At 46.3% G+C, this 115343-nt stretch carries 91 protein-coding genes, 7 tRNA genes and 1 other RNA gene (2 of these 99 only partly in view); 69 read left to right on the top strand and 30 right to left on the bottom strand.

Annotation, left to right across the window (positions count from 1 at the left end):
- The 3 genes in view from pafA to QFZ51_RS30250 are tightly spaced (at most 49 nt apart) and all read left to right on the top strand, a layout consistent with a single transcriptional unit that may run on beyond the window.
- Nucleotides 1–12 carry the end of an alkaline phosphatase PafA gene (gene pafA, locus QFZ51_RS30260; RefSeq protein ID WP_429051205.1) on the top strand. 1653 nt of this gene lie to the left of the window's left edge, so 12 of the gene's 1665 nt are visible here — the last part of the coding sequence; its start codon lies off the left edge, out of view; the stop codon is at nucleotides 10–12.
- Between the two features lie 49 nt (nucleotides 13–61).
- The gene (locus QFZ51_RS30255; RefSeq protein WP_429051203.1) at nucleotides 62–841 is read left to right on the top strand and encodes an enoyl-CoA hydratase/isomerase family protein; all 780 of its coding nucleotides are present in this window, start codon (nucleotides 62–64) and stop codon (nucleotides 839–841) included.
- Nucleotides 842–880: 39 nt separating this feature from the next.
- Nucleotides 881–1528, top strand: a complete 648-nt coding sequence (locus QFZ51_RS30250) for a hypothetical protein (RefSeq protein ID WP_370912441.1) — start codon at nucleotides 881–883, stop codon at nucleotides 1526–1528.
- A 279-nt stretch (nucleotides 1529–1807) separates the two neighbouring features.
- Here the strand turns inward: QFZ51_RS30250 and QFZ51_RS30245 are convergent, their stop codons facing one another.
- Nucleotides 1808–2221, bottom strand: a complete 414-nt coding sequence (locus tag QFZ51_RS30245; protein WP_429051201.1) for a hypothetical protein — start codon at nucleotides 2219–2221, stop codon at nucleotides 1808–1810.
- A gap of 149 nt (nucleotides 2222–2370) precedes the next feature.
- On the opposite strand from QFZ51_RS30245, the gene QFZ51_RS30240 reads away from it, so the two are divergent.
- The 3 genes from QFZ51_RS30240 to QFZ51_RS30230 all read left to right on the top strand — a co-directional run bounded on the left by QFZ51_RS30240 (nucleotide 2371) and on the right by QFZ51_RS30230 (nucleotide 5578).
- Nucleotides 2371–3792, top strand: a complete 1422-nt coding sequence (locus QFZ51_RS30240; RefSeq protein ID WP_370913562.1) for a tetratricopeptide repeat protein — start codon at nucleotides 2371–2373, stop codon at nucleotides 3790–3792.
- 180 nt (nucleotides 3793–3972) lie between these two features.
- Entirely contained in the window at nucleotides 3973–4737 is a 765-nt protein-coding gene (locus QFZ51_RS30235; protein ID WP_370913561.1) for a phosphosulfolactate synthase, read from the top strand.
- A 109-nt stretch (nucleotides 4738–4846) separates the two neighbouring features.
- Nucleotides 4847–5578, top strand: a complete 732-nt coding sequence (locus tag QFZ51_RS30230) for a shikimate dehydrogenase family protein (protein ID WP_429051199.1) — start codon at nucleotides 4847–4849, stop codon at nucleotides 5576–5578.
- Nucleotides 5579–5768: 190 nt separating this feature from the next.
- Here QFZ51_RS30230 and QFZ51_RS30225 read toward each other — a convergent pair whose 3' ends face one another.
- The gene (locus QFZ51_RS30225; protein ID WP_429051198.1) at nucleotides 5769–6566 is read right to left on the bottom strand and encodes a class I SAM-dependent methyltransferase; all 798 of its coding nucleotides are present in this window, start codon (nucleotides 6564–6566) and stop codon (nucleotides 5769–5771) included.
- Between the two features lie 123 nt (nucleotides 6567–6689).
- On the opposite strand from QFZ51_RS30225, the gene truB reads away from it, so the two are divergent.
- Complete coding sequence (gene truB, locus QFZ51_RS30220) at nucleotides 6690–7385, top strand: tRNA pseudouridine(55) synthase TruB (RefSeq protein ID WP_429051196.1); 696 nt, start codon at nucleotides 6690–6692, stop codon at nucleotides 7383–7385.
- On the opposite strand, the gene QFZ51_RS30215 is transcribed toward truB, so the two are convergent.
- Entirely contained in the window at nucleotides 7366–9795 is a 2430-nt protein-coding gene (locus QFZ51_RS30215; RefSeq protein WP_429051612.1) for a BamA/TamA family outer membrane protein, read from the bottom strand. The two genes, truB and QFZ51_RS30215, sit on opposite strands and share 20 nt — an antisense overlap.
- A gap of 102 nt (nucleotides 9796–9897) precedes the next feature.
- Between QFZ51_RS30215 and QFZ51_RS30210 the strand changes: the two genes are divergently transcribed.
- From QFZ51_RS30210 to QFZ51_RS30200, 3 genes are read left to right on the top strand one after another with little or no spacing between them, the layout of a single operon-like run.
- A complete protein-coding gene (locus QFZ51_RS30210) occupies nucleotides 9898–10638 on the top strand; it encodes a TrmH family RNA methyltransferase (protein ID WP_429051194.1) in 741 nt (246 codons plus the stop codon).
- 6 nt (nucleotides 10639–10644) lie between these two features.
- Entirely contained in the window at nucleotides 10645–11667 is a 1023-nt protein-coding gene (locus QFZ51_RS30205) for a hypothetical protein (RefSeq protein ID WP_429051192.1), read from the top strand.
- Nucleotides 11633–13963, top strand: coding sequence for a hypothetical protein (locus QFZ51_RS30200; protein WP_429051190.1), 2331 nt, complete (start codon nucleotides 11633–11635; stop codon nucleotides 13961–13963). Before QFZ51_RS30205 ends, QFZ51_RS30200 begins: the two co-directional genes overlap by 35 nt.
- On the opposite strand, the gene QFZ51_RS30195 is transcribed toward QFZ51_RS30200, so the two are convergent.
- Nucleotides 13964–15199: an ABC transporter permease gene (locus QFZ51_RS30195; protein ID WP_429051188.1), complete on the bottom strand. Its 1236-nt coding sequence runs from the start codon at nucleotides 15197–15199 to the stop codon at nucleotides 13964–13966.
- A gap of 162 nt (nucleotides 15200–15361) precedes the next feature.
- Between QFZ51_RS30195 and QFZ51_RS30190 the strand changes: the two genes are divergently transcribed.
- Complete coding sequence (locus QFZ51_RS30190) at nucleotides 15362–16654, top strand: DUF5103 domain-containing protein (RefSeq protein WP_429051187.1); 1293 nt, start codon at nucleotides 15362–15364, stop codon at nucleotides 16652–16654.
- Between the two features lie 57 nt (nucleotides 16655–16711).
- Here QFZ51_RS30190 and QFZ51_RS30185 read toward each other — a convergent pair whose 3' ends face one another.
- From QFZ51_RS30185 to ffs, 5 genes are all read right to left on the bottom strand, one after another.
- Complete coding sequence (locus tag QFZ51_RS30185; protein WP_429051186.1) at nucleotides 16712–18025, bottom strand: NAD(P)/FAD-dependent oxidoreductase; 1314 nt, start codon at nucleotides 18023–18025, stop codon at nucleotides 16712–16714.
- Between the two features lie 993 nt (nucleotides 18026–19018).
- Nucleotides 19019–19729, bottom strand: coding sequence for an MIP/aquaporin family protein (locus tag QFZ51_RS30180; protein ID WP_429051185.1), 711 nt, complete (start codon nucleotides 19727–19729; stop codon nucleotides 19019–19021).
- Nucleotides 19730–19763: 34 nt separating this feature from the next.
- A complete protein-coding gene (gene glpK / locus QFZ51_RS30175) occupies nucleotides 19764–21257 on the bottom strand; it encodes a glycerol kinase GlpK (protein ID WP_429051183.1) in 1494 nt (497 codons plus the stop codon).
- Nucleotides 21258–21747: 490 nt separating this feature from the next.
- Nucleotides 21748–22398: a fructose-6-phosphate aldolase gene (gene fsa / locus QFZ51_RS30170; protein WP_079470709.1), complete on the bottom strand. Its 651-nt coding sequence runs from the start codon at nucleotides 22396–22398 to the stop codon at nucleotides 21748–21750.
- A gap of 120 nt (nucleotides 22399–22518) precedes the next feature.
- Nucleotides 22519–22618, bottom strand: an RNA gene (gene ffs / locus QFZ51_RS30165) — signal recognition particle sRNA small type.
- Nucleotides 22619–22821: 203 nt separating this feature from the next.
- Here ffs and QFZ51_RS30160 point away from each other — a divergent pair.
- Nucleotides 22822–23265 carry a DUF5684 domain-containing protein gene (locus QFZ51_RS30160; RefSeq protein WP_429051182.1) on the top strand — a complete coding sequence of 148 codons (444 nt, stop codon included), beginning with the start codon at nucleotides 22822–22824 and terminating at the stop codon, nucleotides 23263–23265.
- A 59-nt stretch (nucleotides 23266–23324) separates the two neighbouring features.
- On the opposite strand, the gene QFZ51_RS30155 is transcribed toward QFZ51_RS30160, so the two are convergent.
- Nucleotides 23325–24539: an amidohydrolase family protein gene (locus QFZ51_RS30155; RefSeq protein WP_429051180.1), complete on the bottom strand. Its 1215-nt coding sequence runs from the start codon at nucleotides 24537–24539 to the stop codon at nucleotides 23325–23327.
- Between the two features lie 122 nt (nucleotides 24540–24661).
- Nucleotides 24662–25402, bottom strand: coding sequence for an RDD family protein (locus QFZ51_RS30150; protein ID WP_429051178.1), 741 nt, complete (start codon nucleotides 25400–25402; stop codon nucleotides 24662–24664).
- A 119-nt stretch (nucleotides 25403–25521) separates the two neighbouring features.
- Here QFZ51_RS30150 and QFZ51_RS30145 point away from each other — a divergent pair, with 119 nt between their 5' ends.
- The 7 genes from QFZ51_RS30145 (at nucleotide 25522) to QFZ51_RS30115 (ending at nucleotide 32990) form a co-directional block, all read left to right on the top strand.
- Complete coding sequence (locus QFZ51_RS30145; RefSeq protein ID WP_429051176.1) at nucleotides 25522–26517, top strand: stage II sporulation protein M; 996 nt, start codon at nucleotides 25522–25524, stop codon at nucleotides 26515–26517.
- Between the two features lies 1 nt (nucleotide 26518).
- Entirely contained in the window at nucleotides 26519–27331 is an 813-nt protein-coding gene (locus QFZ51_RS30140; protein ID WP_429051175.1) for a hypothetical protein, read from the top strand.
- The gene (locus QFZ51_RS30135; protein WP_429051174.1) at nucleotides 27328–28554 is read left to right on the top strand and encodes a DUF4350 domain-containing protein; all 1227 of its coding nucleotides are present in this window, start codon (nucleotides 27328–27330) and stop codon (nucleotides 28552–28554) included. Before QFZ51_RS30140 ends, QFZ51_RS30135 begins: the two co-directional genes overlap by 4 nt.
- A gap of 3 nt (nucleotides 28555–28557) precedes the next feature.
- Nucleotides 28558–29538 carry an AAA family ATPase gene (locus QFZ51_RS30130; RefSeq protein WP_370913543.1) on the top strand — a complete coding sequence of 327 codons (981 nt, stop codon included), beginning with the start codon at nucleotides 28558–28560 and terminating at the stop codon, nucleotides 29536–29538.
- A gap of 23 nt (nucleotides 29539–29561) precedes the next feature.
- Nucleotides 29562–30914, top strand: coding sequence for a DUF58 domain-containing protein (locus QFZ51_RS30125; RefSeq protein WP_429051173.1), 1353 nt, complete (start codon nucleotides 29562–29564; stop codon nucleotides 30912–30914).
- A 13-nt stretch (nucleotides 30915–30927) separates the two neighbouring features.
- Nucleotides 30928–31785, top strand: coding sequence for an AraC family transcriptional regulator (locus QFZ51_RS30120; protein ID WP_429051172.1), 858 nt, complete (start codon nucleotides 30928–30930; stop codon nucleotides 31783–31785).
- A gap of 80 nt (nucleotides 31786–31865) precedes the next feature.
- Entirely contained in the window at nucleotides 31866–32990 is a 1125-nt protein-coding gene (locus QFZ51_RS30115; RefSeq protein ID WP_429051171.1) for an FAD-dependent monooxygenase, read from the top strand.
- Between the two features lie 5 nt (nucleotides 32991–32995).
- Here the strand turns inward: QFZ51_RS30115 and QFZ51_RS30110 are convergent, their stop codons facing one another.
- The 5 genes from QFZ51_RS30110 to gatC all read right to left on the bottom strand — a co-directional run bounded on the left by QFZ51_RS30110 (nucleotide 32996) and on the right by gatC (nucleotide 35983).
- The gene (locus QFZ51_RS30110) at nucleotides 32996–33685 is read right to left on the bottom strand and encodes a hypothetical protein (protein WP_429051170.1); all 690 of its coding nucleotides are present in this window, start codon (nucleotides 33683–33685) and stop codon (nucleotides 32996–32998) included.
- Between the two features lie 40 nt (nucleotides 33686–33725).
- The gene (locus QFZ51_RS30105) at nucleotides 33726–34316 is read right to left on the bottom strand and encodes a riboflavin synthase (RefSeq protein ID WP_429051169.1); all 591 of its coding nucleotides are present in this window, start codon (nucleotides 34314–34316) and stop codon (nucleotides 33726–33728) included.
- A 21-nt stretch (nucleotides 34317–34337) separates the two neighbouring features.
- Complete coding sequence (locus QFZ51_RS30100; protein WP_429051168.1) at nucleotides 34338–34898, bottom strand: cob(I)yrinic acid a,c-diamide adenosyltransferase; 561 nt, start codon at nucleotides 34896–34898, stop codon at nucleotides 34338–34340.
- 87 nt (nucleotides 34899–34985) lie between these two features.
- Nucleotides 34986–35687, bottom strand: a complete 702-nt coding sequence (locus QFZ51_RS30095; RefSeq protein ID WP_429051167.1) for an ABC transporter ATP-binding protein — start codon at nucleotides 35685–35687, stop codon at nucleotides 34986–34988.
- A 5-nt stretch (nucleotides 35688–35692) separates the two neighbouring features.
- Nucleotides 35693–35983, bottom strand: a complete 291-nt coding sequence (gatC, locus tag QFZ51_RS30090) for an Asp-tRNA(Asn)/Glu-tRNA(Gln) amidotransferase subunit GatC (protein ID WP_429051166.1) — start codon at nucleotides 35981–35983, stop codon at nucleotides 35693–35695.
- 185 nt (nucleotides 35984–36168) lie between these two features.
- Here gatC and trpS point away from each other — a divergent pair, with 185 nt between their 5' ends.
- The 10 genes from trpS to QFZ51_RS30040 all read left to right on the top strand — a co-directional run bounded on the left by trpS (nucleotide 36169) and on the right by QFZ51_RS30040 (nucleotide 50005).
- The gene (gene trpS / locus QFZ51_RS30085; protein ID WP_429051165.1) at nucleotides 36169–37176 is read left to right on the top strand and encodes a tryptophan--tRNA ligase; all 1008 of its coding nucleotides are present in this window, start codon (nucleotides 36169–36171) and stop codon (nucleotides 37174–37176) included.
- Between the two features lie 48 nt (nucleotides 37177–37224).
- The gene (locus QFZ51_RS30080) at nucleotides 37225–37860 is read left to right on the top strand and encodes a deoxynucleoside kinase (protein WP_079470695.1); all 636 of its coding nucleotides are present in this window, start codon (nucleotides 37225–37227) and stop codon (nucleotides 37858–37860) included.
- A 372-nt stretch (nucleotides 37861–38232) separates the two neighbouring features.
- Nucleotides 38233–39027 carry a hypothetical protein gene (locus tag QFZ51_RS30075; RefSeq protein WP_429051163.1) on the top strand — a complete coding sequence of 265 codons (795 nt, stop codon included), beginning with the start codon at nucleotides 38233–38235 and terminating at the stop codon, nucleotides 39025–39027.
- A 90-nt stretch (nucleotides 39028–39117) separates the two neighbouring features.
- Nucleotides 39118–41193 carry a ComEA family DNA-binding protein gene (locus QFZ51_RS30070; protein WP_429051162.1) on the top strand — a complete coding sequence of 692 codons (2076 nt, stop codon included), beginning with the start codon at nucleotides 39118–39120 and terminating at the stop codon, nucleotides 41191–41193.
- A gap of 693 nt (nucleotides 41194–41886) precedes the next feature.
- A complete protein-coding gene (locus QFZ51_RS30065; protein ID WP_429051161.1) occupies nucleotides 41887–45093 on the top strand; it encodes a SusC/RagA family TonB-linked outer membrane protein in 3207 nt (1068 codons plus the stop codon).
- A 19-nt stretch (nucleotides 45094–45112) separates the two neighbouring features.
- A complete protein-coding gene (locus QFZ51_RS30060) occupies nucleotides 45113–46600 on the top strand; it encodes a SusD/RagB family nutrient-binding outer membrane lipoprotein (RefSeq protein ID WP_429051160.1) in 1488 nt (495 codons plus the stop codon).
- 24 nt (nucleotides 46601–46624) lie between these two features.
- Nucleotides 46625–47122, top strand: a complete 498-nt coding sequence (locus QFZ51_RS30055; RefSeq protein ID WP_429051159.1) for a lipid-binding protein — start codon at nucleotides 46625–46627, stop codon at nucleotides 47120–47122.
- Nucleotides 47123–47204: 82 nt separating this feature from the next.
- Nucleotides 47205–47519, top strand: coding sequence for a DUF3467 domain-containing protein (locus QFZ51_RS30050; protein WP_079470689.1), 315 nt, complete (start codon nucleotides 47205–47207; stop codon nucleotides 47517–47519).
- Nucleotides 47520–47530: 11 nt separating this feature from the next.
- A complete protein-coding gene (locus tag QFZ51_RS30045) occupies nucleotides 47531–48604 on the top strand; it encodes an Ldh family oxidoreductase (protein ID WP_429051157.1) in 1074 nt (357 codons plus the stop codon).
- Nucleotides 48605–48682: 78 nt separating this feature from the next.
- Nucleotides 48683–50005 carry an aspartate kinase gene (locus QFZ51_RS30040; RefSeq protein ID WP_370912172.1) on the top strand — a complete coding sequence of 441 codons (1323 nt, stop codon included), beginning with the start codon at nucleotides 48683–48685 and terminating at the stop codon, nucleotides 50003–50005.
- 48 nt (nucleotides 50006–50053) lie between these two features.
- Here QFZ51_RS30040 and QFZ51_RS30035 read toward each other — a convergent pair whose 3' ends face one another.
- Genes QFZ51_RS30035 through dinB form a run of 4 tightly spaced genes read right to left on the bottom strand, consistent with a single transcriptional unit; the run spans nucleotide 50054 to nucleotide 55201 of the window.
- On the bottom strand, nucleotides 50054–50512 hold the full coding sequence (locus QFZ51_RS30035) for an RES family NAD+ phosphorylase (RefSeq protein ID WP_429051155.1): 459 nt from the start codon (nucleotides 50510–50512) through the stop codon (nucleotides 50054–50056).
- Nucleotides 50513–50529: 17 nt separating this feature from the next.
- The gene (parS, locus tag QFZ51_RS30030; RefSeq protein ID WP_370912174.1) at nucleotides 50530–50985 is read right to left on the bottom strand and encodes a type II RES/Xre toxin-antitoxin system antitoxin; all 456 of its coding nucleotides are present in this window, start codon (nucleotides 50983–50985) and stop codon (nucleotides 50530–50532) included.
- Nucleotides 50986–51026: 41 nt separating this feature from the next.
- Nucleotides 51027–53984 carry a DNA polymerase III subunit alpha gene (locus QFZ51_RS30025; RefSeq protein WP_429051153.1) on the bottom strand — a complete coding sequence of 986 codons (2958 nt, stop codon included), beginning with the start codon at nucleotides 53982–53984 and terminating at the stop codon, nucleotides 51027–51029.
- Between the two features lie 5 nt (nucleotides 53985–53989).
- Entirely contained in the window at nucleotides 53990–55201 is a 1212-nt protein-coding gene (gene dinB, locus QFZ51_RS30020; RefSeq protein ID WP_429051151.1) for a DNA polymerase IV, read from the bottom strand.
- A gap of 308 nt (nucleotides 55202–55509) precedes the next feature.
- Here dinB and QFZ51_RS30015 point away from each other — a divergent pair, with 308 nt between their 5' ends.
- Nucleotides 55510–56181 carry an SdpI family protein gene (locus tag QFZ51_RS30015; RefSeq protein WP_370912177.1) on the top strand — a complete coding sequence of 224 codons (672 nt, stop codon included), beginning with the start codon at nucleotides 55510–55512 and terminating at the stop codon, nucleotides 56179–56181.
- A gap of 93 nt (nucleotides 56182–56274) precedes the next feature.
- Here QFZ51_RS30015 and QFZ51_RS30010 read toward each other — a convergent pair whose 3' ends face one another.
- Nucleotides 56275–56724 carry a hypothetical protein gene (locus QFZ51_RS30010; RefSeq protein ID WP_429051149.1) on the bottom strand — a complete coding sequence of 150 codons (450 nt, stop codon included), beginning with the start codon at nucleotides 56722–56724 and terminating at the stop codon, nucleotides 56275–56277.
- A gap of 109 nt (nucleotides 56725–56833) precedes the next feature.
- Here QFZ51_RS30010 and QFZ51_RS30005 point away from each other — a divergent pair, with 109 nt between their 5' ends.
- The 33 genes from QFZ51_RS30005 (at nucleotide 56834) to QFZ51_RS29845 (ending at nucleotide 92364) form a co-directional block, all read left to right on the top strand.
- Complete coding sequence (locus tag QFZ51_RS30005; RefSeq protein ID WP_079470680.1) at nucleotides 56834–57586, top strand: XRE family transcriptional regulator; 753 nt, start codon at nucleotides 56834–56836, stop codon at nucleotides 57584–57586.
- A 262-nt stretch (nucleotides 57587–57848) separates the two neighbouring features.
- Nucleotides 57849–58046: a 30S ribosomal protein S21 gene (gene rpsU / locus QFZ51_RS30000; RefSeq protein ID WP_079470678.1), complete on the top strand. Its 198-nt coding sequence runs from the start codon at nucleotides 57849–57851 to the stop codon at nucleotides 58044–58046.
- Between the two features lie 41 nt (nucleotides 58047–58087).
- Nucleotides 58088–59074 (top strand): tyrosine-type recombinase/integrase, encoded by a 987-nt coding sequence (locus QFZ51_RS29995; protein ID WP_429051147.1) that lies wholly within the window; start codon nucleotides 58088–58090, stop codon nucleotides 59072–59074.
- A gap of 161 nt (nucleotides 59075–59235) precedes the next feature.
- Complete coding sequence (locus tag QFZ51_RS29990) at nucleotides 59236–59535, top strand: HPF/RaiA family ribosome-associated protein (protein WP_079470676.1); 300 nt, start codon at nucleotides 59236–59238, stop codon at nucleotides 59533–59535.
- Between the two features lie 235 nt (nucleotides 59536–59770).
- A tRNA-Thr gene (locus QFZ51_RS29985) sits at nucleotides 59771–59844 on the top strand.
- 57 nt (nucleotides 59845–59901) lie between these two features.
- Nucleotides 59902–59983, top strand: a tRNA-Tyr gene (locus tag QFZ51_RS29980).
- Nucleotides 59984–60180: 197 nt separating this feature from the next.
- Nucleotides 60181–60253 (top strand) — tRNA-Gly (locus QFZ51_RS29975).
- Nucleotides 60254–60276: 23 nt separating this feature from the next.
- A tRNA-Thr gene (locus QFZ51_RS29970) sits at nucleotides 60277–60348 on the top strand.
- A 114-nt stretch (nucleotides 60349–60462) separates the two neighbouring features.
- Nucleotides 60463–60536, top strand: a tRNA-Lys gene (locus QFZ51_RS29965).
- A 72-nt stretch (nucleotides 60537–60608) separates the two neighbouring features.
- A complete protein-coding gene (gene tuf / locus QFZ51_RS29960; RefSeq protein WP_370912179.1) occupies nucleotides 60609–61796 on the top strand; it encodes an elongation factor Tu in 1188 nt (395 codons plus the stop codon).
- Between the two features lie 101 nt (nucleotides 61797–61897).
- Nucleotides 61898–61968 (top strand) — tRNA-Trp (locus QFZ51_RS29955).
- 100 nt (nucleotides 61969–62068) lie between these two features.
- The gene (gene secE, locus QFZ51_RS29950) at nucleotides 62069–62269 is read left to right on the top strand and encodes a preprotein translocase subunit SecE (RefSeq protein ID WP_079470674.1); all 201 of its coding nucleotides are present in this window, start codon (nucleotides 62069–62071) and stop codon (nucleotides 62267–62269) included.
- Nucleotides 62270–62836 carry a transcription termination/antitermination protein NusG gene (gene nusG / locus QFZ51_RS29945; protein WP_079470673.1) on the top strand — a complete coding sequence of 189 codons (567 nt, stop codon included), beginning with the start codon at nucleotides 62270–62272 and terminating at the stop codon, nucleotides 62834–62836.
- An 89-nt stretch (nucleotides 62837–62925) separates the two neighbouring features.
- On the top strand, nucleotides 62926–64113 hold the full coding sequence (locus tag QFZ51_RS29940; protein WP_429051146.1) for a transglutaminase domain-containing protein: 1188 nt from the start codon (nucleotides 62926–62928) through the stop codon (nucleotides 64111–64113).
- 227 nt (nucleotides 64114–64340) lie between these two features.
- Complete coding sequence (rplK, locus tag QFZ51_RS29935; RefSeq protein ID WP_079470671.1) at nucleotides 64341–64784, top strand: 50S ribosomal protein L11; 444 nt, start codon at nucleotides 64341–64343, stop codon at nucleotides 64782–64784.
- Nucleotides 64785–64828: 44 nt separating this feature from the next.
- Nucleotides 64829–65518, top strand: a complete 690-nt coding sequence (gene rplA, locus QFZ51_RS29930; protein WP_089902929.1) for a 50S ribosomal protein L1 — start codon at nucleotides 64829–64831, stop codon at nucleotides 65516–65518.
- Nucleotides 65519–65576: 58 nt separating this feature from the next.
- Complete coding sequence (rplJ, locus tag QFZ51_RS29925; protein ID WP_079470669.1) at nucleotides 65577–66104, top strand: 50S ribosomal protein L10; 528 nt, start codon at nucleotides 65577–65579, stop codon at nucleotides 66102–66104.
- Between the two features lie 96 nt (nucleotides 66105–66200).
- Nucleotides 66201–66572 (top strand): 50S ribosomal protein L7/L12, encoded by a 372-nt coding sequence (gene rplL / locus QFZ51_RS29920; RefSeq protein WP_370912181.1) that lies wholly within the window; start codon nucleotides 66201–66203, stop codon nucleotides 66570–66572.
- Between the two features lie 218 nt (nucleotides 66573–66790).
- Nucleotides 66791–70600, top strand: a complete 3810-nt coding sequence (rpoB, locus tag QFZ51_RS29915; protein ID WP_370912182.1) for a DNA-directed RNA polymerase subunit beta — start codon at nucleotides 66791–66793, stop codon at nucleotides 70598–70600.
- 121 nt (nucleotides 70601–70721) lie between these two features.
- Nucleotides 70722–75020: a DNA-directed RNA polymerase subunit beta' gene (gene rpoC, locus QFZ51_RS29910; protein WP_429051143.1), complete on the top strand. Its 4299-nt coding sequence runs from the start codon at nucleotides 70722–70724 to the stop codon at nucleotides 75018–75020.
- A gap of 98 nt (nucleotides 75021–75118) precedes the next feature.
- The gene (locus QFZ51_RS29905) at nucleotides 75119–75811 is read left to right on the top strand and encodes a DUF4397 domain-containing protein (protein WP_429051141.1); all 693 of its coding nucleotides are present in this window, start codon (nucleotides 75119–75121) and stop codon (nucleotides 75809–75811) included.
- 132 nt (nucleotides 75812–75943) lie between these two features.
- Nucleotides 75944–76942 (top strand): glycerophosphodiester phosphodiesterase, encoded by a 999-nt coding sequence (locus QFZ51_RS29900; RefSeq protein ID WP_429051139.1) that lies wholly within the window; start codon nucleotides 75944–75946, stop codon nucleotides 76940–76942.
- Nucleotides 76943–77059: 117 nt separating this feature from the next.
- Nucleotides 77060–77674 carry an OmpH family outer membrane protein gene (locus QFZ51_RS29895; protein ID WP_429051137.1) on the top strand — a complete coding sequence of 205 codons (615 nt, stop codon included), beginning with the start codon at nucleotides 77060–77062 and terminating at the stop codon, nucleotides 77672–77674.
- A 78-nt stretch (nucleotides 77675–77752) separates the two neighbouring features.
- Nucleotides 77753–79186 carry an APC family permease gene (locus tag QFZ51_RS29890; protein ID WP_429051135.1) on the top strand — a complete coding sequence of 478 codons (1434 nt, stop codon included), beginning with the start codon at nucleotides 77753–77755 and terminating at the stop codon, nucleotides 79184–79186.
- Between the two features lie 610 nt (nucleotides 79187–79796).
- Nucleotides 79797–80402, top strand: coding sequence for a DUF4254 domain-containing protein (locus QFZ51_RS29885; protein WP_429051134.1), 606 nt, complete (start codon nucleotides 79797–79799; stop codon nucleotides 80400–80402).
- 10 nt (nucleotides 80403–80412) lie between these two features.
- A complete protein-coding gene (locus QFZ51_RS29880) occupies nucleotides 80413–81453 on the top strand; it encodes a glycosyltransferase family 9 protein (protein WP_429051133.1) in 1041 nt (346 codons plus the stop codon).
- A 104-nt stretch (nucleotides 81454–81557) separates the two neighbouring features.
- A tRNA-Gln gene (locus QFZ51_RS29875) sits at nucleotides 81558–81628 on the top strand.
- 281 nt (nucleotides 81629–81909) lie between these two features.
- Entirely contained in the window at nucleotides 81910–82518 is a 609-nt protein-coding gene (locus QFZ51_RS29870; RefSeq protein ID WP_429051132.1) for an RNA polymerase sigma factor, read from the top strand.
- 73 nt (nucleotides 82519–82591) lie between these two features.
- A complete protein-coding gene (locus QFZ51_RS29865) occupies nucleotides 82592–83776 on the top strand; it encodes a FecR family protein (protein WP_429051130.1) in 1185 nt (394 codons plus the stop codon).
- Nucleotides 83777–83982: 206 nt separating this feature from the next.
- Nucleotides 83983–87462 carry a TonB-dependent receptor gene (locus QFZ51_RS29860; RefSeq protein WP_429051129.1) on the top strand — a complete coding sequence of 1160 codons (3480 nt, stop codon included), beginning with the start codon at nucleotides 83983–83985 and terminating at the stop codon, nucleotides 87460–87462.
- Nucleotides 87463–87490: 28 nt separating this feature from the next.
- On the top strand, nucleotides 87491–89299 hold the full coding sequence (locus tag QFZ51_RS29855) for a RagB/SusD family nutrient uptake outer membrane protein (RefSeq protein WP_429051128.1): 1809 nt from the start codon (nucleotides 87491–87493) through the stop codon (nucleotides 89297–89299).
- A 34-nt stretch (nucleotides 89300–89333) separates the two neighbouring features.
- Entirely contained in the window at nucleotides 89334–90884 is a 1551-nt protein-coding gene (locus tag QFZ51_RS29850; protein ID WP_429051126.1) for a DUF5123 domain-containing protein, read from the top strand.
- Nucleotides 90885–90921: 37 nt separating this feature from the next.
- Nucleotides 90922–92364: a pectate lyase family protein gene (locus QFZ51_RS29845; protein WP_429051124.1), complete on the top strand. Its 1443-nt coding sequence runs from the start codon at nucleotides 90922–90924 to the stop codon at nucleotides 92362–92364.
- Between the two features lie 61 nt (nucleotides 92365–92425).
- On the opposite strand, the gene QFZ51_RS29840 is transcribed toward QFZ51_RS29845, so the two are convergent.
- From QFZ51_RS29840 to QFZ51_RS29830, 3 genes are all read right to left on the bottom strand, one after another.
- Entirely contained in the window at nucleotides 92426–93061 is a 636-nt protein-coding gene (locus tag QFZ51_RS29840; RefSeq protein ID WP_429051123.1) for a class I SAM-dependent methyltransferase, read from the bottom strand.
- A gap of 95 nt (nucleotides 93062–93156) precedes the next feature.
- Nucleotides 93157–94122, bottom strand: a complete 966-nt coding sequence (locus QFZ51_RS29835; RefSeq protein ID WP_429051122.1) for an MBL fold metallo-hydrolase — start codon at nucleotides 94120–94122, stop codon at nucleotides 93157–93159.
- Nucleotides 94123–94208: 86 nt separating this feature from the next.
- Nucleotides 94209–94901, bottom strand: coding sequence for a Crp/Fnr family transcriptional regulator (locus QFZ51_RS29830; protein WP_429051121.1), 693 nt, complete (start codon nucleotides 94899–94901; stop codon nucleotides 94209–94211).
- A gap of 342 nt (nucleotides 94902–95243) precedes the next feature.
- Here QFZ51_RS29830 and QFZ51_RS29825 point away from each other — a divergent pair, with 342 nt between their 5' ends.
- The 4 genes from QFZ51_RS29825 (at nucleotide 95244) to QFZ51_RS29810 (ending at nucleotide 103581) form a co-directional block, all read left to right on the top strand.
- The gene (locus QFZ51_RS29825) at nucleotides 95244–98465 is read left to right on the top strand and encodes a SusC/RagA family TonB-linked outer membrane protein (protein WP_429051119.1); all 3222 of its coding nucleotides are present in this window, start codon (nucleotides 95244–95246) and stop codon (nucleotides 98463–98465) included.
- A 20-nt stretch (nucleotides 98466–98485) separates the two neighbouring features.
- Entirely contained in the window at nucleotides 98486–99982 is a 1497-nt protein-coding gene (locus QFZ51_RS29820; protein ID WP_429051117.1) for a SusD/RagB family nutrient-binding outer membrane lipoprotein, read from the top strand.
- 26 nt (nucleotides 99983–100008) lie between these two features.
- On the top strand, nucleotides 100009–102330 hold the full coding sequence (locus tag QFZ51_RS29815; RefSeq protein WP_429051116.1) for an arylsulfatase: 2322 nt from the start codon (nucleotides 100009–100011) through the stop codon (nucleotides 102328–102330).
- A gap of 159 nt (nucleotides 102331–102489) precedes the next feature.
- Entirely contained in the window at nucleotides 102490–103581 is a 1092-nt protein-coding gene (locus tag QFZ51_RS29810) for a sterol desaturase family protein (protein WP_429051114.1), read from the top strand.
- Nucleotides 103582–103651: 70 nt separating this feature from the next.
- Here QFZ51_RS29810 and QFZ51_RS29805 read toward each other — a convergent pair whose 3' ends face one another.
- The 5 genes from QFZ51_RS29805 to QFZ51_RS29785 all read right to left on the bottom strand — a co-directional run bounded on the left by QFZ51_RS29805 (nucleotide 103652) and on the right by QFZ51_RS29785 (nucleotide 113232).
- The gene (locus QFZ51_RS29805; RefSeq protein WP_429051113.1) at nucleotides 103652–103876 is read right to left on the bottom strand and encodes a hypothetical protein; all 225 of its coding nucleotides are present in this window, start codon (nucleotides 103874–103876) and stop codon (nucleotides 103652–103654) included.
- Nucleotides 103877–104109: 233 nt separating this feature from the next.
- The gene (locus QFZ51_RS29800) at nucleotides 104110–106572 is read right to left on the bottom strand and encodes a PQQ-binding-like beta-propeller repeat protein (protein WP_429051112.1); all 2463 of its coding nucleotides are present in this window, start codon (nucleotides 106570–106572) and stop codon (nucleotides 104110–104112) included.
- Nucleotides 106573–106699: 127 nt separating this feature from the next.
- Complete coding sequence (locus QFZ51_RS29795; RefSeq protein WP_429051110.1) at nucleotides 106700–108493, bottom strand: RagB/SusD family nutrient uptake outer membrane protein; 1794 nt, start codon at nucleotides 108491–108493, stop codon at nucleotides 106700–106702.
- Nucleotides 108494–108512: 19 nt separating this feature from the next.
- Entirely contained in the window at nucleotides 108513–111905 is a 3393-nt protein-coding gene (locus QFZ51_RS29790; protein WP_429051108.1) for a SusC/RagA family TonB-linked outer membrane protein, read from the bottom strand.
- Between the two features lie 247 nt (nucleotides 111906–112152).
- On the bottom strand, nucleotides 112153–113232 hold the full coding sequence (locus QFZ51_RS29785) for a FecR family protein (RefSeq protein WP_429051106.1): 1080 nt from the start codon (nucleotides 113230–113232) through the stop codon (nucleotides 112153–112155).
- A gap of 218 nt (nucleotides 113233–113450) precedes the next feature.
- On the opposite strand from QFZ51_RS29785, the gene QFZ51_RS29780 reads away from it, so the two are divergent.
- Nucleotides 113451–114011, top strand: a complete 561-nt coding sequence (locus QFZ51_RS29780; RefSeq protein ID WP_429051104.1) for an RNA polymerase sigma-70 factor — start codon at nucleotides 113451–113453, stop codon at nucleotides 114009–114011.
- A gap of 1 nt (nucleotide 114012) precedes the next feature.
- Here the strand turns inward: QFZ51_RS29780 and QFZ51_RS29775 are convergent, their stop codons facing one another.
- A complete protein-coding gene (locus QFZ51_RS29775) occupies nucleotides 114013–115077 on the bottom strand; it encodes an SDR family oxidoreductase (protein ID WP_429051103.1) in 1065 nt (354 codons plus the stop codon).
- A gap of 91 nt (nucleotides 115078–115168) precedes the next feature.
- Here QFZ51_RS29775 and QFZ51_RS29770 point away from each other — a divergent pair, with 91 nt between their 5' ends.
- On the top strand, nucleotides 115169–115343 hold the beginning of the coding sequence (locus QFZ51_RS29770; protein ID WP_429051102.1) for an AraC family transcriptional regulator. It continues 665 nt past the right edge of the window; only the first 175 of its 840 coding nucleotides appear in the window; the start codon lies at nucleotides 115169–115171; its stop codon lies beyond the right edge, outside the window.

Below are 115343 nucleotides of genomic sequence, written 5' to 3'. Positions count from 1 at the left end.
ATTACCCATTAAATTTTTTTTGCTTAGATTGCCATAAACAAGGCCTTGTAATTCTTTGTTTATGGCATTTTCTTTTATCCAGTATACAGTGGCGGAGCGGGTAGCCACCATCGCGCTGAACCGGCCGGAGAAGCGCAATGCGCTCAACGGGCCTATGGTAGCTGAACTCCGGGCTGCATTCCGTGCGGCGGAAGCCGATGAAGCCGTGAAAGTAGTGGTGTTGAAGGGTAACGGCGAAGCTTTTTGCGCAGGCGCCGATCTCGAATACCTGCAACAACTGCAGCAAAATACCTATGATGAAAATCTCGCTGATTCCCGGGAACTGATGCAGTTATTCCGGGAGATCTATGATCTTGATAAGATAGTAATTGGCCAGGTAGAGGGACATGCGGTGGCCGGTGGTTGCGGGCTTGTAACCCTCTGCGACCTCAGTTACGCGGTACCGGAAGCGCTGATGGGATATACCGAGGTGAAAATCGGGTTTATTCCGGCCCTGGTAGCTGTTTTCCTGGTTCGTAAAATAGGAGAGGGCCGCTCCCGGGAGCTGTTATTAACCGGCAAACTGGTAACAGCGGAAAAAGCGGCCGCCGATGGGCTGATCACCGCAGTGGTTCCTGCTTCAGAAATCGCCCAAAAGGTAGCTAAAGTGGCTGCCAGCCTATGTAATGAAGCTTCTGCCAACTCCCTGAAAGTGACCAAAAAATTGATTGGCACAGTGTTGGACTTACTGGTAGCGGATGGGTTGGCGCACGCAGCCATACTCAATGCTGCCACCCGCGGTCATGATGATTGTAAACGCGGAATAGCTGCGTTTTTAAACAAAGAGAAGCTTAACTGGTAACGGTTCACTGAGGCCATTTTATTATTAATACACCACACTATGTCATACCGGTTGTTATTAACTTTTATCTTCCTGTGCTGCACCGGCTCATTGCTGGCGCAGCGTGTTATTTCTGATGCCAAAATCGTTTACAAAATGGAACTGCCACCTGAGCAGCTCCAAATGGATGCCATGCTCGAAGGCAGCACCTTTACCCAATATATGCGCGGACCACTGAGCAGGATTGATATGAATTTCAATATTGTTCACTACACCTACCTGATCAACAGTAAAACGGAAACAATGACCACGCTGATAGATCAGCATGGGAACAAATACCTGATACGCGCAGGGAAAGAGCAATACCAGAAGGACCTGAAACAATACGAAAGCATCCAGTTCCAGGACCAGTCTGAAACCAAGAAAATAGCAGGCTACGATTGCCGTAAAGCGATTGGTACCATGCCCGACGGCAAAACCTTCGAGGTGTATTATGCCCTCGACCTGGTGCCGGAGAACAAACAATACAACCGTCGTTTTGTGAACCTGAAAGGTATTCCGCTGGAGTTCGAGATTATCACCAAAACCGGCTCCAAAACCAGGGTAGTAGCCACAAAGATAGAATTATACCCGATCCCCGCCTCCTATTTTGATGTGCCCAAAACAGGCTACAAGGAAGTGAGCCAAAAGGAGCTGCAGAATATGTAAAGACGCGGATTTTGTCTTTCTCAGGATTAAACTTATTACACTGATTACGCTGATTTGATCACTTTTTGATTTTAAAAGATTCGGGGAGATATAAGCGGATATTTTCGCTTATATCTCCCCGAATCTTTTAAAATCAAAAATGTTCAAATCCCCTAAATCAATAAAATCAGCGTAATCCTGAGTTAGACAACCTCCGCTCCGGTGCAAAAAAAGAGCCGGTTAAAAAGCTGTAGAACTTTTTAACCGGCCCATATTGTAATTGAAGAAACGTTAAGTTTATTACCCTTTCTTAAGCGGCAGAATGATCTGCAGTTTCTGAAAGTTCATGTTTCCAGGAGGTTGTGACTGCACCTGGACATTGGTTGGAACTACATAAGTGACATTACCTTTCGTATAGGTCATTACCGCTTTAAGATTAATGACATTATTATAGTTATTGGTAGTAGTAAACTTAAAGTCTGAGTTGAAGGTACCCGAAAAGCGGTAGCCAGCATCAAGGCTCAGATTGGTTTTAGGCATAGCTGTATTCAGCACAAAATGTTGGCTGTCAGCTGTCTTTTTCACTTTGTCTTTATTATTATCGGTGGGCAAAAAGCCATTATTTGCCGCCGCATTGAGAGCAAAAAACGCTAATGCGCCCGCTAACAAGCAAGACAATGAAAAGGTGCGTGATATGTATGTTTTCGCTTTCATTGTAACACAAATGTACAAACTTTTTGATATATTATATAACATATTCTTAACGCAAGATACGAAGAAATCACAAAGAATTGTTAAAAATTTTTTAGCACATTGATTTCACCCCATATTTGGGCATAGATAAAAGTACTATATTTACAGTAATGAGTAAAGACTTTTCATTTTTAAACGAGGATTTTGATGATCTGAGAGACTTGTTGCAGCAGTTTGAAAACCTCAGGGCTGGTAAGTCTCATTCTTTTTTGGACGAAGATTCATTTGAGCAGATCATAGACTATTATGACGAGCATGACGAAATGCCGATCGCATTGCAGGCCGCAGAAATAGCCATCGAACAATTCCCCTATTCCTCCACTTTACTTCTCAAAAAGGCCAACTTACTGATAGAAACCAAAAAATATAAGGAAGCATTGGACTTGCTGGAGAAAGCAGAAGTGCTGGACCGTACTGATATCAATCTTTATATACTACAAACAGACGTTTACCTGGCGCTGAACCAGCACCAGAAGGCAGCTGCTGTGCTGGAAGAACAGATTGAACAGTTTTCAGGGGAAGACCGAACAGAATTATTGCTGGAACTGGCCGACGTATACGACGACTGGGAGGAGTTTGAGAAAGTGTTTGATTGCCTGAAACTGGCGCTGGAATATGATCCTACCAGTGAAGAAGCATTGCATAAAATCTGTTTCTGGACAGAATTTACCGGCCGCAATGAAGAGAGCATCCGCCTGCATAGCGCCATTATCGACGAACATCCCTATAACCAGCTGGCCTGGTTTAACCTGGGCACAGCATTCCAGGGACTTAAATTATACGAAAAAGCGATAGACGCATACCAATATGCGGTGGCCATAGATGAGAAATTCGATTATGCCTACCGTAACATGGGCGATGCCTATATCCGGATGCGCAAGTATGCCGAAGCCATAGAAGTGCTCCAGAAACACCTGGAAATCGCCAAGCCGGAGGATGTCATCTATGAAGCTATCGGTCATTGTTACGAAAGACAACGGAAGTTTACCCAGGCACGTTACTACTACCGTAAAGCTTCGCATCTGAGTCCCAGCGATGATAAGCTGTACTACAAGATTGCGGTGGCCTATATGATGGAAGCCAACTGGGAAAATGCCGTTAAATCGTTAATGAGCGCACTGAAAATAAATAAAACCAACGCAGAGTACAATATGAGCCTGGGTGAATGCTACCTGGAGCTCGGAAAGAACAAGGATGCACTGGTACATTTTATGAATGCCGTACGTACCAGGCCCAAAAGCGCCGTTACCTGGCAGGAACTGTTAAAGGGACTGTATGTATCCGGATTCCTTGATGAAGCCCTTGTACAATTAGCCATAGCAGAGGAAAAGGCGGGCCGTAAACCTATCTTTATCTATTACCGGGCCGCTATCCTGATAGCCATGGGTAAAACAAAAGAAGGGTTACTGCACCTGGAAACAGCCCTGCAACAGGCTCCAAAGATTGTTAAAAAGCTCGTAGAGCTCGACCCTGCTGTGTTACAGCATGTGAGTGTGGTAGATCTGATCGCCCAATATCGCCGCAAACGTTAACCAGTGTTATTTACTTTAATAAAATAAAGTATACTTCTTATTTTTGCGCCGGCTTTTAATTGTCATGGACAAAAGTCAATAGTATTTCCGGTTACTAAAATTGCATCTACGCTATCCCGAAGTGCCTGGCGAAAATTAGCATGTGTTTTACTGACCAATAAGAAGATAAAAATATTTCAAATGAATTTTAATCTGACACAAATCCCGGAAAGGACAAAGAAGCCCCGCACACATGGACTCACTATGGTAATGGACAAAGGGCTGAGTTTGGAAGAAGCACGAAATTTTTTATCCGCAGCAGGTCCTCACATTGATATCCTGAAACTGGGTTTTGGCACTGCTTACGTTACGCCCAACCTGCGCGCAAAAATTGAACTTTACCAGTCGGCAAACATTCCCGTATACTTTGGCGGAACCCTGTTCGAAGCCTTTGTAATCCGCAACCAGTTTGAAGAATACATCAACGTGGTAAAAGATTACGGTATCAGCTACATGGAAGTTTCCGACGGCTCTATCACTATCCCGCATGCTGAAAAATGCGGTTATATTGAAAAACTGGCAAAAATAGGGCTGGTACTGAGCGAAGTAGGCTCCAAAGATGCTGAACACATTATCCCTCCCTATAAGTGGATTGAACTGATGAGCGCTGAGCTCTCCGCCGGCGCCACTTATGTGATTGCTGAAGCCCGCGAAAGCGGTAACGTAGGCATCTACCGCGGTAGCGGCGAAGTACGCGAAGGCCTGGTACAGGAAATCCTGACACAGATCCCCGCCGAAAAAATTATCTGGGAAGCGCCACAAAAAGCCCAACAGCTTTACTTCCTGGAACTGGTAGGCTGCAATGCCAACCTGGGCAACCTGGCTCCTAATGAAGTGATCTCCCTGGAAGCCATGCGCATCGGCCTCAGAGGAGATACCTTTAACCTGTTCCTCGACAGAGAATAGTTTTTTAAATAATTACAGATTATGAATTACGAATGACGGATTTGTGGATAACATCAACACAAATCCCTGATTTGTAATTCATAATTGGTAATGATCAATTACCTGGTACATGAAAATTTACGGACTTATTGGCTATCCGCTCAGTCACTCCTTCTCCAAAGGTTTCTTTAAAGAAAAATTTGAAAAGGAAAATATATCAGGATGTGTATATGATAACTTCCCGATTCCAGGCATCTCTGAATTTACCTCCCTGCTGGAGCAGCATCCGCAACTGCATGGCCTCAACGTTACCATCCCCTATAAGGAAGTGGTAATCCCCTTCCTGGATAATCTCAGCGATGCCGCCGCGAAAATCGGCGCTGTAAACTGTATCGACTTCAGGGAGGGAAAAAAAACGGGCTACAACACGGATGTAATCGGGTTTACCAAATCGCTGCAACCCCTGCTGCAGGCCCATCATAAGCACGCACTGGTACTGGGCACCGGCGGCGCCGCCAAAGCTATTATGTATGCGCTGGAACAGCTGGGCATTACCTATACCGTAGTAAGCCGGCAACCGGTGAACGGAGCCGTATCTTACGAGTCACTGAACCAACAGGTAATGGAACAACACACCATAATTGTGAATACAACACCCCTGGGCATGTATCCGAAAACAGATACTTACCCCGAAATCCCTTACCAGTACCTCACTTCCAGGCACCTGCTGTACGACCTGGTGTATAACCCGGCAGAAACATCCTTCCTGCAACGGGGCGCCGCACAGGGCGCCACCATCAAAAACGGCCACGAAATGCTGATCCTCCAGGCAGAAGCCTCGTGGGAAATCTGGAACGCGTAGGTTGTCTTACTCAGGATTACGCTGATTTTACTGATTTTTTCTTTTGGATTTTCTTTAGATTTTTAGATTTAATAATAATTAAGGGAGATGAGAGCGAATATCCGCTTCTATCTCCCTTAATCCTTTATAAAATCAAAAAAGTAAAAATCCAGTTAATCAGTAAAATCAGCGTAATCCTGAGTAAGACAACCTACGCTGGCTTTATCATGTAATACACGCACGTAGTAACGAAGTTCCGGAAGAAAGGAATCGCAGCAATGGGCTTCCACTGCACCCGCGCGCTTACGCCGAATTTATATTTATAGATAGGATTGATCAGGTAAAACCGGCGTTGCGTAATTTTATACTGCTGACGCTTTACAATACGTTCAAAACGTTCAATGGAAATGCCGGTAGATTTTACATCCATCAGGTCGATCACTACATCATCTCCTTCGCCAAATAGCCGCAATACACCTTTGTAGAGCGGCCTGGGAAGCAAATGAATATAAGGTACCATGCTGAGGAATTTGTTCTTGCAGATCTGCTGATGTCCTCCATGAGGCATATACCACGGCGGAAAACCAAAATATACCTGCCCGCGGGGACTCAGCAACTGTTTCAGATGACCGATGATTTTTTCCTGGTCAGGAATGTGTTCAATGGCATCTTTCAAAATAATTACATCAAAAGAATTCCGGAATTCTCCGAGGAAATCCAGGTCATAGATATTTTTGGCAATCAGTTTTAATTGTCCGTTGTCCAGGTATTGCTGCAAAAAAGTTTTGGCCAGTTCTATCCGGTCCGGTGCAAGATCCACGCCTACGCAGTTACACCCTTTTTCCAGCAAAGGAGTAAGCACACCGCCTTCCCCACATCCCACCTCCATTACACGCAGGCCTTCCAGTTGCGGAAACTCCTGCTGTATGAATGGCAGCACATAGTCGCGCGAATTGTCCACCTGTTGCTTGTGCCGTAGCGTTGCGTCTAAATGATGTTCTAATGCCATGTATTTAAAATTGCGTGAATTTAGTAAAAAGCCCTTAGCTTTTAGCTTTTCAGGATCTTAAATAAATCCTATAATTAGCGGCCGCATGCTGACAGCTAGCTGCTAATAGCTATCTTTGCGGGCATGCAAACGAACGAAAAAACAAATTACCAGGAAGGAGCCGTGATATTGATCAATAAGCCTTTAACATGGACCTCCTTCGATGTAGTGCGTAAGATAAGAAATCTCACCAAAGCTAAAATAGGTCACGCCGGCACGCTGGATCCTTTAGCTACCGGACTGCTGATCTGCTGTACGGGGAAAATGACCAAGAAAATCAATGAATACCAGGCGCAGGAGAAAGAATACACCGGCACTTTTACTTTAGGCGCTACCACACCTACATTCGATAAGGAGTCTGAGCCGGAGAATTTTAAAGATATCAGCCACCTTGATGAAGCGGCCATCATGGCTGCCACCCAACCGTTCATCGGTGAAATTATGCAGCTGCCGCCTATCCATTCTGCCATCAAGCAAAATGGAAAACCTATTTACCTGCTGGCCAGGAAAGGAGTAGATGTAAAAGTAGAACCGCGGAAATTAACCATTGCCGCATTTGAGATCACTAAAATAGATTTACCGGAAGTACATTTCAGAGTAGTATGCAGTACGGGTACGTATATACGCTCCCTGGCAAATGACTATGGCGCACAATTAGGTTGCGGCGCCTACCTGAGTAGTCTTTGCAGAACCCGCATCGGTAATTTCAGCTTGTCGGAAGCTACTGACATGGAAGATTTCATTGCTGCCAACGCCGTTCCTAAAACGGATAACCAATAGCAATATTCCAGATAATATTTTCACGGCGCCAGCGGCTGTCTTTCAGATCCCACTCACTCACATACCAGCCGTTTTTATTACCGGTGAAGTAAGGAACCTTCAGCGGTATGCCCCAATCCAGGCGGACGAGGAAGAAAGAGAAATCCAGTCGCAGGCCCGCGCCCGTACCCATCGCCAGGTCATGATACAGCTGGTTGAAGCGGAATTCGGAGCCGGGCCGGGTGGAGTCCTTGCGGATCATCCAGATATTACCCATGTCCAGGAAGGTGGCGCCTTTCAGGTTTACGCTACCGCCAAACATCCTCAACAGGTCGAAGCGGTATTCGAGGTTTCCCTCCAGCTTCATGTCGCCGGTTTGATCGGGGAATGCCTGCGCGGTAGCAGAGGAATCTTTAAAAGAGCCGGGACCCAGTGTGCGTAAGCGCCATGCGCGGATACTGTTGGGACCACCGGAAGTAAACTGCCTGATATATGGCAATACCTGTGAGTAACTGTACGGAATACCTACGCCGGCATAAACCCTGCTGGCCAGCCCGCTGTGGAGCCCCAGTTTCCAGAAGTGACGGTAATCTGCTTCTATCTTTACAAAATTTGAAATATTTACGTTGGTCAGCGTTTCCAGGTTGGTTTTTTTGCCGCTGATGCCGTTCATGAGGCTGTTGATGCCACTGAGCCAGAGTCCTGATTCTTCCACGTTCACCCGGAAGTAGCTGTAGTGCTGCTGATGCAGCAGGTCCTGGTTGCTGAAAATAAACGAAACGCTTTCCCCGCCAATTAACGCCGGCTCAAAGCTGCGTTTCAGATACGGATTGGTATTTACCACGCTGTCGCGGAAAGTCGGGTCCAGGCTCACGCCTACATAGTTGAGGGTAATGGGCCGCATGATCCACCGTTTGTAAAGGCTTTCATTCCAATCGTACCCATAGGAGGCGTTGATGCTGGTTACATCAAACTTCTCCACGCGGGAGAGGTAGTTGGCGCCAAGCGTTAATCTTGTTTTTACATTGGAGCGGCTGCTTTGTTTGATGTTAAATGGCAGCGCAAAACGTGGCCAGGTAAGACTCACCTCACCTCCAAACTGTTTCGACTGCAGCTCCCATCCCGACTCCTGGCGTACCAGTTCAATACCGGTACTGAGCGCCATACCCAGTTGCGTAGCCGTTTTATTCAGGTTAATGTGCCGGTAGTTCAGGGTTACGCCCGATCCCAGCGTATAGTCAGAACTGTTACTTAATTCAAAGGTCAAACCCAGTTCCTGCCTGCGCCTGGGGGTAAGAAACACATAGGCATCCAGTGTATTTACGGAGTCTTTCGGTTCTTTGTATTGCAGCGTTACAAACTGCCATACGCCGATATCGTATAATTTATTGACGGTATTATTATACCGCTGCATGGAATAGGTTTCTCCTGGCCGCAATAAAATAGACCTGGAGAGAATCTTTGGTTTCAGTAGTTCCTGGTGGGAGCGGATGGTAATATACTTGCGCTCGTCCTGTTTCAGGGTACTGTCGTTTGGATTGGCATTCAATGAAAAGTCAGGATAGGCGTATATTTTGCCGATATGATATTGTTGCCAGTTAGCGGTGCTGTCTTCCGGGTTTTTAATCCGGATTTCCACATCCATCGTCAGTTTATCCCTGCCTTTATTTTCATTGAAGATGTTTACAAACCCTTCAAAAGGGTTGAGGGTATTCCGGAACAGGGCCTTGTTGAGCGTATCCACACTGAATTCTATGGCGTCGCGGTTAAATTTGTAGTACCCGGCATCTTTGATGAGGCGGGTGAGCCTTTCCCTTTCGCTGCCCAGGGTAGCTGATTTAAAAGCAACGCCTTTCTGCACCAGTGATAATTTTTCATTGGCTTTTACGATCCGCAGGATGGCGGAATCCGGTACCGCATAGGTAATTTTATCAATTACGAAGTTTCGTCCTGTATTTACCTGGTAGGTAACACTGGTTTTACGCCGGGAAGTTTCCTCCTCATAATTTACCGTTACATAAAAGAATCCCTGGTTGTGGAGGTAGCTGGTCATGCGCGCCACTGATTCTTTGGTTTTGGTAGAATCATAGATTACCGGTTCTTCCAGGTTCCTTTTGGCGAGTACCAGGTTCCAGAACCAGTTCGACTTTTTCTCGTTGTACTTCTGATTATAGAGCCATACTTTGATACGGCTGTTGAGCAGTTTTTTATTGGGTTGCTGCGTCATCAGCGATTTGGAAGAGAGGGAGCTGCGCAGATCCTGTTTTTCAGAATTGAGGATTTCGCCCTTCACATCTACTTTGGCGCTGGTATACAGTGTTTGATCTTTCTGGAGATATTTGGTATTGGAGCAGGCCGCCAACGTAAGTATTACAGCCAGTAGCAGCAATTGTTTCAGCAATAAAATTTTTGAATTGGGAAGCAGCTGCATCACGGGCGAAAACGTTGTTAAAAATTTTAAAAGCCAATACTGACGAACGGGTAACCATGCCTCTTCTTGGCTGATTAAAAGAAATCGTGTAGGTTTGGCCCCATGTTGTCAAAGGCGCAAATTAAATATATTCAATCATTACAGCACAAAAAAAACAGGCAAAAATCCAGCCAGTATGTGGCAGAGGGTGATAAGATTGTGCAGGAGCTGCTACAGGCGGGCATGCCAGTGAAAGGAGTATATGCAACAGCCGATTGGCTGGAGCAGCATCGCTCCCTGGTAGATCGTATGCCGGCAGGCACTGTAACTGAAGTGGATGCTGCTGTGCTCAAACAACTGTCGTCGCTCACCACCCCCAACCGGGCAATGGCTTTGCTGGATATGCCCGTCCCCGCAAACCCGCTGCCTGCAGCCGGAACGGTGGCACTGGCGCTGGAAGCGATCCAGGACCCCGGCAATATGGGAACGCTTATTCGTATAGCCGACTGGTTTGGAATTCCGCAGATCATTTGCTCACCGGATTGCGTAGACGTATATAATCCTAAAACCATACAAGCCACTATGGGTAGTATGATACGGGTTCGTATAGCCGAATACGATATCCGCGAACTACTGCAGCAAACAAAGCTGCCCTCTTTTGCGGCTACCCTTCACGGAAAAAATATCGCGACCTTTCCCGCTATCAAAGAAGGTATTATCCTGATCGGTAATGAAGGAAGGGGATTAACGGAAGATGTAACCGCCCTGGCTACCCACCGGATCACCATCCCCCGGATCGGTGGCGCCGAATCATTGAATGCCGCAGTAGCTGCAGGTATTATCTGCGGCCGCCTGCTTATTTAACTGCTCATGAACCCCCGGATACTGCTCATCATATTATTGCTTTCCTGTAATCACGCTGCGAAACGGAACGTAACCCCCGCATTCTATTACTGGAAGCAAACATGGACGGGCAACACCGCCGAACTGAAGTATATGCACGACCTGCCCGCAGGGCGACTGTATATAAAACTGTTTGATGTAGCTGTTGACGAGGTAACCAAAGCGCCCGCACCGGTAGCCATATTCCGGCAGAAAGCCCCTTTCCCCGCAGGCGTGGAAATAGTGCCGGTAGTATTCCTGATGAATGAAATATGGGCAAACCCGGGCCCTCAGCTGGCCGCCAACGTATCCCGGCTGATAGAGCAGCTGTGCGACTCGCTACCCGCTGCCAGTATAAAAGAGATCCAGCTGGATTGCGACTGGACCCAAACCACCAGCGAAGCCTACTTCTCTTTTATAAAACAAATCCGCCAAACCCCTTTTTTCCGGCACCGCCGGGTATCCGCTACCATCCGGATGTACCAGGTGAAGTATAAAGTACGTACCGGCACACCGCCGGTAGACAGAGGGTTGCTGATGTGTTATAACATGGGCGACCTGCGTAAGCCGGGATCGCATAATTCCATCCTCGACATACCTGCCATGGAATCCTACCTGGGTGAGCAACGGGTTGCAGCGTATCCCTTACCTTTGGATATCGCTTTGCCTTTATTCAGCTGGAGCGTTTTATTCCGGAACGGAACGGAGTATACCGGTATTTTAAGAAACATTGGTACGGCGGAATTGCAGGATACCACTATCTTTACAGCCGGTGATAAACAACTGTATACCATCAGAAAGGATACTACATTAAATGGATATCCCTTAAAAGAAGGAAGTGTGATCCGGCGTGAAACCATTGACCAGCAGGCATTGGAAACGGCTGCACAGTTAGTGGCAAAACAGTTGCAGACACCCGATCCGGTTATTATATTTTATCATCTTGATTCAACAACCCTGAAAAAATATCCATTGGATGAACTACAGAAAATTTGTCGTTTTTTTAATTAGCTTTTGTGCCGTTTTCTTTGGCAATGTGGTGTATACCTTATCCTGCGGACCAACCCCTGATCCTTACGACTACTACGTTTCTTTTTTTAGTCCGTATGCAAAGGGCGCAGGCTACGAGCCATTTTATTACACCGCGCTCACCAATTTTTTTGGCGATCCAACACCTTCGGAGGAAACAGCCAATGTGGCCGACTGGCAAAACTATACAGGCAATAAAGTAACGGAGAAGGATATACGTGAATGCATTTATACCTACCCGAAAGAGCAGCTGGCTGCTATTGCAGAAGGCAATGCGGCGTTACCGGACAGTGTGAAGAAGAACACCTTTGCCCAGTTCCTGGGAAAGGAAAAGAACAGGGAAGCAGCGCGCTACCTGTTGTTTGCAAAATCGTGCGAGCCTGCCGTAATCAACGCCGATCCGTGGTCAGTGCCGGAGCGCAATAACCCGTTACTGTCTACATTATATACAGAGGGGCAAGGCCTGCGGGATAAAGTAAAAGATAAAGATATCCGCGACCGTTATAGCTTCCAGCTGGTACGGCTGCAGCATTACAGCAAACAATACCGGGAAGCAGTTACTTCTTTCGACCAGCTGTTCGATGGAAAGGAAGGCTCATCATTGGTGTATTACAAGGCACTGGCGTTGAAATCCGGCGCCTTACTGCGTTTGAAAGACTCCGTGCAGAGCGCTTATTTGTTTTCCCGCGTGTTTGAGAAGGCGCCCTCCCTGCGGCTTTCCTGTTTTGTCAGCTTAATGTGGGCCAACACCACGCCTGAACAAGTATATTCCTTGTGTAAGGATGACCATGAAAAAGCAATGGTGGCGGCTATCTATGGCTTTACCAACCCGGCGCCCGATGTAACCGCCATCCGGCAGGTGTATGCATCAGACCCTGCTTCTCCTGCGCTGAATATATTGCTGGGAAGGGAAATCAATAAGCTGGAAGACGCATACTTCAGCCCGGTGCTGATGGACGGACAAAATACCGGCATCGTGAGTATACAGGACTATTCCCCTGCGGAAAAGAGTAAGCTGCTTGTCAAATTAAGGGAGCTACAAACCGTAGTGGATAGCCTGGTTCAACAGGGCAAATTAAAAGATGTGGACTTATGGCGGGTTTCATCTGCCTACCTTTCCTATATCCGAAAAAATTACCCGGCAGCAGCCCAACAACTGGCAGCTATAAAAACAAAAGACCGGGAAGTAAAAGACCAATGGGAAATTGTGAACTTGCTGGTAAACATCAATCAACAGAAAACGATCGACAGTGCCTTTGAATCGAAACTGCTGGCGTCTTTTAAATGGCTGGACACGAAAACTGCCGGCAATAAAAATTACTCGAATTACTGGGGAAGAGAGGAAAACAAAAGTTTCGCCTTTGGTAAAACCTACCGTAACCTGTTGTTTGCGATACTGGCGCCACGTTATCATCAGCAGGGCGACTTTGTGAAGGAGTCGCTGATCAGGGGCCGTTGTGATTCGCTGAAAATGAACGATTATTTTGTTTCCGGTCAAACGTCGCTGGATCAGATCAACAACGATTTGAACCCCGCAACGCTGATGCGTCTGAAAGATTTCCTGCATCAACCGGTTAAAACGCCGTATGAATCTTACCTCGCAGGGTTTCTGCCCGAAGGTATTAACCTGGATCAGGCAATAGGTGTGAGCTATATGCGCTTACACGATTTCAGCAATGCGCGGGAGTGGTTTAAGAAAGCAGGACCAGGTGCGCTGGCTGTTTCTTACCAGGTATTCCATGATCAGTTGCAGGACTTCGGGGTAGACAGTGCTGAAGCGCCCTATACAAAAGCCATTACACAACTACAGTTTTGCGAACGTATGGTACAGTTGCAGGAAAAGATGAAAACAGCACCAGTACCTGCAAAAGTATACTACGATTATGCGACGGCGTTATTCAGTATTTCCTATTATGGCAGAACCTGGAACTTTGTAAAAGACTACCGCCCGTCTACACGGTGGTACGCTCCCGAATGTGATAAAGATCCTTTTGAAAAGCAGTATTTTGGATGCTATGCGGCAGAGAGTTATTACCTCAAAGCGGCGCAGGCCAGTACAGATAAGGAGTTCAGGGCAAAGTGCGCGTTTATGGCTGCCCGTTGTTCACAGAAACATACTGCCAATAACGGCAACGGCGATCAGTATATAACTGCGTTGGTACATAACCGTTACTTCCCTTTGCTGGCGGGTAATTACGGGCAAACGAAGTTTTACCAACAGGCATATGACCAGTGCAGTTACCTGCGTGACTATGTGAAAAGCACCCGGAAGAAATAGTTATTTAAACTGGATGGCCTTTACGGGCGTAATGCGCCGGATAATCCTGGCAGGGATTTGCAGTATCAATGTGCAGATAAGGAATGTGCCTACGTTGATGAGCAGAATGTCTACCCAGTGAAGGGATACCGCTGCTACCGACATGTAATAGGATTCTTCCGGCAGCTTGAAGATGCCGGTAGCCTGCTGGAGGAAAGCAATGCCCAGCCCGAAAAAGTCGCCGATCAGTATGCCCAGTATAACGATATAGGCCGCCTGATATACAAATACTTTCTGGATATCCCAGTTACGCATACCGAGTGCTTTGGCAATACCTATCATATTGGTACGTTCCAGGATGAGGATGAGAATAGCCGTGATCATGTTAATGATGGCTACGATGGTCATAATAACGATAATGATCAGTTCATTCTGGTTTTGCAGCTGGAGCCAGTCGAAAATATTCGGGTAAATATCCCGGATGGTGCGGGTAAACAATTGGTCCGGCAATACGTTGTTATCCATATACCGCGCCACAGAATCCATGTTGCGGTAGTTATTGATGGATACCTCGAAACCGCCCACCTGGTCGGGGTCCCAGTCGTTGAGCTTGCGTACCAGGTTAAGGTCGCCGATCACATAAGTTTTATCATATTCCTCGATACCGGTTTTGAATATGCCCGTTACCGTTAGTTTGCGGGCCCGTGGCGGTAATCCGCCTCCCTGTATAAAATAGATGATGGCTTTATCATTTACTTTCAGCTGCAGTTCTTTGGCCATGTATTCGGAGATCATAATTTCCGGTGCATAGGAGCTGTCGTTGAACTGCAGCAGTTTGCCGGCCTGGAGGAAACGTTTCAGTTGCGGCCAGTCGTATCCCTGATCTATTCCTTTGAAGATGATGCCGTCTATTTCCTTTTCGGATTTGATGATGGCAGATTTGGTAGCGTAATTGCTGATGGTTTTAATACCCGGTGCTGTTTTAATGCTATCTATCAGGCTTTTGCGGCTGTGGAAGGGGATTTCTTCCGTGAGGGGACCGGCGTTGGGTTGGTATTCATTGATATGAATATGTCCCCAGAAGCTGAAGATCTTCTCCTGGATCACCTGCTGAAAACCGTTTACCAGCGCTGTTGCCAGGATCATTACCGCTACGCTTATCGCGGTAGCGGCTACTGCGATATTGATAATGAATTTTGAGAAAGAAGATCCCTTATTGAAAGCAATCCGTCTGGCAATAAAAAATGATAAACGCATGGAACAAATATAGGGAAAAGCTGAAAGTGCAAAGCAAAAAGGGATGCCAACGGTAATTGGGCGGGATAAATATTCTATCTTCGCCAGGATCATTTGCTACCTGGCTTTTGGCGTTCGGCTTTCCGCTTTTAATCGTAACTTGAATACTATCAATTACCTCGTATGCGTACAGCAGCATTAATTTTTACAATAGCCCTTGTTTCCTGTTTGTTTAACGGCAGCACGTCGGCGCAAGTGAATGCTATTACCCCGGACCATGTATACTACAATAACATCAAATCCGTGAAGTTTAACCAGAGCGGCGATCCGTTAAGCTTACCCATGTATACAATTGGTACAGGGGAGAAGCTGGAACTGTCGTTTGACGACCTGGATAATGATGTGAAAAACTACTATTATTCATTTGTGCTTTGCAATGCCGACTGGACACCCGCACAGGTAAACCAGTTTGATTATATGCGGGGATTTTCGGAAACCAGGATACTGAATTACAAGTTATCCAGTGTGTCGCTGCAGCGTTATACCCATTATAGTATTCAGCTACCGGGTACCAACAGTTACCCGGTGAAATCAGGTAATTACCTGCTGAAGGTATACCTGGACAGCGATACCTCACAGCTGGCATTTACCCGCCGGATGTTTGTGGTGGAAAATAAAGCAGGGATAGCGGGATTTATCCAGCAACCCATTGCCCCTAAACTATTCCGTACGCACCAGAAGATCAATTTTGAAGTAAATACCGGTTCCCTGAATATCCAGAATCCTTTTGACCAGATCAAAGTGGTGGTGTTACAGAACTACCGCTGGGACAATGCGCTTACCACGTTGAAGCCGCAGTTCATTAATGGGAACATCCTGAAATACAATGCAGAACAGGACTGTATCATGCCGGCAGGTAAGGAATTCCGCTGGATTGACCTGCGCAGCTTCCGGTTGCAGACCGAAAGGGTGCAGCGTTCCGAGTATCATAACAACAGTACAGATGTATTTGCGGTAATGGACCAGGAAAGGGCGGATAAGCCGTATCAGTTTATTAAAGATATCAACGGAAAATATTACCTGGCTACGCTGGATGACTATGATCCTAATTTTGAAGGGGATTATGCTTCCGTACATTTTTCATTTGGGGCGCCGGAGCCTTATGCGGGATATGAGATGTATATCTTTGGCGAGTTTACCAACTATGAGCTAAACAACGCGAATAAGCTTACGTATAATGGGGCCAGTCGCGCTTATGAAGGCACTATTTTCCTCAAGCAGGGATACTATAATTACATTTATGGGATGGTAGATAAAACCAATCCCAATGGAAAGTTCAGCACTGATATGACAGAGGGTGATCATTGGGAAACGGAAAACAACTATACCATTTTGTTGTATTACCGGGCGCTGGGTGGGCGGTCTGACGAGCTGGTATCGTCAATTACATTGAATTCTATTCTTAACCGTAAGTAAGGAATAAATAAAAAGCAACAGGGAGATGAAATCATTCATCTCCCTGTTGCTTTTTATTTATGCGCCGATGCTTTGGCGTAGTTTAACAATATTGGCGGCGCCGCGTTTGATGATGATGCGGGTGCCTCTTTCGTAGGTGAAGTACCGGTAAAACCAGTTGATGAATACCACCAGTTTATTCCTGAATCCCAGCAGGCTGAGAAGGTGTACGATCATCCATGCGATCCATGCGAGGTAGCCGCTCATGCGCATACCGGCAAATTCGGCTACGGCCCTGTTGCGGCCAATGGTAGCCATGCTGCCGAGATCTTTATAATTAAATCCTTTCATGGGTTTGTTTTCCAGTGAAAGCATGAGATTGTGTGCCAGGTTTTTGCCTTGTTGGATAGCCACCTGCGCCACCATCGGGTAGCCTTTGGGGAAGCGGGGATCGTTGGTCATCTGGGCAATATCGCCGATGGCGTATATGTTGGTGAATCCTTTGAGCTGGTTCAGTTCATTTACGATGATGCGGCCGTTTGGCAGGATAATATCCGCCGGGATACCTTTTACCGGGACGCCTTTTACGCCGGCACTCCAGAGGAGTGATTGCGTTTGAATCAGTTCCCCGGTGCTGAGGGTAACGGTTTTGCCGTCGTATTCTTTTACGCCTGTATTGGTTAGTACACGGACTCCAATTTCCTGCAGGGCTTCCAGTGTTTTCTGTGATGTTTTTTCACTGAAGGAGGCCAGCAGTTTCGGTCCTGCTTCAATGAGGTAAACATTCATCAGCGACTGGGGCAGGGTGGGATAGTCTTTCGGCATAATGTATTTGCGGAGTTCTGCAAAGGCGCCGGCCAGTTCCACGCCGGTAGGGCCACCGCCCACCATCACGAAATTGAGCTTTGGTTTTATTTCTTCCGGGTTTTGCAGCAACAGGCTTTCTTCAAATTGTTTCACCACATAGTTCCTGATCTGCACAGCTTCTATGAGTGATTTCATGCCGATGGCATTGTCCTCAATATCTTTATTTCCGAAGAAGTTGGTATTGCTGCCGGTGGCAAAAACGAGGTAGTCGTAATGTATTTCCCCGATACCGGTTTCCAGTATATTTTCTTCAGAGCGGATACCTGTTACTTCCGCCATGCGGAATACGAGGTTACGTTGTTTCCGGAAGATTCCCCGCAACGGGAAGGCGATGCTATCTGGTTCCAGGCCAGCGGTAGATACCTGGTAAAGCAGCGGTTGAAACAGGTGATAGTTGTTCCGGTCGAGCAGTACTACCTGTACGGGTGCATGTTTAAGTTGTTTGGCAAGATTTACGCCGCCGAATCCACCACCTACTATAACGATTCGCGGTTGTTTTGTTTCCGGGATGTTGGGCTGAATCATAATTCGTCATTTTATATTGCCGCAGTTGCGATGATATGTTAATAAGATTCTCAAAGTTACGAAACTTTCAGAAAAAAATGAAAACTATGGGACGGAGGTTGGAGCGGAGGTTGTCGCGGAGGTTGTCTTGGACGCTGATTACGCTGATTTTGCTGATTGACTTTTTTGAGATTTTGGAAGATGGAAGCGAAGGTTGTCTTGGGCGCTGATTACACTGATTTTATTGATTGGATTTTATGATTATGGACTTTTGAAAGATGGAAAAGCATTACTGGATTTTTATTTTTCTATCAGTATTTTGTCCATAGATTGGTTTGTTTTTTGCTCTTTTAAGAGATTTTCGGAAAATTCAGGGAAATTAAAAGGTTTTGCTTTCACTAAATAATTATGGAAGATGGGCGGTATTTGACGGCAGTGATTGATTTGGCTGCCGGTCATTGAATTTGAATGATACGTTGGCACGTTATTTCAGCTATATGGCACTTCAGCGTCTAAACGCCATGTGCTTTTTCGCTCGTAATGCCGCACCATAAAAGATCTTAGCTTCAAGTCCACATCACCTCCACATCACCTCCGGGTTATCAGCATAGATTAAGCATGTATCAAGCATCCATTAAGTATGTGCTAAGCCTATGCAAAGTATAAATGAAGCATTCCACGGTCAATATTAATACTATCTTATTCAACCTTTCTTCAACCACCCATCCTCTCCCAATTTCATTCAATCTTTAAAATTTACTCCATCAATTTCCCTGAAAATTCCAAAATTCTTTCAAAATCACAAAAATCCAATCAATAAAATCAGCGTAATCAGTGCTCAAGACAACCTCCGCTCTCATCTCCGCTAAAATCCCAAAAGCCAATCAGCAAAATCAGCGTAATCAGTGTCCAAGACAACCTCCGCGATAATCTCCGCTAAAATCCCAAAAGCCAATCAGCAAAATCAGCGTAATCAGTGCCCAAGACAACCTCCGCGATAATCTCCGCTCCGCATTAATGAAGCCAGTATTGGTACAGGAACGCAGCCGCTGCCGCGCCCGCCAGTGGACCGAGAACAGGAATCCAGGCATAGCTCCAGTCGCTGTCCCGCTTGCCGGGAATGGGGAGGAGGAAGTGCATGAGTCGTGGTCCGAGGTCACGTGCAGGGTTGATGGCATAACCGGTGGGGCCACCGAGCGAGAGGCCAATGGCCAGCACTACGAAGGCTACGGGCAGGGCATCGAGTGAGCCGATGCCAGCGGTAGGGCCGGTGATATAGGAGATAGCCAGGATGAATACCATGGTGGCGATGAATTCTGTGAGGAAGTTATATTTCGGGTTACGGATGGCAGGAATAGTGCAGAACACGCCTAATTTGGTGTCGGCGTCGGGTGTTTCGTCGAAGTGTTTTTTGTACGTGAGCCATACCAATAGGGCTCCCAGCATTGCGCCGGCCAGTTGGGCAGCTACGTAGGCGGGAACTTCCTCCCAGGCGAGCTTTCCCTGCAGCGCCTGTGCAAAGGTAACGGCGGGGTTGAGGTGGGCGCCGCTGTATTTGGCGGTGGCATATACACCGATGAATACGGCCATTCCCCATCCCAGGGTGATAACGATCCAACCGCCCTGGTTGCCTTTGGACTTGTTGAGGATCACGCTGGCTACTACGCCATCGCCGAGTACAATGAGGAATGCGGTGCCGATTAGTTCTGCTAAATAAGGTGACATAAATTAATATGAGTATTGATAAACGTGGATAAATTTATTCTTCGGTCCATGCCTGGGCCGCCCTGATGGCGCGTTTCCATTCTTTACGCAGCCGTTCATTTTCTGCGGGTTCCATCGCCGCGTCGAAGGTGGCATCTATTTCCCATTGCTGCGCAATGGTTTCAATGCTGTCCCAGTAGCCGACGGCAAGCCCCGCGAGATAAGCCGCTCCGAGTGCGGTTGTTTCGGTGATGGTGGGGCGTACTACTCTGATATTAAGCAGGTCCGCCTGGAATTGCATGAGCATGTTGTTTTTTGTAGCGCCGCCGTCTACCCGTAGTTCGGTGATGGGCATACCGGCGTCTGCTTCCATGGCTTTCATGACATCCATGGTTTGAAAGGCGATGCTATCGAGGGCTGCGCGGGCAATATGCGCGGCGGTGGAGCCGCGGGTCAATCCTACCATCGTACCGCGTGCATGCTGGTTCCAGTAGGGTGCGCCGAGGCCTGCAAAGGCTGGCACGAAATATACGCCATCGCTGTGAGGCACGGTGGCGGCGAGCTTTTCCACATCCGCGGAGTGGCGGATGATGCCGAGACCATCGCGGAGCCATTGTACTACGGCGCCGCCGATGAAAATACTGCCTTCCAGTGCGTAGGTGGTTTTGCCATTTATTTTCCAGGCAACGGTGGTGAGCAGGTTATTTTTGGAAGGAATGGGTTTATCGCCGGTATTCAATACCATAAAACAACCGGTGCCATAGGTGTTTTTGAGCATACCGGGTTGCGTGCACATCTGCCCGAAGAGGGCTGCCTGCTGATCGCCGGCAATACCGGCAATGGGGATGCGGTAGGGTGTAAGATTGGCTTCCGAGTAGCCATATACTTCGCTCGACTGCTTTACTTCCGGCAGCATAGAGGCGGGAATATCGAAGAGGGCGAGTAGTTCGTTGTCCCAATGCATGTCGTTGATATTGAACAACAATGTCCGGGAGGCATTACTCACATCTGTGATGTGGAGTTTGCCGTTGGAGAAGTTCCATACGAGCCAGCTGTCGACGGTTCCAAAAGCCAGTTCGCCGTTTTCTGCTTTTCTGCGTGCATCGGGAACGTTGTCCAGGATCCATTTTAATTTGGTGCCGGAGAAATAGGCGTCGATGCGGAGGCCGGTTTTATCTTTGATGAGTTGTTCCTTTCCTTCTTTGATGAGGGAATCGCAGTAGGCGGCGGTGCGCCTGTCTTGCCACACAATAGCGTTGTGTATGGGTTTACCGGTGCGTTTGTCCCACACGATGGTGGTTTCACGTTGGTTGGTGATGCCGATGGCGGCGATGTTTTCACCGGTTACTCTTAATTTCAGTATAGCTTCTGCCGCCACGCTGGCTTGTGAAGTCCAGATTTCCATGGCGTCGTGTTCTACCCAGCCGGGTTGTGGGAATATCTGTTTAAATTCTTTCTGGGCAACTGCTTTGATGCTGCCATCGTGGTCAAAAATAATGGCGCGGGAGCTGGTGGTGCCCTGATCCAGCGAAAGAATGTATTTTCCCATTAGCTATTCATTTTGTGTGTTACCGGGTTTACGTGGATATTATCACTGAATTTAGATAAATTCTCTAACAAAACGCGATTGCCTGATGCGGAGGTTGTCTTTCTCAGGATTAAACTTATTACACTGATTACGCTGATTTGATCACTTTTGATTTTGAAAGATTCGGGGAGATAAAAGCGAAAACGCGGATTTTGTCTTACCCACTGATTACGCGGATTTGACCACTTTTTGATTTTAAAAGATTCTGGGAGATATAAGCGAAAATATCTGCTTATATCTCCCAGAATCTTTTAAAAAATATAATCAGTAAAGGGTAAGACAAAATCCGCGTTTTCGCTTTTATCTCCCCGAATCTTTCAAAATCAAAAGTGATCAAATCAGCGTAATCAGTGTAATAAGTTTAATCCTGAGAAAGACAACCTCCGCATGCGCAAAAAAATCCCCGGCGCAATTACTGCACCGGGGATATACCATCTAAAAAATATGGAGACTACATTTTCTTTGCGTCTTCCAGGAACTTAGCCAGGCCGATATCAGTTAACGGATGTTTCAGCAGACCGAGAATAGATTCTAACGGGCAGGTACATACGTCGGCGCCTACTTCAGCACATTTTACAATGTGGAGTGCGCTACGGATAGAGGCGGCCAGGATTTCAGTTTTGTAACCCTGTAAGCTGTAGATCTGTGCGATTTGTGCGATCAGTTCCACACCATCCCAGTTGGTATCGTCGATACGGCCAATGAATGGGGAAACATAAGCTGCGCCTGCTTTGGCAGCCAGGATAGCCTGACCGGCAGAGAACACCAGGGTGCAGTTAGTTCTGATACCATTGTCGGTAAACCATTTGATGGCTTTTACGCCGTCTTTGATCATAGGCACTTTCACCACGATGTTCGGGTGGATAGCAGCCAGTTTCTTACCTTCTTCAATGATAGATTTAAAATCTGTAGATAATACTTCTGCACTTACATCACCATCTACTATTTCGCAGATATCTTCGTAATGTTTGATAATTGCAGCTTCGCCTTTGATACCTTCTTTGGCCATCAGGGAAGGATTGGTGGTTACACCATCGAGAACGCCAAGATCGTGAGCTTCTTTGATTTGCGCCAGATTAGCTGTATCGATAAAGAATTTCATACTATGATAAATTAGTTGTCAGGAAATGAACATTTGGGAGAAGCTGTCATTAGTGAAAGAGGTGGAGAAAATAGCAACCAGATACTATTGACAAGCAACTAATGACAATAAAAAAAGAAAAAAAGGCAAGTTACTTATATCGCACCGCTACAACCACCTACCCTTGCTACATTCCTGTCCTGGGGGAGTTCAGTAGGAGCTGGTCGTATAAGACTTGCCGGTTGCAAAGGTAATAGAATGCGTTGAAAATCCAAACATTAGCAACAGAAATGTTGAAACTTTTTTTAACACCGTAGGAATACGCAATCTTTTAAGGTTAATACTGACAATGCTATGTAATGGAAAAAATTATATATATTTGGAATGTAAACATATCCCAAAGTATTGTCATCATTCATTTTCAAAACAATATAAACCTCAATTATGGAAACAACTACTTATGAAGGCGGCAGCGTTTTTAGCGCCATGTTTAGCGGTGTCTTTTTAATTATCATGCTGGTAATTATCGTTTTCTTCGCCTTCTGTATGTGGAAGGTATTCGAGAAAGCCGGCCAGGAAGGTTGGAAAGCAATTATCCCTATCTACAACATTTATGTGCTTACCCAAATTATTGGCAAACCATGGTATTGGTTGCTCCTGATGTGTATTCCTTATGTAGGAGCCATTTGGGGTATTTGGGCAACCAATCTGCTCAGTAAAAGTTTTGGTAAATCAGAAGGATTTACGGTAGGCCTGGTATTACTGCCTATCGTGTTTTATCCTATCCTGGCGTTCGACCGTACCATCGTGTACAAAGGACCGGCAGGCGATCCCACCCGTTTTAATAATATTACTGAAGACCTGAACTCAATAGGAAAAACGGCCTGATCAAAAATAAGATAGTAAAGAGGGCGTCTCATTTTGAGGCGCCCTCTTTTTATTTGATGTTACCGGTCGATACCGTTGTAAATAACTTTACCATTACGGATCGTATAAGCCACCTCTGAAAAGTGGCGGCTATCTGTATGCGGGTCTGCTTTCAGCAACACAATATCCGCATCCATTCCTTTCGCGATACGCCCGCTGTGCTGCGCCATGCCAAACCGTTTTGCCGGAGCAGTTGTTAACGCCGCTAGTATCTCATCGAAGCTTAACCCCGCGTCAGACATCAGCCGGAATTCGTCGGACGTATCGTAATCCGTGATATACCCCACATCCGTACCGAATAAAATTTCACCGCCTGCGCCGGCATAGGCGCCCAATTGCTGCAATGCGGTTGTCATCAACGGATTACTAACCGGGAGGTTCTTTCTTTCCAGTTCCCATTTGTAAAGTTTCAGGGTAGGAATGAGCGCTACCTTATCCAGCAGCAGTTGATCAATTTCTTTTTTCGTCCAGCTGCGGTAACCATCCGGGGCCACGTGCGCAAGGATATCCACGCCGCCGGCAAGGGCTATATTCATCCCGGTATCGGCAGTAGGATGGGCAAAAACCGGTTTATGAAATTTATGGGCAGTGCTGGTAGCAGCCTTGATGATGTCTATAGGCATCGGTACAATCCCATGCCCATCCGGCGATGCGGACCATACCTTGATGCCGTCTGCGCCGGCCTGTATCTGTTTAGTAACGTAAGCCACCGCTTCTTCCGGCGTGTTTATTTCCGGAAGGGTAAGCGGCTGAATATAGAAAGGACTTCCATGCGGCGGAACAAACGGAACGCCCACCGTAAGGATAGCAGGGCCGTTTACCTCCCCTGATGTAATCCTGGCCCGGAGGGCAAGCAAATTGGGATAGTTCAGCGCCGCCAGGTCAAATACATGTGTAAAACCACGACTGTTGATCATGCTATCCATCCGGTTATTGAGCTGCGCTGCCGGCTGCTTGTCCGCATGGTCCCACCCGGGTTCAATAAAATGTACATGACTGTTCCAGAAGCCGGCCATCATCACCAGGCCTTTGCAGTCCAGTACTTTCATATGTGCAGGCACTTTTACCTGTTTGCCCGCCGCTGCAATTTTCCCGTTTTTGATGATAACCACACCTGATATAATTGGTGCCGTTTTGGGAGAGGTATATATGGTGGCGCCCACCAGTGCAAGATCTTCCTGTGCATACACACTTCCGGAAAGAAGAACCAGCAAACAAAACAATAATGTTTTCATCAGATAATTATTAAGAACGAACCAGCTTAAATTAAGTCTTATCAGGTGCTATTTAATAATTCTCCCTTACTACCGGTCATAAATGTTACGGAAGTATTTAAATACGTTGCAGAAGGCGCAAATTAATTTTCTTTAGTAGTATAGTAATTATAGTCGTTCAGTACCGTTTCGAGGAAATAGGTATTGGGCAGGTCGGTTTCAATATGCAATACTTCTCTTACCCGCATGGCCACCCTGGCGGCGAGCTCGTCGTCTTTCGCCTTCAGTGCGCGATCCAGCAGGTCTTTCACTTTATTCATATCCCTGTCAGACAGCTTCATGATCTGTGGAAACTGCGGTTTGTAATCGCTGTTGGAAAGATCCCGGAAGATGGTTTCTTCTATACTGCCTTTTCTTTTGGTGCTGATCACAATGGTGCCGGCTACCAGGTCACCCAGTCGCTGGTTATAAGGGGTGCGCACAATGGATACCGCCGGGATAATCACCGGTACCAGGGCGAAAAAATACAGCGGTGTTTCTATGATCCGGAATATCCATCTTATCAGGTGCTGACTTATACTTGGCTGGTTGCCGGTCATACTTACCACCTGCAGATGCAGTATTTTTTTTCCGGGTGTTTGTCCTTTCATGCCGATTTCCGCCACAGGGAAGTAAAACAACAGGGGCAGCAATACCAGGAAAAAGTAGATGCCCACATGCCCCTCCATCTCTATACGGAAAGAGCTCAATGTCATATACGCCACCAGGTAATAAAAAAAACGGATGCCGAAATCAATGAGCCAGGCCAGGAATCTTTTCATGATGTCTGCTGATTCAAATTCCAGGTCTATATTGAAAGAAGTCGGTATTTTTATATCTGCCATACTCAAATTTACATATTTGTTGATATATTGTTGAACGATTTAGTATGTTTGCCGGTATTCCCCCATTAGTAACCCATTACTGTAGGTGATATCTGTATTTAAAAGGGAAAGGACTCACTATGAGAGAATCGCTGTTTATCAAAAAAAATTTGTCCCGCTGGAAGAAATACCAGGAGGAACCGACAGATGACCCTGATGAAATGGCGGAAAGATTTGTATCACTGCTAGATGATCTGTCTTACGCTAAAACTTTTTACAGCTTCAGCAAAGTAACCCGTTATATCAACGGCCTGGCGGCGGGTATCTACCATCGTATTTACCAGAACCGTAAGGAAGATGTAGGACGCTTCCAGTTGTTTTTTAAATATGAATTACCACTGTTGTTCCGTAAGCACCACCGCCTGTTATTATTTACGCTCTGTTTCTTTTTATTGTTCTGTATTATCGGCGCCTTTTCATCAGCACACGATGAAACGTTTGTGCGTGGCGTATTGGGCGATGAATATGTAAACATGACGGAACGCAATATTGCCAATAAAGATCCTTTCGGCGTGTATAAAGACGGTAACCCGGTGATGATGTTTTTCCGGATTGCCTACAACAATATCATGGTATCTTTCTATTGTTATATAGGAGGCATTTTCCTGGGTGTTGGTTCCTTATATCTCTTGATACGCAATGGTGTGATGCTGGGCGTTTTCCAGTATATCTTCTTTTCGCATGGCCTCGGCTGGAAATCTATCCTGGTGATCTGGATCCATGGCACCCTGGAAATATCCAGTATTGTGATCGCGGCCTGTGCAGGCATTATCATGGGAAAGAGCATCCTTTTCCCCGGTACACGCAAGCGGATCGATTCCCTGCGTAAAGGTGCAAAAGACGGTATCAAGATCATGGTAACCCTGATTCCCGTATTCATTGTGGCCGCTTTCCTGGAAAGCTTTGTAACCCGGTATACAGAAATGCCGCTGGTGGTAAGTCTTTTTATCCTCCTGGCATCACTGGCTTTTATCCTGGGCTATTTTATTTTTTATCCCATTTACCTGCATAAAAAAGGATACCGGCTGAGTGCGGAAGGGAAAGTATTAACACCATTTACCCTTTCAAAGCAGTAACATGAATCATTTTTTCCGGATTAAATACAGCCTGCTGTTACTGCTGCTTTGCTGTGCCCTGCAAAGCATGGCGCAATATGAAGGTACAGCCCGAAATAAAGAAGAATACGATAGCTTATTGCAGGCAAGGATAACTGAAGACAGCTTCGCTACCATCCAGGTAGACCGGGAGCGTGCGGAAGGCGAAGAAGAATATGCGACAGAAATTCCACCATTTGAATTGCGTGAGGTACCGGACTCACTGGTGAAAGCGCTGAAAGAAAATAAGAAGCTGCAATACCAGGAAATACCGCCGGAACCGCCCCCGGATAATAGCTGGGTGCAACGTTTCCTAATGGCTTTATTTTCATCGATCGGTGCTATCCGCATCATTGTGATGCTATTGCTGCTGGCAGGTTTGGGCTTCCTGGTGTATTGGTTTATGAAAAGCAATGGCATGAGCTTTTTCCGTAAACCGCAACTGGTAGAAGGATTAACAGAAGTACAGGAAGAAGACCTGCAAAGTGCACAGGAGTATGAAGAAAAAATAAAAGCGGCAATAGCTGCCGGGGAAACAAGACAAGCTATCCGCTGGTGGTACCTGTATACCTTGTTTCAACTGGCAGGCCGGGAGCTGATAGTACCGGGGAGAGAAAAAACCAATAACGATTACCTGCGCAGCATGCGGAGTTCTCCCTACTATAAAAAATTTGCTACGCTGACGTTGGATTATGAATATATCTGGTATGGCGGATTTGAAGTGAGTGAAGAGAATTTCAGGAATATTAACCAGGAGTTCAGGGATTTTAATAACACAATCGGAAAAACTTCGTGAAGAACAAACCTCTATATATCGTCCTGTTCGTTTTGCTCCTGCTGGTAGTACTGGTCATGGTGAGTGGAAATCTCGCCAACAAAAAGAATGAGCAATCCACAGATATGACCCAGTCTTCTTTTTACAGCAAGGATAAAAAAGCAGGCGGCGCCTATGCTGCTTTTAAGATGCTGCCCCAGCTGTTTATAAGGAATTCTGTGCAGGTGGTAACGAAACCTTTTGCCCGCACTTTTGATAAGGACAGTGAGCTGAAATTCAGGAACAATGTATACATCCTGGTGGCCGACCGGCTGTTCACCACTGAAAGCGATATAGAGGCCATGCTGGATTATGTATCACGGGGAAACGAGTTGTTTATTGCTGTAAATACGCCGGATCCTCTGCTGGAAAAACACCTGAAATTTGTGACGGTGGAAAGCAATAATATGCAACTCAAAAAAGAAGGTGTTGTACAGCGGTATGCTGATGAAACCATTCCAATGGATACCTCTTTCAGTTACCCTGGCAGGGTAAGCGGAAGTTATTTTTCAGCGGTAGATAGTAATACTACCAGCATACTTGGCTACAATTATAAAAACAAGCCCGATTTCATCCGTATTGCGTATCGCGGCGGTTTCATTTACCTGCTGCTGAATCCATATACTTTCACGAATTATTTTTTACTGCACAAGCAGAATGTAAAGGCGCTGGAAACGCAGCTATCGTACCTGATCAGTGATGCCGGCAATGTGTACTGGGATGATTTCTATAACAGTCAGCATAGCGCACAGTCGGGCGACTTCAGTGAGTGGCAGGTGCTGATGCGGTATGCATCCATGCGTTGGGCGTTGTGGCTGTCGGTGATATTGCTGCTGCTGTACGTAGTGTTTGAAAGCAAGCGCCGGCAACGGATTATCCCCGATAAACCAGCCGTAAACAATACTTCACTGGAGTTTGTAGATGCTATTGGTCAATTGTACTATCAGCAACACAACAACTACAACCTGGCGCATAAAATGATCATTCATTTTATGGAGTATATACGTTCCAGTTATTATCTCAATACTAATGTGCTGAATGATGAATTTATTGCGTCGCTGGCGCGTAAGTCGCAGGTGCCTGAAGGGGATATCAGGGCATTGTTGCAGATGGTACACAATATACAGCTGGAAGAAAATATCAGCGACGATGATCTGAAAGATTTTTATAACCGCATTCAACAATTTTATATAAACACGAAATAAATAATGGATACCAATACATTTCAACCCAGGACTGATTTTTCTGCCTTGCATGAAGGTGTGGAAGCCATCAGGGAGCAGATAGGGAAAGTAATTGTGGGACAGCACCAGATGGTAGACCTGCTGATAGCAGGCTTGCTTACACAGGGACATGTGCTGATTGAAGGTGTTCCCGGCGTTGCAAAAACACTCACGGCAAAATTGCTGGCGCAATGCGTGGATGCGGACTTCAGCCGTATCCAGTTTACACCCGACCTGATGCCGGCGGATGTATTGGGCACTTCCGTTTTTAATCCGCAAACACGCGAGTTTGAATACAAGAAAGGACCCATTTTCAGTAACCTGGTGCTGATCGATGAAATAAACCGTGCCCCCGCTAAAACACAGTCGGCGTTGTTTGAAGTAATGGAAGAAAGACAAATCACCAACGACGGCACCACCTGGTCGCTCGACCGGCCCTTTATGGTGATTGCCACTCAAAATCCGATTGAACAGGAGGGTACTTACCGGTTGCCGGAAGCACAACTCGACAGGTTCCTCTTTAAAATAGAAGTAAGGTATCCTAACCTGGAAGAAGAAGTAGCTGTATTGCGCAGTATTCATCACTTCAACGGGGAAACAGATCTTACAAAAATGATCAGCAAAGTAATAACTACCACGCAGATCATCGAATTTCAGAACCTCGTACGGCAGGTAATAATAGACGAAAAGCTGTTTCATTACATTGCGTCTATTATCAATGAAACGCGCATGAACTCCTCGCTGTACCTGGGCGCTTCTCCGCGTGCATCCATTGCTGTTATGAACTGTGCAAAAGCCACCGCTGCCATGAAGAACCGGGATTTTGTAATTCCTGACGATGTGGTGGAAATGGTGCCGCATGTATTGCGTCATCGTATTATGCTGACGCCCGAAAAAGAAATGGAAGGCATCAAAACAGATGACGTGATTGCACAGATCGTAAAAACGATAGAGGTACCGAGATAATCATCTCCCTAGAAGATATTAGTATGTCAGCCACTGTAAAGAATAATTTATTCCAGATACTGTTTTTTACCAACAGGCTTTATTTCCTGCTGGGAGGGAATATCCTGTTATTTATCATTTCGTTTTTTATTCCGCGCATTTTCAATATTGCTGTGATTGCATTTATTGTGCTGGTAGGTGTTGTATTGCTGGATATGATCCTGCTGATCCTGCGCCCGGCCAGTATTGTATCGATGGAACGGAAAACCAGTAACCGTTTCAGTAACGGGGATGATAACGAGGTATTGCTGGATTTTCACAGCCGGTACCCGTTTCCGGTATTTGTATCTGTGATTGATGAATTACCCCTTCAGTTCCAGGAACGTGATTTTCTCTTGCAGGCAAAAGTATCCGCAGCAGGTGCGCATATTTTCCGGTATGTGTTGCGTCCGTTGGAAAGAGGGCTGTATAACTTTGGCTACAGCAACGTATTTGTTAGAAGTGCATTGGGCATTGTAAGCCGCCGGTTCATTTTTGATAATGAACAAACGATCAGCGTGTATCCCAGTTTTCACCAATTGCGGCATTATGCTTTGTATTCCTACATGAACCGGCTGAATGAACTGGGTGTGCATAAGCGCCGGGTAATTGGCCATAGCATGGAGTTTGATCATATTAAGCCGTATACAAAAGGGGATGATGTGCGTATGCTCAACTGGAAAGCGACGGCCCGCAGCGGTAACCTGATGATCAATAATTACGTGGAAGAAAGATCGCAGCAGGTATATTCCATCATCGACAAAGGCCGGAATATGAAGATGCCTTTCAACGGTTTATCGTTGCTGGATTACGCTATTAATGCGTCGCTGGTATTCAGCAATGTGGCGGTGGATAAAGGCGATAAGGCGGGGCTGGTTACTTTCAACGAAAATAAGGTAGAAGTATTGGCCGCCAGCAATAAAAAAGTGCAGGTAAACAAAATCCTGGAAACGCTGTATGCACAGGAAACACGCTGGCAGGAAAGTGATTACGAAGCATTGAGTGTGCAGCTGCGCAGTAGTCTATCTACGCGGTCGCTGCTCATGATCTATACTAATTTTGAGTCGATGTCCAGTTTGCACCGGCAGTTACCCTTCCTGCGGCGCCTGGCACGTTATCACCTGGTACTGGTGGTGTTTTTTGAAAATACAGAACTGAAGCGGGTAACAGAACAAACGGTGCAGGATGTGGAGGGAATTTACAGGCAGACCATTGCACAGAAGTTTGCGTATGATAAGAAGCTGATTGTAAAAGAGCTGGCGAAATATGGAATTATGTCGTTGCTGAGTCCCCCGGAGCAATTGACGTTAAACGTGGTAAATAAATACCTGGAATTAAAATCACGTATGTTGATCTAATTCACAACAAGCAATGCCAAAAAAACTAAGATCCATTCCTGTAAATCATTTCGGAGGTGAGTATCATCCAGGTATTTCCATTGAGCGGATATCTCTTAAAGATTTCCCCGGTTTCGAAGGAGAGGAACAATCTGAGCGGCATGATCGTCATTCATTTCACTTACTTGAGGAAGGCGCCATTACGATCGAAATTGATTTTCAAAAGTATGAAATCCAGTCTCCGTCTATCATCTACATGCACCCAAATCAGGTACATCGTATAATAACATTTGAAAATGTAGAAGTCAGCACGTGGGCCATCAATAATGTAGATATTAACAGTGAATATCTAAAACTATTAGAAGACATTACACCCACAAAACCATTGTCCCTAAATGAAGAAGTATTTTCTATTATTTCCGAAGCCGTATCACTTTGCCTGAAATTTTCAAAACGAACGAACGATAAACTGTATCATTCATTGCTGAAAGATAGCTGTAATGCACTGGTCGCATTGGTGGTGTCCCTGTATTTAGAACAATCTAAGCCAATAGAGAAATTTCCGCGCTTTGAATTGGTTACAAAAGCCTTCAGGGAAGCATTGGAGCATAATTTTACCACTGACAAACGCCCGGCAGCCTACGCCCAAAAACTAAATATATCCGCACCTTACCTGAACGAATGTGTCAAAAATACAACAGGCTATTCCGTGTCGCATCACATACAGCAACGTGTTATTTTAGAAGCAAAACGTTTACTCTACCATTCCGGTAAATCGGTAAAGGAAATCGCTACCGCATTAGGGTATGATGATTACCCTTATTTTTCGCGGCTATTTACCAAAATCACAGGAATAACCCCTTTAGCTTTCCGGAATAAAAACCTCGGTTGATCCAATATCTACTTTGTATTGTTATTTTTTCTCCCTGTTATACGATGTTCCTTTGCATGGTCAAATAAAATCGTATAAAAATGAAAATATTAAAAGATAAAAAAGTACTCGTTTCGGGTGCAAGTTTTGCCGGCCTTTCAACCGCTTATTGGATGAATAAGTTAGGTTACAAAGTAACTATTGTTGAAATCGCAAACGGCCTTAAAATGGGAGGAACGCCTGTTAACATAGAAGGGAATACTGTTGATATTGTTAAGCGTATGGGAATCTTTGAGCAAATTAAATCAAACAGATTGGTAATGGAAATGCTGGAATTTAAAAATGCAGATGATGTTACGGAAGGAACCATGATATTAAAAAGGGAAGGTGAACAACTGCGGGAAGACGAATGCGAGATTGAAAGAAATACATTACTCAATATCTTGTTTGATACGGTGAAAAATGACGTTGAATTCATTTTCAACAACAGCATCACCGCCTTAAACGAAACGAACGACGATGTTGAAGTTACCTTTAAAGATGGCTCACAACAGGCTTTTGATTTAGTGTTCGGCTGCGACGGCATACATTCGGCGGTAAGGAAGATCTGGTTTGGCAATGAAGCGGGTTACCTGCATTTTCTCGGGCAATATTTCTCTATCACCATCGTAAATAAATTGCTGATAAAGAAAAATACAACGCAATTCTATAACGTGCCTGATAAGGCAGTAATGCTAAATGCTTACAACAACAAAACTGATATAATTTTCTGCTTTCGTTCAGAGAAGGAAATTCCTTACGATTATCGTGATGAAGAACAACAAAGAAAAATCATTTTGGGACAATTTCAAGAACAAAGCTGGAGAACTGCGGAATTATTGGACGAAGTAATGAATGCTACAACTTTTTACTTCGATAAGCTTTGCCAGGTAAAAATGCCATCGTGGACAAAAGGCAGAGTGGCGCTGGTGGGCGACGCAGGCTATTGTGCTTCCCCTGCTGCGGGAAAGGGCGGATCGTTGGCAATAGATGGAGCTGCCGCATTAGCGGATGCTTTTCTGCAACACAATGGAGATTTTGAATTAGCCTTCCAGGATTACAACAAAAATTTCCGCCCGTTTATTGAGGAGGTCCAGGCAGAAGCTATACGGATGGGTTTAGAAACGCTTGTTCCGGGAACCGAAGAAGCTATTCGCAAAAGAAACACGGAAGGTGTTGGTTTTTAGACCGGCTAATGTCTTCTCTTCTTTTTAAACAGGTCGTCTGTATTTTTCAAAATAAGGGAGTCTGCGTCCGGCGCCTGTTTTACTGGTATCACGGATCGCAGGTAGAGGCGGTCGTTATGTTTGTACCAGGCTTCCACTGTTACTGATTTCAGGGTATCATTTTTTGGGAGTAATAAATCCTGTCCTATTATTTTTCCTGCGGAGGCAGCGAACCTGATGGCATTGGTATCTAACGGGAATACTTTCCCGCTGCTGAATTTTCCTTCTATATTCAGGTAGAAGCGGATATCGCGTTTTATGCTGTCGGCATAATGATTGAACCGGATAGCGGTAATGGCCGGGAGTTGCAGGGTGGTTTGATGGGAGGTGTTGTTGGGTGTAGTAACGGTAAGGGTTATACGGTATTTATCTTTTACCAGTTGTTCCCTGTTAAAACGGAGTACGCCGTTTTGTATTTGCCCGTTGCTGCTGCTAACGGTTAATTTGTTCCAGCGGAGGTTTCCTTCCAGGAGTCCGGTAGTTTGCTGGGTGGAGCTATCGGTATAAATAATCCGGATGCCCAGGGGCGCGCTGTTGTACAATTCCGTCACAGCATCTGCATCATAAAAGGCCACTATGCGCGCTACTTTGGCCTGTTGGGCATTTGCCGGCAGGGTGATAGCAAGTAAGGTGCAGAGCAGGAGATATTTCAGCATGCGGTTTGGAATGTTTTAGCACCGGTGGACAACCGGCTGATTAATTTCTTACCGCCATTTGCCTGGCTACGTATTTACCGAGAATATCAAATTCCAGGTTTACCAGGCTGCCGGTTTTTATATTTGAGATGTTGGTAAATTCGTAGGTGTATGGAATAATGGCAACAGAGAACTCATCGTTGGTGACATTGAATACGGTGAGACTGATACCATTGAGGCAAATGCTTCCTTTTTCCACAATCAGCGCGGCGAATTCGGCAGGGTAGCGGAAGCGGAATAACCAGCTGCCATCCTGTTCCTGGCAGGAGAGGCATTCTCCTACGCTATCCACATGGCCTTGCACCAGGTGGCCATCGATGCGGCCGTTGAACACCATAGCTCTTTCGAGGTTCACGAATTGTGTAGGGGTGAGCTGGCCGAGGTTTGTTTTCTGCAGGGTTTCATCTACCGCTACGGTTTCGTAAGTATCGCCCTGGATATTGGTTACCGTTAGGCATACGCCGTTATGCGACACGCTCTGGTCTATTTTTAATTCAGCTGCCAGTGGTGTTTGTATCGTGATTACCAGGTTACTGCCTTCCTTCCTGGTGGATACTACTTCTGCTAGTGTTTCTATGATTCCTGTAAACATGCGGCAAATTTAAGCATTTTTCTACACCCGGGGTTTCCAGGGAATTTCTTCCGCGCCCAGCTTGTGCCCTGTCCAACGGGCCAGCACAAAGAGGTAATCGCTGAGGCGGTTAATATACTTGAGTACCAGCGGTTCAATGAACATATCGTGCTCCTGCATGCCTACGCAGAGGCGTTCTGTGCGGCGGCATACGCAGCGGGCGATGTGGCAGGTAGATACGGCTACATGTCCGCCGGGAAGGATGAATGATTTCATCACGGGAAGCTCTTCATTCATCTGGTCGATACTTTTTTCCAGGAGGGTGATATCGCCTTCGTGAAGGTCTGGTATTTTCAGTTTGGTTTCTTTGTCGGGGTCGCAGGCCAGTGCGGCGCCGATGGTAAAGAGGCGGTCCTGTATTTCGCGGAGCAGACTTTTGGTGTCCGGGTCTGCGATGTAATCGTTTACCAGGCCAATGTACGAGTTGAGTTCATCCACGGTGCCATAGGCATCGATGCGGACATCGCTTTTAGGCACTTTGGTGCCGCCGATGAGGGATGTTTTGCCTTTGTCGCCTGTTTTAGTATATATTTTGAAAGACATGGGTGTTGGTGTTGATCGGTTGCAAAATACGAATAACGGCGTTACGGGAAGTATCCTGTAACGCCGTTATGCAGTAATCGGGAGATTTTATGCGTGTGCTTTTTCGTTGATGCGGTCTGATTCAATGACGCCATCGCGCAGGCGTATAACGCGGCGGGCGTGATCGGCGATATCTTCTTCGTGTGTTACCAGCACCACGGTGTTACCGGAGTCGTGGATGGCCCCAAAGATTTCCATGATTTCCACAGACGTTTTTGAGTCGAGGTTACCGGTGGGCTCATCTGCGAGGATAAGGGACGGATTATTCACCAGGGCGCGGGCGATGGCAACGCGCTGGCACTGTCCGCCGGAGAGTTCATTGGGTTTATGTTTATAGCGGTCGCCGAGGCCTACTTTTTTCAGCATGGCGATGGCCCTTTCTTCCCTGTCCTTTCTGTTGATGCCGGCGTAGATCAGTGGAATGGCCACATTTTCCAGGGCGGTGAGGCGGGGCATGAGGTTGAACTGCTGGAATACAAAGCCGATTTCCTTGCCGCGTACGATGGCCAGGTCGTTGTCTTCCATTTTGCTCACATCATGTCCGCTGAGAACGTACCTGCCGGCAGTGGGCGTGTCCAGGCATCCGAGGATGTTCATCAGGGTAGACTTTCCTGAGCCGGAGGGGCCCATGAGCGCCACATATTCATTCTTGAAAATGTCCAGCGATACGCCTTTGAGTACCGGTAATTCATTTTTACCGAGAAAATAACTTTTCCTGATTCCTTCCAGGTGTATGACGGACTTTTCCATGTGGGTTATTTCTTTATTATTTTCGGCACTTTAAAGTATTCCTCAGTGGCGGAAGGTGCGTTTTTCAGGGCCTCTTCACGGGTGATTGCCGGTATTACCTTATCTTCCCTGAAAACATTATAATCATCTGTCAGGTGAAGTAATGGCTTCACATCGGTGGTATCCAGTTCATTCAGTTTCTCCACAAAGGTGATCATCCTCTGGAGGTCTCCGCGTATTTCAATCTTCTCCTGGTTGTTGAATTCCAACCTGGCCAGATCGGCCAGTTGCTGCACCAGTACGTCGTTCACTTCCATAATCAAATTAAATCAAAAGATAATGAAATATAAATGGTAAATATGATAGTATCTCAAAATTAGGGATAAACGGACAGAATAAAGTGCTTTTGATCATCTGCTTTTGGCTTTTGGCGTTTTTTTTACAAAACAGCCCGGTGTTAATGGCTGAAAGCTAAAACCTATTCTTTAAATTGCGCCCTGTTATGGCTACTGAAAAAGAAATTGTGGTAAGCGGCATACGCCCTACCGGTTATTTGCATTTAGGCAATTATTTTGGCGCTATCCGTAATTATATCCGGATGCAGGAAGATTTTAACTGCTATTTTTTTGTGGCAGACTGGCATTCGCTGACCACCCATCCCGATCCGAAAGATCTTCCGGGGAACGTGATGCGGGTACTGGCGGAGAATATCGCATCCGGACTGGATCCTGAAAAGGTATCCCTGTATGTGCAGAGCGACGTGCCCGAAATTGCGGAATTATACCTGCTGATGAATATGCTGGCTTATGTAGGTGAGCTGGAGAAAGTACCTACTTTTAAAGATAAGGTGCGGTTGCAGCCTCAAAACGTGAATGCAGGGCTGCTTACCTACCCGGTGCTCATGAGTGTGGACATCCTGATCCAGCGCGCGGTGAAAGTGCCGGTGGGTAAGGACCAGGGACAGCACCTGGAAATGGCGCGTAACTTCGCCCAGCGTTTCAATCACCGTTATGGTGACCTGTTCCCCGAGCCGGAGGCGTTCAACTATGGCGATAGCCTGGTACGTATCCCCAGCCTGGATGGTAACGGCAAGATGAGTAAAAGTGAGAATGAACTGGCTACATTATACCTGGCAGATGAGGATGATAAGATCATCAACAAAATCAAAAAGGCTAAAACCGACAGTGGTTCCGGTGAACCCGGCTCGCCGGTGCCTGATTCTGTACAAAACCTGCTGGACCTGATGAAACTGGTGTCTGTACCGGATGCGGTATCTTTCTACGAAGAAGCATGGAAGAATACCGGGACTATCCGTTTCGGGGATCTGAAAAAGCAGTTGGGTGAAGACATGGTAAAGTTTATCTCTCCTATCCGTGAGCAGGCGAAAGAGTTACAGCGGAATACAGACTACCTGAAGAAGATTATGAAAGCCGGTGCAGAAAAGGCCAGAGCGAATGCGGCACAAACTTTGCAACAGGCGAAAAAACTTATTGGTATAAATTATTATTGAAAAAGTCGCCAACTGTAGCTATTTTCAGTTTTAACCACCTCACATCGCATGGCAAAACAGAATAAGATCAAACATATAGCTATCGCCGGAAACATCGGCGCCGGCAAAACCACGCTGACAGAAATGTTGTGCAGGCATTATAAATGGCATCCGCAGTATGAAGATGTGGAGCACAATCCTTATCTGAACGATTTTTATGAAGATATGCCCCGCTGGTCGTTTAACCTGCAGGTATATTTTCTGAACGGGCGCTTAAAGCAGCTGCTGGAAGTGCAGAACGGAAAAGAAACCGTTATACAGGACCGGACCATTTATGAAGACGCGCATATTTTTGCGCCCAACCTGTATGAAATGGGGTTGATGACCAAACGTGATTTTGATAATTATTTCAACTTTTTTGAAACGCTGAAAAGCATGGTGAAACCACCGGATCTGCTGATCTACCTGCAGGCATCTGTGCCTACACTGGTAGCGCAGATACAGAAGCGGGGAAGGGAGTATGAAGAAAACATCCGGCTCGACTATCTGAAACGACTGAACGAATATTACAACAACTGGATTGAGAAATACAAAGAAGGCCCGTTGCTGATCATTGATATTGATAAGAATAAATTCCCCGAGAGCGATGAAGACCTGGGCGAAATTATTTCGCGGATCGATTCACAGTTGTACGGCTTGTTTTAGCGCGCGCGTAGGTTGTCTTTCTCAGGATTACGCTGATTATATTGATTTTAAGGATTTGAACATTTTGGATTTTAAATGATTTTGGGAGATGTAGGCGGATACCTGATTTTATTTTTTTGATTTTACTTTTTTTATAAATTTTTTGGGAGTTATAAGCGAAAATATCCGCTTGTATCTCCCAAAATCATTTAAAATCCAAAATGTTCAAATCCTTAAAATCAATATAATCAGCGTAATCCTGAGAAAGACAAACCTCGCGCGTTTATGTTTCATTAACACTTCTATTTTTTCCGCTGCTTATTTTTGTATTCGCCGGCAACAAGTAGTTAACCCGTTAGCCCGCGGAATTTTATTGTTAAACCCAATTCCCTGATGAAACAATTATTGTTAACCGTCTTATTCACGTGGTGGATAGCGCTGTTGTATGCACAACCATTGTTAATGCCGGTTGGAAAGAACACTGGCAGCGGCAGTTACAGCCGGCATTTCCAGCAGGTGGTATCTGCCTGGTATAATCCTGCCGGCTTATCCTGTTTATCTTCTTTTGCAGCGGGTATTTATACAGAGAACCGGTTTATGTTAAAAGAGGCTTCGTTGTATGCTGCAACGGTGGCTATTCCTGCGGGTACAGGCGCTTTCGGCGGAAGTATTACCCGGCTGGGCAATGCAGCGTGGCACCAGCAGCGGCTGAGTGGCGCGTATGGCATGCAGCTGGGAAGGCGGGCCGGTATCGGGCTGCAGTTTAATTATGAGACCACCAGTGTGCAAGGGTTGGGGACGACCGGTAACATCAGCTTTGACGGCGGAATGCTCTGGCATATCAGTGAGCAGTGGCATGGCGGCCTTCATGTGTATAAACCCGCAGACGCGTCTGTTCTATATAGTGGCGGCCTCGGTTTTGAAGCATCGCGCGATTTCCTGTTAACAGGTGAAGTGGTTTCTATGGGTGCATTTACTGCTGTCAAGGCATCGGCTTATTACCGGGTTATCCGGCAGCTGGCGCTGGAAATGGGTATTGCATCCGGTCAGGCTTATAACAGTGCGGCAGTGATATTATTCCTGAGATCCCTGCGGATAGATATCGCTGCGGGGTTTCATCCGCAACTGGGTATTACGCCCGTTACCTCATTGATATGGCAGCTTTCTCCACCACCGGGGATGGAGTGATGCGTATAAGTTTATGGACTTGTTAACCAGGCGTGGCCTTTGGTTTTACCGGAGATCACGTAGGGAAGTTAAACTTTCAATGTTATTGATATGGCAACTATCCGCTCGGCGATTTGCGGCATCACCGGTTGTTTGTTGCTGCTGCTGGGCGGGCGGAAAGCGTGGGCCCGTCAGCAGGAAGAGACGTTGCCGCAGGCAATGGAAAATAACCTTGAGAACGAAGCGGCTGGTACGGAAACGGTACCGGAGGATGATGCGCAATGGCAAACTTTAAATGCATTGGCCCGGCATAAGATCCAATTGAATACAGCAGATGAAGCGACGTTGCAGTCAATAGGGCTGCTCACGCCTTTACAGATCAGCCAGTTTTTGCGGTACCGCGCACTGTTGGGAGATCTGCTCAGTATTTATGAACTACAGGCGGTGCCGGGTTTTGAACCGGATGTTATCCTGCGCGTACTGCCTTACGTAACGGTAGGCGATGACCTGGCGCCACATTATACTTTACGGGATTATACGCAGAAGGGTGATCATTCGTTCCTGTTGCGTTATGCCCGCGCAGCGGAGAAAGCAAAGGGGTACCTGCACACCGATAGCACCTTACCTGCCTACAGGGGAAGCCCGGAAAAAGTGTTTATGCGTTACCGTTATAGCTTTCCCCGGTATATGAGCTGGGGGATCGTGATGGAGAAAGATGCCGGGGAAGCTTTTTTTAAAGGCGCGCAAAAGCAGGGATTTGATTTTTACAGTGCACATATTTTTATCCGGAACTACCGGAAAATAAAAGCCCTGGCATTGGGCGATTATGCGGTGAGTATGGGACAGGGCCTGCTGAACTGGCAGGGCCAGGCTTATGGTAAAGGAGCATCGGTGATGCAGGTAAAACGGGAAGGAGAAGTGTTGCGGCCTTACACCTCGCCGGGAGAGTTTTATTTTTTCAGGGGAGCTGCTGTTACGTTACAACAAAAACGTTGGGAGTTGACCGCCTTTGCCTCTTTCCGTAAACAGGACGCCAGTACAGACACACTGATGGACGAAGTAACGGCGGCCAGTATTATCAGCAGTGGTTACCACCGCACGGTCACAGAAGCAGCCAAACGCGGACAGGTACAACAGGTGAGCGTTGGTGGAAATATCCGCTACCAGGCTGCCCGGTGGCAGGTGGGAGGAAACGTAACCAGCCATCATTTAACGCCGGTACTTCAAAAGGAAACAGCGCCCTATAATCAATTCGACTTTAATGGTAACCAGCTGACGGCTGCCAGTATTGATTATTCCGGCAGCTGGAAAAATGTGCACTTATTCGGGGAGGCAGCAGTAAGCAGTAACGGCAAACCTGCCATAGTTCAGGGATTGCTGACCAGCGTAGCGCCTGCGGTGGATGTGGCTATCGCGTACCGGTATTATGATAAAGGCTACCAGTCGCTGTATGCCAAAGGATTCGGGGATGGCTACCGGACCGTTAATGAGCAGGGAATATACACGGCGGTTACCCTGAAAATAACATCCCGTTTAAAGGCGGATGCATATGCAGATGTGTTTCACTTTCCCTGGTTGAAGTACCGGAGTAATGCGCCTTCTTATGGCAAGGACTTCTTTGTGCAGGGAAGCTATGTTCCCGGGAAAACAATGACCCTGTTACTTCGTTACAACTACCGGCAGGGAGCAGAGAACGTGTTGCTGCCGGAGAACCCGGTCAAAGTACCGGCAGAGGTAACGTCCAGGCACATACGTTTTCAGTGGAGTATAAAAGTAAATAAGCAATTGGACGTTAAAACCAGGATAGAATACAGCAGTTACGAAGTGGCAGGGGATATGCAGCAGGGATGGATGATTTACCAGGATGCCAGTTACCGTTTTATACATTTGCCTGTATCAATCGGCGGCAGGGTATCCCGGTTTCAGACCAGCAGTTACGATAGCAGGATATATGCAACGGAAAGCAGTGTGTTATACGAAAACGCGGTATCGCAGCTGTATGGTGAGGGCTGGCAATATTATCTCAACATAAAATGGAAAGTAAGCCGGCGGCTGGCATGCTGGGCACGTTGCCATCAGAGCCGGTATCCTGGTCAAACCCGTATTGGTAGCGGAAATGACGTTGTTGCAGGAGATAAGAAAACATTGCTTCAATTTCAGCTGCAATATTTAATAGCAGGAAAATGAAATTTTTTAAGCTGGTTATAAGTTGATTATCAGTTTGTTATGGTGATAAAATTATCTGCTGTTAAAATAATGTTAAGTAGATGTATCACGATTTACTTTTTTTTTCTAACTTGTGGATGTCAACCAAAATCTAAATCTGATTTGCTTTATGAGAAAGACCTTTCTGCAAGAAAAAAAGCTTGTGATAATGGCTGTAAACCCGCAGCAGGATACTTGTCATGATTCAAATCAATAAGACACAACGAGAGACTTAGTAAGGCTTTTACCGATTTAAACTATAACAGGCACGTAACCATTCCTGAAATTGAGATCATTAGCTGTTTGTCAACAGCGAGCGAATACAACAATTTACCGACGAGAGAACACATGTTGATCTATTATTGACTTGTACAACCAAAATCAGAACTGTTTATGAAGAAAAACACTTCTCCTTTTACATAGCCGGTCGCCAATATACCTGACCGTATGTTGCGATGATTGTTTGCTGTAACTACAGAACCGAATGGTATTCTGTATGGTTAGTCATGCTTACAAAGACATGATATGGATTTTTTATGCTATTATTTTAATGTGCTAATATGATACAACAATAAATAAAACATCTTATCCGGAAGCAGCTACCGGCAATTGTTTGCCAGGTAAGCATTTATAAGACCCGATGCATTTCTTCTTCAACCAAAATCTGAAACTTTTATGAAAAAGGGGTTCCTCCTTTTTGCCATGGTTATGGCAATCATTCACCTGGCCTACTCGCAGCAGCGACCGGTTACAGGTACCGTTAAGGGCAACGATGGCAATCCGGTTCCGTTTGCCACCATCCAGATTAAAGGCAGCACCACAGGTACCACCGCCAATGACAATGGCGTATTCAACCTGAGTGTGCCCGGTGCCGCGACCGTGCTCGTAATAAGAAGCGTTGGATATAAAGCCCAGGAAATAACCGTGGGAGAAAGTTCAAATCTCCAGGTAACACTCATTGCAGATAACAAGAACCTGCAGGAAGTAGTGGTAACTGGTTTGGGACTGGTGCGTGAAAAGAAAACCGTTGGTTACGCCACCAGTAATTTTGCTACAGAACAAATTAACAGGGTAGCGCCTGTAAGTATGATGGATGGTTTATCCGGAAAAATTGCCGGTGCTGAAATATCCACCACCAGCGGCGCTCCGGGCGCATCCAACAAAGTAATCCTCCGTGGTTATTCATCCCTGCAGGGTAACAACCAGCCACTGTATGTAGTAGATGGGGTGCCATTGAACAACGACCGTCCCGGTTCCAGCGTTGATGGAAAAGGAGTCAACAACGGTGGTTACGACTTTGGTAATAATGCCAATGACATCAACCCAAATGATATTGAAGCAATCAGCATTTTGAAAGGCGCCGCTGCCACCGCTATCTACGGTTCCAGGGCCGCCAGTGGTGTGGTATTGATCACTACCAAAAAAGGTAAGAGCGGAAAACTTAAAGTAGATGTGGCCTCTGCTGCCACTTTTTCTAATGTAGGCATGTTGCCAACCATGCAGGAAAAGTTTGGCCAGGGATGGGGCGGTACTTTTATTCTCTCAGAGAATGGTAGCTGGGGTCCGCGGTTGACCGGCGAAAACCGCGAATGGGGCGCACCTGTGGACGGTGTGTCATTAACAAAGCCATTTTCTTTTGTAGATGATAACGTACGCGATTATTTCACTACCGGTAAAGAACTGAACAACACCATTTCTATCAGCGGAGGAAATGAAACATCCACTTTCTTCCTGTCTTATGGAAATATATACAGCGATGGTATCCTGCCCACTGACGCAGATTCTTATAAAAGAAATACGTTCTCTGCAAGAGCCTCTACAAAATACGGCAGGTTCTCTGCTTCTGCTTCCTTTAACTACGTAAATAAAAATGCGAAAGCAGTATCTACCCGCAGTGAATCCGGACTCGGTTCTTCCTTGTTTGAGGATATTATCCAGATCCCGGTAGATATCAACATTTCCCAGTTTAAGGATTACAAAAACAAATATTACAACGTTGATAACTACTTCACGCCTTACGCGGAGAATCCTTACTATTCCCTGTATGAAAATGGGAATAACCTGAAAAGCAACAGGATCTTCGGAAACATTGACCTTAAATATGGTATCAATGACTGGTTAAGTGTACAATGGCGCCTTGGTGCAGATATCACCAACAGCCAGTCTAAAACCTATAAGGCGAAAAACAGGCCATCACTCGACAGCTGGAATGATGGTAATAATGTGGAAGGATCGCAGCGGCAAGAGGACGTTGGTTATGTAAGGGAAAACAGCGATTACAGGGGTGAGTTCAACTCCGATCTCCTGCTCACTGCCAATAAAAAACTGAGCTCAGATTTTACTATCGATGGACTGGTAGGCTTTAACGTTAACCAGCGGGAAGGAAAAATATTCACTTCGGCTGTGAAAGGCCTCGCCATTCCCGGTTTCTATGTGATCTCCAACTCACCCAATACACCGGTGTCACAAACACAGGAATTCAGACGCAGAATTTATGGCCTTTACGGACAGGCTACCCTAGGCTTCCGCGAATACCTGTTCCTCACGGTGAATGCCCGTAACGACTGGTCGTCTACATTACCGGAAAAGAACAACAGCTATTTCTATCCTGCGGTGAATGCTGCCTTCATTTTATCAGAAGCGCTGAAGCTGGATGACCGCGGTGTTTCTTTTGCGAAACTGCGCGCCAGCTGGGGTAAAACAGGTAACGATGCTGGTCCCTATCTCACTAAAACCACCTTATCTACCGGACAGATCATAGATCTTCCATTTGGTACACTGGATTTTCCTTTTAATGGTATCCCCGGTTACACAGTAGGTGACAACATCGGTAATCCCGATCTTGCTCCTGAGTTAAGTAATGAGTATGAATTAGGTGGCGAAGTAAAATTCCTGCGGAACAGGTTGGGTTTTGATATTGCCTACTATAACAAACTCACCAAAGGGCAGATCCTGGCGGTGCCTACCACGCCGAGTTCCGGTTATGCGAGTATTACGCAGAACTTTGGTAAAGTGAGGAATAAGGGTATAGAATTATCTGTTAACATCATACCGGTAGAAACAAAAGATTTTACCTGGACCCTGAACTACACATACGCACGTAACCGCAATACAGTAGAGGAGCTTCCTGCAGGTTTGGACCAGGTAGTGCTTAATTTCGCTTACGATGCAAAATTTGTTGCACGTAAGGGAGATCCACTGGGTGTATTTTATGCACCGGTACCTGCTACCACACCGGATGGAAAAATAATTGTGGATGCTACCGGCTTGCCTAAGGCGGCAGATACCGACGGTTATTATGGTACCTCTCAGCGCGACTTTACCATGGGGCTGATAAACACACTCCGTTATAAAGATTTAACGCTGGGCTTCTCTTTCGACTGGAGAAAAGGCGGTGTGTTCTACTCTGGTACAGCTGATCTGACCTACTTCGTGGGTAACGCCTTGTTAACTACTTATAACGACAGACGAGCCTTTGTGGTGCCTAACTCTGTAATGCAGGTAGGTACGGATGCACAGGCCAAACCGGTATATGGTGAAAATACCATTCCGCTCACAGATTATAATTATGATGCTTATTGGTATCATACTACCAATAAAGGCGGTGCTTATTCACAGCGTATTATTGATAAAACCTTTTTGAAACTGCGTGATATCACGCTCTCTTACAGTTTGCCTTCATCAGCCGCCAGAAAAATTGCTGCCAGCAATCTCATGCTGACTGTTTTTGCGCGCAACCTGTTTGTGTGGACGCCGGAAGGAAATACATTCATTGATCCCGAAGTATCCAACTATGGTAATGACCTGAACAGTGAGTTTGGTGAATTCAGATCCATGCCGACTACCAGGTCTTATGGTGTTTCATTGAAGGTATCCTTCTAATCTTTTAAATTCTGATATCATGAAAACGTACAATCAATATATTCTCCTCCTACTTTCAGCAGTGCTATTGTTAGGCGCTTCCTGCAAGAAGAACCTGGATATCAACAACGATCCGAATAATCCGCCGTTAGAGAAGGCTACACCTTATGTGTTGTTCCCGCCGGCGGTAATGTCTACCATATCGTGCGCCGGCACCGATGGCGCTGTTATTGGTGGTATCTGGGCGCAATACTGGACGCAAAGCAACGCCTCCAACCAGTACAAAACAATTGATGCGTATAATATCCAGCGGACGGACTACAATGCGTTGTACACGCAGATGTTTTCCGGCGCACTGCAGGATTACAGCCTGATGCTCAAATTGTGCGACAGCCTGCACGATTATAACTTTGGTTTGATGGGAACCGTGATGAAGGCATATTCTTACCAGATACTGGTAGACCTGTACGACCAGGTGCCTTACCAGGAAGCGTTTGGCGGGTTAAACCAACTGCAGCCGAAGTTTGACCGTGGAGATAGCATTTACTCCTGGTTGCTGAGAGACCTGGATATTGCCTTATCAAAAGATCTGACCGTTACTATCCTTGATGAGAATGCAGCACAGGATATTATCTATAAGGGAGATATGGATAAATGGGTAAAGTTTGCGAATACACTGAAACTGAAAATGTACCTGCGTATGGTGAATGTAAATCCATCACTGGCAAGAACAAAGATCATGGAGCTGATTAACAGCGGCGCTGAGTTCCTTACAGATGTAGATGCTTCTTACAGTACTTTTAAAGATGCACCGGGTCAAGACAATCCGTTATACGAATCAAATATCCGCAGCCTGAATACGACTACCAATATCCGGGCTAGTTACACCATGTTATCGTGGTTACAGAAAAATAAAGATTCGCGGATAACCAAAATATTCCGCGCGCCGGGCGCGGCAAGCGGTGTTTATTATGGCATTAACCAGGGTGATTTCACCAGTTTGTCTCCCATTTACAATAAATCTGCTATCTACAGGCAAACAGCTATTGATACTGCATACCTGATATCCAGGGCTGAAGCCAACCTGATGCTGGCAGAGGCAGATGAGCGTTATTTCGGTGGCACTAAAGCAAAAGCCTATTATGATGCAGGTGTGCAGGCCGCATTTCAGCAGCTTAAATTAAGTGCTGATACTTTCCTTCTGCCCGGAAAGGTATATGCTTACCCAACCGGAGCTACTTTTGATAAGAAGCTCGAAGCCATCATTGTACAGAAATGGGCTTCTTTCCCCGGCACACATGCGCTGGAAGGCTTCCTGGAACAAAACAGAACAGGTTATCCTAAATACAGCCCGGTATATTCCACTGATCCGTCCTACATCCCCGGCCAGCTGGTATATTCCCGTAATGGTGTTACCGGCGTTGGTAAGTTCCCTAAACGCCTGGTATTCCCGGATGTGGAAAGGAGCCGGAATAGTAATACACCAGCGGAAGTACCTATTTATCAAAAGGTTTGGTGGGCTTTATAATGTTAACGGTTTAAAATAATTACCATGAGAACAATAATGAATAAACAATATATCATAGGATTACTGCTTGTGGCTACCGTTCTTTTTTCTTCCTGTGAAAAGGATTTGCCGGAGGTAAAGAATACGCAGGTAGTGAAAATGGCCGGTACCTGGTGGGTAACCATGTCGCTCAACGGCGCCCCGCAGATCGATGGGGACCATGTGCAGATCAATACATTTAACACCACTGCCGATGATGGCAAGCAGATGTGGATACAGGATGCAGGACTGGGATTCGACTTCCAGTCGAAGGTGGACGTGAATTTGTCTGATCTTACCTTCAGCGCCACCAACGCCAAGGACGAAAACAGTGACGCGACCGTTACCATCACTGCCGGAAAAGTTTTCCCCAACGGCGGAAAATCGAAGGGCGGGCACATAACGGACAGTATTTACATGGAACTGCAAATATCTTCCGATCCCGGCAAGAAGTACGTAGTGGCGGGTATCCTGCGTACCAAGTTCGACGAAGACGACTATTAATCCCGGTCAATCCGCTGTTTATAAAAAAAGAGGGCTCATTTGAGTCCTCTTTTTCTATTTTTGTACGGCTAAATCATACAACATGGAAAATCAGCATGAAGAACAGAATCAGCTTAACATAGAGTTGAATGAAGAAATCGCCGAAGGACAATACGCAAATCTCGCCATCATCACTCATTCCAATGCCGAATTTGTGGTAGACTTTGTGAACGTGATGCCCGGTCTGCCAAAGGCTAAGGTGAAATCCCGTATCATACTCACGCCGCAGCATGCCAAGCGTTTTATGAAAGCCATGCTTGATAATATTAAGAAATACGAATCTGTACACGGCCCCATTCAGGATCAGGAGCAGGTATCTGTACCATTGAATTTTGGCGGACCTACCGCTCAGGCCTAACTTGTTGACAGATGGAACATATTTTTTCTTATCATCATTTGAGAGAATTCACCAGGGAAGTATTTATCCACATGGGGTGCAGCCTGGAACATGCAGCCCTGGCCAGTGAAGTGCTGGTATCGGCAGATTTGAGAGGTATCGATTCTCATGGAATAGCCCGCTTATCGGGCTATGTTCGTTTATGGGAGGCTAAGCGGATCAACGCTACACCCCATATCCGGATAGTACATGAAACGCCCAGTACGGCGGTTATTGACGGAGATGCAGGCCTGGGCCTGGTAGTAGCCCCATACGCAATGGAAATAGCCATGCAGAAGGCGGCTGCCGTAGGTACCGGCTGGGTAAGTGTGAAAAACTCCAACCACTTCGGTATTGCAGGTTATCATGCTATGAAGGCACTGGACCAGGATATGATTGGTATGGCCATGACCAATGCCAGTCCGCTGGTAGCGCCTACCTTTTCCACTGAGCGTATGCTGGGTACCAATCCCATTGCAGTGGCTATTCCTGCAAAGGAGCAGCCGGCGTTTGTGGCGGATTTTGCCACCACCACTGCGGCCAACGGGAAACTGGAGATCCTGCAGCGTAAAAATGAAGAAGCTCCTTACGGATGGATCCAGGATAAAGAAGGGAACCCAAGTAACAATCCTCATGAACTCAAGAGTGGCGGGGCTTTGCTGCCTTTGGGCGGCGATCGTGAGCACGGAAGTCATAAAGGGTATTGTTTGGGAGCAATTGTTGATATATTTTCGGCCGTTCTTTCAGGCGCCAATTATGGCCCGTGGGCGCCGCCTTTTGTGAGCTTTCTCCCATTGGCGCCGGATCCGGTAGGAGAGGGCCTGGGACATTTCTTTGGCGCTATGCGTGTAGATGCGTTCCGGCCGGCAGATGAGTTCAAGGCCAATATGGATACCTGGATCAACCGCTTCCGTGCTGCAGAGCCGGTAGCCGGAAAGAAAGTATTGATCCCCGGAGATCCTGAAAGAGAAATGCAACACGAGCGGCTGGAAAAGGGTATCCCGGTAATAGCGGCCGTGGTAAAGGACATGCAGGAAGTTGCCGCTAAGTTTAATTTGAATTTTTAATTTACAATCGTTCATAAAAAACGCCCGGAATGAGGCTGATGCAGCGTTTCAGGTAGCTAAAGCAAAATATACATTCAGATGAAAGTGTTAAAATTTGGTGGAACCTCCGTGGGAAAACCAGAGCGTATGCAGTCGGTATCGCAACTGATCACAGCAGATAATGATCAGAAAATTGTGGTCCTGTCTGCACTGTCAGGCACCACAAATTCCCTCGTGGAAATCAGTCAGTCGCTGTCAGAAGGTAAGAAGGAACAGGCAAAACAGCAGATAGACAAGCTGGAAAGCCACTACCGGAACTTTTGCAACGACCTGGTGAAGAAGGAAGCCGGCCGCGCAAATGCCAAGGCTATTGTTGATGAACACTTCGAATTTCTGAACATCATCCTGAAGATATCTTTCAATGAAGCACTGAATAAAGATATCCTTGCACAGGGAGAATTATTGTCTACACGTCTTTTTGGCGTATATCTCGAAGAAGCCGGAATTCCTGCGGTATTGTTACCTGCGCTGGATTTCATGAGCATCGACGAATACGAAGAACCGGAAATTCCAAAGATTAAAATTAAACTGGCTAACCTGATCAGCCAGCATAAAGGCCAGCGTATTTTTATTACCCAGGGATATATTTGCCGCAATGCCAGAGGCGAAGTGGATAACCTGAAACGTGGTGGCAGTGATTATTCCGCATCCCTGATCGGCGCGGCTATCCAGGCAGATGAAGTCCAGATCTGGACAGATATCGACGGTATGCACAACAACGATCCGCGGGTGGTGAACAAAACCTTTCCGATCGAGCAGCTGTCATTTGACGAAGCAGCGGAACTGGCCTACTTCGGCGCCAAGATCCTTCACCCTGCTTCTATCTGGCCTGCACAGCACTTCAATATCCCGGTGAAACTGCTGAATACCATGCAACCAGAAGCAAAAGGTACCATCATTACCGAAATGCCTAACGGCAACGGTGTGAAGGCTATCGCGGCAAAAGACGGCATCATTGCTATTAAGATCAAGTCGAGCCGCATGTTGCTGGCGTACGGCTTCCTCCGCAAGATTTTTGAGATATTTGAGAAATACCGCACCCCGATCGATATGATCACCACTTCGGAAGTAGCGGTATCTATCACCATCGATAACCAGCAGTACCTCGATCAGATCCTGAAAGAGCTGCAACCGTTTGGTACCGTGGAACTGGATTATCATCAGACAATCGTTTCCATTGTTGGTAACGAAGTGGCGGCTACTCCTTCCATTATCACCAAATTATTTGATGCGATAGAAGAAATTCCTTTACGCATGATTTCCTATGGTGGCAGCAGGCATAACATTTCTATCCTGATCAATGGTCAGTTTAAAGAGAAAACATTGCAGGTGCTGAATAAGGGCTTATTTGGCCTGGAATAGAAAAAAGCTTCAGATAAAAAAAGCAGCGGAGATTACTTCGCTGCTTTTTTATTTTTTTAACCGCTGATCAAATACAAACGGCTGTGTATTCAGGATGGTAATATTTGTCGCGTCCGGATGCAGCGGGTTGATCAGGTAGTTATATTCATCTGCAATTACTACAGATGGAATCCGGAGCACTGCGTACTTAGCCGTATCTATCCACTCGTCTCCAATGCATTGCAGCTCCGGTGAGGGCGCCAGTGATTGCCAGCCGGATGGCAGATCATGTTTGGTAAGTACTTTGATGGCGATATCATCGGGAATCTGCAGGGTAGCAATGCAGAAATCCTGTACTATGTTTTTCAGCGGAATGTGCACCAGTACTTCCAGCGCCGATAACGCCCGGCTGCCGGCAGTATACACAATAGCATGCCCCGGGCTGTTCCAGCGGCCGCCATACAGGCGCGCACCTGTTCCACTCAGATCATTGATGTAAGCGCACTTACTGATCCTGTATACTTCCATGTTAATGGTTTCGTAAATTATGCAAAGATGCCATGTTCAATGCGCCCCAGCTCATCCTGGATAAGCTGAAACCCAAAGGTGGTATCTAACAGCGAAATAGGGGTTTGATAGTTGAAGGCAGGTAACGGAGTTCTCATCCATTCCTTGAAGTTTTCCAGCTGGCCGAATACTTCGGTACCACGCTGGTAAAGCTGAGAGAGTAAAATGGCACGTTCAGACGTGTCGGCAGACAATTTCTCGTCGTCTGCATAGCGCTGCAGCGTTCTTTCTGACACATGTACTACCTGCGCCAGTTCTGATAAAGAAAAAGACAGCTGCCTGCTCAGATTTAATAAGGCTCTTTTAATAATTCCACTGCGGGAAAGCTGTATAAAATCAAAGTAGCCACTGCTGGCAATATACGCCGCTCCTCCTGGCTGTTCTACTATTAATAATGCATTTTCCTGCACGCGGTATCCTTTTACATGTTTCATACACCCGACATTTGTCACAAAAATACAACAAATTGTCGGGATTATGTTTTTTTATCCTCAAAATAACCAATCTTCCACATCTTATTGATTTCCAATTGTATCACGCCGTATTCCTCCGCTACCCTGCCTTGCAGCACATAAAAGCCGCCCTTTTGAAAAGGATATTGCCGCAGGCTGTCCGGGAAATGGATGGTATCCAGAAAGGCGCCGTCGCGGTCAAGGAAAGTGCCAAAGCACATCGGTTCACCTTTGCTGCTCCGCAGAAATTTGTTGGTTACCAGGTAGCCAAGTGTGGTAACCTGCTGACCGATATACTTTCCGAACTCACGGACAGGCATATACGCACTTTGATCGTGCTGCAATACTTTAAAAGGTGATTGCAGAGGGAAGCCCAGCAGATCTATTTCATCAAAGGCATCTTCATGGGCGTGATAAGCGAGGGTGGGCAGTTCACAATTAACAGTAGTGGTATTGCCAAACAAAGACATGCTGTGTGGATTGGTTTCCTTCTTGCTTACCAGCAAGCTGCTTTTCCACAACAGTTCTTTTTTAGTGTAGCCGGTAAAATTAAAACAACCAATGCGGATCAGTATTTCCAGCTGTTCAGGGCCCGGCGAAATCCGGCTGGTAAAATCTTCCAGGTGCAGAAACGGGCCATACTGTTCGCGGTCTTTCAATATTCTTTCTGCCAGTAATTGTTCCAGTCCCTCTACATGGATCAGTCCTACGTACACCTCACGGCCGGTAATATTAGTGGCATAGTCGCTGTGGTTAATACAAGGAGGGTGCAGTGTTACCCCGGTTTTCAGTAATTCCCGGAAATATAATTCCCGGTTGTAGAAGCCACCGAAGTTGTTGATAACAGCCACCATGAACTCTGCGGGGAAATAGGTTTTCAGGTAAAGGCTTTGGTAGCTTTCCACTGCGAAGCTGGCGGAGTGGGCTTTGGAAAAGGAGAAGTTAGCGAAGCTGGCGATCTGCCGCCATACTTCTGCAGATACTTCCGGCGGGCGTTGCAGGCGTTCGCAGTTATCAAAGAAACGTTTTTGTATTTCCCTGAAATCATTGGACCCGCGGTATTTCCCTGCCATAGCCCTTCGCAGGCTATCGGCATCCGCCAGTTCCATATCTGCGTATTTGTGCGCTACTTTAATAACATCTTCCTGGTATACCATAATACCGAAGGTATCTTTCAGCAGTTCTTCGATAACAGGATGAAGGTAAACCACTTCCTCGGGGTGCCGGTAGCGATGTATGTATTGTTTCATCATGCCCGATTGCGCTACGCCAGGCCGGATAATAGAACTTGCCGCCACCAGGGTAAGGTAATCATCACATCCCAGTTTCAGCAGCAGTTGCCGCATGGCAGGCGATTCTATATAAAAACACCCGATGGTATTTACACCGGACAGGTTTTTACGCACCAGCGGATCCAGCTGGAAGGCTTTTACATCATGGATGTCTATATCCACATCCCGGTTTTTTTTGATGATATCAATAGCATCGCGGATATGCCCGAGACCACGCTGGCTGAGGATATCAAATTTATGCAGCCCTATCCTTTCCGCCTGCCACATATCCAGTTGTGCGGTTACAAAACCTTTGGGTGGCAGGTAGGTGGTGCAGAACTGGTGAATAGGCGCATCGCTGATAAGAATGCCGCCGGCATGAATACTGAGATGATTAGGGAATGCTTTTTCCTGATCCATCAGGTTACTGAAGTATGCTATTTTCTGGTGGATGCTGTCGGCTTCCAGGTTAACCTGGAAGCCGTTTTCGAGGATTTTATCGATTTCCTTTTTGGGAAGACCATATACTTTTCCCAGTTCGCGGATCACGGCATTGGTTTGAAAGGTGGTCACGGTACCCAGCAGGGCCGTATGTTGCGAACCATACTTGTCAAAAACATATTGGATAATTTCATCCCGGTCGCGCCATGAAAAATCGATATCAAAATCCGGAGGCGAAGTACGGTAAGGGTTCAGAAATCTTTCAAAATAAAGATCCAGTTCTATGGGATCTACATCTGTAATTTTTATGCAGTAGGCAATAATGGAGTTGGCGCCGCTTCCACGGCCTACGTAAAAGAATCCGCGTTCCTGCGCATAGCGTATGATATCCCAGGTGATGAGGAAATAAGATTCAAAATTTAGTTGCGCTACAATAGCCAGTTCTTTTTCGATCCGTTGAAGGGCTTCTTCATGATGTTGGCCGTAGCGGTACATCATGCCTTCCAGTGCAAGCTCCCGCAGCTTTGCGCGATCTTCTTCCACGCTGCCGAGGAAGCATTTTTTATTACGGGAGATGGAATGATGGATATCCATTTCTATGTGGCATGCTTCCATCACTTCCACTGTTCGCTGTACGATATACGGGTAATCTGCAAAGTGTTCCACGAGGGAAGCGGGCGTAACAAATTGTTCCTGCGGATGGCCTGTCATGGCTGGTTCCAGCTGCGTGATCAGGATGTTCTGATCGATGGCGCGCAGCAGTTGGTGTAATTCATAATGGGTGTTGTCCTGGAAGGTGACGGGTTGAAGGATCACCAGTTTATCGCGGAGGGCAGTGGTAGCTGTTCTGAATAATTTATTGCGTTGCCAGGGCTTTACACCAATGAGCTCATGGGGCGCTAATGTTTCAGGGGCGCGGGTTCCCAGCGCATAAATCACCCAGGTGTGTGGGATAACGGGCGCCTGATCGGGAAAAGGTTTTTCGGATTGCAGGTGTTTGGATAAGAAAACATTGATATGATGCCAGCCTTCCTGGTTGCGTGCCAGCAGGAGATATTTAAAATCGTTTCCGTTTCTGCATTCCAGTCCGAGTATAGGTTTAATATCGTGTTTACGGCAGAGGTCTACGAACTCCCAGGCGTCGGAGGTGATGTTGATGTTGGTGAGCGCAAGTGACCCGATGCCCAGTTCATGCGCCTTTTGCACCAGCATTTCTGCGTGCATGGTGCCATAGCGCAGGCTGAAAAATGTTTTGCAGTTAAGGAACATGATGTTTATTTAAAGTATGGCATGATATCTTTTTTCGGGGTGTGCAGGTCTTTCTTCCCGGGTGGTATGACGTTGGTTCCTTTCATGAGATATTCCCATCCGAAGCGGTTTTTAATCTGATCGATGGCCTGGTACAGGGCGATCATTTCCTGTTTATCGTCGAACAGGCTGATTTGGTAATTGCCATGTACAAGGTGGCTGAAACGCACGCCTATGAGGCGAACGAGCAGCCGGCGGTCGTACAGTTTTTTGAAGAGGTCTTTTACTTTTTCCAGCAACACATGATCGGCGCAGGAGTAGGGGATCGACATTTGTTTGGTGACGGTCTCAAAATCGGAGTACCGGATTTTGAGGGTGATGCAGCCGGTCAGTTTATTTTGCTGCCGCAGTTCGAATGCAATTTTCTCCGTCATACGTACCAGTTCGGCGTGGAGAAATTGCATATCGATCGTGTCTGCGGGAAATGTACTTTCCGTCGAGATAGATTTCTGTTCATAAAAAGGCACCACCGGCGATTCATCGATTCCATTGGCTTTTCTCCAGAGGGCTATTCCGTTTTTTCCCATCCATGCTTCCAGCAGGGAGATGGGCACTTCGCTCAGTGTCTTTACGGTTTCTACGCCTCGGCGCCTCAGCAGGGCGCCGGTTTCACGGCCTACCATTGGAATCTTTTCTACCGCCAGCGGCGCCAGGAAATTTTTTTCTTCTCCGAACAGGATTTCAAGCTGACCATTAGGTTTGGCTTCATCGGTGGCTACTTTGGAAACCAGTTTGTTGGAGGCGAGTCCGAACGAAATAGGCAGTCCGGATTCTTTCATGATGGTTTTCCGTAGTTCCGAAGTCCATTTCAATGAGCCAAAGAACTTATCCATGCCGGAGAGGTCGAGATAAAATTCATCGATAGATGATTTCTCGTAAAGCGGTGCCTTTCCGGCGATGAGTTCCGTGATTTCCCTGGATTTGGTGCTATACAGTTCCATGTCCCCGCTGCGTACAATGGCGTGTGGGCAAAGCCGCAGGGCGGTTTTCATGGGCATGGCGGAATGAATACCATACCGCCGTGCTTCGTAACTGCAGGCTGCTACTACCGCACGATCACTGCTGCCGCCTACCAGGATTGGTTTACCGAGGAGGCGACTGTCCCGCTGGCATTCCACTGATACAAAGAAGCAGTCCAGGTCGAAGTGCGCTATTGTTCGCTGTTGTAAAGTGATCATACTGGTAATGGTTTATGGATAAACAAAGGACGGAACAGGGCAGGCTGTTAAAAGCGATTACGGATGGCGGACCGGGCAGAGGGAGGATAGTATAGCAGCAGGCCTGCCAGCCGGGATCACTTTTATATGTGGAGTGAAGTTACTAATTTATTTAGTAATGCTAATAAAATTAGTAAAAAATATTGAAATTTCCGGTCGGTTCAATTTTCGTAACTTTAGTACAACATATCTGGCAATCAATATGTAATAGATAAGAGAATGGGAATGAAGGAAAACAGGGAGTATGAGAACATTTAAACTGATCTCACATGAAAAAACCGGATTTTACCAGGGAATTACTTATCCTCGCTTTGCTGCTGGTGCCGATGGTTTATCTGGCGGTTGTCTTTAAAGACTTACCAGTTGTTTTATCCAATACTGTTAATGCGGCGGGTTCTCCTGAGATGGGGACAAAAAATGACTTCCTGCTGCTGATGATCTTTCTCTTTTTTACGAATGGGTTGATTTATTTTCTGTTCCGCTATATTCCGCGTGCCGGCGAAACGCAGCTGCGGCCGTCTGCCATTGAGATGGAGCATAAAGAGTATTACAGGATCCGCTTTCTGATCCATTCTTACCAGGCAGTGTTTACCTGTATTATTATTTTCCTGGTCAGCCAGGGCAAGCCGTTTATCATGGAGCGCTGGGCCTTTATAGGTGTGGGTTTGCTGATTGTGGGCATAGGCGCTTACCTGCGTAAGCTGAAGCCGAATAATTATGTGGGGGTGAGAACGCCGTGGACCCTGCAAAGCCCCGAGGTATGGATGGAAACGCATCAGATGGCGAGTAACCTGTGGATCAGCGCTGGTGTGGTGATTATCATAGCCGGATTTTTCCTGTCGCTTATCACCGGGGTATTTATCATATTTTTTGCGGCGATTGTACTGGCGGCATTACCCTATATTTATTCCTTCAGGTTATATAATAAGGATAAAGGATAATTCAGTGGTCAATCAATACATCGGAAAAAGGAATGGCGTCCCTGACAGGGGCGCCATTTAATTTTATCAGTTGCCGGATTCACCGGAAAAGGCTTAGAACCAGGCTTTGCCGAGTGCTTCCCGGAAAGGCCATGGGATAAGGGCCAGTATAACGATGAAGGCAAGTCCAAAGAAGATCAGGCCCAGTTTATGTTTCCGTGCATCCGTGGCTGCTTTCTTTATTTTTGATTTACCGATATGTACCAGTGCAATGGCGATGATGGCCATTACTTCGTGTTCTACCGTAAAAAATCTTACAGCAGGATTTTTCATAGCAGCTCCCATATCAGCTAAGCCTGTCTGAACAGTTTTGCTCATAAAAAACAGGATCAATCCTACTACCAGCTGCAAATCGCAGAATATCATGAAGAAAAGCCCGGCTTTGCTGTCTGCTGCGGTGAATGGTGTTTTGCCTGTTACGCCTTTCAGGGAGCGGATAACCGCCCAGAGCCCTGCCAGCAATATAGCCCATCTTAAGAACGAGTGTACATAGTTTATTAACATATCGAGTTGGATTTTACCGGGCAAAAATAAGCGAAGCGCCCCGAATATATTTGGTAATTCATAAAAATATTTGCTAATTTTGTTAGCAAGGTACTAAATTATTTAGGTTATGTCCGTAGTATGTCAGAATTTGAAATACCTGCGTAAGCAAAAAGCCTGGACGCAGCAAGAGTTTGCCGATAAACTCGGTATCAAGCGTTCGTTGTTGGGTGCATATGAGGAGGAGCGTGCAGAACCCCGTACAGAGATCCTGGAACAGGTAAGTGATATGTTCCGGGTGTCTATTGATGATCTGCTTCGTCGTGATCTTGGCTCCCAGAAAGATAATTTCCTGGAGAAGCGCCGGCAGCTCAAGCTGGGAAGTTCCCGTCAGGCGATTCAGTTTGTGCCGGTAAAAGCGGCCGCCGGTTACCTGGCCGGTTATAATGATGATGAGTTTATCGAGGAATTGAACACGTTCACACTGCCCATGCTGGGTGCGGGTGATTACAGGGCATTTGAAATAGCGGGAGATTCCATGCTGCCGGTTACCTCGGGTTCTGTAATCGTTTGCCACAAGGTAGAGGGGTGGGACGAGATCAAGAACAATGAAACCTATGTGGTGATCACCTCCCGTGAAGGCATTGTTTTTAAAAGGATCCTGAAAAACAACCGTTCCAAATCGAAGATTACGCTGGTGTCTGACAATCCGCAGTTTGAGCCTTACGGCGTGGATATGGAGGAAGTGCTGGAATTGTGGCAGTCGGATGCCGTGATCAGTAAGGCAGGACAACAAAGCCGGATGAGTGTAAACCACCTGGCGGATATGGTGAGCCACCTGCAGGACCAGGTAAGCCTGTTGAAGAAGAAGTTGAAGGACTAAATTGAGTTTATTATACAAGCGGCTGGACCGGAGGTGCTTATGTGCTTCCGGTCCAGCCGTCATGCTATATCCTTCGTAAAGGCTGGGGGCGGTGATTTCCTGTTTGTGCCTGCGGACGCCTCGCACCGGTTCCGGAATTTTATGGCCGATTGGGTGATCTTTATGGAGAGGAAGGCGGGGAAATGGAATAATTCTTTTGGTCTTTTGTTTTTTTACAAATCTTGTGTTATCTTTGCGTTCCTAAAAATAAGAGGCAAAAATTATGTTGATCATTGATTCTAAAGATTGCGAAAACATAGACAAGGCGCTTAAAAAATATAAAAAGAAGTTTGAGAAAGCTCGCATTTTATTGCAGCTGAGAACGCGCCAGTCTTTTACTAAACCATCTGTTAAACGTCGTAACCAGGTGTTAAAAGCCGTTTACAAACAGCAGTTGGCAACAGGTAAATTTGAAGATTAATATTGCTTAGGCGATAAGCCGTTGGCAACTCAAAATATTTGATGATTGTAAGGTTATTTAATAACTTTACAATCATCAATCTTTTTGTGTTGAACGAAGCTTTATATTCCTTAGCAGAGCGATTCATATCCTATATCCAGCTCGAGAAACGGTATTCAGCGCACACCTGCACTGCCTATCGCAACGATCTTTTCCAGTTTTTTGATTATGTGACCCTCAGTTATGGCAGTACGCCGGTTGGGGACCTCAGTCATATTATGATCCGTAGCTGGCTGGCGAAGCTCATGGAAGATGCCATGACCGCCAAAAGTGTTAACCGCAAGATCTCCACACTTAAATCCTTTTTCAAATTCTGTCTGCGTCAGGGCCTTATTAAACAGTCGCCTATGATTAAGGTCATTGCGCCCAAGATCAGCCGTCGTTTACCCGGCTATATTGAGGAGAAGGGGATGCAGGCGCTGGAAGACAATGTGAGCCCGGTTTCAGTCACCGCCCTGCACATCTTTGCCAATGATTTCGAAGGCATTACGCACCGGCTTATTTTTGAGATCTTTTACCAGACGGGTATCCGTTTGTCGGAATTGATTGCGTTGCAGGAATTCCGGGTAGATGAGGGGAACAAATCTGTGAAGGTGATGGGGAAAGGGGGCAAGGAGCGGATCATACCGGTTAGTCCGGAGCTCCTGGCACAGATGCGTGCATACATGGATGAGAAGCGCCGTTGCCTGGAGGAGTTTGAGAGCGGGGTATTGCTGGTGCATCCGCAGAGCGGCCGCCGTTTATATCCCAAATATGTATACCTGACGGTGCGGAAGTATCTCACAGAGCACCAGATTACCACTTTAAAGAAAAAGAGTCCACATATATTACGGCATACGTTTGCCACACACCTTGCGAACAATGGTGCGGATCTGAATGCGATCAAAGAGTTGCTGGGGCATTCGAGCCTCGCAGCCACACAGGTTTACACGCATAATACTATTGAGCAGTTGAAGAAGGTGTACAAGCAGGCGCACCCGAAAGCGTAGCAGTTATTTTAAGCTTTTAACAAAATATTACGCAGCTAAACAGCATTGCATTGCAAAAGTGACTATATTAGTAATCAAGTTCATTATGCTAAAAGAGAATGCCTATGACCTTCCTTTACTAACTAGAACCTAGATTGTTAAATATTTAAAAAATTAGTGCTATGAACGTACAAATTCAAACTGTGCATTTTGATGCTGATTCCAAATTGATAGATCATGTGAACAAGAAAGTTCAGAAACTGAACACTTTTTATGACCGTATCATTAGCGTGGATGTATTTTTAAAAGTGGATAATTTAGCGCATCAAATTAAAGATAAAATAGCCGAGATAAGAGTCCGAATACCCCGTCAGGACCTGTTTGTTAAGCACGAGTCCAAATCCTTCGAAGAGTCCTTCGACCTTGCCTTTGAATCCCTCGTTGAGCAGGTAAAAAGAAAGAAGGAAAAGAAATTTCAATAATTCTCTGAAATAATTTTGGAAATATTAATCTCTTTGCTACCTTTGCCATCCCGATTCAAAAAGAGGGTTGGTAAAGGTAGCAAAGTTCTTTATGGTAGCGCGTTTTCGGGGAAGCAGATAAATTTTTAGATATTTGTAACAAACTGAAAAAAAGATTTTGAGAATTGAAAAAATCTCTTAATTTTGCGCTCTCTTTCAACGAGTTACTTTATTGAAAGAATGTTTTTTGAAAGATGCCAGCATAGCTCAGTTGGCCAGAGCTACTGATTTGTAATCAGTGGGTCGGGGGTTCGAATCCCTCTGCTGGCTCATCGATTTTTATTTGGTTGTTTATTAAGCCGGATGACAAAATCAAAAGATAGTTAGGGGCAGGTTCCAGAGCGGCCAAATGGGGCGGACTGTAAATCCGCTGACTACGTCTTCATAGGTTCGAATCCTATCCTGCCCACAAAACAGCGTGTTCCGCTTTTGCCCTTCGCAGAGGCGGAACATAGTTGTTGAGTAGAGGGTGAGAAATTCAGAAGTAGTAGACAGCATACCCTAACCTGTGGTACAACAGCCTTTAAAGCTCTTATTTTTATTCTAATAATTCTATAAGTGGAAAGTTGCAGTGTTGTTTGCCGGAAGCTTAGTGAATTAAAAAATGCGGGAGTAGCTCAGTTGGTAGAGCGACAGCCTTCCAAGCTGTAGGTCGCGGGTTCGAACCTCGTCTCCCGCTCGTATTTTAAAGCAATTTTTCAAGCTGTTGTAGCTCAGGGGTAGAGCACTTCCTTGGTAAGGAAGAGGTCGAGAGTTCAATTCTCTTCAACAGCTCATTGAATTTTAGAAGAATAGTTGTAGTGAATTTTTCAATCGCCTCAACAAACTCCATAAAATTCGAATTTCGGAATTCGAATTTGTAAATTCTGCACTCCGAAATTAAAACTTAGCGTTGTAGCTCAATGGAAGAGCAACCCATTTTTATTTAGGGAAGGCCATGAGTTCAATTCTCATCAACGGTACAAGTTTGTAAAACCGTTTTTTTAAAACAACAATCAATACAATCTTTACAAACCATCTAAAAAGAAAATACAATGGCAAAAGAAACCTTCAAGCGGGATAAACCCCACGTAAACATTGGTACCATCGGCCACGTGGATCATGGTAAAACTACTTTGACTGCTGCCATTACCACAATTTTGGCAAATAAAGGTCTGGCAGAGAAGAGAGGATATGATGAGATCGATGCTGCTCCTGAAGAAAAAGAAAGAGGTATTACTATCAATACAGCTCACGTTGAGTACCAGACAGTTGCTCGTCACTACGCTCACGTTGACTGTCCTGGTCACGCGGATTATGTGAAGAACATGATTACCGGTGCTGCTCAGATGGACGGTGCTATCCTCGTGGTGGCAGCTACAGATGGTCCTATGCCGCAAACAAGAGAGCACATCCTGCTGGCTCGCCAGGTAGGTGTACCTCGTATCGTAGTATTCATGAACAAAGTTGATCTGGTAGACGATCCGGAACTGCTGGAACTGGTAGAAATCGAAATCCGTGATCTGCTGTCTTCTAACGGTTTTGACGGTGATAACGTTCCTGTAATCCAGGGTTCTGCAACCGGCGCACTCGCTGGTGACGAAAAATGGGTTGCTGCTATCGACCAACTGATGGAAGCTGTTGATACTTACATCCCACTGCCTCCACGTCCGGTTGATCAACCGTTCCTGATGTCAGTAGAAGATGTATTCTCTATCACTGGTCGTGGTACAGTTGCTACAGGTCGTATCGAACGCGGTCGCATCAAAGTTGGTGAAAACGTTGAAATCGTAGGTCTGCAGGAAGAACCACTGAAATCTACTTGTACTGGTGTTGAGATGTTTAAGAAACTCCTCGACGAAGGTGAAGCAGGTGATAACGCTGGTCTGTTACTCCGCGGTATTGAGAAAACTCAGATCCGTCGTGGTATGGTTATCTGCCAGCCAGGTTCTATCAAACCTCACTCTGAATTCAAATGCGAAGTATACGTACTGAGCAAAGAAGAAGGTGGCCGTCACACTCCGTTCTTCAACAAATACCGTCCTCAGTTCTACTTCCGTACTACTGACGTAACCGGTGAAGTTGAATTACCAGCAGGTGTTGAAATGGTTATGCCTGGTGATAACGTTAGCCTGACAGTTAAACTGATCCAGCCTATCGCTATGGACAAAGGTCTGAAGTTCGCTATCCGTGAAGGTGGTCGTACAGTAGGTGCAGGTCAGGTTACTGAAATCCTGAAGTAAGCATCTGAATTATATTAAAAGCCATTAGCTTTGGCTGTTAAATGTCAACATTTATTTATATATTTGCTGGCGCTGAAAGCTGAGTGCTAATGGCTTTATACACGGGTATGGTGCAACGGTAGCATACGGGTCTCCAAAACCTTTGATCTGGGTTCGAATCCTAGTACCCGTGCAAGGTTTAGAAAATAATTAAATGGTTGAGTTGTTACAAGAAAACAAGTCAACCATTTTTAGGCTTTAAACAATTGACCATAAATAGTTAACTTTATATAATGAATAAGATCAGAAACTATTTCCGCGAGTCTTATCATGAATTGGTTTACAAGGTGTCCTGGCCTACCTGGCAAGAGCTCCAGTCTTCTACCATGATTGTGCTGATAGCAACAATATTTGTTACCGGGCTGGTTTGGGGTATGGATGCCGCTTCCAACTTCGTGTTAACTCACTATTACCAAATTTTCAAAGCTAAATAAATGGATGCAGCCAATCTTCCTGCTCAGGAAACAAAGTGGTATGTACTCCGCGTTGTTAGTGGCAAGGAAAAAAAAGTGAAGGAATACCTGGATATTGAAGTACGCCGCTCCGATTGGGGTAACGTAATCAGCCAGATCTTCCTGCCGGTAGAAAAAGTTTATAAAGTGCAGGCTGGTAAAAAAGTGATGCGCGAAAAGAACTTCTATCCCGGATATGTGATGATCGAAGCAGTAGATGGTAAGATGACCGATGAAGTAATACAGGCAATACGCAACGTATCCGGTGTTATCCACTTTCTCGGAAAGGAAAAACCTATCGCACTCCGTAAATCTGAAGTAAACAAGATGTTAGGTAAGGTGGATGAACTGAGCGATCAGGGACTGACCATGAGCGAGCCTTTCATTGTTGGGGAAACCATTAAGATTATTGATGGTCCGTTCAACGACTTCAATGGTGTGATTGAGGAAGTAATTGAAGACAAGAAAAAACTGAAAGTAACTGTAAAGATCTTTGGCCGTGCTACTCCGGTAGAGCTGAACTTTATGCAGGTAGAAAAGCTTTCTTAGTAAGTTATATAACTCTTTATTGAAAAGCGTTCCGTTTTATGCGGAACGCTTTTTCTTGTTTATCCAATATAGCTCCTATATCTATTGATATGAAGTCAGTGATTACTGTAATGCTCGGACTCCTGCTGGTTACTGCTGCAGGCGCCCAGTCCGGGAAATCTGTTAAGCCGGCCGCAACGGCGGCCATTATTTCCATCCCGGAAGAGGCCACCACTTCTCCCGAGCTAATGGCCAAATGGCTGAAAGCCCATACAGGAAACGGTGTGGCATTGCAACGTGCTTTGTTTAACTGGATGGCTACGCACATCGCCTATGATGCAGAGAATGTAAACCGTGTAAGCAGTTACCGGGATTCTGCAGCGGCGATGTTGAAAACGTTGCGTACCCGCAAGGGACTCAGTACTGATTATGCGGTATTATATGCCCGGGTATGCCGGGAGGCCGGTATCACTGCTGTGGTGGTAACGGGTTACGGATTACAGAACGATATAATGCTGCCAACCGGTTCGCACGACTGGGTGGTGGTAAAGAACGGAAGTCAGTGGACGATAACAGATCCCACCTGGGGAGCCGGGGTGGTGGATAACGGCCGTTTTATCCAGCGGACTAACTGGACGTGGTTCCAGTCGGCGCCGCAGGTAGCGGTAAAAACCCACATGCCTTACGACCCGATGTGGCAGATGTTGCCGTTTCCGCTGCGTCATGATGAGTTGGGCAGCCAGGCTTTTGCAGCTGCGGCCAAACGCCCCGTTTTTGCTTATAACGATACCCTGAATAACTGGTTCCGGCAATCGCGGCTGCAGCGGTTACAGTATGCAGCTGCGAGGATCCGGCGGTTTGGGGGAGCAGCCAATCCGTTCATTATGACGGAGCTGGACTGGATGGACCAGTCGATAAAGGTGCTGGCCGCCAACCAGGAAATTGAGATGCGGAACCGGCGGGTGGATCAGTTTAACGGGGTGAGCCGGGATTACACAGACGTAGTGAGGTTATATAATGAGTATGTGGACTTTAAGAACCGAGAGTTTGTACCGGAAGTAAAGGATGAGGTATTGAGGAAGATGATCGACGGGATAGCAGGGAAGCTGGCAGCGACGGAGAAGGCAATTTCGGGGCTAGAAGGTAACGATGATGCGATGAGCGCTAATATAGCGGCATTGCAGCAGGCGGTTACCGGGATGAAGGAAAAGGTGGGAAATGAGCAGTTGTTTGTAGGTAAGTATATAAAGACGGAGAAAGGGAAGCGGAAAGAATTGTTATATGCAAGTGGGAGATAAGTTGTAACTTTGCCGGCTTCGGAGAGTAAGGAAATTTTACGGGAAATGCAATAGATTTGTAAAAAAAATCCCATCCAGAGCAAAAAGGATGCCCAATTTCAAATACTTTTTGACAATTTCATAATAATATATACCTTTGCATCCCCTTTAAAAGGTTATTTTTAGTCTTTTACTTTTGGGAGTCTTCTGTTTGGCAGAGGACGTTTAACCAAATTAAATTAAGAAACATGGCAAAAGAAATCGCAACGTACGTGAAATTGCAGGTGAAAGGCGGCCAGGCCAATCCTGCACCTCCAATTGGTCCCGCGCTGGGTTCCAAAGGTGTGAACATCATGGAGTTCTGCAAACAGTTCAATGCCCGTACCCAGGATAAAATGGGTAAAGTATTGCCTGTGTTGCTGACTGTTTACACTGACAAATCTTTCGACTTCGTAATTAAAACTCCTCCGGCACCTGTACAGCTGCTGGAAGCTGCTAAATTGCAGAGTGGTTCTAAAGAACCTAACCGTAACAAGGTGGGTAAAGTTTCCTGGGCTCAGGTAGAAGCTATTGCACAAGACAAGATGGCTGATCTGAACTGCTTTACGCTGAACAGCGCTATGAAAATGGTAGCTGGTACTGCTCGTAGCATGGGTATTACTGTTGATGGTAAAGCCCCTTGGGAAAACTAATTGTTTCACCCTGTTGAGGCAGGATCTTAAAATCATTTTGACAAATGGCAACTAAAAAGAGAAAAGTAGCTGACGCTAAGCTCGAAAAAAATAAGGTTTACAGCCTGAAAGAGGCTTCCAGCTTAGTTAAAGATATTAACTGTACTAAATTCGACAGCTCTGTCGATTTACATATCCGCTTAGGCGTTGATCCTAAGAAAGCAGACCAGGCTATCCGTGGTTCCGTAACGCTTCCACACGGTACTGGTAAAACTAAGAAGGTGTTAGTGCTTTGCACACCTGATAAAGAAGCTGCTGCAAAAGAAGCAGGTGCTGATTTCGTTGGACTGGATGAATTCATCCAGAAGATCGAAGCTGGCTGGACTGATGTAGATGTAATCGTAGCTACTCCATCTGTAATGCCGAAGATCGGTAAACTGGGTAAGATTTTAGGTCCTCGTAACCTGATGCCAAACCCTAAGACCGGTACTGTTACAAACGACGTTGCAGCTGCAGTGAACGATGTTAAAGGCGGTAAAATCACTTTCAAGGTAGATAAGGCTGGTATCATCCATGCTTCTATCGGTCGTGTATCTTTCGCATCTGATAAAATTGAGCAGAACTCTTTAGAGCTGATCAATGCTATCATCAAGCTGAAACCGGCTACTGCAAAAGGTACTTACCTGAGAGGTCTGTCTATGGCTAGCACCATGAGTCCTGGTATTGTTATCGATACTAAATCTGTTCAAAACTAATTGATCACGAGTTGTAGCCGTTATCTGCAAAGATGGGGCTTGCTACAAACGTTATAATATGAATAAAGATCAAAAAAATGATGCGATCGAACTGCTGAAAAGTAAGTTCTCTCAATACAGCAACTTTTATGTCACTAATACCGAATCATTAACGGTAGCGCAGGTGAATGACCTGAGGAAAGTGTGCTTCGACAAGCAGGTGGAAATGAAGGTGGCTAAGAACACCCTGATCCGTAAGGCTTTGGAATCTCTGGACAGCGAAAAATATGCAGGTGTGTTTGACAGTCTGCATGGTGTAACTGCCCTGATGTTCTCTGACAGCCCGAAAGAGCCGGCTCTGATCATCTCTGCATTCCGTAAAGCGAACGGTAAACTGGAAAAACCAGTACTGAAAGCTGCATTTGTTGCTGACGAAGTATTCGTAGGCGACAACCAGCTGGTTGCTTTAACCAACATCAAGACGAAGAACGAGCTTATCGGCGAAGTTATCGGTCTGTTGCAATCTCCTGCAAAGCGCGTTATTGCTGCTTTACTGGAAAAAGGCAAGAAAGAAGAAGCTGGGGTGGAAGCACCTGCGGCAGAATAGTGTGGATGGCCTTTGGCTACCCGCATTCAAAATTGGCTTCCAAGTCACAATATAATTAACAACAACATTACAAACATTACATTAAAACATTATAAAATGGCAGACGTAAAAGCATTAGCTGAACAATTAGTAGGTTTAACTGTTAAGGAAGTACAAGATCTCGCAGATGTACTCAAATCTGAGTATGGCATCGAACCAGCTGCTGCTGCAGTTGTAGTTGCTGCTGGTGGTGGCGAAGCTGCTGCTGTTGAAGAGAAAACTGCCTTCAACGTTGTACTGAAAGCTGCAGGTGCAAGCAAACTGAACGTTGTTAAGATCGTTAAAGATCTGACCGGCTTAGGTCTGAAAGAAGCGAAAGAACTGGTTGACGGTGCGCCTAAATCCATCAAGGAAGGCGTTAGCAAAGCTGAGGCAGAAGACCTGAAAGCTAAGCTGACCGAAGCTGGTGCTGATGTTGAGATTCAGTAATTCTTTGCTTAAGTATACATCTTTTAAAGGTCAAAAGTGCTTTTGCACTTTTGGCCTTATTCCCTTTGGGAAAGTGTCTTTTTCAGAGAGTCAAAACGGGGAATCACTAACAGGTGACTTTGACCACGTGCAGAAGGCATAAATAAATTGGGATGGTATTGGCAAAGAAATCTTAATTTCCCTAATTCTTACAAGTCATATAACTGCTAACTTCGAATATGTCTCTAAAAAAAGCCCAAACAAACGAAAGAGTAAATTTTGGAAAGATCAAACAAGTTACTGAGACACCGGATCTGTTGGCTATCCAAATCCAATCTTTCAAGGATTTCTTCCAATTAGAAACCACACCAGACAAGCGAAACAACGAAGGCCTTTTTAAAGTATTTAAAGAGAACTTCCCGATTACGGATACCAGAAATATCTTTAATCTGGAATTCCTTGATTATTTCGTGGATCCGCCGCGTTATACGATCGAGGAGTGTATTGAGCGCGGGCTTACTTATTCTGTACCGTTGAAAGCGAAACTCCGCCTCAGCTGTAATGATGAGGAGCATGTGGATTTCCAGACGATTGTCCAGGATGTGTTCTTAGGTAACATTCCTTACATGACTCCAAGAGGTACTTTCGTTATTAATGGTGCTGAGCGTGTTGTTGTATCCCAACTGCACCGTTCACCTGGTGTTTTCTTTGGTCAATCTGTACATCCGAACGGAACCAAGATCTACTCTGCAAGGGTGATCCCGTTCAAGGGCGCATGGATGGAGTTTGCAACGGACATCAACAACGTGATGTACGCTTACATCGACCGTAAGAAGAAATTCCCGGTTACCACCCTGTTGCGTGCCATCGGCTATGAAACAGATAAAGATATTCTGCAGCTGTTTGGCATGGCAGATGAAGTAAAAGCAGACAAAAAAAGTCTTGATAAATATGCCGGCAAGAAGCTGGCTGCCCGTGTTTTAAGAAGCTGGGTGGAAGACTTTGTGGATGAAGATACCGGTGAAGTGGTGAGTATCGAGCGTAATGAAATTATGCTGGAGCGCGATAGCATCCTGGATGAAGCGAATATCGAAACCATTGTAGACATGGGATTGAAAAGCGTATTTGTTCAGAAGGAAGAGGTGAGTGGCGATTTCTCCATCATCTACAATACATTAAACAAGGATACATCTAACTCTGAGCTGGAAGCCGTTCAGCACATCTACCGCCAGTTGCGCGGAGCGGATGCGCCGGATGATGAAACAGCAAGGGGTATTATTGATAAATTGTTCTTCTCCGACAAACGTTACGATTTAGGTGATGTAGGTCGTTACAAGATCAACAGAAAATTAGGTCTTCCTACGCCGTTAGACATGAAAGTGCTGACGAAGGACGACATCATCTCCATCATCAAGTACCTGGTACAGCTCACAAATGGTAAGGCGGAAATCGATGATATCGATCACCTGTCTAACCGCCGTGTACGTACTGTAGGCGAGCAGTTATATGCTCAGTTTGGTGTTGGTCTTGCACGTATGGCACGTACCATCCGTGAAAGAATGAACGTACGTGATAACGAAGTATTTACGCCGGTAGACCTGATCAATGCGAGGACCCTGTCTTCCGTGATCAACTCCTTCTTTGGTACTTCCCAGTTGTCACAGTTCCTGGATCAAACGAACCCGCTGTCTGAAATCACCCACAAACGCCGTATTTCCGCTCTCGGACCCGGTGGTTTGAGTCGTGAAAGAGCAGGCTTTGAGGTGCGTGACGTTCACTATAGCCACTATGGCCGTTTGTGTACGATTGAAACACCGGAAGGTCCTAACATTGGTCTGATCTCCACCCTTTGCGTTCACGCGAAGGTGAATGAGATGGGCTTTATTGAAACACCTTACCGCAAAGTAAGAGATGGTAAAGTGGACATGCATAAAGTGGAGTTCCTGAGCGCTGAGGAAGAAGATTCTGTGAAGATTGCACAGGCCAACGCTCCACTGGATGACAAAGGACACTTTATAAATGATAAGGTAAAATCCCGCGAAACCGGTGACTTCCCGATCCTCGACAGAGAAGAAGTGGAATTCATGGACGTGGCGCCTAACCAGATCGTAGGTTTGAGTGCATCATTGATTCCGTTCCTGGAGCATGATGATGCCAACCGTGCGTTGATGGGATCAAACATGCAACGTCAGGCCGTGCCACTGCTGAATCCGGAAGTTCCTATTGTAGGTACCGGCCTGGAAGGCAAGGCAGCGCGTGACTCCCGTTTGCAGATTACTGCAGATGGTAATGGTGTGATCGAATTTGTGGATGCAAATGAAATCCATGTTCGTTACGAGCGTGATGAAATGCAGAAACTGGTGAGCTTTGAAGACGATCTGATCGTTTACACACTGACCAAATTCGTAAAAACCAACCAGAGCACCTGTATTAACCTCAGACCTTGCGTTAAGAAAGGTCAGCGTGTTAAGGATGGCGACTTCTTAACAGAAGGTTATGCTACCCGTGGTGGTGAACTGGCGCTGGGACGTAACCTGAAGGTGGCGTTCATGCCATGGAAAGGTTACAACTTTGAGGATGCGATCGTAATTTCTGAGCGTGTTGCACGTGAGGATCTGTTTACTTCCATCCACATTGATGAATATGAACTGGAAGTTCGTGATACCAAACTGGGTGAAGAAGAACTGACTCCGGATATTCCTAACGTAAGTGAAGAGGCTACAAAAGACCTCGACCAGAACGGTATCATCCGTGTTGGTGCACACATCAAGGAAGGCGATATCCTGATCGGTAAAATCACTCCGCGTGGTGAATCTGATCCTTCTCCTGAAGAAAAGCTGTTAAGAGCGATCTTTGGTGACAAGGCTTCTGATGCGAAAGATGCTTCATTGAAAGCGCCTCCGTCAACAGAAGGTGTGGTGATTGATAAGAAACTGTTCAGTCGCGCCAAGAAAGATAAAAATTCCAAAACCCGCGAGAAAGCAGCTATCGAGAAACTGGAGAAAATTCACCAGAAGAATGCGGAAGACCTGCTGGAAGTGCTGATGAGCAAGTTGCTGGTATTACTGAAGGATAAAACCTCTCAGGGTATTACCAATACTTACGGTGAAGTGTTGATCTCAAAGGGTTCCAAGTTCTCTCCGAAGAACCTGGTAAATATTGATTTCATGAACGTGAATCCGCTGGGCTGGACAACAGACGAAGTGGTGAACGATCAGATCAATACCCTGCTGCATAACTATAACATCAAGTTCAACGAAGAGCTGGGTCGTTACAAACGTGAGAAGTTCAACATCTCTATCGGTGATGAGCTGCCAGCGGGCGTACTGAAACTGGCAAAGGTTTACCTGGCCAGCAAGCGTAAGTTGAAAGTGGGTGATAAGATGGCGGGACGTCACGGTAACAAGGGTATCGTAGCCAAGATTGTGCGTGATGAAGACATGCCGTTCCTGGAAGATGGTACACCACTGGATATCGTACTGAACCCACTCGGGGTACCTTCCCGTATGAACCTCGGACAGATCTATGAAACCGTATTAGGTTGGGCAGGTCTGAAACTGGGCGTACGTTTTGCGACTCCGATCTTTGATGGTGCTACTACAGACGAAATTGCTGATTATATCAAGGAAGCAGGCTTACCTAGCTTTGGTCACGCTTACCTGCATGATGGTGAAACGGGCGACCGTTTCCACCAGAAAGCAACCGTAGGTGTTATCTACATGCTTAAACTGAGCCACATGGTGGATGATAAGATGCACGCCCGTTCAATCGGACCGTACAGTCTCATTACCCAACAGCCGCTGGGTGGTAAAGCCCAGTTTGGTGGTCAGCGTTTTGGTGAGATGGAGGTATGGGCACTGGAAGCATATGGTGCATCCAACATCCTGCAGGAACTGCTTACAATTAAATCCGATGATATCGTGGGTCGTGCCAAAGCATATGAATCTATCGTGAAAGGAGACAACATACCGAAAGCCGGTGTGCCTGAATCCTTCAATGTATTGATCCATGAATTGCGTGGTCTGGGTCTGGATCTGAAATTTGACTAAGAGCTTTTAGCTACCAGCCATTGGCAGTGATGCCAGTGGCTGATAGCTTGGATATTTCGCAGGAATAAAATTTTTGTCGCTGGCTTACCACCAACGGCTAACAGCTAAAAGCTAATTACAGATGGCTATCAAAAAAGAAAATCGTCCTAAATCAAATTTTAACAGCATTACCATCAGTCTGGCCTCTCCGGATGTTATCCTGGAGCGTTCATACGGTGAAGTGCTGAAACCTGAAACCATCAACTACCGTACTTACAAGCCGGAACGTGATGGTTTATTCTGCGAAAGGATATTCGGGCCTGTAAAGGACTACGAATGTTATTGCGGAAAATACAAACGTATCCGTTATAAGGGTATCGTGTGTGACCGTTGTGGTGTTGAGGTAACGGAGAAGAAAGTACGTCGTGAGAGAATGGGTCACATTCGTTTAGTGGTACCCGTTGTACATATATGGTATTTCAAATCCCTGCCTAACAAGATTGGTTACCTGCTTGGAATGAGTTCCAAGAAACTGGAAACCATCGTTTACTATGAAAGATACGTGGTAATCCAGGCGGGCATGAAACAGGAGAAAGGCATGAACTACGGTGATTTGCTCACTGAAGAAGAGTACCTGGATATCCTGGACACCTTACCAAAAGACAATCAGCTGTTACCGGATGAAGATCCTAACAAGTTTATTGCTAAAATGGGTGCGGAAGCGGTAGAAATGATGCTGGCCCGGATTGATCTGGACAGTCTTTCTTACCAGTTACGTAACCAGGCTGCTACTGAAACTTCCCAGCAACGTAAAGCGGAAGCGCTGAAGCGTTTGAGCGTGGTGGAAGCTTTCCGTGAAGCTAATGGCCGTGTGGAAAACCGTCCTGAATGGATGGTAATGCAATATATTCCTGTGGTGCCGCCGGAACTGCGTCCGTTAGTTCCTTTGGATGGTGGCCGTTTTGCGTCTTCCGATCTGAACGACCTTTACCGCAGGGTAATTATCCGTAACAACCGTCTGAAACGTTTGATCGAAATTAAGGCGCCTGAGGTGATCCTTCGTAACGAAAAACGTATGCTGCAGGAAGCGGTGGATTCCCTGTTCGACAACTCCCGTAAATCCAACGCGGTGAAAGCGGAAGGTGGTCGTGCACTGAAATCACTGTCAGACGTACTGAAAGGTAAGCAAGGCCGTTTCCGTCAGAACTTACTCGGTAAACGTGTGGATTATTCCGGACGTTCTGTTATCGTGGTAGGACCTGAACTGAAACTGCATGAGTGTGGTTTACCGAAAGATATGGCGGCTGAGTTATTCAAACCGTTTATTATCCGTAAGCTGATTGAAAGAGGCATCGTTAAAACCGTGAAATCAGCGAAGAAGCTGGTAGATCGTAAAGAAGCGGTGGTTTGGGATATCCTGGAAAACGTGCTGAAAGGTCACCCGGTTATGTTAAACCGTGCGCCAACCCTGCACCGTTTGTCCATACAGGCTTTCCAGCCTAAACTCGTGGAAGGTAAAGCGATTCAGTTGCACCCGCTCGTATGTTCTGCGTTCAACGCGGATTTCGATGGTGACCAGATGGCAGTACACGTTCCATTGAGCAACGCTGCAATCCTGGAAGCCCAGTTACTGATGCTGTCTTCCCATAACATCCTTAACCCGCAGAATGGTACGCCAATTACCCTGCCTTCACAGGACATGGTGCTTGGTTTGTATTATATCACGAAGGGTAAGAAAACAATCGGTGATGTAGTAGTTAGAGGAGAAGGTAAAGCTTTCTACTCTGCTGAAGAAGTAATCATCGCATTGAACGAAGACCGTATCGATCTGCATGCTCACATCCGTGTTAAAGCTGATGTAAGAAATGCAAACGGTGAGCTGGAAAGAAAACTGATCGACACTACTGTAGGCCGCGTACTGTTTAACCAGCACGTACCTAAAGCAGCCGGTTATGTAAATGCCCTGCTGACCAAGAAATCACTGCGTGAAATCATCGGTGATATCATTAAAGCAACAGACATTCCAAAAACTGCGAAGTTCCTGGATGACATCAAGCAATTAGGTTTCCGCATGGCGTTCCGCGGTGGTCTGTCATTTAACATTAATGACCTGATCATTCCGGATGTTAAGCAAGACATGATTGATGGTGCAGCCGGTGAAGTAGAAGAAGTTTGGGATAACTATAACATGGGTCTGATCACCAACAACGAACGCTACAACCAGATCATTGATATCTGGTCACGTGTGGATACGAAGGTGACTGAAACCCTGATCCGTGAGCTGGCAACAGACAAGCAAGGATTCAACTCTGTATACATGATGTTGGATTCCGGTGCGCGTGGTTCCAAGCAGCAGATCAAACAGCTGGCTGGTATCAGAGGTCTGATGGCCAAGCCGCGTAAGAGTGGTTCTACCGGTTCCGAGATCATCGAAAACCCGGTATTGTCCAACTTTAAAGATGGTTTGAACGTATTGGAATACTTCATCTCTACGCACGGTGCCCGTAAGGGTCTTGCGGATACGGCGTTGAAAACGGCGGATGCGGGTTACCTGACCCGTCGTCTGGTAGACGTTGCGCAGGATGTGGTAATTAATGAAGAAGATTGTGGTACACTCCGTGGTATTGCTACTTCTGCATTGAAAGATAATGAAGAAGTGATTGAAACACTGTATGACCGTATCCTCGGACGTACTTCCCTGCATGACGTATTTGATCCTCATAGTGATGAGGAACTGATTGTTGCTGCCGGTGCTGAGATCACTGAAGAAATTGCACACAGAATTGAAGAAAGTGCTATTGAAACCGTAGAGATCCGCTCTGTACTGACTTGCGAAAGCCGTCGGGGTGTGTGCGTGAAATGTTACGGTAAAAACCTGGCCAGCGGTTACACTGCACAGAAGGGTGATGCCGTGGGTATCATCGCTGCACAGTCGATCGGTGAGCCTGGTACACAGTTGACACTGCGTACCTTCCACGTGGGTGGTGTTGCCGGTTCTACTTCCGTTGAATCCGGTTTGCCAGCTAAGTTTGATGGTACCGTTCAATTCGATGGCTTACGTACTACCACTTACGAAAACAACCAGGGTGAAAAAGTGCAGATCGTTATCGGTCGTACCGGTGAGTTGCGTATCATGGACGTGAAAAATGACCGTCTGCTGGTAACCAACAACATTCCTTATGGTTCTACCCTGTTAGTGAAAGACGGACAGAAAGTAGTGAAAGGTGATATGCTCTGCACATGGGATCCGTTCAACGCCGTTATCGTGTCTGAAATTCCGGGTACCATCCGTTTCGACAGCATCATTGAAGGTATTACCTTCCGTGAAGAAGCAGACGAACAGACCGGTCACCGTGAGAAAGTGGTAATTGAAACCAAAGACAAGAATAAGATCCCATCTATCATGGTAGATGGTAATAAAGAGGTGAAATCATACAACTTACCGGTAGGTTCGCACATTGTTATCTCTGAAGGAGATAAGGTGAGAGCCGGTCAGGTAATCGTGAAGATCCCACGTATTATCGGTAAACTGCGAGATATCACGGGTGGTCTGCCACGTGTAACTGAGCTCTTTGAAGCGCGTAACCCGAGCAACCCTGCCATCGTTTCTGAAATCGACGGTGTGGTAGCTTTTGGTAACATCAAACGTGGTAACCGCGAAATCATCATTGAAAGCCGTGAAGGCCAGGTGAAGAAATACCTGGTGCCGTTAACACGTCATATCCTGGTACAGGACGGTGACTTTGTGAAGGCCGGTACTTCACTCTCCGATGGTTCTACTACTCCTGCAGACATCCTGTCTATCAAAGGGCCGTTTGCTGTACAGGAATACCTGGTAAATGAAATCCAGGAAGTATACCGTTTACAGGGTGTGAAGATCAATGATAAACACATCGAGGTGATTGTTCGCCAGATGATGCGTAAAGTAAACATCGAAGATCCGGGTGATACCCGCTTCCTCGAAGGAGATACAGAAGACAGGTTTGATTTCTTCGAAGAAAACGATATGATCTTCGATAAGAAGGTGGTAACGGAAGCCGGTGAATCTGCTAACCTGAAAGCAGGTCAGATAGTAACACTGCGCCAGGTTCGTGAAGAAAACTCCCTGTTGCGTCGTGCAGATAAAAAACTGGTAGAATTCCGTGATGCACAGCCGGCTACTTCCAGTCCGCTCCTGCAGGGTATTACCAAGGCATCCCTCGGTACCCGTAGCTGGATCTCTGCTGCTTCGTTCCAGGAAACCACGAAGGTATTATCACAGGCTGCTATCAACGGTAAAACCGATGATATGATGGGTCTGAAGGAGAATGTGATCACAGGTCACCTGATCCCTGCCGGTACTGGTTTACGTGAGTTTGAAAACATGATCGTAGGTTCCAAGGAAGAATACGACATCCTGGCTTCTTCTAAGGAAGTGTTCCAGTTTGACGAAGAAGAATAGTATTACACAGATATTAAAACAGGAAGCGCTTGCCCCAAAGGCAGGCGCTTTTTGTTTTAATATTACTACATTTGAGTGCGTAAAAAGAAGCGGATTTCATGAAACACCTGATCATTCCTGTTTTAATATTGTTGTTGATACTGGGCGCCTGTAAGAAAAACAGTGACAGTGCGGTACCTGATACCCACGGTAACTTTTTGTTTGTAAACGCAGCGCCTGGCAATGATCAGTTTAATGTGATGCTGGATACCTTCACTGTTGCCAGCAATATAGGCTATGGAACCAATACGGGATATAAGTCTTTCCGGGCCCAGAAATACAACCTGATTATTACCAACACCAGGCAGCCTGGCGTGGCCGTATACCAGGGGCAGATCTTTCTGCGTAACAACCGTTTTTATTCTGCTTATGTAGGCGCCGACAGTGCAGGCAATCAAATACTGATCACTACCGAAGATGACCTGAGTGCACCGGCTGCAGGGATGTCTAAATTCAGGGTGATTAATTTTGCCCAGGCATTCAGGCCAAACCGTACACCGCTTGGCATTGATGTTTATTCCGATACGTTTCCCCGCTTCTTCAGGGGGTTGACATTTCCTGCACAAACTGCATTTGCGCCGCTTTACGGCGACAGCGCCCATTACAAGATCAATTTCCGCTGGATTGATTCCTCCAAAGTGTTGAAAACCTTCGACATGGCTACCCAGGCCGGTAAAGTGTATACGCTTATCAGCAACGGTTATCCGCTGGATCCTGCCAGGTTCAATGTGTTGCTGATACAGCATAATTAAAGCAGTCGCATCTTAAAGCTTTATAGTAATTTAACGTCGTGTTTTTCCATCCAGGGGGTGAAAATGAATAAATTGCGCGCTATTTTAGCCACAAACGCGGACCACATGAACAATTGCAAAAAAATATTTCTGATGGCAGGAATAACCTTGATAGGTACAGCAGCAGCGGCGCAGCAAGCCAGCGCTCCTTACCTTGATGCCTATACGATTCCCGTTCAGCAAAAGAACGCGGTAATTGGTAAAATCTATGACAGGAACGGGCAGTTATCAGCGGCTACCTTGCTGGAGGACAGGTCCGGGTTATTTACAATCAGCGGCCATGAATTGAAACTGAAAAAGAAAGCTGCCGTAAGCAAAGAAGGTGATTTTAAGTATCCGGTCCGCATTAAAGCAGGGGCTGACACCGCTGAATTCCTGCTGGTAGCGGATGACTTTATCCGCAATAAAGTAGTGGCCCACCGCGGTGCATGGAAGCATCAGGCGGGCAGCCAGAATAGCCTTACTTCCCTGAAAGATGCGATAAAGCTTGGTTGTGAAGGATCAGAATTTGATGTGTGGTTATCGTCAGATAATGAACTGGTAATTTCACATGATCCGGAGATAGGGGGAAAGAAGGTGGAAGAGAGTACGCTGGCGGATTTGCAAACAGTTCAGCTGAAAAACGGCGACCGGGTTCCCACATTGGAGGAGTTTATTGATGTGATCCAGGAACAACACCGTACACGGCTCGTGCTGGAGTTGAAGCCCTCCCGTACCGGCAGGGGCGATTTGCTGGCCACTAAAGCAGTAGCGATGGTGCAGGCTAAGAAGGCCCAGGCGTGGATGTTCTACATCAGCTTTGACTACAATATCTGCAAAAAAATAAAGGAGCTGGATCCCGCGGCTAAAATAGCTTACCTGAATGGGGATAAAACGCCCGCACAGTTGCAGGCCGATGGTATCTGGGGACTGGATTACAATCAGCAGGTATTCAGGAATGATCCGCAGCTCATTGCCACTGCGAAGCAACATAAAGTAACTACCAATGCATGGACGATAGATAATCCGGAAATAATGGACGATTTATTAAAAAACGGGGTGGATTATATTACCACCAATGAGCCGGAGATCCTGTTGGAGAAGGTGAAGTAATAATATTCGTTAAAACCTAGCTAAAAAAATGGACGGGAATATGAAAATCCATTAAAAACCTTATTTTAGCCGTTCCATTTTTCAAATGTACTTAAAGAAGCAAATCCACCTATTAACATGCGCACTTGTAAACAATTAGTGAATAAAGGATTATTAGCGGCATTTTCAGCCGGTTTATTGATGTCTTGCCAGGGAAATAAAGCTGGTAACAGTGCACCAGCTGCATCAAGTGCGGCAAACAGCGGTACTCCTGCTGCGGGTAGTTTTAAAATTGCTTATGTAGATCTGGATTCACTGGAAGCGCATTTTGAGTATTTCAAGGAAAAAAGAGGCTTACTGGAGCAGAAGCAACAGCAGATGGACAACCAGCTGAAAGGCAAGGCCCGTGCATTGCAGAGTGAGTATGAAGACCTGCAACGCAGAGCATCTACCCTTACCCAGGAACAGGGAGAGGCAGCACAACGCAGCCTGATGTCTAAACAACAGCAGTTAGAGCAGGAAGCGCAGAACCTGCGTGCCAGTTATACCGAGCAGGAAACTAAGTTTAATGAAGAACTGCAGAAGAGACTGGATGATTTCCTGAAATCATTTAACGCCGACAAGCGTTTTGCGTATATCTTCTCTTACCGCAGTACCGCCAGCAACATCCTGTATAAAGATCCGGCTTACGATGTAACACCGGACGTTATTAAAGGAATGAATAATAACAGCGCCGCCACTCCTGCCAAATAAGCGAATAAACCATCAGAAATTTTTTCTATCTTATAGTCCCGGTTCCCTTATGAGCCGGGATTTTTTATAAATATCAATATGGAAATCAACCAAACTAAATCATTCAAGCCATCCCTGGGCCTATTAGATGCTACTATGATTGTTGCCGGATCTATGATAGGTTCCGGGATCTTTATTGTAACAGCAGAAATTGCCCGTAGCGTGGGAGGGGCAGGCTGGATAACCGCTATGTGGGTACTGGCGGGCTTTGTTACGCTGATTGCAGCCATGAGTTATGGCGAATTATCAGGGATGTTCCCCAAAGCCGGCGGCCAGTATGTATATCTCCGGGAAGCCTACAATCCTTTTATCGCCTTTTTATTTGGCTGGACGCAGTTCGGTGTTATTCAAACCGGCACCATTGCCGCTGTGGCGGTTGCCTTTGCAAAGTTTACTGCTTACCTGATACCGGGTTTCAGTGAGAAGAACATTTTGCTGGACGCCGGTATTGTGCAGATTTCTGCGGCGCAGATAGTCGCTATCGTATCTATCATCTTACTAACATTTATAAATACACGTGGTGTGCACCACGGTAAGCTGATACAAACCGTATTTACATTGGCGAAGCTGTTGTCTTTATTCGGACTCATTATTTTCGGGTTACTGTTTGGGGCGAAGTCTGAGATCTGGCAGGCCAACTGGCAGCATGCGTGGGATGCGGCTGCGGTTTCATCACAGAACGGGACGGTGGTAACGGCAGCTTTATCAGGGCTGGCGTTGTTTGGTGCCATCGCGGTTTCCATGAAAGGCTCGTTGTTTTCCAGTGATGCCTGGAACAATGTGACCTTCATTGCAGGAGAGATCAAAAATCCTTCTAAAAATATCGGCCGTTCCCTTTTCCTGGGAACGCTGATTGTAACCATTATTTATGTGAGCTGTAACCTGATGTACCTGGCTGTGCTGCCACTGAATGAAATTGCGTTTGCTGCCAACGACCGTGTTGGGGTGGCTGCAGCGGCGAAGATCTTTGGTTCCAGCGGCGCTATTATTATTGCAGTGATGATCATGATCTCCACCTTTGGTTGTAATAACGGGTTGATTTTATCGGGTGCGCGGATCTATTACACGATGGCGGAAGATAAATTGTTCTTTAAAAAAGCAGGTGAGCTAAATAAGCACAGCGTGCCCGCGTATGGTTTGTGGATCCAGTGCGCATGGGCATCCATGTTGTGTTTGACAGGCAGGTACAACGACTTGCTGGCATTGGTAATTTTCGGGGTATTGATATTTTATGTGCTGACGATCCTCGGAATTTTTATTTTAAGAAAGAAACGCCCGGAGATAGAAAGACCCTACAAAGCTTTTGGTTACCCGGTACTGCCAATGATCTATATCATAGTGGCATTATCGCTGGCAGCTTTGTTGCTGGTATTTGAAACCAACTATACTTTACCCGGACTGGGAATTATTTTATTGGGTATTCCGCTGTTTTATCTTACCAAGATTACGCGACCGGCTACCACCAAAAGCTAATTTGGACAAGAAAACCTTGTAATTACCACAAACGTTGTATAAAAAAAGGGGGCCACTGCAGTGCAAAATGCAGTGGCCCCTTTTAATTTGCACTAAGACACACGGACATAAAGATGTCCACCTTAAACCCTGATAATTTTAGAAAACCCGGTACTATTTGAGTAGAATTAAACAAATGAAGTTGTCAACATTAGCAGAAGATTCCCATAAAAAGTAGTGGTAAGAGGCCACTCCAGGTTTATGAAATATAACGTCTGTGATCCTGGCCCCTGTAATTAGTGATCTGGTAATTTGTTAACAGCTATAGCATTTTAGAACACCCTCAATAAAACGTTTAGCCATTAGAGTGATTGATTTTTACTGCATTCAAAAAATATTCAAAAACAAACAATCATAAAAATATTATTTGCCGATATGGTGTGATTACATCATTACAAGGTAAAAAAGGAAAATAAGGTGGTATAACCTTGACGGCATCTCAACCCCAAGATAACCATTGAAAGCCTTCACGATTTGCATTCTCGAACATTCACATGACAATCTTTTACAATAAGCGTATGGTCTCTACCATGCGCTTCTTTTTTGTCGCCAGCCTTTGTACATTTGCGGCATGTTTACACAATTGTGCAATAAGATATTTAACCAGAGTATCGTGGCCTACCATGAGCACAACGATGTGCATCAGGCCATTTCCAATCCCTATGAAAAGAGCAGCATTGAGCACCTGCTTTACCTGAAAAACTGGATAGACACGGTGCAGTGGCACCTGGAGGATATTATCCGCGATCCGAAGATTGATCCCGTAGAAGCATTGGGTATTAAGCGTTGGATAGACCGTTCCAACCAGGAGCGCACGGATGTGGTGGAATACATCGACAGTTATTTCCTGGAAAAATATGGCAAAACGGCGCCTGCTGCGGATGCTGGTATTAATACCGAAAGCCCGGCCTGGGCAATAGACCGTTTGTCTATTCTGGCGTTGAAAATTTATCACATGCAGGAAGAAGCCACCCGTGCGGATGCCACACCAGAACATCGTGCAGCGTGCCAGCGCAAGCTGGATATCCTGCTGGAGCAGCAACAGGACCTGAGTTCCGCCATTGAGGCGCTGCTGGCCGATATTGCCGCCGGTAAAAAGTTCATGAAGGTATACAAGCAAATGAAGATGTATAATGATCCTTCCCTGAACCCGGTTTTATACAAAAACGAAAAATAAATCTTCCTACTTGGGCGCAGTTAAAACGATATTGGTTACCCGGTTGTCTGCTATGGGCGATGTAGCCATGACCATTCCTGTGATGAAGCAGGTGCTGGATGAAAATCCGGATGTGGAGATTGTTTTTGTGACCAACCGGAACTGGGGCGCTTTATGCGCGGGTATTTCGCGGCTGACCTTTTTCCCGGCAGATGTAAAAGGTATTCATAAGGGGGTAAAGGGGCTGTATCGTTTGTTCCGTGAATTAAAAAAGGCGCACCGGATTACTGCCGTGGCAGACCTGCACAATGTGCTGAGGTCCCAGATCATCCGGACTTTTTTCCGGTTGAGCGGTACACCCGTAGCGGCTATTGACAAAGGCCGCGCAGAAAAGAAGGCGCTGACCCGGAAGGACAACAAGGTATTGCAGCAGTTAACCAGTACCATAGAAAGGTATGCGAAAGTATTCCGGCAACTGGGGCTTTGCTGTGAAATGGGCCGCAAACCCGTTTTTCAGCCCCGTGCGTTGCCCGGAACGCTGACCGTGGTTACTGGTGCAAAAAAGGATAAAAAATGGGTAGGACTGGCTCCTTTTGCCACTTACCGCGAAAAAATGTACCCTTTAGAGCAAATGGCGGCCGTTTTGGGTATGCTGGCGCAGGAACAGGGGATACAGGTGTTTCTTTTAGGCGGTGGAAAGCAGGAGGTGTTATTGCTTACGCAGCTGGCAGCCCAGTATCCGCAGGTAATTGTGGCGGCAGGGCGTTTTTCCCTGGAGGAGGAAATGGCTATCATCAGCCAGCTGGATGTGATGATCAGCATGGATTCAGCCAATATGCACCTCGCTTCCCTCTTTGGGGTGCCGGTAGTATCTGTTTGGGGCGCCACCCACCCTTTTGCCGGATTTATGGGGTATGGGCAGTCGCCTGAAAATGCTATCCAGGTTCATGACCTGCCATGCCGGCCCTGTTCCGTATTCGGTAATAAACCCTGCTTCAGAGGGGATTACGCCTGTATGGAGTGGATAAAACCAGCACAGATAGCGGAAAAAGTGAATGAGATAGTTTTATAAGTCTTTGCAGCAAAGGATTCTGAAGGATATTTTAAAAATATTGCAAGTTTTTTTTGCAGAAATAAAAAAAGTTATACTTTTGCCATCCCAAACAATAAGGGTATTGCCCAATAGTATAATGGTAGTACGACAGATTTTGGTTCTGTTTGTCTAGGTTCGAATCCTGGTTGGGCAACAAAATATCACAGGCCTTTTTTAGCTTTCGTTATGATCCAGGTAATCATAGGGGTGTTAAAAAAGGCTTTTTCTTTTTACCTGCATTTCTTCCGCCGTCGTCCCTGTTATAAAAAAGAAAGGTAAAGCAAGTTATTCCCATCCATCCCCATCATTTTTTATTCTCCCACTTTATTTACGCAATCGTTCCCGTAGGTTTCCGGCTTGTTTAGCTTGTTTAAATAGACAAATGTTTAATTTCCCTTTTAATTCCACAGGTAACCTAATAGCAAAATTCACGTTATGAACATAAATGCAATGGATGAAAGGCTTTTACTGCGGCAAATTGCTGAAGGCAGCGAAAAGGCCTTTGCAGTGCTTGTAGCACAGAAGTGGAATAACATCTATTGGCAGGCCCTGAGTTATGTAAAATCATCCTGTCAGGCACAGGACATTGTGCAGGATGTGTTTTTGAAGATCTGGCAGGAAAGAAACAAGCTTTCCGGGGTAGAACGTTTTGACTCATTTTTGTTTATTATCGCCCGTAATCATATTATCAGCGCCCTGAGAAAGAAGACAGAATTACCCCTTAGTCGTGATGAATGGGAAATTGAAGAGAAAAATTATCTCCCCGATAAAATTTTATCACAGAAAAACCTGTCGGAATTGATAGCGAGGGCGATTGAGCAATTGCCGCAGCAACAAAAGACCGCATATCTGCAGAGCCGCGACCTGGGCTTGTCTCATGAAGAAATAGCGAAGAACATGCAGGTATCAAAGGAAGCGGTGAAGAAATATATTTGCCGTGCGCTTGGTTTTCTCAGAACCTATATCAGCGGTCATTTAGATATAACGATGCTTTTATCAATTGTTTACCTCCTCTTTGATGGACCTGCACATATTTATTTTTAAACCAACGTCCCCTTTTGGTTTAGCTATGCGTCTTTAATAATACAGCTGCTTTTTGGAATTGAATTGAATGTTTATGGAGAACAATATTTTTCAGGAGTTATTAGATAAATATCTGACAGGCAGGATGACTGAACAGGAATGGAAGATTTTCAGCCAGATGTTAAAAGAACCGGAGAATGAAAGCCAGCTGGAAGCGATTATTGATACCGAATTGAAGGAACACGCGCTGGAAGGGGAGCCTGATAATAAAGTGTTGGAAGGCATAAAAAATCACTTGCAGCAACATATTAAGGCGGATGGAAAAAGAAGGCCAACATTTTCCCTTTATTTAAAAAGAATGGCTGCTGCGGCTGTTTTTGCGCTGGCACTTGCCGGAGTAGGTTACTGGTGGTTTGTATTAAAGACGCCATTGAAAAATGAAGTGGCACAGGCAAATGTGCCTGACAAGAACATCCCGATTCCGCCCGGCAGCAACAAGGCGGTACTAAAATTAGGCAATGGTACAGAGGTGATGCTCGACAGCTTAACGGAAGGAATGTTGCTGCAACAAGGACAGGCAAAAATTATTAAATCAGGTAACGGGCAGGTATCTTATAAAATAACGGGTACTACGCCTGCGGAAATTGTATATAATACCATCACTACACCCAGGGGAGGCCAATACCAGCTTACATTGGCAGATGGTACCAAAGTTTGGCTGAATGCTTCTTCCAGCTTACGGTATCCTTCAAATTTTTCAGGAAAGGAAAGAAGGGTGGAGTTAACCGGCGAAGGATATTTTGAAGTAGCCAGGAATGGGTCGATGCCCTTTCATGTGAAAGTAAACAGTATAGATGTGGAAGTGTTAGGAACGCATTTCAATATCAATAGTTATAAAGATGAATCTGTAATCCGTACCACGTTGTTGGAGGGAAGTGTAAAAGTTACCAGCGGAAAACAAGCCAGCAGGCTGAAACCCGGACAGGAGGCCTCGGTTATCACTAACGGGGATATTAAGTTGCAGGACGATGTAAATACGGAAGAAGTGATCGCATGGAAGAACGGCATGTTTCAGTTCAAGGCGGCCGATATTGAAACGGTTTTACGGCAGGCAGCAAGATGGTATGATATCCAGATTGAGTATAAGGGAGGTATTTCAGCGCGCTTTTCAGGACAGATTTCCAGAAGCGCCAATGCTGAACAGTTGTTTAAAATTTTAGAATTAACCAATAAAGTACGTTTTGAAATCCACGGGAAAAACATTGTAGTTAAACAGTAATGAAACCGGTGCTGCAGCTGCCGGATCATAAGAACGAAGTCCTGAATACCAGAAAAATTTTGAGGTAAAAAATGTAGCACCACTATTTTCTTCAACCAAAAGAGGAATAAATTATGTCATCGATTGTCTTTGGAAAAGCATCGTTAAAGAGATGCTTTCCCGCCGCCCCGTTATGTCCCGGTGCCGGCGATAAATTCCAGAAAGTTATGAAACTAACCTTTGCCTTGCTGGTCATGGTTTACCTGCAGGCGGGCGCTAAGATCTCTGCACAGGGAATTATCCTGAATGAAAAAAACGCCCCGGTTGAGAAAGTATTCCGCGAGATAACCCGTCAAACGGGTTATGCCTTCTTTTATGTTGACGGCCTTCTCAATAATGCAAACAAGGTGACGGTTGTTGTTGGCAACGCCACACTTGAACAGGCGTTAGCACTTTGCTTTTCACAATTGCCATTCACCTATTCCATTGTGGAAAAAACTATTGTGGTATCAGAAAAGCTGCCTGCTAAAGGGACATCACCTTCCCGCGGCGGTACGGCTATCCCCATAAACGGCACCATAACCGGCAGCAATAAGGAGCCGCTTCCGGGCGCTACTATAGTAGAGAAAGGAACTAATAATAAAGCGTTAAGCAATGAAGCCGGAAACTTTAGTATGAATGTTTCCCGGCCAGACGCAAGACTGTATGTTTCTTATGTTGGTTACCAGTCGAAAGAAATTGTTGCTACCGGCAAGTCGCCCATCATTATTATGCTCCAGGAAGAGAATAAGAACATGAATGAAGTGGTGGTGATCGGGTACCAGAGTATAAAGCGAAAGAACTTAACCGGCACAGTGTCTTCCATCAGCGGGGCGCAGCTGGAAAAAGCGCCGGTAGCCAATGTAGCGGAGGCGCTCACGGGGCGGCTGCCTGGTGTACAGGTTACTACGGTTGACGGGCAACCCGGAGCGGAGATTGTAATACGTGTTCGTGGCGGGGGCTCTATTACCGGTAGTAACGATCCGTTGTTTATTGTGGATGGATTCAGGGTGAATAATATTAATGACATTGCGCCATCTGACATAGCCAGTATCGATATCCTGAAAGATGCGGCCACCGCTGCCATATATGGCGCAGCAGGCGCTAACGGTGTTGTAATTGTTACCACGAAAAGTGCCAAGGGTGGTAAATCTACTATTTCCTATAACGGCTTTGCCCAGGCGAGGCAGTTGCCACGTAAACTGGAAGTGCTTTCCCCGTACGAATTTGTACTTGCGCAATATGAGTATGCAAGGCTGAGAAGCCAGAGCGACGTTGATAATTTCACCAAATACTTCGGTGTTTACGATGACCTGGACATCTACAAATCCCAGAAAGGAACCGACTGGCAGGACGAACTGTATGGCAGCCCTGCTTTCTCCCAACAGCATAATATCAGCCTGACGGGTGGAAATGACCACACAAAATTTTCCCTGAACTACACTTACAATAAAGAATCAGGTTTAATTTCCAGTAACAACTATTTACGCAATTATCTGAACTTTAAATTGAATCATGATATTTCCAAAGCCCTGAAGCTCGATATATCCATGCGTTATACGCATCCTGTTATAAATGGCGCGGGTTCGGCCGGGGGCGCCAGCTTTCGCATCGGAGATGGTATCACCACGCGTCCTGTAAATGGAATTGCCGATATGATTATTATTGATCCCGGCAGCAGTGATGACTATGAACAGTTTTTGAGCAACCTGATAAATCCATTGGAATTATCCACACAGGATTACCGCAAGCGTACCAGCCGCATTTTTAACGTGAATGCCGGCGCTTCCTGGCTGATCACCAAAAATATTACTTACCGTTCTGAATATAGTTTAGGAATGACTTTTTCAGAGAACCGCCGTTACTACGGACCTTTAACCGGTACCGCCAGGAACGAAGGCGGCAACCTGCCATTGGGAGAAATCACGCAAACACGGTTGCAGGATTATCGCCTGACAAATACCCTTAATTATCAATGGGAGAAAGGTTCCCGCCACAACCTGAATTTGCTGGTAGGGCAGGAGATACTGTCAAGAGGAAAAGGTTTTGAAGAGTATAACCGGGCGAAATATTTTAGTATGGATATTACGCCTGAGAAGCTGTTTGCCACAATGGGCCTGGGCACACAAGATATCCACAGCACAACGGAAATTGCTCCGGACAAAACCGCTTCATTTTTCGGCCGCGCCATTTACCAGCTCGATGAAAAATATATTTTGAATGTAACGGCGCGCTACGATGGTTCAACACGCTTTGCGCCTGGAAAACAGTGGGGAATATTCCCTGCGGCTTCGTTTGCTTGGCGTATTTCTTCGGAGGAATTCATGAACAATGTAAAGTTTGTTTCTGATCTGAAGTTCAGGGCCAGCTATGGTATTGTAGGTAACAACAATATTGCATCTGACCAGTGGCGGCTTTTATTTGCACCGAGCAGTAACCGTCCTTATGGCGCCGGTGACATACCCAATCCGTATTACACCTATGCCAGCTCACAGTTAACAAACCCGGATGTTAAATGGGAAACTACCGTTACCCGTAACGTTGGTTTCGATTTCGATCTTTTCAATAATAAGATATCGGCAACGCTCGACTTTTACCACAACACCACTAAAGACCTGCTGGTGCAATCTGCCATTCCGCAAACGACGGGTTTCTCCACGCAGCAACGAAACATAGGACAAACCTCTAACCGCGGTATTGAACTGGCGCTGAACACTGATATCATCAATAAGAAAGCGTTCCGGTTAAGCGCCAATTTTAATATAGGCATCAATCGTGCAAGAATTGATAAACTGGATGGAGTAGACGAGCGGTCGTTCAACTCTAACTGGGCCGGTACCGATCTGAAAGGCATTGACGATTACAGGTTGATGGTTGGCCGCACCATCGGTTTGATGTATGGATATGTGGAGAACGGTATGTATATCGTTGATGATTTCAGTTCTTACGATCCGGTAGCGAGGAAATACATCGTGAAGGAAGGCGCCGCTCAGCAGGACTTAGGCGGGATCAGTTTGCGGCCGGGTGTGCTGAAGTTAAAAGACCTTGATGGCAACGGCGTTATTGATGCCAGTGACCGTACCGTTATCGGCAGCGCATTGCCAAGGGCTACCGGCGGTTTCGGATTGAATGCTACTTATAAGGGGTTTGACCTGTCGGCTATTTTTAACTGGGTGTACGGTAATGACGTTTATAACACCGGCAAAATTTCTTTCAACATGCTTTACAGAACCACTTATGGTAACATGTTGAGCACTTCCAGCTACGACAACCGCTTCCACTATATCGATGCGCAGGGTAACCTGGTGACAGATCTGAAAGAGCTTGCAGCATTGAATCCTAATCCTAAAACCTGGTCGCCCTTTTCAATGGGTACTGCATCGCCTTATTTCCATTCAGGGGCTGTTGAAGATGGATCTTTCCTGCGTTTAAATACACTGTCATTGGGATATTCTTTACCCAAAAAAATAATCTCCAACGCTTACATGACGAGGTGCAGGATATACGCCACGGTGTACAACGCATTTGTATGGACAAAATACAGCGGATACGATCCGGAAGTTAGCACTACAAGGAGCAATGGTTATAATCAGCTGGTGCCGGGAGTAGACTACTCGGGCTTTCCCAAAAGCCGCTCGTATACTGTGGGCGTAAATGTAACCTTCTGACTTTTAGCATGACATTAATAAAAAAACAATGAAACGTCCTTTATATTTTTCCACCGTTATATTATTTCTGCTGCTTGTTTCCTGCAAGAAATATCTCACATCTGATTCTGCTTCCAGGTTTTCTGAAGAATATGTTTTTGGCTCTGAGCCGGACGCCACGAAAACAGTGAACATGGTATATGCGATGTTTAACCAGGATGCGTTTACATCGCGTGTGTCCACACTTTTTGCCGGTAATACCGACGTGGAAGTAGGGAATTCGGTAAGTGCTTCGCCCGATGGCGCGCGCCGTGACCTGTGGTCATTTGAAGCTACTACTTCCAACAACGACCTGCTCACCGTTTGGAACAACGCGTATAGCGCTATCAATAAAGCCAATGAATGTGAACATGGATTAACCACCATTTCCCTGGTAAAAGATCCAACAAATGCGACGTATCTCAATTTGCTGGGAGAAGTAAAAGTCTTGCGGGCTTATTGGTATATGTTATTGATGCATCACTGGGGAGATGTGCCTTTTAGTATCAAACCATCCCGCGCCGGGGATAATTTTTACCTGCCCAAGACGGGACGGGATTCTATCCTGACTTTTTTGATCAACGACCTGATAGGCATTGAATCAAAAATGCAATGGGCAGATCAGCTGGATAATGGCATTGAGCGTATTAACCGGGAGTTTGCAATGGGTTTAATTGCCCGGCTATCGCTTATCCGTGGTGGTTACTGGCTTTATCCTGATATGACCATGAAACGGAAAGATGATTACCAGGAATATTATAAGATAGCTAATACCTACAGTAAAAAATTAGTAAGCATGAAGCCAAGAATGTTAACCGATTTTGCTACTGTATTTATGAATGAGAACAAATACATTAAACCATTAAACAGTGACATATTGTACGAAGTGGCCTATGCCCCTGGTTTTGGGGATGTTGGCTGGTGCGTGGGAGTAGGTGTAACGAATGGAATCAGTTATCATTCATTTGGCGCTACCACCATTCAAATGAGCCTTACGCCTACTTATTATTACTCATTTGATACAACCGACCTCCGGCTTGCTGCCACCTGTTCCATCATTGCTTATAACGATACATTGGCACAGGTATCCACAGGGCCTACTTCTATCACTATAAACAAATGGAACCGTATGCTGGTGCCTACACCGCTGGGGCCATCATCATCAAAAGGCACGAGTATTAACTGGCCGCTGATGCGTTATGCCGATGTGCTGTTAATGCTGGCAGAAAGTGAGAATGAACTGTATGGCCCTACCAGCGATGCAAAGGATGCCTTACGCAAAGTTCGCCAGCGCGCTTTTCCTCCTGCGTTGTGGGGGGATAAAGTAGAAACTTATATTACTGCCGTTGGCGGAAGCAAGCAATTGTTCTTTAATGCTATTGTGAATGAACGTGCCTGGGAACTGGGCGGTGAAATGGTGCGGAAGTTTGACCTGGTAAGATGGAACCTGTACGGGAAACAAATTGCCGAAACCAGGAAAGTGCTGAACCAGATGGGGCAGGACGCGATAGCGGGTGTTGGTATATACAGCCATCTTGCCGACTACCTGTATGCAAAACGGAACAGCGACAAGACCCTTTCCTTTCTAAACCGGTTCCAGAAAGTATCCGGTGTTGTTCCGGCTGAATACAATATCAAAATAAACTGGATGCGCAACCTGTGGAATACAACCACCGATGGCCCCGCGAATTATACACTTTGGCAATGGAGAGGATATGGTGATAATACGGGGAATACACCGGTACGCTACGTTCTGCCTCTACACAGTTCTGTGATATCGAACAGTTTGGGTACGTTGAAGAATGAATATGGTTATTAATTAGCACATTTTTTCCGGGGAAATAAGTCAATTTATGAAAAAGATTTCTGTCATTCTTGCAATAACTTCCTGTATTTATATATCCTGCAAAAAGAAGGACGACACTGTGCCATCGAGGTTATTCAGACCAGTGATTGCCGGTGAGTTAACCGCCGATTCCAACACGGTTGTTGCGTCCTGGCAAAAAATTGCGGGCGCTGCTGCTTATGCATTAGAGTTAAGCCGGGATACCTTCCGGACTACCGATTTGTCGTTGTCATTAGATACGAATGCAGCTGTCGTGAAAAAGTTATTGTTCAACCAATTATACCAGGTACGGGTAAAGGCCATTGCTGCTGATACATTGCTCAATTCAAAATGGTCTGACCTGGGCGCTGTTAAAACCTTGTCATCCATATTGAAAGTGCCGGGTATCGACGATATCACGTATAATTCGGTGCGGGTACGCTGGACAACAAAAGGTGCTGCCGTAACGTCCATAAAAATTGTGAAGGCTGCTGATAATGCCCTGGTATCAACTGTCGCGTTAACTGCAGGGGACCTGGTGAACGAGTTCAAAGTAGCCGAAGGCCTGGAAGCTTCTACCCGGTACATTATATTCCTGTATAGTGGCAACGAAGAAAGGGGATTTGCGGATTTTACTACCAAAGCGCCGTTTTCAGGTACTATTGTAGATTTAACCGCCATCACCGGACGACCCGGTGTATTGGCTGATACGTTGCCGCTGATTCCTTCCGGTAGTACGGTGTTGCTGAAAAGAGGGGAAACCTATAATATATCTTCCACGGTCAGCCTAAATAAATCGCTTGTTATCATGAGCGCTCCGGACCTCTCCAATACCACGCAGGCGAAGATTTTCTTTACCAGCAATTTCAATTTTGAAGCCGGGACGGTAATTGATTCTCTTGAATTTAATGACATTTATTTGTTGGGAGATAATTACGGAGGACGCTATGTATTTAACAACAGTAACAGCGCCACTGTGGGCAAAATAAAATTCGTTAACAGCCGTGCAGAAATATTCCGGGGCATGGTAAGGCTTCAATCGGGCACTACCAACGTCAATGATTTTATTATCGATAATTGTATCATTGACAGTATAGGCAATTATTTTATATTGAATATCGGTGCTTCCAGCAGGATCAATCATATTTCCATCACCAACAGCACTATTTACAAAGTAGAGGGCGTGATTGCCAGCGCGCAGGGTTCCGCTGCGGTACTCATATCGGATTGCACATTTAGTGAGGCGCCGCTGGGTAACAGCAAAAATTATTATGTTGATTATAATGCCAATGAGGTGGCTAATGGAATTACAGTAAGCAATTGCATTTTCGGGATTGGGAAAGACAGCAAAGGCGCTATTACCGTCAAAGATGTGAGGGCGGGCGCCGGCACTGTGGTTGGGGCCAGTAATAACTATCGTACGTCCGATCACTTGTCGGCCGGTAATGATTTCCCGAACATCATCACCTATACCCGTCCGGCGCTACAGTTGTGGCAGGCGCCTGGTATTGGCGATTTCAAAATTGCAGATAATGCATATCCTGGCCGGAACAGTACCGGCGATCCCAGGTGGAGATAAATTTTTTTCATCAATTTGAAAACAGCAAATCTCTTATATGTTGTATACCAGAATCAAGCCGCTGGCGAGTTACCTGCTAGTATTGCTGTCTTTATTCAAGACGCCTGTTTTGTATGCGCAGCAGCCAGCCTTCCCCGGGGCTGAAGGAGCAGGCATGTTTACCACAGGAGGACGGGGCACGGCCACAGTGCCAACCACCGTTCTTGAAGTAACCAATCTGCTGGACGACGGTTTGGTAGGGAGCCTGCGTTACGCTTTAACAGCGCCCGCTACTTACCGCACCGTGGTGTTCCGTGTTTCAGGTACCATCCATCTCAATTCCGGTCTCAGTATAAAAGCCAATACTACTATAGCAGGGCAAACAGCGCCGGGTGACGGGATTTGCGTGGCGGATCATTCCGTGCATATCAGCGGCGACAATGTTATCATTCGATATATGCGTTTCCGTTTGGGCGATAAGAATCAGCAGAAACTGGATGCAAATGGTAACCCGGTAGACGGCAGTGGTGGTGATGATGCTTTTGGTGGCACGGGTCCCAGCAACATTATTGTGGATCACGTCACCGCCAGCTGGAGCAACGATGAAGCGCTGACTATTTACCGTGGCGACAACCTCACTATTCAATGGTGCATGATCTCGGAGCCGCTAAATTATTCCTACCATTTTGAAACGGGGGATACCGATTATGAGCGTCATGGTTATGGTGGTATATGGGGCGCGAAAAGAGGGAGCATGCATCACAACCTGATAGCGCATTGCCGCAACCGTAATCCACGCTTTGCCGGTATCACCACTTATACGCCTTCTACCCTGGGAATAGAGAATGTAGACTTCCGGAATAATGTGCTTTACAATTGGGGGATCAACACGGTGTATGGTGGGGAAGGTGGAAACTATAACGTCGTCAATAACTATTATAAATACGGTCCCAATACGGGAAGCGGGGTAAAGTACCGCATTTGCAATCCCAGTAACAGTGCCACGGTTACCTTTGGAAAATGGTATGTGAATGGGAATTATGTAGATGGCTCGCCGGGTAACACTGCTGATAACACTGCGGGGGTGAGTACCACTAATCCTGCACAGGTACTGGTGTCCACACCATTTAATCATGGTTATGCGGTGAATACGGAACCAGCAGCAGATGCTTTTGAATCGGTATTACAGCGTGCGGGTTGTTCGTTACCGGGCCGTGATACGCTCGATCAGCGAATAGTAAATGATGTGCGCAACAGAACCGGTGGTATCATTGATGTGCAGGGCGGTTATCCTCATGGAACACCATACAGTCAAACCGTAAATGCCTGGCCAGCGTTAACGTCTTTGCCGGCGCCTGCCGACAGCGATCATGATGGGATGCCCGACGGTTATGAAACGGCTAACGGCCTTAACCCCAATGATGCGGCTGATCGCAACGGATATGCTGCCAATGGTTATACCAACCTGGAAAATTATCTGAACAGTCTTACACGCCGGTAGTATATGCCGCCATAACAGTTAGTTACTGCCCCGCCCTGTATTTTCAGGACGGGGCTTTTCTTTAAGCGCGTTCTTTTTTACATTTTATAATGATAAACCGGAAGGCAGGTTTGCCCGGCATCATTTTATTGGGTTCATCAATTTCAAAGAAATCTACCAATCCATATTTCCCGAATTCTTCTTTTACGGATTCATCGTCATAGAAAAATATTTGGGCTCCTTTTGTAGCTTCAAAGCGGTCTTTGCCTATTTGTGTACCCATTCCATAGTTAGGAGATTTTTTTGAAATAACTGAAAAGAAGAGGTATCCGTCCGGCTGCAATTGATTATAACAATCACGGATAAACTTTTTCCGTTCTTCGCTATCCAGCAAATAAATTAGTCCGTAGCTAAAGATGCCCTCATATAAATGCTGATCAAACGGCATTTCGGTTACTGAACCATGATAGATCTTCATTTGATCTCCATAATGGCCTTTTGCCAGATCAATGGCTGTTTTGGAGATTTCAATGCCCGTTACTTTGATACCGTTGTCTACAAATAATTTGGCATTTCTGCCATACCCGATACCAGGGATCAGTATGTCTTTGATACCTTCTTTTAAGAAAAATTCTTTTGCTGAAATGGCAGATTCGGATGGCTCAAACCCCCACATCTCTTGCTTTTCAATAAAACTCGATTCCCAGAAATTTTCCATGATAAACCAGCTTTTTGAGAATAAAGATAAGCAATTATCCAGTAGTGCAACATTGTTGCATTACTGGATAATTGCTTTACGCTGTTAAAAACTAATTAATTAATGGAATAATTGACGGGGAGCCATTGATAATGCTGTGCATTACTGCGCAAATGCCCAATTCCCGGGAAGGAAAGATGCGGCGCCGCAATCCAGTAGCCACTTTTAGCTGCATCTTCAAAAGTTTCCCGGCGCATTTCAGCTGCAGCGGATAAGTCAACATCAAAATCAATAGTTACCGAGGGATCGGCGAATTGAACTGCGCCTGCATGAATAACATCTCCCCAGAAAACGAGCTTTTGTCCTTTACTTTCCAGTGCGTAGCAACTATGACCGGGAGTATGGCCGGGTGTGTTGATAGACGAAATGCCCGGAAAAATTGATGTACCCGGATCATACAATTTTATCTTACCTGCTTTTTGATACGGCGTAAGAGCCGCCTGTGCCGGGTCGAAGAAAGGCTGCGCTCTTTTATTGGCGGTTTGTTTATTGGAAGATGTTAACCAGAACGCCGCTTCCGGCTTGCTGATATAAATAGTGGCGTTAGGAAACATGATTTTATCGCCGTCTATAAGTCCGCCAACGTGATCCGCATGAAGATGTGTAATCAATATGGCACTGATATCTTCCGCATGAAAACCCGCAGCAAGAAGACTGGTCTTTAGTTTCCCCAGGGTTGGTCCGAGAAAGCTGCCACATCCTGCATCAATTAATATCAGCTGATTGTCCTTCCTCACCAGATAAGCTGTTATAGAGGTTTCAACAGTAGTGTCAAGGAAGTTTTGATGAAGCAGCTCCTGCACTTCACCTTTCCGGGTTTCATGCAACAGCCCGTTAAGGTTTAAAGGAATCGTTCCGTCGGACAATGCAATTACCTGGAAATCGCCTAACTGCATAGAATAAAACCCGGGCTGGGCCGGCAATTTAGGCGCTGCCGGTTGTGATCTTACAGCAAGCAAACCGTTTAACAGCAGCAATGATACGAATATCCCTCTGAGGGAAAATACATGTAGAACTTTCATTTTTATAAAATTATTCTACAAAATTCCCCTATTTATTTTCCATGCAGGAGGGCATTTATCACTTTAAAAATGTGACAAATCTGCCATTATTTACGGTATAAACGGCTTATGGTTTCTCTTGAAACACCCAGATAGGAAGCTATTACAGCTTTGGGTATCCGGCTATACAAGTTAGGATATTGTTTCACGAAATTTTCAAACCTTTCTTTTGTACTACCCATAATCATTAATTGCAGCCTTTTTTGCAACGCTACATATCCAAGATTTGACTTCACCGCTACGTAATGTTCATACTTCCACATCTCCCGGCCTAATTTTCCCCGGTTTTCATAGCTCAATCCCAAAAGCTCGCAATCTTCAATACATTCAATAGCAGTAGTTGCCGGTGTTTGCTTTAAAAAAGCTTCCCGCTCCGATATCCACCAGTTCTCTGCTGCAAACTGATAAGTAAATTCCTTGCCCGAATCAGCGTTTGTAATATAGGAGCGAAGACAGCCTTTTAGCACAAAATACTCGTGTTTCACCCAATCACCTTCTCTCACCAGTAATCTGTGTTTTTTCAGCTTTAAAGGAGTAAAGTGCGATAAAATATATTCAAACTCTTCGTCTGTCAGCTTACAGACGGTTTCTATATGCGTTCTTAATGGATGTACCATAATCAAAAGTAAAGAATAGCCATATTCCCCGCGCGAGTTTTTTCTGTAGCCGCGAAATGCCCTGCCGGTGCAGGAAATCTGCCCCTCCGAAAACTTTTTTTGTTGGATGCTTGCGTTTTCCAAAACCCGGTTGTATATTTGTCTACAATAATAGTAGACTAATAGAATTTACCACCACCAAAGTCTTTGTCCCCACCATACAAAGCAAATCTGAATTAGTGTTCTTTATTGAAGTTGCCTTACAGGGGCGACCTGATCAACCAGTTTAATAAACATTTCAACAATGAATCAGCTATTGTACAACAATAGAGGCAACAGGAAATTTTACGCGGATACAGTGACATCCGTGTGTTGCTGTTGTTGTTAGGGCTTTCCGATTGGCACATCCGATTATTTAAATGACACCTGGCGTGGTCATCATGACCATGTATTGTCCCATTCTTCCAACATCTAATTCCCCTTTGTATGTTCAAATATTTACGAAAGACACTATTGAGTGCTGCCTTGTTATTCTTTACCACCAGCATTTATTCACAGGCTCCTGTGCTGTTAAAAGGAAAAGTAATTGATAATAAAACACAGGAAGCACTACCAGGTGCATCCGTGCGTATCAAAGGCGGGGCCACAGGCACGCTCGCAGATGCTACCGGCACCTACCAGCTAAGCCTGTTGAAGTTGCCGCAAACCATCATCGTTACTTTTATTGGGTATCAGTCGCAGGAAGTACTGATTACAAAAGACGACCTGAACAAAGTAGTGAAGCTGGAACAACAGCAGGCATTATCTGAAGTGGTAGTAACGGCCGTAGGCATCAGGAGTGCCACGCGATCACTTGGTTACAGTGTGGGAGAAGTAAAGGCCGCGGCATTGAAAGATAGCCGGGAACCTAATATAGTAGCAGCACTCAGCGGAAAGGTAGCTGGTGTGCAGATCAATAATTCCGGTGGTTCTCCCGGTGGATCATCTACCATAAAAATCAGGGGAAACAGTTCCCTGCTGGGAAATAATGCGCCGTTATTTATTTTAGATGGCGTACCTGTAGATAATTCTATCCAGGATATTCTTCCCGTGTCAAACAGTGTATCCCTGGCTACACCATCCAACAGGGGCATTGATATTAACAGTGCAGACATTGCCAGCATAACCGTTTTAAAAGGTCCCGCCGCGGCTGCATTGTATGGCATCAGGGCATCGAACGGCGCCGTGGTGATCAACACAAAAAGAGGCAGTTCCCTTACAGATAAATCTTTTGGGGTGAGCTACAGCGGATCATTTACCGTTGATAAAATAAACCGCCGTATGCAACCACGGCAAACCAGTTTTTCCAATGGCATCGGCGGACAGTACGTGAAACCCGGCACTACCGGCTCCGACGAAAACTGGGGCGCATTGCTGGATACACTCACTTACAGCTCACAGCCCAGCAACTTTGATAAGAACGGCACGATAGTAGGGCGAAGCTCCCCGCTCTCCAATGGCATACCGGTGAACAGGTATGACAATATCGGGCAGTTTTTCGTTAACGGCTATACGAATGATCATAACATCAGCTTTTATGGAAATACAGGAAATGCCGGGTATTATTTTTCTTATGGAAACCTGAAACAGACAGGTATTATTCCGACAACAGATTTCTTCCGGCATACTTTCCGTTTTAACGGCGACTATACCGTTAACGACCGGCTGAAAGTATCCGGTGGCCTCAATTACATCAAAGATGGCGCCGGTAACAGGGCTCTAATGGGAGGTTTTAATACCAACGTTGTTCGTGCGCTGATCAATTCCCCGGCAAACTTTGACATTACCAATGGTTACTCCGAACCATGGGAGCATCCCGAATCCTATAAGCTGCCGGCTACCACCAGCAAGCCGTGGGGCGACAGCCGTTCATACGCGAACGGTATTGGCTGGGATAATCCGTATTGGTCGCTCAATATGAATCCGCAAACCGATGAGCTGAACCGCTTCATTACTTTTGCAGAAGCCAGCCTGGATATTACGAGCTGGTTAAAAGCCACTGCCCGTTATGGCATCGACAACTATACCGATGTGAGGAAAGGCGCTTTTAGTCGCGGTACCTCCGGCGTAGGTACCGGTACCATCAATGACGTAAATTATTCCAGGAGAGACAATAACCTGGATGTTTTACTGGTGGCAGACCGGAAGCTTAGCAGAGACCTGGACCTTACCGTAGTAGCGGGATACAACTATTATAATTCCTGGAAGAACCAGGTAAATACCCGTGGCGACGGCTTAACGATCCCTGGTAATTTTAATATCGCCAATGCGTCATCTACCCAAACATTTAATCAGACCATCCGGAGAAAATTGGTGGCCGGATACGCAGATGTAAAGCTGGACTACAGGAAATGGTTATACCTGGAGCTGACCGGCAGGAACGAGTGGACTTCCACGCTGGCCAAAGGTAAAAATGCTTTCTTTTATCCTTCCGCCAGTACAAGTTTTATTTTTACAGACGCACTTCACCTGAATAACAGTATCCTGAATTTTGGTAAGATACGCGCCACTTACGCGCAGGTAGGTAATGACGCAGATCCTTATTCTCTTGAAACTTATTATGTGCCTACCACCAGCAGCGGATGGATACAGAGCGGAATTAGTTTTCCATTCAATGGCAAGCAGGGACTCAGTTACAGCGCTACTATCGGCAACCCCAATCTTAAACCCGAACGCATCAGCACCTGGGAAGCAGGCGTGGATCTGCATTTCTTCCATGATAAAACACAACTGGAGGGAGTTTATTATTACAACAGCAGTAAAGATCAGATTATACCGGTTACGCTGCCTTACTCTACCGGTGCCGCCTACACGCTTACTAATGCGGGTAACATCGTTAACAAAGGAGTTGAAGCCAGCTTACAGCAACGTATTGTCAGCGGCCGGAAATTTTCATGGACAGCCACCGCTTTGTTTAACAAAAACATCAGCCGTGTAAATTATATCGCCGATAACATCTCCAGTGTGAGTCTTGGTGGTATATGGATGGAGGCGAGGGGTCAGGCAGGCCAACCCTACGGCGTATTCTACGGCACTGATGTAAAACGTAATGCAGCAGGGAAGCCCATCATCGATGATAATCCCAATAGTGCCAGCTACGGTTATCCATTGGTAAATACTACGTTCACAAAAATCGGCGATCCCAATCCTGACTTTAATGTGGGGTTGCGTAATGAACTGAGATATGGTTCCTTCAGCTTTTCATTTTTACTGGATGGCCGCTTTGGCTTTGACCTGTTCAATGCACCGCGGTTGCAGATGGTGTTTAATGGAGTGGATGCCTCCACGGCTGCAAGAGGTACTACCACAGTTTTTGATGGCGTTACTGCTTCAAAAGGAGAACCCAATACCATTGGAGCGGTGCTGTCGCAGGCATGGTACCGTAACACTTTCAATATACAGGGGCTTTATGTGGAGCATGATCTTTACTGGATAAAGCTCAAAGATGTGAATCTTACGTATGCTTTACCAGCACAGTTGTTGAAGCAGGCCCACATATCTGCAGCAAGCGTTACGCTGACCGCCAGGAACTTTTTGTTGTCTACTAATTACACCGGTAGTGATCCGGACCTGGGAAGCCGCAATGGTTTGTCGAATGCAGCAGGTATCGACTTCTGGACAACGCCCAACACGAAAAGTTATGGCGTGGCACTGAATGTTTCTTTTTAATCCATTAAGTAATCAGCAAAATGAGCATATATCCATCTAATATCGGACGTTTATTTATTGCAGTGAGTATGTTAGCCCTGCAGGCTTCCTGCTCGCTTGAAGATACCAATGTTAACCCTAACGCCTCTACGGAGGTATCCGTCAGTGCGGTGTTAACCGGCGCGGAAGTAGCGCTGGGCTTTAACCTGGGCGTTAATGCCGGGTTGATTGCCAACATTTATATCCAACAGGCTTCCGGCGCCAACGGCGATGCCGCGTCCTTTGATAACTACGCTTCATCCACCCAGTACTTTAACCAAACCTGGCGGGGGTTTTATGTAGAGGTGCTGGATGAACTGAAGATTGTGCGAACCACCGCAACGCAACAGCAGTTGCCCTATTACAGCGGTATTGCACGGGTGTTGAGCGTATATACTTACGGCACTTTAACAGATCTTTTTGGAGATATTCCCTATAAAGAATCCCTGTATGGCAACAATATCACCAACCCCGTATATGACAAGCAGGAGGATATTTATAAATCGCTGCAGGAGCAGCTGGATTCCGCTATCGCAGAGCTTTCATTACCGGCGGCCAGTAACCTGGGCGCATTGCCGGCCACAGATGATGTGATATACGGCGGTAACATAGAGCGGTGGAAATCGCTTGCGTATACTTTGAAAGCACGTTTCGCGATACATCTTACTAAAATAAACAGCACCACTGCCGCACAAGCCACCTTGAACGCATTGTATGACGGCGCCCGCTACAGGGGAATAGCTGACAACTCCGGAGATGCGCTGGTGTTATTCGGCGCATCCACCACAAATGCGAATCCTTTCTATCAGCAAAATACCAACAGGCCGGGATGGATAGGGCTGGGCGCTTCTTTTGTAAACCTGTTGAACGGAAACGCTGTAACAGATGATCCCACTAAGCCGGAAGGGCTGCTGGTAGACCCAAGACGGGCATATTTCGCGACTCCTTACCCTGTGGGCAGCAGTACCTACCGGGGGAGCGCTCCAGGCGTGCCTGGCGCCTTTTCAGTGATCGGCAGCTATTATGGAACAGCTACTTCGCCGGTGGTGATCAGCAGTTTTGCAGAAGCAAAATTCCTGGAGGCGGAAGCGCGGTGGAGGATAAACCCCGCAGATCCTTTAGCTAAAACAGCATTGGAAGCGGCGATACGTTCGTCTTTTCAACGGGTAATCAGCAATAGTGCGGACCCTTATGCCACACCGGAGAAGCAACAGGCATATATAACGGCGAAGGCTATATTAAGCGGCGATTCCGGCAATGATCTGAATACGATTATCACCCAAAAATATATTGCATTGTTCCTGCAGCCGGAGGCGTGGTCGGATTACCGCAGAACAGGTTACCCGGTGTTGCCGCTCGCTAAAAACGCCACCAGCGTTGCCAATCCGAATGGACAAATACCACGCAGGATTCCTTACCCGCAGAATGAACAATCGTTGAATAAAAACACCCCGGCGGGATCGGGGTATCAATCACCTGCTTTGTGGTGGGACAAATAAACTATCAGCCAACTAAATAATAAGACATGAAATTTTCAACCTCTTCCGGATCCTTCATTTCGTTGATGCTGCTGGGCGCTGCATCGGGCGCTTATGCGCAGTACAGCCCGCAGAAAAGCTATGCCGGAAAGCCAGGTACCACGCTTGCACAATCAGTTATTACCCCTGCGCCTTTTAACCCGGTTGCCCCGGCAGGCGCCCCCAATATTATTTATGTGATGCTGGATGATGTGGGATGGGGTGCCAGCAGCGCGTTTGGCGGATTAGTGGAAACGCCCGTTTTTGATAGTTTGGCTAATAACGGCCTGCGCTATACGAACTTTCATACTACTGCTATCTGCTCGCCTACGCGTGCATCATTGCTCACAGGCCGCAACCATCATTCGGTGAATGTGCCTACCGTGATTGATGCCGCGGTGAACCTGCCGGGACATAACGGTTATATGCCGTTTGAAAAAGGTACCGTAGCGGAGATATTAAGAGAAGACGGATATAATACTTATGCCGTTGGTAAATGGCATGTAACGCCCAGCCCGGATCTTACACCGGCAGGGCCTTTTAACCGCTGGCCTACAGGGCGCGGGTTTGATGCCTTCTTTGGATTCATGGCCGGGGAAACCGATCAGTACACACCGGCGCTCTGGGAAAACACGGTGAAGGTAGAACCGGATCTGCAGGGGAAACATCTTACAACAGTGCTGGTAGATAAAGCGATTTCCTACATCGCCGGGCAGCACTCCGCTGCACCCGATAAACCTTTCTTCCTGTACTTTACTCCGGGAGCTACACATGGGCCTCACCAGGTAGACAGGGCCTGGATAGATAAGTACAAAGGTAAATTTGATGCCGGCTGGGATGTATACCGCGAGCAGGTGCTGGCGCGTCAGAAGGCGCTGGGCCTGGTGCCAAAGGATGCCACCCTGCCACCACGCAACCCGGGCGTGAAGCCGTGGGACTCACTTTCGGCCACTGAAAAGAAAGTGTTTTCCCGCTTCTTTGAAGTGTACGCCGGATTTCTTTCCCATACGGATTATGAAGTAGGACGCCTGGTAAACTACCTGCGGGATACGAAACAGCTGGATAATACGCTGATCGTGCTTATTATCGGAGATAACGGCGCCAGCAAGGAAGGAGGACTCAGCGGCCATGTGCATGGCATTAATGAGTATATCGACGGCAGTTTGTTTACCGAGAACTACGACCGCAGGATAAAGGATATTGATAGTTTATATGAGAAGATAGGAAGCCCGGAATCCGGTCCCAACTACCCGGTGGGCTGGGCGCAGGCGGCGAATACACCTTTCCGTTATCTTAAACAGGATGCGAACAGTGAAGGCGGTACCCGTAATCCGCTGGTGATCTTCTATCCAAAGCTGATCAAAAAAGGAGGCATACGTACGCAGTATTCGCATGTAAACAGCGTGACGCCTACCGTGCTGGAAATTGCCGGGTTGAAAATACCAAAAGTGATCAATGGTTATCCGCAGGATACGCTGGAAGGCATCAGTTTGGCTTACACGATCAATAATGAAAAGGCGCCTGGCAGGCATCACGTTCAGTATTACGAAATATCCGGTGGCCGCGCCATCTACAAAGATGGCTGGAAAGCTGCTGTGAGCCACAAACGGGGTACGCCGTTCACCACAGACACCTGGGAACTGTATAATCTGAATACAGATTTTAATGAACAACATGATCTGGCCGCCGGCAACCCGGCGAAGCTGAAAGAGTTGCAAAGTCTTTTTGACACAGAGGCATGGAAGTATAAAGTGTATCCTCTGCTGGGAGATACCACCCGTCTTACACCGGCTATCCTTACCAGGGGACCATTGGATAGCCGCCCCAGCGCTGTATTATACCCGGGTATCACGCAGGTGCCTTCCCGTTCCGCTCCCTTTCTTTCAGAGCAATCGTTTATCATTAAGGCAGATGTGGAGTTGAGTGATGCAAAGAATGAAGGCGTGTTATTAAGTACGGGCGGGCGTTTTTCAGGGTTTACATTTTTTGTACAGGGAGGAAAACTGCAGGCGGTGCATAACAACAACGGGCAACTCACTTCGCTTACTTCGGGTAAGGCGCTTCCGTTGGGTAAGGCTATACTCCGCTATGAACTGACGTACACACCGGCATTGCGACTCACAGATCCGGCGGGAACAGAGGCACTATACATCAATGATGAAAAGGTGGCAGAACGGGCCATCAGCAAAGCTGATGCTACTATTTCGCCTTATGATGAAGGGCTGGATGTAGGTCGGGACCAGGGTTCTGCAGTATCGCCGTTGTATAAGTCGCCTTACAATTTTACCGGTAAACTTAACCATATCGAAATTATACATCCATCACTTTAAATGCACTATTATGACGTTAGCAGATCTTGTTTTAATAACAAAAAAAATTGCCATCGGCATATTGATATTCCTGATACCGCTGGTAATTATTGCTGGTAGCATCTGGCTGATACACTTTTTATTTAATCAACATCACTGATCACATAAAAAAGATAAAGTATGACAACAACAGCAAAAACGCAGACGCAGGTGATCCTGAAGGACTCCCTGATTAGTTTACTGCTATATGTATTGCCGATAGGGCTCATGTTTCTGTCGTTTTATATCAGTGGCAGCAAACCTTGGCTGAACGCCACTTCTGAGCATCTTTCCTTCCGGGCGCCGGTACTCCTGGATGCGGTATTTAATAATCTTAAAACGTGGGGGTTACCCGCTATTATGCTGGTAGTAGGGGTGATAGAGTTTTCGGTAGGACTGTACGAAAACAAGTGGACAAAAAATGAACGCACACTGGATATCGTATGTTTTATACTTCCAAAAATTGTGTTGCGTCCGATGATTGCTTATTTCGGGTTGAAGTTATTGCCATTTGTTTTACCGGATGCAAAGAATGCGTTTGCCTGGGTACCTTTCTGGTGGGGTATTGCCATCATGGCTGTTGCCGATGACCTTACGCAGTACTGGTATCACCGGCTGCATCACCAGCTGCCGCTGTTATGGCGCTTTCACCGCACGCATCATTCCGCGCCTTATATGGGTATGGCTATGACGAGCAGGCAGAATATTATTTACACGGCGTTCTTTTCGCAGATCTACCTGACGGTTACGCTGACCTACCTGGGTCTTGGCTACCCGGCGCTTTTCGTAGGCGGTATAAAATCGCTGATTACTACTGCGGCGCATTCCAGTCTAAAATGGGATAAGCCGTTTTATACCATCCGGTGGCTCAATCCTATAGGCTGGATCATGGAGCGTTTAATTTCAACGCCGGCCACGCATCATGCGCACCATGCAGATACCACAGATGATGGCATAGGGAACTACAAAGGCAACTTCGGGAATATGTTTTTTATCTGGGACATCATTTTTGGTACTGGTATTATTACCCGTCAGTATCCAAGTGCTTACGGATTGAAACATTATAAAGAAGAGGAATGGTATGCACAGTTGTTATGGCCTATTTTTAAATCGAAGAAAGAAGGCAGTGAGCTGGCGCATAACGGGCCGGTGGTAGGAGATGAAGTAACAGAAGAACCGGTTCCGGTGGTAGCGCCGCCTGTGGCGGCGATTGTACACGCAGAAGCAGTATAGCGTATTGGATATAGCAAAAAGAAACCGCTGCAAACATTTGTTTGCAGCGGTTTCTTTTTTAATGGAGATGTTACCGTTCGCGGTAGGCGATGCAGGAAATTTTACCCATTCCGGTATATGATTTATACAGCTGTAAAGATGCATTGATGTCAGGAACGTTATAGATATCAAGTGTGCCGGAGTTCGCGGGTTGCCCCTGGGTATAGGTGGCTACCAGTAACTTTTTGCTTAGCCCGATATAATAGTTAGCGTTAGCTGCGCTGGCATATGTAGAAGCAAAAGGCTGGAACTTCATCTACCTGCCTGTAGGCAAGTTCATCTCCCGCTGCTATCTGTAAAAGAAGCTCCTTCCCGTTATATGTTTGGTTGATTGGCAATTGCTTTCCGTATTCAATATTCCTCTTCCGCTGCAAACTATAATAAAAAATCTAAAAAAGGGAAGCAATATTCGTAGCGTAATAATTTGATATATAAAAAGAGGATGTCTCTTTTAACGGAGATATCCTCTTTTGTACCGGATAGCTATTCTTATAACCGGAACGCATTCACGTTTCCTGAAAAATCTGCCACGTACAGCATGCCGTTATACACGGCCATATCGGCAAATACGGGCGCGCCGGTATTAAATCGACTGATCATTTTCCCCGTAGCCAGGTCAACCACATATACATACCCGTCAGACGCGCCTGCAATGAGGCGGTTGCCGGCCAGTAACGGTGTAGATTCGATAGTAGCGGAAGAAGGGGAAGAGTAGGGCGCTGAGTAAAACAGGGCTTCTCCCGGTACAAAGCGCCACAGTTCCTTTTTTGTTTTTTTGTCGAAGGCCAGCATACCACCGGCGGCAGTGCAGGTAATGATATACTGGTTGGTGACCAGCGGCGCTGTCATGGTTTTCAGATCTTCGGTAACAGGAATGCTGTCTGTTGTTTTCCCGGTGGCAGGATCCAGGATATGAAGTTTGTTGATACCGTGTACATACAGCCGGTTGTCAAAGAAAGCGGGTGTGCCGCTGCGGAAGCGGATACCTTCATCGCTGCGTTTCCATTGTAGTTTCCCGGTGGCGGCATTGTGTGCAAACAGGTGGTTCCAGTTGGAGGAAGTAACGAGCACCCCGTTGTGGATGGCCATTGCTGCAGGCGTGCCTTCGCCACCGGTCCAGTCGTGGTTGGTCCATTTTACCTCACCGGTATGGATATCCAGGGCTTGCAGGTAATTGCCTGCGCCGGTGTAATAAACGTCCTCATGAATAGCGCCGGCAGAATTATAGGCGGGCAGGTTTTTCAAATCGCCCGCATGTTTCCACCGTAATTTACCGGTAGCGGCATCAAGGGCGTAGGTAACGCCTTCTGCATCGGTGGCCAGTAACAGGCCATCGTGGTAGCTAATGCTGTGTTTAATGGAGTTGCCGGTGGGGAATTGCCACAGCTGTTTGCCGGTTTGTGCATCCAGTGCGGTGATGCTGCTATGGTGATTGCCTTCATCATCAATAGTGCCTGTGAATATTTTACCTGCTGCGCAGATGGGAGATGATTTCCAGATATTGCCTCCCACGTTTGCGGTCCAGATTAAATGCAGCGGGCCGGCGGTAGGTATACCGGTAACGCCTGTACGTTGTATGTTCTGTAATACTTCCGGCCAGTCGGCTATGTTACCGTTATTTTTTACAGAGATATTTTTTGCCAGTGTAAAAGTATCCCTGCGGAACAGCACCCTGCCGGTGCCTAATGTAGCTTCTAACGTAGCCGTATATACGCCGTTTAACCAGCTGCCGGGAATAGCGGTGGTGGCGAACCAGTTCCAATCGGTGCGGGGTTGCAGCGGCACCTGCCTTACGAGATTTCCTTTTTTATCGAATAAGCTGAACAGCACTTTATTTACCGGCGAAGATGTATGATAGGCATTTGCACTGATCACCATTTTATCCTGGTCGAAAGCGATGCCCGCTGCTGATGGCGATACCGCTACCAGCTGATCGTGTACATAGGTATAACGCCGCTGTACAAACGAAAGCCCGTTTTTATCCACGCCGATTACATCGAAGTTGGAAGCGGAATTATCGATACCGCCGCCGGGAGGCGGCGCTGCACAAAGGGAGCGGATACCGGTGTTGCCGTGGGTACGGGCAAAATTAATATGCCAGTGACCATAGATCCAGGCTTTGAGGTGGTGCTCATGAAGGTTGATGCTATCGTTTTTTGAGCGGATGGTAAACAGCGTATCATAGGTGAGCAGGTCGTGATTGAATATGATCACGGGCTTTTCCGGTGCGGTATTGGCGAGATCATTTTTCAGCCATTGTACCACATCATCCAGGGTATAGGACGGTTGATAATCACCGTTGCGCATAGGCGTTACAATGAAGTGGGCGGGGCCGGCGTCAAAGGAATAGCATACCGGGCCAAACAGGGATTCATACAGTGCTTCGCCGTACGGACCTTTTACCAGGTCGTGATTACCGATGCAGTAATATACGGGTAACCCCATGGTGCGGGTATTAATATATTGTGCGTGGAATGCCATGCCTTTTTCGTAGCAGATATCGCCGGTATGGATCATGAAATCAGCGTTTTCATTGAGTGCATATTCTTTTGCATCGGTGATCCAGTTGTTGAACTGGTAGGTTTCGGTATCGGTAAGCCGTACGAATTTCGCGGTAGCAGCTTTGGCTTTATTTGCAGGCTGCACGCCAAAGTCGTAAGCCCGCAAGGCGCTGTCCACGGGTATATAGAATGCTTTGGTGAACCGGTATCCGGCCGGCGTGGTGATAAATATAAACCTTGTTTTCGCATGGCCCGGAAGGTGATAGTTACCGTTGGTATCGGTGATGGTAACGTGCAGTCCATCGGATACGCGAACGCCTGCGAGTCCTTTTCCTGTGTTGTTTGGCTGTCCGCTGGTATTATTGTCTATAAACACCTTGCCGGAAAATCCCTGTGCCATCAACATTTGCAGGCTGCAGACGATGAGGAGGGTTAAGAGTAAATGCTTCATGAATGGATTTATTTTATAAGCATGATGGCGGTATTAAAAAGGATTACCATGATCCATGTTGTTGCGGGAATAATATCACTGCAAAACATGGATCATGGTAATCCTGGTTCATCACTGTTTATCCGGTTTACCAGCCGAATATCTGTTTCAGTTTATCATTCAGTATCGTCTGTTGTTTGGGTATCGGACGATAGTAGTACTGCGGATCTTTAAAAGTGCGGCCGGCGCGGTCGGCAGTAAATTTAATATGACCGTTGGTGCCGTTTTCGAGGTAGAAGTTATTCTCCCCGGTTTTATCCATGAGATAGAAACGCGACAATTTTGCTCTTACATCAGCGGGTAACCCGGCGATAGATGAGGTATCTGTAGTATTGGGCAGGATGGCGATATCGGCTACATTGTCGCCGGTCATATCAATGCCGCCGAGTGCGGGAACATACATGCCCTGTGGCGCTTCCTGGAGGCGTGCCCCGGCTTTCCAGCGATTGATATCTTTGAGGCGCAGTCCTTCGCAGGCCAGTTCCACTCTTCTTTCGCGGCGTATTTCCAGCAGCACGCCTTTATTGGGTCCGCTTACCAGGTAGGCTGCATTCAGTACCGGGTCTACGTTTCCATTGGCGGCAGCGAGGTTGAGATCAGGCATTTGTACCCTGCGGCGCAGCAGGTTTACGGATGCATCAAGATCGGCCTGTGAGAGGGTGCCCAGTTCTGCTTTTGCTTCGGCAAAATTCAGCAGTACTTCCGCATAGCGGTATACGGGTAAAGCGGTGTAGTTGGTTTCCCATCCCTGGCGTTGTTTCGGATCACGCGGATAAAATTTCAGCTGGTCGTATGCGCCGAGGTTCGGTTTTGCAATGTACACATTGTTATCCTGCGTGGTGGAAAAGCCGGGGTAGGCCACCGTTTCCGCCAGGCGGGGATCACGGTCCCTGAAAGTTGCCGTGAAACCAATTTTATCATAGCCTGGTTGTGAAGTGAATGGCTTGCCATCTTTCATCAGGTAGCTGTAAACAAGGCTCTGACTGAGCGACCAGGTCCATCCGAGTACGGTATGGGTATTGTTTCCCTTACCCAGGCTCTGCGGATAATCTCTCCATTGAATGATTTCTTTGTTGCCGTTTAATGAAAGGCTGGAAAACAAAGCGCGGTAATCTTCTCCACCTTTACCGGTGTTGTAAATCACATAGCGGTTACTGCTTATTACCTGCTGAGCTGCTGATACTGCTTTCTGGAGAAATGCGTCTGCGGTGTTCGCAAGTTTTACTTCTTCGTGGTATTTTCTGAATGTTCCTTCGAAGAGGCAGAAGCGGGACATTAACACCAGGGCAGCGTATTTATTTACGCGGGTACCGTTGTCTTTATCATCTACCTTAATATTATCCACGGCAAACTGCAGGTCGGCGAGCACAGAATCAGCTACTGCGGAACGCGGATCGCGACCTTTGTACAGATCCGGGTCCACATCTGTTAATGCGTGGCCGTACCAGGGCACATCAGAATAGGTAGTTATCTTTTCAAAATAAAATCTGGCACGGAAGTAACGGGCGATACCGATGTAGTGATTAATATCGGCTGCATCTCCTTTTGCTTTGCCGGCGTTGTCCAGCAGGAAGTTGATATCACGCAGCCGGTCCCAGTCGTCCCATCCGCCCACGGTAGTTGCATCGAGGGTGTTGTGCACCAGTTTGTCCATTTCGCTGCCGGTGTTACCGGAAACGTTATCTGAATTGTTATCATCATACGGCGCGGAAAGATTATCATCGTATAAGCCGTTGATGTAGGTATTCAGATCTTGTGGTGAATTAAAGTATGCTTCCGGTGAAATCTCCGTTTGAGGGTTGCGTTGCAGGAAGTCCTTGTTACAGGAAGCTGCTGCACAGCCCAATATCATGAGTGATAAATAAAGCCTTTTATTTTTCATGTTCCGATGTTTGAATTAATTAAAAGTTCAGGTTTAATCCGAACGAGTATGTTTTCTGGTAGGGATATACAGAACCGTCCAGTCCTTCGGGATCGATATTCGCTTTCAGATGGGAGATGGTAAAGATATTTTCCGCACTGAAATAAACACGGAAGCGGAAGATCTTATACTTCTCTGTGATGGACTTTGGAATAGTATAACCGATGGAAACATTTTTAAGACGGGTATATGCAGCGTTCTGCAGGTACCTGGTTTGTGGTGCGCCTAGTTCGGAAGCATCTTCCGCGATATATGATTTCAGGCGCGGGAAGTAACCATTGGGTGTTTCGGGTGTCCAGCGATCGAGGTTGTGTACCTGTACGTTTGTCCACGGTTGTGCATATACGCCCCAGAAGTAGTGGTTACCTGGGTTGGGGTACCAGTCTCTTTTCCCAATACCCTGGATCAGTGCGCGGAAATCGAAACCTTTATAGGAAGCGGTGAGGTCAATGCTGTAAGGAAAGCGTGGCTGGTTGTTACCAATGATCTTCCTGTCGCCTGGGTTGCTGATGGTGTTATCGCCATAGTCTACCGAGCCGTCGCCATTGAGATCTTTGAATTTCAGGTCGCCCACATAGAACTGGTACTGCTGGTCGTCGGAACCTACTTTGGATTGGTTGGCATGTGATTTCAGTTCGTCTTCATTCTGGAAAAATCCTTCCGTAACGAGGCCCCAGATGTCGCCTATTTCCTGTCCTTTGTAGTAGTTGCGGTTTTCCAGTGAGCCGGCGTCATAGTTGGCGAGGGTAGCGGTAGGATTGGTGAAGCGGGTAATAAAGGAGCGGCTGTCGGCCACCAGTAATTTCACGCCGTATCCGAAATCGTTGTTACCGATTTTAAACTGATCGCGCCAGTAAAGGGTCATTTCCCATCCACGTGTTTTCAGGTCGGCAGAATTGGTTCTTGGAGCCGGGGCGCCGTATACGTTGGGCAGTTCCTGGCTTTTGGCGAACATGCCGTTGGTGTAACGGGTGTAGCGGTCGTAGCTGAAAAATAATCTTTCTTTCAGCATGCTGAAGTCGATACCGCCGTTAACCGTTTTTACCGACTGCCAGGTGTAGGTGGCGGTAACCGGCGTGGGTGCGTATACGCCGATAGGCAGCTGACCATTCAACACGGAGTTGATGTTTCCGGCGGACATGAGTGGCATGTAGCCGTAAGCTTTCCATTGCTGATCGCCGAGAGAACCATAGGAGCCGCGGAGTTTCAGTAGGTCGATGCCTTTAATACTACTGAAGAATGTTTCTTTGGAGATCACCCAGGCGGCGGAAGCGGACGGGAAGAAGCCCCAGCGGTTATCGGCGCGGAAGCGCGATGATCCGTCATTACGACCATTTACTTCTACAATATATTTATCATCGTAAGTATAATTCAGGCGGTAGAAAATACCTCTTACGGCCCAGTCTTCGATGGCTTGCTTTTCAGTGATATTACCGGTAGCCAGTTGCGGGGTGGGGTATTGAGTACTGATAAGTCCCTGCCTGTTTACATTAAATATATTCGTGTAGTGGTATTCCTGGTTAAACCCTGCCAGTGCGCCAACGGCGTGTTTTTTATTAAATGTTTTATGGAAGTCGGTGTAAATGTTATACACATTATACTTCAGTTCATTGGTACTGTTGTTGGCAGACGACTGGTTGCCGTTGGTATATTGGGTTGGCTGATCGGGACCGTTGCTGTAAGGAACCGGCAGTGTATAGGATTTACCTACATTATTTCCGCGGCGATAGGTAGCATCTCCTTTCAGCGTCCACACATCTTTTACCAGGTTTATTTCTGCATTGAGGGTGGTCATAAATTCGCTCCAGGTATCTGCAGAGCGGCCGCCATCCTGCAGGTTGCCCAGTAAGGCTGCGCCGTCTGAAGTCCAGGTACCATCCGGGTTGCGGGGTACGGATAAAGAAGGTGTGCGGTTGGCATTATGAAAAAATAAGTAATCAACGGTATTGGCGGGTTGTGAATAGGTGGTGTTGGTGTACATGGTGTTGCTGCCAAACTTCACGCGGTCGTTGATGGTATAGGTAGCTTTTGCACGCATGTTATAGCGCGTATATTGATCGGGATTATAGCGGAGCATTCCATCCTGTTTGTAATAATCTCCGGAGAAGTAGTAATTCAGTTTTTCATCTCCGCGGGAAATGCTGAAGTTGGCATTATAGGCGGGCGCTGTTTTCTGGTATACTTCATGGAGCCAGTCGGTAGATCCGTAATAGGCATACTTTGTTTTATCGGTGGGGCTTACGATCACTCTTGGCAGAGAAGGGTCGTTGGCCAGTTTTTCTGCATAGGCCCTGTCGGCAGCGGGATAAAGGTCATACAGCGGGGTGGCGGCATCATGCTTGTATTGCATGGTGGTGAGCGGGTCTGTAATGATTTTGGGTACCAGGCCCAGTGTGCGCACGGCGTAGTTGGCGTTGGCATTCATCTGGAGCCGGCTGTCTTTACCCGATTTGGTGGTAATGAGTACTACTCCGAAAGCGGCGCGGGCGCCATAGATCGCGGCGGAGGCGGCGTCTTTCAGGGTGGTTACGCTTTCCACGTCGGCGGGATTGAGGCGCGATACTTCGTCGCTGGTAAAGGGGATGTTATCAACCAGGATGAAGGGGTCGCCGCCGTTGATGGAAGTCAAACCACGCAGGTTGAATTTTGGTGCGGAAGATACGCGGCCGTTGTTATTAGTAATATTCAGGTTGGGCAATAATCCCTGCAGGCCGTTACCCACATTGGCGATGGGACGGCTTTCCAGCTCTTTACCAGAGATGGCGTCTACAGCGCCGCTGAGGTTAGCTCTTTTCTGTTTACCATAACCCACTACCACTACTTCATTAAGGCCGCTGGAATTGGCTTTCAGGGCGATGTTAAAGGTAGCGCCTTCGCGTGCTTTCATCTGCTGGGCTTCGTAGCCTACGTAGGTAAATTCCACGATGGCATTTTCCGGCGCTTCCAGGGTGAAGCGGCCTTCGGTATCTGTTTTAGCGCCCTGGGTGGTACCTTTTACCAGCACGGTAACGCCAATCAGCGGGTTGCCGGCTTCATCGGTTACCCGTCCTCTTATATGAACATTCTGTGCAGTTTCACCTGCTTCCAGGATTACCACCAGGTTATCTTTCATGATTTTATACCCCAGCGAGGTGCCCGCGAGCGCCTTGTCCAGGATTTCCGCTACCGGAGCGTCTTTCATGGAGATAGAGATTTTCCGGTCGGGGATGCTGGCGCTTTTGTACACGAAAGTGTAGTCGCTTTTCTGCCCGATGACAGTCAGCAGTTTACCAATGTTAATATTGTTATAATTAACACTGATCCGTTCCTGTGAAAACCCGTGTGCGCTTAGTTGTAAGAACCCGGCACAAAGCAATACGGAGGTTAGTTTCATACGCAATAATAGTTTCCTCATATTCCGCTGGGGAATATGGGAAGGCCACCAATAGCTTTTTTTCATAAATTTGTTTCGTTAGGTTAAATAATGAGCCGTTACCAGATCGTAAGGAAATCGGTTTACATTGTTCAGCCAGCATTTTGAAAAGGGGGAATGTTGCTGCATTTCCCTTTTTTTATTTGCTGTCTGCAATAAGAAAAATCAGTGGATTATCAAGCCATAGATGACGTTTGGATGTTGTGTTTTACCATATGTAAATAACATTTTCTTTCGTGTTCACCTCATAATGAAAGCCAGACATCAGTTGTAATGCCTGCAATACATCTTCAATACTTTGTTTCCGGAATGCGCCGGTAAATACTTCGTGTTTATATTTATCGTTTTTAAAACGCAGGGTTACGTTGAACCAGCGTTCCAGGTCGTGCGACAATTGTTCAAAAGTGACATTGTCGAAGTCGAAGCGGTCGTTCACCCAGGCGGTAGCTGGCTTTTCCGCTGTTGTAGGGGCGCCGGCAACAGCGATTGTTTTTACCGGTGTAATGCTAAAATTGGTTTTTCTGTTTACGGGTATTTGTTTGTTTTCTTTTGTGCCGATGATTAACTTTTGTTCCGGTTGCAGTTGTATGGTTTTCCTCGTTCCGGAATGATCGTTATCCGGGAAATTCACTTCCACTTTTCCGCTGAGTAAGGTTGTTTCCACGGTAGCATCCTCTGTATAGGCCTTTACATTAAATACGGTGCCCAGTACGCGGATATTGATGTTACCGGATTGGATGATGAACGGGTGCGCGGGGTCGTGCTTTACATCAAAGTAGGCTTCACCTGTCAGATTCACTTCACGCTCGCCGTTCAGAAAGCGGGTGGCGTCGTACTGGAGGCGGCTGCAGGCGTTGAGTATTACGCTGGTGCCATCAGGGAGTACCACGCTGGTTTTAGAGCCGGTTTTGGTGACCACCTCATTGCGGAAAGCCTGTTTGCCCGGCATGGCCGGCCACAGGGTATATGCGGCGATGAGCAGGGCGATGCCGGCGGCAATACCACTGATCATCCGCCAGGGAATCAGCCGTTTGGCGGGAGGCTGCTCCTGATCCTGCTGAAGGAACAGGTTGATGCGGTCCATTCCTTCGCTGGCCAGCTGTTCTTCCTCCGCCGGGGAAAACCCCCTGGCACTGTTAACGGAACTGATATCACTAACAATAGTAAAGGCGTACTGCAGCTCCGGAAACTGCATCAGCAATGTTTCCAGTTCTTTCAGGTCGGCTGCGGTGGCCTCTCCCGATACTTTCCTGGCCATCAATATATTTACCCGGTTGCGCTCGATCATTTATTTTTATCCATATTATATCAGAAGGACGAAAAGAAAATGAAAAACCCCCAAAGCTGCCGGCAAATTTTTTCTTTCCCCGGAATCCGGGCAGATATCAGCATTCCAGGCTCCCCAAAAGAGGATCTTAAAAATAAATTGCGGGATAATTTATTTTGTTAACTTTAGCGTAATCTGCGTTATATATTATTGCAACCAATATCAGTGGCTTAAAAGGGATGGATCAGTGTACAATCAATGAATTATTTAAAAACATCACGGTGAACAATGATCAGGCGGCCTTCAAAGCTTTCTATCATCATTTCTTCATCAAGTTGTTACGTTTTTCTTTTTCGCTTACCCGTAATAAAGAGGTGGCGGAAGAAATAACGAACGATGTTTTTATGTATTGCTGGCAAAAAAGGCAATCACTGACGGACATAAAAAATCCGCAGGTATACTTGTTTGTGGTAGCGAAAAATAAAGCGATTGATCATATGCGCAAACAGGCCAGCTCCCGGCAGGTAGTTTTTGCAGAAGAAGATAAGCTGGAAATTGCCTTTGAAAGCGATCCGGAGCAACTGATGATTTCTGCGGAGATGATCCGCAAAATGGAGCATACCATCGAACAGCTTCCTCCCAAATGCAAAATGGTATACATCCTGGTAAAGCAATACGACCTTCGTTATAAAGAGGTAGCCACCATTTTAAACCTCTCGGTTAAAACGGTGGAAAACCAGTTGGCTATTGCCATGAAACGCCTTACGGCTGCCGTAAATTTCACATTGGAGAAAGCATAGTTCAGGGTATCACTTTCATCTTTTTAAAATTTTCAAAGATTTCCAGGAACATAACTTCCGTATCTACAAACTCTCCAAAACCTGCGCGGCGTGCTTTGCTGCCGTCGGCAAAAAAGTCGTAGTCCCACGAAAAAACAAAGTCACCGAACTTCCAGGAAGATACTTCCGCATAACTGTATTGCAATCCGTATTTTTCCGTCATGGCATTCCACAAGGGCTCCTTGTCGGCCATTACTACGTCGAGCTGCATCGGCAGGGGTGCAGCTGTTTCCATGCCAAAATAACGGGCAATGCGCGGCCAGAGATCAGACCAGCGGAAAAGGTCGCCGTTGTTGATATTAAAGGCTTCATTGGCGCCGGCAGGACTTTCGGCTGCCCATACTGTAGCTTTTGCCAGCAGGCCGGCATCGGTCATTTCCATGAGTTTATCGTAGGCGCCTGGTTTCCCGGGAAAGCGCAGCGGCAGTCCAAGTTCCTTTGAAATAGCGGCGTATACGGCGATCACCATGGCGAGGTTCATGGGATTGCCTAATGCAAAGCCACCAACTACAGAGGGCCGGATGGCGGACCACGACCAGGATTTGCCCTGTTGATATGCTTCCAGGAAACGTTGTTGTTCCATATTGAATTCGGGCGGCATAAAGCTGCCTGCATCTGTTTCGCGCGCGGGTGTTTTAAATGGACCGAGGTGGGCGCCGTATACTTTGTATCCCTGCATCAGGCTGATGTGTTGCAGGTTGGTGGCAATGGGGGCTACCACTTCAATCATGTTGCGGAGCATGATCATGTTGGGCGCCACCAGTTCTGCCCAGCTGCCGCGGTCCTGGTAGGCGGCGTAAAATATATGCGTCACCGTAGTAAGTGGCTTCAGTTGCTGTTCACTGTTTTCCCGGCTTAGTAAGTCTACGGCGATGTGTTTTACGTTAGCCGTATCGGCACCGCCTCTCCGGGATAAACCAATGATATTCCAGTTGGGCTGCGTAAGCAGGTAATCGATAAGATTGCGTCCTATTACTCCCTGTGCGCCTGCTATCAGGGCTACTTTCTTATTATTATGCTGTTCCATATCTGTGTTGTATTTTTAACGGTACAAAGGTCAGCGTTGCGGGTTCAGGATTACTTGTACATCCGCGGGGTTCATTGGTATATTTTAAAGAATGAAGAGATACATACAACACGAATACCTGAAAGTGTCGCACTTTACTGCCCGGGAATGGGAGCATCCGGTGCATAATCATAATCATTTTGAGCTCATCTTTATACATAAAGGCAGTGGTACGCATTGCATTTCGGGGATGAATATCCCGTATGAGGGTCCCTGTTTGTTTTTGC

The organism is Chitinophaga sp. W3I9 (assembly GCF_050434025.1).
Classification (GTDB): domain Bacteria; phylum Bacteroidota; class Bacteroidia; order Chitinophagales; family Chitinophagaceae; genus Chitinophaga.
This window is presented reverse-complemented; position numbering and strand designations above follow the sequence as displayed.

Excerpts from the sequence above, each read along its gene's own strand:
- QFZ51_RS30255 (WP_429051203.1), top strand. The coding sequence starts at position 62 with ATGGCATTTTCTTTTATCCAGTATACAGTGGCGGAGCGGGTAGCCACC.
- QFZ51_RS30250 (WP_370912441.1), top strand. The coding sequence starts at position 881 with ATGTCATACCGGTTGTTATTAACTTTTATCTTCCTGTGCTGCACCGGC.
- QFZ51_RS30245 (WP_429051201.1), bottom strand. The coding sequence starts at position 2,221 with ATGAAAGCGAAAACATACATATCACGCACCTTTTCATTGTCTTGCTTG.
- QFZ51_RS30240 (WP_370913562.1), top strand. The coding sequence starts at position 2,371 with ATGAGTAAAGACTTTTCATTTTTAAACGAGGATTTTGATGATCTGAGA.
- QFZ51_RS30235 (WP_370913561.1), top strand. The coding sequence starts at position 3,973 with ATGAATTTTAATCTGACACAAATCCCGGAAAGGACAAAGAAGCCCCGC.
- QFZ51_RS30230 (WP_429051199.1), top strand. The coding sequence starts at position 4,847 with ATGAAAATTTACGGACTTATTGGCTATCCGCTCAGTCACTCCTTCTCC.
- QFZ51_RS30225 (WP_429051198.1), bottom strand. The coding sequence starts at position 6,566 with ATGGCATTAGAACATCATTTAGACGCAACGCTACGGCACAAGCAACAG.
- truB (WP_429051196.1), top strand. The coding sequence starts at position 6,690 with ATGCAAACGAACGAAAAAACAAATTACCAGGAAGGAGCCGTGATATTG.
- QFZ51_RS30215 (WP_429051612.1), bottom strand. The coding sequence starts at position 9,795 with ATGCAGCTGCTTCCCAATTCAAAAATTTTATTGCTGAAACAATTGCTG.
- QFZ51_RS30210 (WP_429051194.1), top strand. The coding sequence starts at position 9,898 with ATGTTGTCAAAGGCGCAAATTAAATATATTCAATCATTACAGCACAAA.
- QFZ51_RS30205 (WP_429051192.1), top strand. The coding sequence starts at position 10,645 with ATGAACCCCCGGATACTGCTCATCATATTATTGCTTTCCTGTAATCAC.
- QFZ51_RS30200 (WP_429051190.1), top strand. The coding sequence starts at position 11,633 with ATGAACTACAGAAAATTTGTCGTTTTTTTAATTAGCTTTTGTGCCGTT.
- QFZ51_RS30195 (WP_429051188.1), bottom strand. The coding sequence starts at position 15,199 with ATGCGTTTATCATTTTTTATTGCCAGACGGATTGCTTTCAATAAGGGA.
- QFZ51_RS30190 (WP_429051187.1), top strand. The coding sequence starts at position 15,362 with ATGCGTACAGCAGCATTAATTTTTACAATAGCCCTTGTTTCCTGTTTG.
- QFZ51_RS30185 (WP_429051186.1), bottom strand. The coding sequence starts at position 18,025 with ATGATTCAGCCCAACATCCCGGAAACAAAACAACCGCGAATCGTTATA.
- QFZ51_RS30180 (WP_429051185.1), bottom strand. The coding sequence starts at position 19,729 with ATGTCACCTTATTTAGCAGAACTAATCGGCACCGCATTCCTCATTGTA.
- glpK (WP_429051183.1), bottom strand. The coding sequence starts at position 21,257 with ATGGGAAAATACATTCTTTCGCTGGATCAGGGCACCACCAGCTCCCGC.
- fsa (WP_079470709.1), bottom strand. The coding sequence starts at position 22,398 with ATGAAATTCTTTATCGATACAGCTAATCTGGCGCAAATCAAAGAAGCT.
- QFZ51_RS30160 (WP_429051182.1), top strand. The coding sequence starts at position 22,822 with ATGGAAACAACTACTTATGAAGGCGGCAGCGTTTTTAGCGCCATGTTT.
- QFZ51_RS30155 (WP_429051180.1), bottom strand. The coding sequence starts at position 24,539 with ATGAAAACATTATTGTTTTGTTTGCTGGTTCTTCTTTCCGGAAGTGTG.
- QFZ51_RS30150 (WP_429051178.1), bottom strand. The coding sequence starts at position 25,402 with ATGGCAGATATAAAAATACCGACTTCTTTCAATATAGACCTGGAATTT.
- QFZ51_RS30145 (WP_429051176.1), top strand. The coding sequence starts at position 25,522 with ATGAGAGAATCGCTGTTTATCAAAAAAAATTTGTCCCGCTGGAAGAAA.
- QFZ51_RS30140 (WP_429051175.1), top strand. The coding sequence starts at position 26,519 with ATGAATCATTTTTTCCGGATTAAATACAGCCTGCTGTTACTGCTGCTT.
- QFZ51_RS30130 (WP_370913543.1), top strand. The coding sequence starts at position 28,558 with ATGGATACCAATACATTTCAACCCAGGACTGATTTTTCTGCCTTGCAT.
- QFZ51_RS30125 (WP_429051173.1), top strand. The coding sequence starts at position 29,562 with ATGTCAGCCACTGTAAAGAATAATTTATTCCAGATACTGTTTTTTACC.
- QFZ51_RS30120 (WP_429051172.1), top strand. The coding sequence starts at position 30,928 with ATGCCAAAAAAACTAAGATCCATTCCTGTAAATCATTTCGGAGGTGAG.
- QFZ51_RS30115 (WP_429051171.1), top strand. The coding sequence starts at position 31,866 with ATGAAAATATTAAAAGATAAAAAAGTACTCGTTTCGGGTGCAAGTTTT.
- QFZ51_RS30110 (WP_429051170.1), bottom strand. The coding sequence starts at position 33,685 with ATGCTGAAATATCTCCTGCTCTGCACCTTACTTGCTATCACCCTGCCG.
- QFZ51_RS30105 (WP_429051169.1), bottom strand. The coding sequence starts at position 34,316 with ATGTTTACAGGAATCATAGAAACACTAGCAGAAGTAGTATCCACCAGG.
- QFZ51_RS30100 (WP_429051168.1), bottom strand. The coding sequence starts at position 34,898 with ATGTCTTTCAAAATATATACTAAAACAGGCGACAAAGGCAAAACATCC.
- QFZ51_RS30095 (WP_429051167.1), bottom strand. The coding sequence starts at position 35,687 with ATGGAAAAGTCCGTCATACACCTGGAAGGAATCAGGAAAAGTTATTTT.
- gatC (WP_429051166.1), bottom strand. The coding sequence starts at position 35,983 with ATGGAAGTGAACGACGTACTGGTGCAGCAACTGGCCGATCTGGCCAGG.
- trpS (WP_429051165.1), top strand. The coding sequence starts at position 36,169 with ATGGCTACTGAAAAAGAAATTGTGGTAAGCGGCATACGCCCTACCGGT.
- QFZ51_RS30080 (WP_079470695.1), top strand. The coding sequence starts at position 37,225 with ATGGCAAAACAGAATAAGATCAAACATATAGCTATCGCCGGAAACATC.
- QFZ51_RS30075 (WP_429051163.1), top strand. The coding sequence starts at position 38,233 with ATGAAACAATTATTGTTAACCGTCTTATTCACGTGGTGGATAGCGCTG.
- QFZ51_RS30070 (WP_429051162.1), top strand. The coding sequence starts at position 39,118 with ATGGCAACTATCCGCTCGGCGATTTGCGGCATCACCGGTTGTTTGTTG.
- QFZ51_RS30065 (WP_429051161.1), top strand. The coding sequence starts at position 41,887 with ATGAAAAAGGGGTTCCTCCTTTTTGCCATGGTTATGGCAATCATTCAC.
- QFZ51_RS30060 (WP_429051160.1), top strand. The coding sequence starts at position 45,113 with ATGAAAACGTACAATCAATATATTCTCCTCCTACTTTCAGCAGTGCTA.
- QFZ51_RS30055 (WP_429051159.1), top strand. The coding sequence starts at position 46,625 with ATGAGAACAATAATGAATAAACAATATATCATAGGATTACTGCTTGTG.
- QFZ51_RS30050 (WP_079470689.1), top strand. The coding sequence starts at position 47,205 with ATGGAAAATCAGCATGAAGAACAGAATCAGCTTAACATAGAGTTGAAT.
- QFZ51_RS30045 (WP_429051157.1), top strand. The coding sequence starts at position 47,531 with ATGGAACATATTTTTTCTTATCATCATTTGAGAGAATTCACCAGGGAA.
- QFZ51_RS30040 (WP_370912172.1), top strand. The coding sequence starts at position 48,683 with ATGAAAGTGTTAAAATTTGGTGGAACCTCCGTGGGAAAACCAGAGCGT.
- QFZ51_RS30035 (WP_429051155.1), bottom strand. The coding sequence starts at position 50,512 with ATGGAAGTATACAGGATCAGTAAGTGCGCTTACATCAATGATCTGAGT.
- parS (WP_370912174.1), bottom strand. The coding sequence starts at position 50,985 with ATGAAACATGTAAAAGGATACCGCGTGCAGGAAAATGCATTATTAATA.
- QFZ51_RS30025 (WP_429051153.1), bottom strand. The coding sequence starts at position 53,984 with ATGTTCCTTAACTGCAAAACATTTTTCAGCCTGCGCTATGGCACCATG.
- dinB (WP_429051151.1), bottom strand. The coding sequence starts at position 55,201 with ATGATCACTTTACAACAGCGAACAATAGCGCACTTCGACCTGGACTGC.
- QFZ51_RS30015 (WP_370912177.1), top strand. The coding sequence starts at position 55,510 with ATGAAAAAACCGGATTTTACCAGGGAATTACTTATCCTCGCTTTGCTG.
- QFZ51_RS30010 (WP_429051149.1), bottom strand. The coding sequence starts at position 56,724 with ATGTTAATAAACTATGTACACTCGTTCTTAAGATGGGCTATATTGCTG.
- QFZ51_RS30005 (WP_079470680.1), top strand. The coding sequence starts at position 56,834 with ATGTCCGTAGTATGTCAGAATTTGAAATACCTGCGTAAGCAAAAAGCC.
- rpsU (WP_079470678.1), top strand. The coding sequence starts at position 57,849 with ATGTTGATCATTGATTCTAAAGATTGCGAAAACATAGACAAGGCGCTT.
- QFZ51_RS29995 (WP_429051147.1), top strand. The coding sequence starts at position 58,088 with ATGATTGTAAGGTTATTTAATAACTTTACAATCATCAATCTTTTTGTG.
- QFZ51_RS29990 (WP_079470676.1), top strand. The coding sequence starts at position 59,236 with ATGAACGTACAAATTCAAACTGTGCATTTTGATGCTGATTCCAAATTG.
- tuf (WP_370912179.1), top strand. The coding sequence starts at position 60,609 with ATGGCAAAAGAAACCTTCAAGCGGGATAAACCCCACGTAAACATTGGT.
- secE (WP_079470674.1), top strand. The coding sequence starts at position 62,069 with ATGAATAAGATCAGAAACTATTTCCGCGAGTCTTATCATGAATTGGTT.
- nusG (WP_079470673.1), top strand. The coding sequence starts at position 62,270 with ATGGATGCAGCCAATCTTCCTGCTCAGGAAACAAAGTGGTATGTACTC.
- QFZ51_RS29940 (WP_429051146.1), top strand. The coding sequence starts at position 62,926 with ATGAAGTCAGTGATTACTGTAATGCTCGGACTCCTGCTGGTTACTGCT.
- rplK (WP_079470671.1), top strand. The coding sequence starts at position 64,341 with ATGGCAAAAGAAATCGCAACGTACGTGAAATTGCAGGTGAAAGGCGGC.
- rplA (WP_089902929.1), top strand. The coding sequence starts at position 64,829 with ATGGCAACTAAAAAGAGAAAAGTAGCTGACGCTAAGCTCGAAAAAAAT.
- rplJ (WP_079470669.1), top strand. The coding sequence starts at position 65,577 with ATGAATAAAGATCAAAAAAATGATGCGATCGAACTGCTGAAAAGTAAG.
- rplL (WP_370912181.1), top strand. The coding sequence starts at position 66,201 with ATGGCAGACGTAAAAGCATTAGCTGAACAATTAGTAGGTTTAACTGTT.
- rpoB (WP_370912182.1), top strand. The coding sequence starts at position 66,791 with ATGTCTCTAAAAAAAGCCCAAACAAACGAAAGAGTAAATTTTGGAAAG.
- rpoC (WP_429051143.1), top strand. The coding sequence starts at position 70,722 with ATGGCTATCAAAAAAGAAAATCGTCCTAAATCAAATTTTAACAGCATT.
- QFZ51_RS29905 (WP_429051141.1), top strand. The coding sequence starts at position 75,119 with ATGAAACACCTGATCATTCCTGTTTTAATATTGTTGTTGATACTGGGC.
- QFZ51_RS29900 (WP_429051139.1), top strand. The coding sequence starts at position 75,944 with ATGGCAGGAATAACCTTGATAGGTACAGCAGCAGCGGCGCAGCAAGCC.
- QFZ51_RS29895 (WP_429051137.1), top strand. The coding sequence starts at position 77,060 with ATGCGCACTTGTAAACAATTAGTGAATAAAGGATTATTAGCGGCATTT.
- QFZ51_RS29890 (WP_429051135.1), top strand. The coding sequence starts at position 77,753 with ATGGAAATCAACCAAACTAAATCATTCAAGCCATCCCTGGGCCTATTA.
- QFZ51_RS29885 (WP_429051134.1), top strand. The coding sequence starts at position 79,797 with ATGTTTACACAATTGTGCAATAAGATATTTAACCAGAGTATCGTGGCC.
- QFZ51_RS29870 (WP_429051132.1), top strand. The coding sequence starts at position 81,910 with ATGAACATAAATGCAATGGATGAAAGGCTTTTACTGCGGCAAATTGCT.
- QFZ51_RS29865 (WP_429051130.1), top strand. The coding sequence starts at position 82,592 with ATGGAGAACAATATTTTTCAGGAGTTATTAGATAAATATCTGACAGGC.
- QFZ51_RS29860 (WP_429051129.1), top strand. The coding sequence starts at position 83,983 with ATGAAACTAACCTTTGCCTTGCTGGTCATGGTTTACCTGCAGGCGGGC.
- QFZ51_RS29855 (WP_429051128.1), top strand. The coding sequence starts at position 87,491 with ATGAAACGTCCTTTATATTTTTCCACCGTTATATTATTTCTGCTGCTT.
- QFZ51_RS29850 (WP_429051126.1), top strand. The coding sequence starts at position 89,334 with ATGAAAAAGATTTCTGTCATTCTTGCAATAACTTCCTGTATTTATATA.
- QFZ51_RS29845 (WP_429051124.1), top strand. The coding sequence starts at position 90,922 with ATGTTGTATACCAGAATCAAGCCGCTGGCGAGTTACCTGCTAGTATTG.
- QFZ51_RS29840 (WP_429051123.1), bottom strand. The coding sequence starts at position 93,061 with ATGGAAAATTTCTGGGAATCGAGTTTTATTGAAAAGCAAGAGATGTGG.
- QFZ51_RS29835 (WP_429051122.1), bottom strand. The coding sequence starts at position 94,122 with ATGAAAGTTCTACATGTATTTTCCCTCAGAGGGATATTCGTATCATTG.
- QFZ51_RS29825 (WP_429051119.1), top strand. The coding sequence starts at position 95,244 with ATGTTCAAATATTTACGAAAGACACTATTGAGTGCTGCCTTGTTATTC.
- QFZ51_RS29820 (WP_429051117.1), top strand. The coding sequence starts at position 98,486 with ATGAGCATATATCCATCTAATATCGGACGTTTATTTATTGCAGTGAGT.
- QFZ51_RS29815 (WP_429051116.1), top strand. The coding sequence starts at position 100,009 with ATGAAATTTTCAACCTCTTCCGGATCCTTCATTTCGTTGATGCTGCTG.
- QFZ51_RS29810 (WP_429051114.1), top strand. The coding sequence starts at position 102,490 with ATGACAACAACAGCAAAAACGCAGACGCAGGTGATCCTGAAGGACTCC.
- QFZ51_RS29805 (WP_429051113.1), bottom strand. The coding sequence starts at position 103,876 with ATGAAGTTCCAGCCTTTTGCTTCTACATATGCCAGCGCAGCTAACGCT.
- QFZ51_RS29800 (WP_429051112.1), bottom strand. The coding sequence starts at position 106,572 with ATGAAGCATTTACTCTTAACCCTCCTCATCGTCTGCAGCCTGCAAATG.
- QFZ51_RS29795 (WP_429051110.1), bottom strand. The coding sequence starts at position 108,493 with ATGAAAAATAAAAGGCTTTATTTATCACTCATGATATTGGGCTGTGCA.
- QFZ51_RS29790 (WP_429051108.1), bottom strand. The coding sequence starts at position 111,905 with ATGAAACTAACCTCCGTATTGCTTTGTGCCGGGTTCTTACAACTAAGC.
- QFZ51_RS29785 (WP_429051106.1), bottom strand. The coding sequence starts at position 113,232 with ATGATCGAGCGCAACCGGGTAAATATATTGATGGCCAGGAAAGTATCG.
- QFZ51_RS29780 (WP_429051104.1), top strand. The coding sequence starts at position 113,451 with ATGGATCAGTGTACAATCAATGAATTATTTAAAAACATCACGGTGAAC.
- QFZ51_RS29775 (WP_429051103.1), bottom strand. The coding sequence starts at position 115,077 with ATGGAACAGCATAATAATAAGAAAGTAGCCCTGATAGCAGGCGCACAG.